The 89,819-nt window shown below is 65.4% G+C and carries 85 protein-coding genes and 1 tRNA gene (1 of these 86 running past the window's edge); 30 read left to right on the top strand and 56 right to left on the bottom strand.

All coding sequences use genetic code 11. From position 1 onward, the window contains the following. The 4 genes from NLR35_RS10770 to NLR35_RS10755 form a co-directional block, all read right to left on the bottom strand. The coding region (locus NLR35_RS10770; RefSeq protein ID WP_257166524.1) for a ParA family protein at positions 1 to 372 on the bottom strand (372 nt) is incomplete at its 3' end. A 2,649-nt stretch (positions 373 to 3,021) separates the two neighbouring features. Further along, a tRNA-His gene (locus NLR35_RS10765) sits at positions 3,022 to 3,098 on the bottom strand. 260 nt (positions 3,099 to 3,358) lie between these two features. Further along, positions 3,359 to 3,793, bottom strand: coding sequence for a phasin (locus NLR35_RS10760; RefSeq protein ID WP_257166523.1), 435 nt, complete (start codon positions 3,791 to 3,793; stop codon positions 3,359 to 3,361). 252 nt (positions 3,794 to 4,045) lie between these two features. Further along, entirely contained in the window at positions 4,046 to 4,426 is a 381-nt protein-coding gene (locus tag NLR35_RS10755) for a phasin (RefSeq protein WP_257166522.1), read from the bottom strand. Positions 4,427 to 4,751: 325 nt separating this feature from the next. On the opposite strand from NLR35_RS10755, the gene NLR35_RS10750 reads away from it, so the two are divergent. Continuing rightward, entirely contained in the window at positions 4,752 to 8,201 is a 3,450-nt protein-coding gene (locus NLR35_RS10750; RefSeq protein WP_257166521.1) for a PAS domain S-box protein, read from the top strand. Here the strand turns inward: NLR35_RS10750 and NLR35_RS10745 are convergent. Then, complete coding sequence (locus NLR35_RS10745; RefSeq protein ID WP_374940804.1) at positions 8,186 to 9,403, bottom strand: NnrS family protein; 1,218 nt, start codon at positions 9,401 to 9,403, stop codon at positions 8,186 to 8,188. The two genes, NLR35_RS10750 and NLR35_RS10745, sit on opposite strands and share 16 nt — an antisense overlap. A gap of 160 nt (positions 9,404 to 9,563) precedes the next feature. On the opposite strand from NLR35_RS10745, the gene NLR35_RS10740 reads away from it, so the two are divergent. Next, positions 9,564 to 10,280 carry a Crp/Fnr family transcriptional regulator gene (locus NLR35_RS10740; protein ID WP_257166519.1) on the top strand — a complete coding sequence of 239 codons (717 nt, stop codon included), beginning with the start codon at positions 9,564 to 9,566 and terminating at the stop codon, positions 10,278 to 10,280. Here the strand turns inward: NLR35_RS10740 and NLR35_RS10735 are convergent, their stop codons facing one another. Next, a complete protein-coding gene (locus NLR35_RS10735; protein ID WP_257166518.1) occupies positions 10,281 to 10,472 on the bottom strand; it encodes a DUF1858 domain-containing protein in 192 nt (63 codons plus the stop codon). It lies immediately after the preceding gene. 81 nt (positions 10,473 to 10,553) lie between these two features. Beyond that, entirely contained in the window at positions 10,554 to 11,906 is a 1,353-nt protein-coding gene (gene hemN / locus NLR35_RS10730; protein ID WP_257166517.1) for an oxygen-independent coproporphyrinogen III oxidase, read from the bottom strand. 198 nt (positions 11,907 to 12,104) lie between these two features. On the opposite strand from hemN, the gene NLR35_RS10725 reads away from it, so the two are divergent. The 4 genes from NLR35_RS10725 (at position 12,105) to NLR35_RS10710 (ending at position 16,646) form a co-directional block, all read left to right on the top strand. After that, positions 12,105 to 12,314 carry a hypothetical protein gene (locus tag NLR35_RS10725; protein WP_257166516.1) on the top strand — a complete coding sequence of 70 codons (210 nt, stop codon included), beginning with the start codon at positions 12,105 to 12,107 and terminating at the stop codon, positions 12,312 to 12,314. 393 nt (positions 12,315 to 12,707) lie between these two features. Beyond that, positions 12,708 to 13,802, top strand: a complete 1,095-nt coding sequence (nirK, locus tag NLR35_RS10720) for a copper-containing nitrite reductase (RefSeq protein ID WP_257166515.1) — start codon at positions 12,708 to 12,710, stop codon at positions 13,800 to 13,802. An 80-nt stretch (positions 13,803 to 13,882) separates the two neighbouring features. Further along, the gene (locus NLR35_RS10715; RefSeq protein WP_257166514.1) at positions 13,883 to 14,761 is read left to right on the top strand and encodes a formylglycine-generating enzyme family protein; all 879 of its coding nucleotides are present in this window, start codon (positions 13,883 to 13,885) and stop codon (positions 14,759 to 14,761) included. Positions 14,762 to 14,927: 166 nt separating this feature from the next. Continuing rightward, positions 14,928 to 16,646 (top strand): hypothetical protein, encoded by a 1,719-nt coding sequence (locus tag NLR35_RS10710; protein ID WP_257166513.1) that lies wholly within the window; start codon positions 14,928 to 14,930, stop codon positions 16,644 to 16,646. 6 nt (positions 16,647 to 16,652) lie between these two features. Here NLR35_RS10710 and NLR35_RS10705 read toward each other — a convergent pair whose 3' ends face one another. Next, positions 16,653 to 17,303, bottom strand: a complete 651-nt coding sequence (locus NLR35_RS10705; RefSeq protein WP_257166512.1) for a CoA transferase subunit B — start codon at positions 17,301 to 17,303, stop codon at positions 16,653 to 16,655. Beyond that, on the bottom strand, positions 17,303 to 18,031 hold the full coding sequence (locus NLR35_RS10700; protein WP_257166511.1) for a CoA transferase subunit A: 729 nt from the start codon (positions 18,029 to 18,031) through the stop codon (positions 17,303 to 17,305). Before NLR35_RS10700 ends, NLR35_RS10705 begins: the two co-directional genes overlap by 1 nt. Before the next feature lie 310 nt (positions 18,032 to 18,341). Here NLR35_RS10700 and NLR35_RS10695 point away from each other — a divergent pair, with 310 nt between their 5' ends. From NLR35_RS10695 to NLR35_RS10675, 5 genes are all read left to right on the top strand, one after another. After that, complete coding sequence (locus NLR35_RS10695) at positions 18,342 to 20,291, top strand: AsmA family protein (RefSeq protein ID WP_257166510.1); 1,950 nt, start codon at positions 18,342 to 18,344, stop codon at positions 20,289 to 20,291. Between the two features lie 142 nt (positions 20,292 to 20,433). Beyond that, positions 20,434 to 21,813, top strand: coding sequence for an ABC transporter substrate-binding protein (locus NLR35_RS10690; RefSeq protein WP_257166509.1), 1,380 nt, complete (start codon positions 20,434 to 20,436; stop codon positions 21,811 to 21,813). 107 nt (positions 21,814 to 21,920) lie between these two features. Further along, a complete protein-coding gene (locus NLR35_RS10685; protein ID WP_257166508.1) occupies positions 21,921 to 22,796 on the top strand; it encodes a carbohydrate ABC transporter permease in 876 nt (291 codons plus the stop codon). Further along, a complete protein-coding gene (locus NLR35_RS10680; RefSeq protein ID WP_257166507.1) occupies positions 22,793 to 23,644 on the top strand; it encodes a carbohydrate ABC transporter permease in 852 nt (283 codons plus the stop codon). The genes NLR35_RS10685 and NLR35_RS10680 overlap by 4 nt, the downstream gene beginning before the upstream one ends. A 7-nt stretch (positions 23,645 to 23,651) precedes the next feature. Further along, positions 23,652 to 24,638, top strand: coding sequence for an alpha/beta fold hydrolase (locus tag NLR35_RS10675; RefSeq protein ID WP_257166506.1), 987 nt, complete (start codon positions 23,652 to 23,654; stop codon positions 24,636 to 24,638). Positions 24,639 to 24,738: 100 nt separating this feature from the next. Here NLR35_RS10675 and NLR35_RS10670 read toward each other — a convergent pair whose 3' ends face one another. From NLR35_RS10670 to NLR35_RS10650, 5 genes are all read right to left on the bottom strand, one after another. Then, complete coding sequence (locus tag NLR35_RS10670) at positions 24,739 to 25,554, bottom strand: ABC transporter permease (protein ID WP_257166505.1); 816 nt, start codon at positions 25,552 to 25,554, stop codon at positions 24,739 to 24,741. Next, positions 25,554 to 26,468 carry an ABC transporter permease gene (locus tag NLR35_RS10665; protein WP_257166504.1) on the bottom strand — a complete coding sequence of 305 codons (915 nt, stop codon included), beginning with the start codon at positions 26,466 to 26,468 and terminating at the stop codon, positions 25,554 to 25,556. Before NLR35_RS10665 ends, NLR35_RS10670 begins: the two co-directional genes overlap by 1 nt. Beyond that, positions 26,465 to 27,637 carry an ABC transporter ATP-binding protein gene (locus tag NLR35_RS10660; RefSeq protein WP_257166503.1) on the bottom strand — a complete coding sequence of 391 codons (1,173 nt, stop codon included), beginning with the start codon at positions 27,635 to 27,637 and terminating at the stop codon, positions 26,465 to 26,467. The genes NLR35_RS10665 and NLR35_RS10660 overlap by 4 nt, the downstream gene beginning before the upstream one ends. 50 nt (positions 27,638 to 27,687) lie before the next feature. Beyond that, on the bottom strand, positions 27,688 to 29,235 hold the full coding sequence (locus tag NLR35_RS10655; RefSeq protein ID WP_257166502.1) for a glycerol-3-phosphate dehydrogenase: 1,548 nt from the start codon (positions 29,233 to 29,235) through the stop codon (positions 27,688 to 27,690). A gap of 144 nt (positions 29,236 to 29,379) precedes the next feature. Further along, positions 29,380 to 32,079 (bottom strand): EAL domain-containing protein, encoded by a 2,700-nt coding sequence (locus NLR35_RS10650; RefSeq protein WP_257166501.1) that lies wholly within the window; start codon positions 32,077 to 32,079, stop codon positions 29,380 to 29,382. A 212-nt stretch (positions 32,080 to 32,291) separates the two neighbouring features. Here NLR35_RS10650 and NLR35_RS10645 point away from each other — a divergent pair, with 212 nt between their 5' ends. After that, positions 32,292 to 33,395, top strand: a complete 1,104-nt coding sequence (locus NLR35_RS10645) for an NAD(P)/FAD-dependent oxidoreductase (protein WP_257166500.1) — start codon at positions 32,292 to 32,294, stop codon at positions 33,393 to 33,395. Positions 33,396 to 33,592: 197 nt separating this feature from the next. On the opposite strand, the gene NLR35_RS10640 is transcribed toward NLR35_RS10645, so the two are convergent. After that, positions 33,593 to 33,778, bottom strand: a complete 186-nt coding sequence (locus tag NLR35_RS10640) for a YdcH family protein (RefSeq protein WP_006612193.1) — start codon at positions 33,776 to 33,778, stop codon at positions 33,593 to 33,595. 291 nt (positions 33,779 to 34,069) lie between these two features. Between NLR35_RS10640 and NLR35_RS10635 the strand changes: the two genes are divergently transcribed. The 3 genes from NLR35_RS10635 to NLR35_RS10625 all read left to right on the top strand — a co-directional run bounded on the left by NLR35_RS10635 (position 34,070) and on the right by NLR35_RS10625 (position 34,956). Further along, positions 34,070 to 34,276, top strand: a complete 207-nt coding sequence (locus NLR35_RS10635) for a YdcH family protein (RefSeq protein WP_006612194.1) — start codon at positions 34,070 to 34,072, stop codon at positions 34,274 to 34,276. Between the two features lie 147 nt (positions 34,277 to 34,423). After that, the gene (locus NLR35_RS10630; RefSeq protein WP_257166499.1) at positions 34,424 to 34,636 is read left to right on the top strand and encodes a hypothetical protein; all 213 of its coding nucleotides are present in this window, start codon (positions 34,424 to 34,426) and stop codon (positions 34,634 to 34,636) included. A gap of 68 nt (positions 34,637 to 34,704) precedes the next feature. Beyond that, positions 34,705 to 34,956, top strand: a complete 252-nt coding sequence (locus NLR35_RS10625) for a hypothetical protein (protein WP_257166498.1) — start codon at positions 34,705 to 34,707, stop codon at positions 34,954 to 34,956. Here NLR35_RS10625 and NLR35_RS10620 read toward each other — a convergent pair. Then, positions 34,953 to 35,708, bottom strand: coding sequence for a GGDEF domain-containing protein (locus NLR35_RS10620; protein ID WP_257166497.1), 756 nt, complete (start codon positions 35,706 to 35,708; stop codon positions 34,953 to 34,955). The two genes, NLR35_RS10625 and NLR35_RS10620, sit on opposite strands and share 4 nt — an antisense overlap. Positions 35,709 to 35,795: 87 nt before the next feature. On the opposite strand from NLR35_RS10620, the gene purE reads away from it, so the two are divergent. The 3 genes from purE (at position 35,796) to rpsU (ending at position 37,859) form a co-directional block, all read left to right on the top strand. Next, positions 35,796 to 36,284, top strand: coding sequence for a 5-(carboxyamino)imidazole ribonucleotide mutase (gene purE, locus NLR35_RS10615; RefSeq protein WP_257166496.1), 489 nt, complete (start codon positions 35,796 to 35,798; stop codon positions 36,282 to 36,284). Further along, on the top strand, positions 36,281 to 37,390 hold the full coding sequence (locus NLR35_RS10610) for a 5-(carboxyamino)imidazole ribonucleotide synthase (RefSeq protein WP_257166495.1): 1,110 nt from the start codon (positions 36,281 to 36,283) through the stop codon (positions 37,388 to 37,390). Before purE ends, NLR35_RS10610 begins: the two co-directional genes overlap by 4 nt. A 166-nt stretch (positions 37,391 to 37,556) precedes the next feature. Next, a complete protein-coding gene (rpsU, locus tag NLR35_RS10605; RefSeq protein WP_009028248.1) occupies positions 37,557 to 37,859 on the top strand; it encodes a 30S ribosomal protein S21 in 303 nt (100 codons plus the stop codon). 207 nt (positions 37,860 to 38,066) lie between these two features. Here rpsU and NLR35_RS10600 read toward each other — a convergent pair whose 3' ends face one another. The 12 genes from NLR35_RS10600 to NLR35_RS10545 all read right to left on the bottom strand — a co-directional run bounded on the left by NLR35_RS10600 (position 38,067) and on the right by NLR35_RS10545 (position 48,975). Beyond that, entirely contained in the window at positions 38,067 to 38,981 is a 915-nt protein-coding gene (locus NLR35_RS10600; RefSeq protein WP_257166494.1) for a hypothetical protein, read from the bottom strand. Between the two features lie 238 nt (positions 38,982 to 39,219). After that, positions 39,220 to 39,504 carry a cupin domain-containing protein gene (locus NLR35_RS10595; protein ID WP_257166493.1) on the bottom strand — a complete coding sequence of 95 codons (285 nt, stop codon included), beginning with the start codon at positions 39,502 to 39,504 and terminating at the stop codon, positions 39,220 to 39,222. 16 nt (positions 39,505 to 39,520) lie between these two features. Further along, positions 39,521 to 40,618, bottom strand: a complete 1,098-nt coding sequence (locus NLR35_RS10590) for a calcium:proton antiporter (protein ID WP_257166492.1) — start codon at positions 40,616 to 40,618, stop codon at positions 39,521 to 39,523. A gap of 55 nt (positions 40,619 to 40,673) precedes the next feature. Further along, entirely contained in the window at positions 40,674 to 42,011 is a 1,338-nt protein-coding gene (locus NLR35_RS10585; protein WP_257166491.1) for a sodium:proton antiporter, read from the bottom strand. Positions 42,012 to 42,108: 97 nt separating this feature from the next. After that, on the bottom strand, positions 42,109 to 42,909 hold the full coding sequence (locus tag NLR35_RS10580) for an alpha/beta hydrolase (RefSeq protein WP_257166490.1): 801 nt from the start codon (positions 42,907 to 42,909) through the stop codon (positions 42,109 to 42,111). Between the two features lie 32 nt (positions 42,910 to 42,941). Further along, complete coding sequence (locus tag NLR35_RS10575) at positions 42,942 to 44,339, bottom strand: NAD(P)(+) transhydrogenase (Re/Si-specific) subunit beta (RefSeq protein WP_257166489.1); 1,398 nt, start codon at positions 44,337 to 44,339, stop codon at positions 42,942 to 42,944. A 58-nt stretch (positions 44,340 to 44,397) separates the two neighbouring features. Then, positions 44,398 to 44,715, bottom strand: coding sequence for a proton-translocating transhydrogenase family protein (locus NLR35_RS10570; protein WP_006612207.1), 318 nt, complete (start codon positions 44,713 to 44,715; stop codon positions 44,398 to 44,400). Between the two features lie 24 nt (positions 44,716 to 44,739). Further along, a complete protein-coding gene (locus NLR35_RS10565) occupies positions 44,740 to 45,867 on the bottom strand; it encodes a Re/Si-specific NAD(P)(+) transhydrogenase subunit alpha (protein ID WP_257166488.1) in 1,128 nt (375 codons plus the stop codon). 133 nt (positions 45,868 to 46,000) lie between these two features. Beyond that, entirely contained in the window at positions 46,001 to 46,153 is a 153-nt protein-coding gene (locus tag NLR35_RS10560) for an aa3-type cytochrome c oxidase subunit IV (protein WP_257166487.1), read from the bottom strand. A gap of 127 nt (positions 46,154 to 46,280) precedes the next feature. Then, on the bottom strand, positions 46,281 to 46,676 hold the full coding sequence (locus tag NLR35_RS10555; protein ID WP_257166486.1) for a type II toxin-antitoxin system death-on-curing family toxin: 396 nt from the start codon (positions 46,674 to 46,676) through the stop codon (positions 46,281 to 46,283). 13 nt (positions 46,677 to 46,689) lie between these two features. Next, a complete protein-coding gene (locus NLR35_RS10550) occupies positions 46,690 to 46,914 on the bottom strand; it encodes an AbrB family transcriptional regulator (protein ID WP_257166485.1) in 225 nt (74 codons plus the stop codon). Positions 46,915 to 46,992: 78 nt separating this feature from the next. Continuing rightward, positions 46,993 to 48,975 carry a M3 family oligoendopeptidase gene (locus NLR35_RS10545; RefSeq protein WP_257166484.1) on the bottom strand — a complete coding sequence of 661 codons (1,983 nt, stop codon included), beginning with the start codon at positions 48,973 to 48,975 and terminating at the stop codon, positions 46,993 to 46,995. A 120-nt stretch (positions 48,976 to 49,095) separates the two neighbouring features. Here NLR35_RS10545 and NLR35_RS10540 point away from each other — a divergent pair, with 120 nt between their 5' ends. The 3 genes from NLR35_RS10540 (at position 49,096) to NLR35_RS10530 (ending at position 54,951) form a co-directional block, all read left to right on the top strand. Further along, positions 49,096 to 50,592: a sigma-54 dependent transcriptional regulator gene (locus NLR35_RS10540; RefSeq protein WP_257166483.1), complete on the top strand. Its 1,497-nt coding sequence runs from the start codon at positions 49,096 to 49,098 to the stop codon at positions 50,590 to 50,592. A 367-nt stretch (positions 50,593 to 50,959) separates the two neighbouring features. After that, complete coding sequence (locus NLR35_RS10535; protein ID WP_257166545.1) at positions 50,960 to 53,038, top strand: murein L,D-transpeptidase; 2,079 nt, start codon at positions 50,960 to 50,962, stop codon at positions 53,036 to 53,038. A gap of 269 nt (positions 53,039 to 53,307) precedes the next feature. Beyond that, complete coding sequence (locus tag NLR35_RS10530; protein WP_306577341.1) at positions 53,308 to 54,951, top strand: DUF882 domain-containing protein; 1,644 nt, start codon at positions 53,308 to 53,310, stop codon at positions 54,949 to 54,951. A 118-nt stretch (positions 54,952 to 55,069) separates the two neighbouring features. Here NLR35_RS10530 and NLR35_RS10525 read toward each other — a convergent pair whose 3' ends face one another. Further along, positions 55,070 to 55,345, bottom strand: a complete 276-nt coding sequence (locus NLR35_RS10525) for a DUF2312 domain-containing protein (RefSeq protein ID WP_008961835.1) — start codon at positions 55,343 to 55,345, stop codon at positions 55,070 to 55,072. A 245-nt stretch (positions 55,346 to 55,590) separates the two neighbouring features. Beyond that, positions 55,591 to 55,893, bottom strand: a complete 303-nt coding sequence (locus tag NLR35_RS10520; RefSeq protein ID WP_257166482.1) for a DUF1244 domain-containing protein — start codon at positions 55,891 to 55,893, stop codon at positions 55,591 to 55,593. A 195-nt stretch (positions 55,894 to 56,088) separates the two neighbouring features. Here NLR35_RS10520 and NLR35_RS10515 point away from each other — a divergent pair, with 195 nt between their 5' ends. Together NLR35_RS10515 and pyk are read left to right on the top strand one after the other, a co-directional pair. Beyond that, positions 56,089 to 56,682 carry a DUF1036 domain-containing protein gene (locus NLR35_RS10515; RefSeq protein WP_257166481.1) on the top strand — a complete coding sequence of 198 codons (594 nt, stop codon included), beginning with the start codon at positions 56,089 to 56,091 and terminating at the stop codon, positions 56,680 to 56,682. Beyond that, positions 56,679 to 58,115, top strand: a complete 1,437-nt coding sequence (gene pyk / locus NLR35_RS10510) for a pyruvate kinase (protein WP_257166480.1) — start codon at positions 56,679 to 56,681, stop codon at positions 58,113 to 58,115. Before NLR35_RS10515 ends, pyk begins: the two co-directional genes overlap by 4 nt. Positions 58,116 to 58,120: 5 nt before the next feature. Here pyk and NLR35_RS10505 read toward each other — a convergent pair whose 3' ends face one another. From NLR35_RS10505 to NLR35_RS10495, 3 genes are all read right to left on the bottom strand, one after another. Further along, positions 58,121 to 59,731: a glycosyltransferase family 87 protein gene (locus NLR35_RS10505; protein ID WP_257166479.1), complete on the bottom strand. Its 1,611-nt coding sequence runs from the start codon at positions 59,729 to 59,731 to the stop codon at positions 58,121 to 58,123. 109 nt (positions 59,732 to 59,840) lie between these two features. Then, a complete protein-coding gene (locus tag NLR35_RS10500; RefSeq protein ID WP_257166478.1) occupies positions 59,841 to 60,515 on the bottom strand; it encodes a TetR/AcrR family transcriptional regulator in 675 nt (224 codons plus the stop codon). 155 nt (positions 60,516 to 60,670) lie between these two features. Continuing rightward, a complete protein-coding gene (locus tag NLR35_RS10495; protein ID WP_257166477.1) occupies positions 60,671 to 61,894 on the bottom strand; it encodes a glycosyltransferase family 87 protein in 1,224 nt (407 codons plus the stop codon). 178 nt (positions 61,895 to 62,072) lie between these two features. Between NLR35_RS10495 and NLR35_RS10490 the strand changes: the two genes are divergently transcribed. After that, the gene (locus tag NLR35_RS10490) at positions 62,073 to 63,278 is read left to right on the top strand and encodes an acetylxylan esterase (RefSeq protein ID WP_257166476.1); all 1,206 of its coding nucleotides are present in this window, start codon (positions 62,073 to 62,075) and stop codon (positions 63,276 to 63,278) included. A gap of 122 nt (positions 63,279 to 63,400) precedes the next feature. Here the strand turns inward: NLR35_RS10490 and ftsH are convergent, their stop codons facing one another. From ftsH to NLR35_RS10430, 12 genes are all read right to left on the bottom strand, one after another. Further along, positions 63,401 to 65,323: an ATP-dependent zinc metalloprotease FtsH gene (gene ftsH / locus NLR35_RS10485; protein ID WP_257166475.1), complete on the bottom strand. Its 1,923-nt coding sequence runs from the start codon at positions 65,321 to 65,323 to the stop codon at positions 63,401 to 63,403. Positions 65,324 to 65,557: 234 nt separating this feature from the next. Beyond that, positions 65,558 to 66,652, bottom strand: coding sequence for a tRNA lysidine(34) synthetase TilS (gene tilS / locus NLR35_RS10480; protein WP_257166474.1), 1,095 nt, complete (start codon positions 66,650 to 66,652; stop codon positions 65,558 to 65,560). A 117-nt stretch (positions 66,653 to 66,769) separates the two neighbouring features. Next, entirely contained in the window at positions 66,770 to 67,825 is a 1,056-nt protein-coding gene (ybgF, locus tag NLR35_RS10475; protein WP_257166473.1) for a tol-pal system protein YbgF, read from the bottom strand. 174 nt (positions 67,826 to 67,999) lie between these two features. Continuing rightward, complete coding sequence (gene pal / locus NLR35_RS10470; protein WP_006612227.1) at positions 68,000 to 68,494, bottom strand: peptidoglycan-associated lipoprotein Pal; 495 nt, start codon at positions 68,492 to 68,494, stop codon at positions 68,000 to 68,002. A 280-nt stretch (positions 68,495 to 68,774) separates the two neighbouring features. Further along, positions 68,775 to 69,497, bottom strand: coding sequence for a hypothetical protein (locus NLR35_RS10465; protein ID WP_257166472.1), 723 nt, complete (start codon positions 69,495 to 69,497; stop codon positions 68,775 to 68,777). A 287-nt stretch (positions 69,498 to 69,784) separates the two neighbouring features. Next, entirely contained in the window at positions 69,785 to 72,121 is a 2,337-nt protein-coding gene (locus NLR35_RS10460) for a bifunctional diguanylate cyclase/phosphodiesterase (protein WP_257166471.1), read from the bottom strand. Positions 72,122 to 72,369: 248 nt separating this feature from the next. Then, a complete protein-coding gene (tolB, locus tag NLR35_RS10455; protein ID WP_257166543.1) occupies positions 72,370 to 73,650 on the bottom strand; it encodes a Tol-Pal system beta propeller repeat protein TolB in 1,281 nt (426 codons plus the stop codon). Between the two features lie 68 nt (positions 73,651 to 73,718). Next, positions 73,719 to 74,756 (bottom strand): cell envelope integrity protein TolA, encoded by a 1,038-nt coding sequence (locus NLR35_RS10450; protein ID WP_257166470.1) that lies wholly within the window; start codon positions 74,754 to 74,756, stop codon positions 73,719 to 73,721. Next, positions 74,753 to 75,232: a biopolymer transporter ExbD gene (locus tag NLR35_RS10445; RefSeq protein WP_257166469.1), complete on the bottom strand. Its 480-nt coding sequence runs from the start codon at positions 75,230 to 75,232 to the stop codon at positions 74,753 to 74,755. The genes NLR35_RS10450 and NLR35_RS10445 overlap by 4 nt, the downstream gene beginning before the upstream one ends. Positions 75,233 to 75,271: 39 nt before the next feature. After that, positions 75,272 to 75,946: a protein TolQ gene (gene tolQ, locus NLR35_RS10440; protein WP_050886856.1), complete on the bottom strand. Its 675-nt coding sequence runs from the start codon at positions 75,944 to 75,946 to the stop codon at positions 75,272 to 75,274. A 474-nt stretch (positions 75,947 to 76,420) separates the two neighbouring features. Further along, complete coding sequence (locus NLR35_RS10435) at positions 76,421 to 76,909, bottom strand: DUF2852 domain-containing protein (RefSeq protein WP_257166468.1); 489 nt, start codon at positions 76,907 to 76,909, stop codon at positions 76,421 to 76,423. 129 nt (positions 76,910 to 77,038) lie between these two features. Next, positions 77,039 to 77,764, bottom strand: coding sequence for a TetR/AcrR family transcriptional regulator (locus NLR35_RS10430; protein WP_257166467.1), 726 nt, complete (start codon positions 77,762 to 77,764; stop codon positions 77,039 to 77,041). Positions 77,765 to 77,902: 138 nt separating this feature from the next. On the opposite strand from NLR35_RS10430, the gene NLR35_RS10425 reads away from it, so the two are divergent. Next, positions 77,903 to 78,355, top strand: coding sequence for a MarR family winged helix-turn-helix transcriptional regulator (locus NLR35_RS10425; protein WP_257166466.1), 453 nt, complete (start codon positions 77,903 to 77,905; stop codon positions 78,353 to 78,355). Between the two features lie 45 nt (positions 78,356 to 78,400). Beyond that, positions 78,401 to 78,802 carry a DUF1398 domain-containing protein gene (locus NLR35_RS10420; RefSeq protein ID WP_257166465.1) on the top strand — a complete coding sequence of 134 codons (402 nt, stop codon included), beginning with the start codon at positions 78,401 to 78,403 and terminating at the stop codon, positions 78,800 to 78,802. Between the two features lie 108 nt (positions 78,803 to 78,910). On the opposite strand, the gene NLR35_RS10415 is transcribed toward NLR35_RS10420, so the two are convergent. From NLR35_RS10415 to NLR35_RS10395, 5 genes are all read right to left on the bottom strand, one after another. Beyond that, positions 78,911 to 79,282, bottom strand: coding sequence for a hypothetical protein (locus NLR35_RS10415; RefSeq protein WP_257166464.1), 372 nt, complete (start codon positions 79,280 to 79,282; stop codon positions 78,911 to 78,913). Positions 79,283 to 79,312: 30 nt separating this feature from the next. Beyond that, positions 79,313 to 79,729: a YciI family protein gene (locus NLR35_RS10410; RefSeq protein ID WP_257166463.1), complete on the bottom strand. Its 417-nt coding sequence runs from the start codon at positions 79,727 to 79,729 to the stop codon at positions 79,313 to 79,315. 31 nt (positions 79,730 to 79,760) lie between these two features. Then, positions 79,761 to 80,174, bottom strand: a complete 414-nt coding sequence (locus NLR35_RS10405) for a YciI family protein (protein ID WP_257166462.1) — start codon at positions 80,172 to 80,174, stop codon at positions 79,761 to 79,763. Positions 80,175 to 80,285: 111 nt separating this feature from the next. Further along, positions 80,286 to 80,942 carry a glutathione S-transferase family protein gene (locus NLR35_RS10400; protein ID WP_257166461.1) on the bottom strand — a complete coding sequence of 219 codons (657 nt, stop codon included), beginning with the start codon at positions 80,940 to 80,942 and terminating at the stop codon, positions 80,286 to 80,288. Between the two features lie 316 nt (positions 80,943 to 81,258). Continuing rightward, positions 81,259 to 81,798 carry a dihydrofolate reductase family protein gene (locus NLR35_RS10395; protein WP_257166542.1) on the bottom strand — a complete coding sequence of 180 codons (540 nt, stop codon included), beginning with the start codon at positions 81,796 to 81,798 and terminating at the stop codon, positions 81,259 to 81,261. A 115-nt stretch (positions 81,799 to 81,913) separates the two neighbouring features. Here NLR35_RS10395 and NLR35_RS10390 point away from each other — a divergent pair, with 115 nt between their 5' ends. Next, the gene (locus NLR35_RS10390; protein ID WP_257166460.1) at positions 81,914 to 82,432 is read left to right on the top strand and encodes a helix-turn-helix domain-containing protein; all 519 of its coding nucleotides are present in this window, start codon (positions 81,914 to 81,916) and stop codon (positions 82,430 to 82,432) included. A 240-nt stretch (positions 82,433 to 82,672) separates the two neighbouring features. On the opposite strand, the gene NLR35_RS10385 is transcribed toward NLR35_RS10390, so the two are convergent. Continuing rightward, positions 82,673 to 84,043, bottom strand: coding sequence for a hypothetical protein (locus NLR35_RS10385; protein WP_257166459.1), 1,371 nt, complete (start codon positions 84,041 to 84,043; stop codon positions 82,673 to 82,675). Positions 84,044 to 84,994: 951 nt separating this feature from the next. Between NLR35_RS10385 and NLR35_RS10380 the strand changes: the two genes are divergently transcribed. After that, on the top strand, positions 84,995 to 85,798 hold the full coding sequence (locus NLR35_RS10380; RefSeq protein ID WP_257166458.1) for an SDR family oxidoreductase: 804 nt from the start codon (positions 84,995 to 84,997) through the stop codon (positions 85,796 to 85,798). Positions 85,799 to 85,806: 8 nt separating this feature from the next. Then, entirely contained in the window at positions 85,807 to 86,253 is a 447-nt protein-coding gene (locus tag NLR35_RS10375; protein WP_257166541.1) for a hypothetical protein, read from the top strand. A 5-nt stretch (positions 86,254 to 86,258) separates the two neighbouring features. On the opposite strand, the gene NLR35_RS10370 is transcribed toward NLR35_RS10375, so the two are convergent. The 5 genes from NLR35_RS10370 to NLR35_RS10350 form a co-directional block, all read right to left on the bottom strand. Further along, the gene (locus NLR35_RS10370; protein ID WP_257166457.1) at positions 86,259 to 86,678 is read right to left on the bottom strand and encodes a VOC family protein; all 420 of its coding nucleotides are present in this window, start codon (positions 86,676 to 86,678) and stop codon (positions 86,259 to 86,261) included. Between the two features lie 21 nt (positions 86,679 to 86,699). Further along, the gene (locus tag NLR35_RS10365) at positions 86,700 to 87,068 is read right to left on the bottom strand and encodes a DoxX family protein (RefSeq protein ID WP_257166540.1); all 369 of its coding nucleotides are present in this window, start codon (positions 87,066 to 87,068) and stop codon (positions 86,700 to 86,702) included. A 137-nt stretch (positions 87,069 to 87,205) separates the two neighbouring features. After that, a complete protein-coding gene (locus NLR35_RS10360) occupies positions 87,206 to 88,477 on the bottom strand; it encodes an RNA polymerase sigma factor (protein WP_257166456.1) in 1,272 nt (423 codons plus the stop codon). Further along, entirely contained in the window at positions 88,474 to 88,842 is a 369-nt protein-coding gene (locus NLR35_RS10355; protein WP_257166455.1) for a YciI family protein, read from the bottom strand. The genes NLR35_RS10360 and NLR35_RS10355 overlap by 4 nt, the downstream gene beginning before the upstream one ends. A gap of 99 nt (positions 88,843 to 88,941) precedes the next feature. Beyond that, a complete protein-coding gene (locus NLR35_RS10350; protein WP_257166454.1) occupies positions 88,942 to 89,295 on the bottom strand; it encodes a hypothetical protein in 354 nt (117 codons plus the stop codon). Positions 89,296 to 89,384: 89 nt separating this feature from the next. On the opposite strand from NLR35_RS10350, the gene NLR35_RS10345 reads away from it, so the two are divergent. Beyond that, on the top strand, positions 89,385 to 89,819 hold the 5' end (the start) of the coding sequence (locus tag NLR35_RS10345; protein WP_257166453.1) for a glyoxylate/hydroxypyruvate reductase A. 531 nt of this gene lie beyond the right edge of the window; 435 of the gene's 966 nt are visible here — the first part of the coding sequence; its start codon is at positions 89,385 to 89,387; the stop codon falls past the right edge of the window.

Raw genomic sequence — 89,819 nt, 5'->3', positions numbered from 1 at the left:
GGCGCGGCAGGTCTGGATCGTCTCCTGCACCGCGTTGACGTCGAACACGCCCGGACGCGCCGGGATGATGACCATGGTCGCGTTCTTGATCGCATCCTCGACCACGGCCGAGATGGTCGGCGGCGTATCGATCAGCACCCACTCGACGCCGTCGCGGCGGGCGGCGGAGACGATCGCGCTCACCGAGTTCACGGCCGTCTTGATCGGCGGCTCGTTGGTGCCGCGCAGCTTGTGCCAAAGCGTCAGCGACCCCTGGGGGTCGGCATCGATGAGCAGACAGGACTTGCTCGCCTTGATCTGCGCAGCGAGATGGGCGGCCAGGGTGCTCTTGCCTGAACCGCCCTTACGCGATGCGAAAACAATAACGTTCATCACTTGGCCTCCAGATTGACCCCGGCCGCGAAAATGAATCAGCGGACTGATTCGCGGAAGATAAATTTAGCGATTGCTAAGGCGTAACTCCTGATTGCTGAAACGCATTGGTTTTTGAGTCACACCATCGGCAGAAAAGCAGCACATCGGCTTCGCGTTCCCTCGACAACATCCGGTCATGCTCGCCGGCATTTGCATGCTGAAGCTGTAAGCGCGCCGCGCCGCTCCGAGCGCCGCCGGCGATGTCGTCGAACAGCTTGCCCGAGGATGGCGGCTTGAAACCCATCCGTTTAAATACGGTGGCGACGTCGCCATCGATCTTCGGCAGCGCCGTCGAGCGCGATCACGTCGCCGCATGATCGGTTCATCGCGGCCGCCGGGGCGCTGACGACCATTGCGCTCAGGACCGATAACCGCGCCACCTGCTCCGCTGTCGTCCCTGCGAACGCAGGAACCCATACCGCGGAATCCAAGTTTGACGCGCAACTGCCAGTCATCATCTCACCAGGGCCGATGGTTATGGGTCCCTGCCTTCGCAGGGACGACAGCGGTGTTGGTGAGGCGTCGGTGCCCTCCATAAGCGTTGCTCCATGACTGCAATGACGATCGGCACATGCGATGGCACGCCCCCGCAATCTCGCGGCGCCGGACGCCCGAGGTGTTCCGCCACTTGCCCTCGAAGCGCGAGGGCGCAGGGAATGCCGGGTGAAGGCCTCACCCATGGCCCGCCTGCAACAAGAAAAGCAGGCGGCAGTCACCACAGGTTCAGCCGAGCATCCGGCATTCCCTGCGCGATGGGCTTACGATTTATACGCGATCTCCCTGGGGATCGGCGTTCTTGCCCCCATCGCCCGCGCGTGCCCCTAGGCAACGCTGCCGGACTTGACCTCAGCGACGAGAGGCCAGGACCACACGACTTCATCGTCCGCGACGGATCAGTCGTCGCGCTAAAGCGCCTGATCCACCACGGCCACCGCATCCCCGCCCCACGTATCGTGACGACCGCGCGTACGCCCCTTCGCATCGGGACGGGATGCGCGGATAAGACCATTGATTTGGGGGGGGGCGTCAAGAATTTTTCTGGAAAACGGAAGAGAGTGCGGAGCCCGGCAGCCAAGACGCAGGAAGAGAGTTGATGGAGTTCGCCGCGGAGGTCGCCCCCGTCGGGGAACGAGCAACTCATTCTCGCCGCGCAACTCACAGCATGCGAATTTTACATACGGCTGGGTTACTTCGAGGAAGGAGCGGCGTTCGATGATGCGGGCATTCCACAGTGATGATGCGCAAGAAATTGCAGCTGTGAAGCTCCGCCGCTGTTTGGCTGCGGAATCAAAGACCGGGACAAGGCCGCTTGATCGCAAGAGCCGTTAGGAAGAAGGTATCGGTTTGTTGCCGCTCCAGCAGTTCGCTGGTTGGTCGAACCGATCAGCGCGTAGGGCGGATCAGCCAAGCGTGATTCGCCGTTTGATAGTCAAGGCCGTCGGACGAATGGGTCAGTAGCCGCTCAAGGCGCTCGCGAGGGACAATCGAATGTTCCTCGCTAATCTTGCTCGAAGAGGGCGGATTGCGCTGGCGCGAATCCGTCCTACGACTAACGAAATTTTGGCCTTCTTCCGGTAACGAACGGCAACTCATCTTGGAAGCGGTCGGGACAACGGCAGCCAATCGCTGTTGGATGGTCGAGCGTCCTGCCCAAAATACGCCACACCGAATATCAAAATGAGCGCGCCAATTGCCCACAGCGCAAGAATAAAAAACGTACGAAACGTATCACCGAAGCTCGTGGGCTCCCAATTCGATTGGGGACCATCCGGATATTGGTATGACGTATTGATAGATGGCGGCTGTCCCGGCGGAGCCGGAGGCGCGAGAGGGGCAAGAACAAAGCCCTCCCTCTCCTTTACCGCAACCGGCGGCTTCAACGGATAGCCCTGGTATTGTCGAGATCCGCTTGTCATTGTAGGCCCCTCCGGAGCTCACGTGACGCGTTTCAAGTGTGAATGCTTATAGGCGTTACTACAAGAGAGATCACTCCGCTATTCTCCTAATTTATCTCACGTGACAGTGTTTGACTGCATCAAATGCACCAAACGGTGCTCATCTCCACTGAGGCTCATCGCTCCTGAAAAATCACGAAGCCGAAAGTGCTTTCTGTATGTCCGCCAGATCCTCTATTGACTCGTTCGCCTTGCGGTCAGCTCGACTCATTACTTCGGTGCCTCATCGTGGTCCGATGCATGCATCACGTGATACATGACGCGGCACGCACCGCCTTACTCTTCGTAGATGGGCCACGCACGCGTATGCCTATAGTTGAATTCACACCTAAATCGGCTCGTGAAAAGCAAGGTCAGATCAAAGGATTCGATGCCCTACGTCAAAAACGTTGAAGGAATGGGTCAGCGCGTAGGGCGGATCAGCGCAGCGTGATCCGCCGTTTCATCGTTAAGGCCGTCGAACGAATTGGTCAGAGGCCGCTCAAAGGGCCCACAGGGACAATCGAATGTCCGGAATACTTGCTTCGGAGATGGCGGATTACGCTGGCGCTAATCCGCCCTACGACACCGCCGTCGGCCGGGACATGGATCCCCGCCGGACATGGCTAATACGTGCCGCGCCCCCGGCAAACGATCGAGATGTCATTGATTTTGGTACAGTTGGGTGGGCTCGAACCACCGACCTCCTGTTCCACAGACAGGCGCTCTAACCAACTGAGCTACAACTGCATCCGCAACGGGCAGAGCCCCGCGAGAGGGGGCGCCCGAACGGGCCGGAAACTAGGTGCAACGGGGAGATTTGGCAAGTCCGAGAACGGATAAAGTCTCCCGCCTCCCCGGCGTTTTTTGCCGCCTTTGTGAGCGCTTCCGCACGCCTGCCCACAATGCGGGCTCAAAATGGATCGAGCCCGGAGGCGGAAGCGCGCCGGGCTCGGGATTGTTGGCCGTTCATGCCGGCGCCCGCACCGCAGGCGCCGGGCGGGGCGATCTCAGGCCGCCGGCTTGAACAGCTTGGTGGCGCTTTCCTTGATCGGCTCGACCGTCTCGGTCGCGACCTTCTGGCCGAGCTCGCCGAGCTCCTTGGCCTGGGCGGTGAAGGCCTCGAACTGCTTGCGGGCGAAGCCGGCCCACAGCTCCATCGCCTCCGACGGCGACTTCACGCTGAACAGCTCCTGGGCGAAGTCGAGCGAGGCCGTCGTATTGGCCTTGCTGAACTCCATCACCTTGGACGAATAGGCGCCGGCGCCCTTGCTGGCGTTGGCGAAGAACGCCTCGATGGCCGAATTGTGCGTCTCGGCCGCGTCCTTGAACTTGGCGTAGTTCTCGCGAGCCTGGGACACGCCCTTCTCGGCGAGCGCACGCACCTGCTCGGGAACCTCGAACGGGATGATCGATGCAGAGAAAGGATCGGTGGCATTGGTCATGGCATGCATCCTTGGGAACATTTAAGGCTGAATCGTCCCGGCAACGAGACGTCACTTCGGATCACGCAGAGGAACCGCCCCTGGGAGGTAACAACCTCGCGTAGAGCTATATCGTGTCGAATTTGTGCAACGCAACGACTAATTCCGATATCTGGAACTCTTTGTCGCGGGCCACCGTCGAGCAGACCAACTGCTCAATCCGAGCGTGCCGAGAGAGGCTCAAGCGCTCTCGTCGCTCGCGCCTTCTTGGTCTCACGCCTTGGGCTTGGCGGCGTCGACCGCGGCCTTGCTGATCGCCTGGCCCATCTCGGTCGCCTGCTCGGCCAGCGATCGCATCTGCCCCTGGATGTAGTCTGTGTGCAGCCTGAGCACCTCGGGCAGATCCTTGGCGTGCACCAGCGACTGGGCGTAGTCGAGCGAGGATTGCACATTCTTCTCGGCATAGGACAGGACCTTGGCCCCGATGTCCTTGGCGCCCGCGCGCACCGTGGCGCCGCGCTCCTCGAGCGAGCCGGCGGTGGCTTCGGCGCCGGCCAGGAATTTCTCGAACGTCTGCCTGGCCTGGTCGAAGCCGGCCTCCGCCATGGCGCGCATGTCTTTCGGAATCTCGAATCGGCGACCGTCGTCCGTCATCTGTCCCTCTTCCTGTTGGCCGAAGCCTGTTGGCCGAAGCGGCCCCGAGACGCGTCCCCGTCAGGGGGCGCAGGTCGGCTTTACGGCCGGTCCGCGGTGCATCGTGACCGCCTGGGGCGCGTTTGCAATGCAAAAGGCCGGCGGCGGCCGGGTTCTGTGCGCCGAGGGCGGGCCGAGGAACACATTAAGGTTATCCAAGCTTTAGCACGACGTCGCGCCGGCCGGGCCGTGGACCTCTGCCCTCAAAACGCGCGATAGTAACGAATTCTTAACGCTGCCGGTTCCGGCCGCCGATGAAAGTCAGAAGAGCCCTTCGCCTTTGCCCATGACCCACGCCGATCTCGAATTGCAGGTCCTGAGCGATCCCCGGCTGGCGGTCCACGCCGCGGGCAGCCTGCCGGCCTGGCTGTGGTCGGCCGATGGCAGCCGCGTGCTCTGGTCGAATGCCATGGGGGCGCGGGTGTTCGGCGCGACCCATGCCACGGCGCTGAGCGCCAGGACGTTCGGCCCAGCCGATCAGCATCGCCGCCAGATCGCACAATTGGCGCGACGGTTGCCGGAGAGCGGTGCGCTCCGGCTCGAACGGCTGCGCGGTTTCGGCGCCCCCCTCGGCACGCTCGCGACCTGCGGCTGCGCGAGGCTCGATTTCCCGGACGGCACCCGCGCCGTGCTGATCACCAGCACCGACAGCACCGGGCGCGGCATTCCGCTGGCTGAGCGTCTCAGGCGACTTGTCGAGAGCAGCGAGCATCCTCTGATTGCGTTCACCCACGACGGCCTGTTCGCCGGCATCAGCACGTCAGGGCGACGCCTGTTCGGCATGCACGACTTGAGCGATCCAGCCTTTGCCGCAGCCCGACGCTCGGCGCTCGCCGATGGTCTTGCCGAGGTGACGCTCGGCACTGAGCGCGCCGTGCTGTGCCGTGTCGGCAGCGGCAACCAGACCGGACTGGTCGCGATGCCCGTGCCGGCCGGACCTGAAGAGATCGACGCGTCGAACCCGGCGCCCATATCCGATGCAGAGTCCGTTCCCGATGCCTCCCCGGCCCCGATCGACATCGCCGGCCCGGATGCGGCCGAGACTCCGCCTGCTCCTTCGATGGACGACATGACTGAACGCCACAGCGACTATGAAGCTCCCGCTTTGTCGAACGAAGCGCCGGCTGAATTCCTCCTGATCGACGACCCTGCCGAGGCCGAGCTGTTCGAGCCGCAGCCGCTGGTGTCGCAGACCACGGCCGACATGCATCCCTCCGCATTCGCGCCGCCACAGGCCGCAACCAGTGAGGACCGCGCGACAGAGCTTGCCGCGTCGCCGATGCGGCAGGCGGACGACGACTCCGCCATCGTTTCGGATGATGCGTCGACGCGCGCGCGCCGCCATCCGCTGCGCTTCTCCTGGGAGATGGATGCCGAAGGACGGTTCTCGGTCGGCTCCGAGGAGTTCGTCCGACTGATCGGTGCGCGGAGCGCCACGCAGCTCGGCCGGCTTTGGCACGACATCACGGACACGCTCGGCCTCGATCCGGATGGCCTCGTCAGCGCCGCCATCGAGTCGCGTCAGACCTGGAGCAACCTCGCCGTGATGTGGCCCACCGACGGCGGCGAGAGTCTCGCCGTCGAACTCTCTGGACTGCCGGTCCTCACCCGCGACCAGACCTATTCCGGCTATCGTGGCTTCGGCGTCTGTCGCGATCTCGATACTCTGAACCGGTTGGAGGCGCTGCGGCCGGGCACGGCCGAGGCGTCGCAGGGCGGCGGAACAGATCCTGCTCCCGCCGATGCCGCGCCGACGGAACGTGCTCAATCCGACCATGGGCCGGCCGCAGATGCGCCGCCGCGGCAGGACAACATCACGCTGTCTGCCCGGGATGCTTCCATCACGACGGACGCGTCCCACATTGATGGTGTCGGCTTGGAAGCGGCCGGAAACGTCGTGCCGTTCCGCGCCCCCGGTGAGAGCAAGCTTCCGGCGCTGACGCCGGTGGAGAACAATGCGTTTCATGAACTTGCGCGCCAGCTGTCAGCCCGGCTCGAAGGTGAAGTCCGCAGCACGTCCGCCGACCTTTCCGGCACGGCGTTTGAGCCGGCACCGCGCGTGAGTGATCCTCTTGGACCAGCTCCGCACGAGGAGATGCCGGCGAGGGCCGAGGCGACGAGCGAGCCTGGCGCCGGGCTGCAGACCGAATGGCTGACGCCCGAAGCGCCGCCGGCCCAGGGCGACAGCCAGCGCGACCGCATCCTGCTCGATCTCTTGCCGACGGGCATGCTGATCTACCGGCTCGACCGGCTGCTCTACGCCAATCCCGCGTTCTTCAAGCAGATGGGCTATGCCGACCTGCCGGCGCTCGAGCAGGCCGGTGGCCTCGATGCGCTCTATGTCGAGCCCGGCGGCTCGGGATCGTCAAACAAATCTGAAACCGGCACGCCGGTGACGATCTCGGCGGCAGACGGCTCCTCCAGCGAGGAGGTCAAGGCCGAGGCGCGCCTGTTCACGATCACCTGGGACGGCGACACCGCGCACGCCTTGATCTTCGCGCCGACGCACGGCCCCGCAGCTGCGCTGCCGCCCACCACGGACGCCGCGCCGGCGCCTCCGCCCGCAGCAGCACCGACCGCGCTCGTCGTGCCTCCGCCTGCTGCGGCCGGTCACGCGGAGGCCGAGGACCTCGCTGCCATCCTCGACGTCACCGCCGAGGGCATCCTGATGTTCGATGCCGGCGGCAACATTCACGCCTGCAATCGCAGCGCGGAGGCCTTGTTCGGCTATGACGGCGCCGAGCTCGTTCGTCGCAACCTCATCGAGCTGTTCGCCCCCGAGAGCGCGCGTCTGGTGCTGGACTATCTCGATTGCGTTCAAGAGGCCGGTGCGTCGGGCGTGCTGGATCAGGGCCACGAGGTGCTCGGCAAGATCGCCCAGGGCGGCACCATCCCGCTGTCGATGACGATCGGCCGCACCCGGCCGGAGGGTCCAAATTTCTTCGCGGTGTTCCGCGATCTGTCCCAGCTCCGCCGCGGCGAGAACGAATTGCTGCAGGCCCGGCGCGTCGCCGACCGCGCGGCCAATGCCAAGGCCGACATGCTGGCGCGGATCAGCCATGAGGTGCGCGCGCCGCTGAACGCGATCATCGGCTTTGCCGAGGTGATGATCGGCGAGCGCTTCGGCACGCTCGGCAACACGCGCTATGCCGAATACATGAAGGACATCCGCGCCTCCGGCGAGCGCGTGGTGTCGCTGATCGACGATCTGCTCGAACTGTCGCGCATCGAGACCGGCAAGCTCGAGCTCGCCTTCACCAGCCAGAACCTCAACGAGCTCGTCGAGAGCTGCGTCGCCGTGATGCAGCCGCAGGCGAACCGGGCGCGCATCATCATCCGCACCTCGCTGTCGCAGGCGCTGCCGCCCGTGATCGCCGATGCGAGGGCGCTGCGCCAGATCGCCACGAACCTGATCTCGGCCTCGATCTCGCTCGCCAATGCCGGCGGCCAGGTCATCGTCTCGACCGCGACATCGGATTTCGGCGAGGTGGTGCTGCGCGTGCGCGACACCGGTCATGGGCTGAACGATCAGGCCGTGGCCGCAGCGCTCGAGCCGTTCCGCGCGGCCGCGGGCGCCGAGCTGAGCTCCGAGGGCGCGGGTCTCAGCCTGTCGCTCACCAAGGCTCTGGTCGAGGCCAACCGCGCGCAATTCCACGTCAAGGCGGCGCCGAAATCCGGCACGCTGATGGAGGTGGTGTTCTCGCGCGCGGTGGCGCGCAATCAGAGCACGGGCTGAGCCGATCCCGCGGAACGGATCGCCAGCGCGCGCAGCTTGAGGCCGAGCAGCAGCGGACCGAACGCGAGCACGAAGCCCGAGAAGGCGATGATCCAGGCGAAGGCGGCCACGTGCAGCAGGACGTCCGCATGCGCCGGTGCCAGCACCGCGCAGACCCGCGTCAGCGCCGCAACGATGATCCCGAGATAGATCGCCTGCGTCGCGACCGAAGCCGTCAGCGCCTGTCCGGTGTGGCCGAGCGTGGCGCGCGTCATCACGGCGAGCGTCATGATCCCCGCAGCCCCGACCATCCAGGCATGCAGGCCGGCGCTCGGCAGAATCCATCCGAGGCTCGCCGCCGCGTTGAGCAGGAAGCCGAGCGGCACGAAGGCGTAGCCGACATGCAGGATCACCAGCAGCCGCTCGCGCAGCGTCCGGTCGCCGGCCCAGCGCGCCAGCCTCACCGCATGCAGCACGCCGGCGACGACGAGCGCAGCGCCAGTGATTGCGTTGTCCGGCGCCACGATCCAGCCGAGCAGGCTCAGTGCACTGAACACCACGATGACCATGTCGAAGCGGCCGAACGGCGCCGGCAGCCGGCCGGGATTGTGCTTCACCAGCCAGTTGCGCGTGAAGCTCGGCGTGATGCGGCCACCGATCAGGGCCAGCAGCAGCACGATCACGGCCACGCCGACGCGGATCGCATAGTCCGCCGCGCCGTGCAGATGCGCCTCGAGGTGGAAGGCGACGTTGCCGGCGAGCAGGATGCCGACCATGGCGACCACCGGCAGGTTCCGCCAATTGCGCCCGGCTGCAATCTCACGCGCGGCGGCGAGGACGACCAGCAGCAGGAAGCTGGCATCGATCAGCAGCGCAGCCCACCAGGGGCCGGCGGCGGAGAAGGTGACGGCGAGACGTCCGGCCAGCCAGACGATAACAAGCGTGAGCAGCGGCAGGCCACGGATCGGCAACCGTCCCGTCCAGTTCGGTATCGCCGTGAACAGGAAGCCGGTGACGATGGCCGGTAGATAGCCGTAGAGCATTTCATGGACGTGCCAGTCGCGCGGCGCGAACGCCGAGCCCAGCTTCAGCTCGCCATAATAGGCCGGCAGCCAGACCAGGATCGCGAGCGCGGCCTGGATCGCACCGAGCAGGAAGAACGGACGGAAGCCGTTGGCGAGAACGGTCCAGCCTTGATAGTTGCGCGGAATGGCCATTGGCATGCTCGCTCGAAGTCGACGGGAACCGCGCCGATCGTGGCGCCTCCCCCGATGTAGTTGCGCATGGCTCGCGGCGGATTGCGCCAGCACAAACTTCCGGCGGATCGCGAAATCGTGGTATTGAGCGCGCGCGAATTATGCCGTGCCCGGCCCGGAGAACATCATGGCTTCCATCGACCGCTCGCTGGTCGCGCATCTGCCGCTGTTTGCGGGGCTCTCCACCGACGACCTCACCGAGGTCTTGCGTGAAGCCCGCTCCATGCGTGTTCCGCGCAACGGCGCGGTGTTCGAGCAGGGCGCCGATGCGACCTCGTTCTTCCTGCTGCTGCACGGCCATGTCCGCGCCAGCAAGACGACGCCGACCGGCGACCAGATCGTGGTGCGCTACGTCGTGCCCGGTGACACGTTCGGCGTCGCGCCGGCGATCGGCCTGCAGCATTATCCGGCGACGGCCACCGCGGTCGACGACAGCATCGTGCTGGCCTGGCCCTCGGCCGCATGGCCGCGCCTCGTCGCAAAGTTCCCGTCACTCGCCGCGAATACGCTGCAGACGGTCGGCCAGCGGCTGCAGGAAACCCATGCCCGCGTCATCGAGATGTCGACGCAGCAGGTCGAGCAGCGCATCGCGCACGCGCTGCTGCGGCTCGCCAACCAGGCCGGCCGCAAGCTCGATCACGGCGTCCAGATCGACTTTCCGATCAGCCGGCAGGATATCGCGCAGATGACCGGCACGACGCTGCACACGGTGAGCCGGATCCTATCCGGCTGGGAGCAGCAGGGCCTCGTCGAAAGCGGCCGGCAGAAGATCGTGCTGCGGGAGCCGCACAAGATCGTGCTGCTGGCGGAACAGAGCTCCGACGCGTCGGCATCGCGCTCCTGATCAGGCGCCGGCGCACAGCGCCGTGAGAAACGCGTCGGGATCGACGCCGTGCTCGCGGCAGGCATCCGCGACATTGTGGAAACAGGCGATCGGGCAGCCGACACAGCGCATCTGGAACGCGAGAAAGACGCGGATCGTCTCCGGCTTGCGCCGCATGACGTCGTCGACCAGTTCATCAAAGGTGATAGGCATGCGCGCCTCCATTCGAACGTGAATGGTAACCGGCGCGGCCTGCCTCGTCTTTGTCGCGGCACAAGCAGTGCGGCAGGCTTGCTACACGGCGCGGCTGTGCAACTGCTTCGACGCATCGAGATGCGCATCGAAGGCCGCAGCCACGCTGCGCACCAGGAACCGGGAATGCTCGGTCACCGCCAGCGCGCTGCCGTTGAGCTCGACCACGCCGTCCGAGATCAGCGACTGCAGCCGCGGCGCCGATTGCAGCATCGCATCGGTTGCCGTGCCGTGCCGCGTGCAGATCACGTCGAGATCGACGCCATAGTCGCACATGATGCGCTCGATGATGTCGGCCCGCAGCCGATCATCATCGGTCAGGCCATAGCCCTTCACCGTGGCGAGGCTGCCGGAGGCGATCTTCTCCTCATAGGCGCGCACCTGCGGCGCGTTCTGGACATAGCCCTGCGGCAGCTGGCCGATGGCCGAGGCGCCGAAGCCGAGCAGCAGGTCGTTGGCGTCGGTGGTATAGCCCTGGAAATTCCGATGCAGCCGGCCTTCGCGGGAGGCGATCGTCATGGGATCGGTCGGCAAGGCGAAATGGTCGAGACCGATCTGGACGTAGCCGGCGTCCTTCAGCGTATCGCTGATCGCACACGCCTGATCGTAGCGCTCCAGACTGTCGGGCAGCGACGAATCCGGGATCTTGCGCTGATGCGTCTTGAACGACGGCACATGCGCATAGCCGAACACGGACAGCCGGTCCGGGCGCAGCTCGACGGCACGCTGCACCGTGTCCAGACAGGAGGCGACGGTCTGGTGCGGCAGCCCGTAGATCAGGTCGAAATTGACGCCGGCCACGCCGGCCCTGCGCAGCCCCGTGGTCGCCGCGGCGGTCTGCTCGAAGCTCTGCACCCGGTTGATCGCCTTCTGGACCACGGGATCGAAGCTCTGCACGCCGAGGCTTGCGCGGTTGACGCCGCTCGTCCCGAGCGCATCGATCATCGCCGGCGTCAGCGTGCGCGGATCGATCTCGATCGCGATCTCGGCCGTCGGCAGCACGAAGAAGGAATGACGCAGCGAGCCGACCAGATCGACGAAGGAGTCCGGCGTCATGATCGTGGGCGTGCCGCCGCCGAAATGAATGTGCCCGACCGGCAGCCGGCGGCCGATCTGGCGCGCCACCATGTCGATCTCGCAGCGCAGCGCGGACTCATAGACGGCGATCGGCTCGTCGCGCTTGGCGACCATGGTGTTGCAGCCGCAATACCAGCACATCGAGCGGCAGAACGGCACATGCAGGTACAGCGATGCCGTCGCGTTCGCGGGGATCGCGCGCAGCCACTCGGCGTAAGTGGAGGGGCCGACTGCGGTCGAGAAATGGGGCGCCGTCGGGTAGCTGGTGTAGCGCGGGAGGCGCTCCTGTCCGTAGCATGCGGCGAGATCTGGTCTCATGTCCTGTCCACCTGAGTTGAGGCGTGTTTGACACAAGGCAATGGAGCCGACCTTGAGCTTCCTCAAAGACGCAGCCAGCAGGTGCCCCGTCGGATTGCCAGTAAAATCCCGGCTTTCGCCATCGACATTGCGCTTCATCAAAGTCGCCGGCCGTTTTGGCGGGGATCATCGGCTTGCCCCCGATTCGAGGAAACCGCAATGGAAGCTCTGGACCTGCTCATTCGCTTGTTTGCTGTCCTCACCGATATCCGCGGCCATATTCCTCAATCAGACGGGTTCGAATCCTTTCGCGACGACTCGGTGCCGTCAGGCCTGCTCGGCAACCTCGCGATGTTCATGACGACGCTGTTCTGTGTCGCGGCCGCAGTGGCGTTCGTCGTCCTGCTGGCGGTGCGCTGGCTGAGCTGACGAACCGTCAGCCAGGCAAACGACCTGGAGCCAGGACGGCACCTTCGCGCCGTTCGCGCAGCTGAGTTGCCGTGTCGTCCTTTGTCTTCCTTGAGATGTCTTCCTTCCCATGCCGCTCGTGTCCGCGCTTCCGGGCGACGACTTAGCATTGATCTCAATGCGCGGGGCCTATCAGCACGCTGGCGTCTTCGTTCTCTGCACGTCGGAATCGAAAGAGAGCACCGCCGATGCAACTCATTGGCGGCTCGCCGCGCTTGTGCTGGCGCGACACGCGCGTGGGGCCACCGGCTGCCTTCGCAAACGCACGATTGATTGTTGCAGCACAAACAAGCCGGGTTCCAACAGGCGCATGCTGTTTGCGGCACACAACAGATCCAAACGAAGGAGCGATCCATGTTGACCCGCCGCACCGCCCTGCTCAGTGCAGCCATCGCCGCGATGATGCTTGCGGCTCCCGCTGTTGCCGAAGACCTCAAGCTGCCCCGCCAGAAGGTCGATCTGGTCGCCCCGCCGTTCGTGCATGCGCATGAGCAGGCGACCAAGCAGGGGCCGAAGATCATGGAGTTCAAGCTCGTGGTCCAGGAGAAGAAGATGGTGATCGACGAGAAGGGCACCACCTTCCAGGCCATGACGTTCAACGGCTCGATGCCGGGCCCGCTGATGGTCGTGCACGAGGGCGACTATGTCGAGGTGACGCTGGTCAACCCGGCCACCAACACCATGCCGCACAACATCGACTTCCATTCGGCGACCGGTGCGCTCGGTGGCGGCGCGCTGACGCTGATCAATCCGGGCGAGCAGGTGGTGCTACGCTGGAAGGCGACGCGAACCGGCGTGTTCGTCTATCACTGCGCCCCGGGCGGACCGATGATCCCCTGGCACGTCGTCTCCGGCATGAACGGCGCCGTGATGGTGCTGCCGCGCGATGGCCTCAACGATGGACGCGGCCATGCGCTGCGCTACGACCGCGTCTACTACATCGGCGAGCAGGACCTGTACGTCCCGCGCGACGAGAAGGGCAATTTCAAGTCCTACGACTCGCCCGGCGAAGCCTATAGCGACACCGAGGAGGTCATGCGCAGGCTGACGCCGACCCATGTCGTGTTCAACGGCAAGGCCGGCGCGCTCACCGGCAAGAATGCGCTGACCGCCAATGTCGGCGAGAACGTCCTGATCGTCCACTCGCAGGCCAATCGTGACAGCCGCCCGCATTTGATCGGCGGCCACGGCGACTACGTCTGGGAGACTGGAAAGTTCTCCAATGCGCCGGAGACGGGGCTTGAGACGTGGTTCATCCGCGGTGGCTCGGCCGGTGCCGCGCTCTACAAATTCCTGCAGCCCGGCATCTACGCCTATGTCACCCACAATCTGATCGAGGCGGCCAATCTCGGCGCCACCGCGCATTTCAAGGTCGAAGGCAAGTGGAACGACGACCTGATGACCCAGGTGAAAGCTCCGGCCGACATTCCGACCGGCTCGACCAACTGATGAGCGCTCATCACTCACGACCCTGAAATCAAGACACTGGGGGCCGGTGCACCGGCCCCCGCCATCTCCGATGTGCCGCCATGCTTGTCGCCTTCAAGATCAAACTCGCTCTCGCCTGCATCGTCGGCGTCGCCGGCCCGACCGCCCTCGCCCCGATCGTCGCAAGCCTCCAAACTCCCGCCAGCTTCGACGGCCCGGCGCTCACGGAGATCGCGCCCAGCACGCTCCGCTATCGCGACTCCGGCGATCATCTGCGCGACGGACGGCCCGCCGAAGCCCCCGTCACCGCGATCCGCTTTGATCGTCCGCTTGCGATCATGACCCACCAGGTCAGCGCAGCCGACTATCAGGCCTGCGTCGAAGCCCGTGCGTGCCGCGCGCTGGATCGCGACGTCGCCATCGCCATCGACCGGCCGGCTGTGCAGGTCAGCTGGCTCGATGCCCTCGCCTATGCCGAGTGGCTGTCCCTCAAGACCGGTCACACCTATCGCCTGCCGACCGACGCCGAATGGGCCCATGCGGCCGGCAGCCGCTTCAAGGACGATGGCGTCGCGGTCGATGATTCCGACCCCTCGCGGCGCTGGATCGTCCGCTACGAGCGGGAAGCGGCGCTGCCCGATGACCCGAAGCCGCGCAGCTTCGGCAGCTTCGGCCTCAACGAGCATGGCGTTGCCGATCTGGCCGGCAATGTCTGGGAATGGACCTCGACCTGCTTCACCCGCAAGCTGCAGGATCAAGCAGGGCACGTCATCAAGACGGTCAGCAATTGCGGCGTGCGGCTCGCCGAGGGCGCGCACCGGGCCTATGTGACCGATTTCATCCGCGACGCGCGCGCCGGCGGCTGCGCTTCGGGGACGCCGCCGGCCAACCTCGGCTTCCGCCTGGTCCGCGAGCAACCCGCGTGGAGCCAGCGCATGGCGCAGCGGCTCAGCCGCTTGATGCGAACCTTCCGCGCCTGACCCGATAGCTCCGGGATTCAATCCCCGTCGGGTCGGCGCACCGCCGCCGGTGTCCTGGCACTGGCACAAATGACAGTCACCCAAAATCAACTTTCGGTTGCGACAATCGAGCTACAAACGTTACAAAATTGCATGAAAGACGCGGTGAGCGGACCAGGAGGCGAGCGTGGTTTCTCGACATCCGCCGGTCTTCTTCACGTCCGACCTGCATGGGTACGGCATCGGCAATACCAGCTGGTTCGACGACAATTCGCCGCGCGCGCTGGCCGGGCGGTGCCTCGTCGATGCGCTCGAATATCTGCTGAAAACGCCGAAATTTCCCGCCAAGGATTGGCATGTGGTGAATGCCAATGCCGCGCGCATCGTCCATCAATGCCTGACCGATCCCGCATTGGCGCGCCGGGACATCCTCGATCGGGTCACGCGACACATCGAAGAGATCTGTGCGTGCATCGTCGCCAGCCGGCAATACCGCATTCCGTTCTACGGCGATGATTTCTGGGACTGGGCCAGCGTCGTCGACGCGTTCTGCGAACTGCAGAGCGTCTCGGCCACTGCGGCACAGGTCGCAAAGCGAGAGCTCGATCAGTTTCGCCGAACGGTCCACATCCGCATGCCGAGCGGGCTTGCGGTCGGCGATCCCGATCAGGAGTGGTTTGGTCCGGGGGTCGCGACGCGCGCCCATCATCTGCTGGATACGCGCGCGGCAGGCTTCGACCCGGATCTGCGCCACGAGCTGCAGGCCCAGGCCCTCGAGCGGATCGATCGCGGCCGGTATCGCGGACGGCAGGTGTCGCCGTGGCAGCTCAGCTGGCACTATGGCCAGGTCGTCGGCGAATTTCAGCGCGCCGCGAGCGAGCAGGCGGCGGAGCTGGCGGATTTCGCCTGGCTGGCCGTGCCGCTCGACACCGGCAAGCGCGCCCTCGTTCTCGCACGCATCCTGCAGGGCGCCGGCGCGATCAAGGACAGGCGAACCGTCCTCCAGACGCTGGAGGAGCTCCATCGCTGCGAGACGCCCGGCCGTCCGCTTGGCCAGGGCGTCATCGGCGCCAGCATCGAGGCCTCCCTCGACGTGCTCGAGGCGTTGTGGCAGCAGCTCGACGAGCGCGACAAGGCCAACATCAACGCGATGCTCGACGCGCTGCGCTTCCTTCACGCCAAGGCCAACACGATCGGCTTTGTCGTCAGCACACCTGATGACATCGAAGGCCTGATCCAGGCGATGGGACCGGGCACGCTGATCGAACAGCGCAACGCCGCACGCGCGATCATCCGTCACTCCTGCTTCCATGCGGTGATCTGCCTCGGGCGATCCATGACCGAGGTGGCCAGCGCGACGGCAGTCGCGATCGCGGAGCACGGCGCAAGATGGGTGATCATGCCGGGCCGCGCGCATGCGCTCGGCCCGGCGCTGGCGCAGGCAACCCAGGGCGCCCGCTTCGTCGGCGCCGGCCCGGGCGATCTGGTGATTGCGACGGCGGTCGCGCCGTTCCGGATCGAGATCCAGCTACGGGATGCGCTGAGCATTGCCGAGCCGCCATTTCCGAGCGAAGGCGGCCTGATCATCCCGGCCAACCCGGAGCTCTGCCGCCTTGCGCATGAGGCGGCGACGACCATGCTCGACGAGATCGGCGTGTTCTTCGAAGGGATGACGGTGACTCGCAACGGTGGCGGCACCGACGCCGATATTTCGGCGGCCGTCCCGGGTGCCCTCGCGACCGACGAGACGGCCTATGTGACCGGGCTGATCTGCCTCAGCCACGGCATCCCCTGCCTCGTACTTCAGAGCCTGGAGATGCCGTCCCAGGCTCATACGAGCCCGCGCCCCAGTGCGGCCTGCAGGCTCGCGGTCAAGGTCGCCGAGATGCTGTGCCGGCGCTGGTAGTCGCGCTCAGCTGTTCTTCAACGCGACGCGGAATTCGGCTTCGGTCTTGGCCTTCACTTCGTCGAGCGTCACGCCGTCGGCGAGCTCGATCAGCGCCATGCCGTCATTGCCGTGCTTGTCGATGGTGAACACGGCGAGATCCGTGACCACCATGTCGACGACGCGCTCGCCGGTCAGCGGCAGATTGCACTGCTTGAGCAGCTTCGGCCCGTCCTTGGCGCTGTGCTCCATGACGACGACCACGCGCTTGACGCCGGCGACGAGATCCATCGCGCCGCCCATGCCCTTGACCATCTTGCCGGGGATCATCCAGTTGGCGAGGTCGCCGTTCTGGGCGACCTGCATGGCGCCGAGGATGGAGAGGTCGATGTGGCCGCCGCGGACCATCGCGAAGGAATCGGCGGACGAGAAATAGCTGGTGATCGGCAGCTCGGTGACGGTCTGCTTGCCGGCATTGATGAGGTCGGGATCCTCCTCGCCCTCATAGGGGAACGGACCCATGCCGAGCATGCCGTTCTCGCTCTGCAACGCCACGTCGACGCCCGGCGGGATGTAGTTGGAGACCAGCGTCGGAATGCCGATGCCGAGATTGACGTAGTAGCCGTCCCGCAGCTCCTTGGCGGCACGCGCCGCCATCTGCTCTCGCGTCCAGGCCATCAGACTTCCTCCCCGGCTGCAGCGGCGGCTTCACGTTTGCGCACGGTGCGCTGCTCGATGCGCTTGAGCGCGGTTCCAACCTGGATGATGCGCTTCACGAAGATGCCCGGCGTATGGATATGATCGGGGTCGATCTGGCCGGCCGGCAGGAGATGCTCGACCTCAGCGACCGTCACCTTGGCCGCCGTGGCCATCATCGGATTGAAGTTGCGCGCGGTCTTCCGGTAGACGAGGTTGCCGGCGGTGTCGCCCTTCCAGGCGTGCACGATCGCGATGTCGGCAAACAGCCCGCGCTCCATCAGATATTTCTCGCCGTCGAATTCGCGCACTTCCTTGCCTTCGGCGACCAGCGTGCCGACGCCGGTCTTGGTGAAGAAGGCCGGGATGCCGGCACCGCCGGCGCGGATGCGCTCGGCCAGGGTGCCCTGCGGGCAGAATTCCAGCTCCAGTTCGCCGGCCAGATATTGCTGTGCGAACAGCTTATTCTCGCCGACATAGGACGAGATCATCTTCTTGATCTGCCGCGTCTCCAGCAGTCGGCTGAGGCCGATGCCATCCACGCCCGCATTGTTGGAGATGACGGTGAGGTTCTTCACCCCGGACTCACGGATGGCGTCAGACAGCGTTTCGGCGATGCCGCAAAGGCCAAACCCGCCGGACATGATGGTCATGCCGTCCTTGAGAAGGCCCGCAAGGGCGGATTTGGCGTCCGGATAGACCTTGTTCATACGGGAATGACCTGATGGAAAGCGACGACGGCGCGGATATCGACCGGATTATTAGGCGAAATCTTCGCAATGCGTCAATGATGCCTTCCCAACGGGCATGTCCTGCATTAGCAGTCGCACCGGCACGCGGCCCCGGAATGATCCGGGGGCTGCGATTCGGGGCCTCCGCCCTAATCCAGCCACACCCGCGGCGTGGCCTTGAAAGCGTCAAGAAAACGCATCAAGTTGTTGATGTTGGCAAGGGTTTTCGGCGCGCCCTGCCCATCCTCCTTCAACAGCGATCCGACGACCCCAGGACATGTCCGTGACCATGGCCCAAGGAATGAGGCGGCTCGGCACACCGATTGCGGTGCTGCTCGGCATCGCCTTCGTGGGCCTGCTTGCAAGCTCCTGGCTGGTCAATCGTGAGGCACTGCGGCACGCCGTCGAGACGCAGATCCGCGCCGTGACCGGGCTCGAGCTCGTCGTCAAAGGTCACATCGACGTCTCCTTGTTCCCGGGCAGCTACGTCTCGTTTCACGATGTCGGCCTCAAGGGCAGCGGCGCCGACGATCCGGCGCTGCGCGTCGACGTGCTGACCGCCAATCTGCAATTGCTGCCGCTGCTGTTGCAGCGCTTCGAGATCGCCGACGTCATGATGCTGCGGCCGCAGATCAACGTGACACGCGAGGCCGACGGCAACAGCAATTGGACGCCCTTCATCGAAACCATCGCGCGGACCATGCGGCCGGGTCCCGACAGCCAGATGTCGTTCTCGGAGATCCGCATCCAGGACGGCATCCTGGTCTACGAAGACGGCAGCCATCATGCCTCCGAGCGGCTCGACGACATCGACCTGTCGCTGGCCTGGCCCTCGATCTCGCGCTCGTTCGCTGCGACCGGGCAATTCGACTGGCGCGGCCAGCGCATCGAGGGCTCGATCAGCGTCAGCGATTTTCTGGCGGCGCTGTCGGGTGACCGCTCCGGCCTGAAGATGCGTCTGGCCAGCCCGCCGCTAAAAGTCGCGTTCGACGGGACGGTCGCCAACCGCACCAGTGCGCTGATGGAAGGCACGCTCACGGTCGACAGCCCGTCGCTGCGCGATGCGCTGCGCTGGACCGGGCAGACGCCGCTCGGCGGCGGCGGCTTCGGCCGCTTTGCGCTGCGCGCGCGCGCCAATGTCGTCGGCGCCTCGGTCGCGCTCACCAACGTCAATGTCGAGCTCGACGGCAATACGGCCGAGGGCGTGATGACCTACGCCAACAATGGCCGGCAGGCGCTGCAGGCCACGCTGGCCGCCGATGCGCTCGACTTCACGCCGTACATCTCGACCTTCCGGCTGCTCGCCAATGGCGCGCGCGATTGGAACCGGCAGCTGTTCGACCTCAAGGCGCTGTCGACCACCGACCTCGACATGCGGCTATCGGCCGCAAAGGTCACCGTGGGGTCCTCGAAACTCGGACGCACGGCGTTCGGCGCCAATCTGCGCAACGGCGTGCTCGCATTGTCGGTGGGCGAAGCGCAGATGTATGGCGGCATCGTGCGCGGCTCGTTCGGCATTGCGCGCGCCGATACGGTCGCCGACGTCAAGGCCGAGCTGCAATTCAACGATGTCGACCTGCAGGCCTGCGCCAACGAGATGTTCGGCATGTCCTCGCTGTCCGGTCGCGGCAATCTCAACGTCTCGCTGACGGCCTCGGGCTCGAGCCCGTTCGGGCTTGCGCAATCGCTCGACGGCAGCGCCACTCTGCAGGGCCGCGACGGCGCGATCTCGGGCTTCAACGTCGAGCAGCTGCTGAAGCGGCTGGAGCGCAGCCCGCTGTCGCGCGGCGGCAATTTCCGCACGGGATCGACGCCTTACGACTCGCTGACGGTCGCCGTGAAGTTCGCCGACGGAGTTGCCACCGCGGACGATATCCGCGTCGAGAGCCCGACCGCGCGGATCACCATGACCGGCACGGCATCGGTGCCGAGCCGCGAATACGACTTCAAGGGCGTGGCGAGCCTGCTGTCGGCAGGCAATGCCGGCAACGGCTTCGAGTTGCCGTTCGTCGTGCAGGGTCCGTGGGAAGATCCGCTGATCTTCCCCGATCCGGAAAGCCTGATCCGCCGTGCGCCGGCGGCGGCGCCGCTGCTCGACGCCGTGAAGGACCGCAAGACCCGGGACGCCGTGCGCTCGGTGCTGGAGCGCTTCACCGGCGGCGGGCTGCGTCCTGCTCAGCAGGACAATGCGCCGCAGGCCGATGCTCCCGCGAGCGAAAGTCCCACAAAACAGAACTGATCACCGCCCGCGTTAAGCGTGATCGCGCGACGGCCGTGGCCCCGACCTATGTCTGATATATTACTTCTGGATCGCATCTGGTCCCTGCGCTAGTGTCCGCCCACAACCGATCAAGCAAGATCGGCGGATCAGGGAGAGACACGTGAAATCCAGGGGAATGGGTGCGCTTTCAATCGCAGTAGCCGCCGGGCTTTTTTGCGCTGCAGCACCAGCCGTCGCTCAGGACACCATCACGATCTGGTGGAGCAAGGGCTTCTACAAGTCCGAGGACGATGCGCTGCTCAACGTCGTCAAGAAGTTCGAAGCCAAGACCGGCATCAAGGTCGAGCTGTCGCAATACGCGATCCAGGACATGATTCCGAAGACGGTCGCCGCGCTCGATTCCGGCACCGTGCCTGATGTCGCCTATGCCGACACCTATGACGTCCAGGCGCAGGGCAAGTGGGCTTACGAAGGCAAGCTCGAAGATCTCACCGACATCCTGGAGCCGATGAAGTCGGCGTTCGCCCCGAACACGATCGAGACCGCCTATCTCTTCAACAACGTCACCAAGAAGAAGGCCTATTACGGCTTCCCGCTGAAGCAGCAGAGCATGCACGTCCAGATCTGGGGCGACCTGCTGGAGAAGGCCGGCTTCAAGCAGGCCGACATCCCGACCAAGTGGGAAGATTACTGGACGTTCTGGTGCGACAAGGTGCAGCCAGGCATCCGCAAGGCGACCGGTCAGCGCCTGTACGGCGTCGGACAGCCGATGGGCGTGGAGTCGACCGACTCGTTCCAGTCGTTCTACACCTTCATGGACGCCTACAACGTCAAGCTGGTCGATGACGACGGCAAGCTCCTGGTCGACGATCCCAAGGTGCGCGAAGGCCTCATCAAGGCACTGAAGGACTATACCGACACCTACATCAAGGGCTGCACGCCGCCGTCCTCGACGACCTGGAAGGACCCGGACAACAACGTCGCCTTCCACAACAAGACCATCGTGATGACCCACAACTTCACGATCTCGATCGCGGCCAAGTGGTTCGAGGATTCGACCAACCCGGCGCTGACGCCCGAGCAGCGCGCCGCCGGCAAGAAGGCCTATGAGGAGGACATCATCACCGCGTCCTTCCCCAACAAGCCCGACGGCACGCCGATCAAGTATCGCTCCGACGTCAAGACCGGCCTCATCTTCGCCAATGCGCCGCACAAGGCTCAGGCCAAGGAGTTCATCAAGTTCCTGATGCAGGAAGAGAACCTCGGACCCTACGTCGAGGGCGCGCTCGGTCGCTGGTTCCCGGTGACGACCGCCGGCCAGAAGAGCCCGTTCTGGCAGGCCGACCGCCATCGCAAGGCCGTCTACACCCAGTTCACCGGCGGCACCACGCCGTTCGACTTCACCAAGAACTACAAGTTCACGATTCTCAACAACGAGAACGTCTGGGCGAAGGCGATGAACCGCGTGGTCAGCGAGAAGGTGCCGGTCGAGAAGGCGGTCGACGAACTGATTGCGCGCCTCAAGGAAGTCGCGGGCTAGTCTCTCGCATCGCGATGCACTAGCCTGACGTTCTGACAAAGACTGCCGGCCGCAGCCCATGCGGCCGGTTTGGTTATCGGCGGAAGAGACGACCGGAAGAGACAAACATGGCGATCACGCTCTCAGCTTCCGATTCTGCGCTTGCGGAGGCACCGCGACCGGCGCGGCTGACGCCGCCCCAGGTGTGGGGCATCGTCATGCTGGCGCCCTATATTCTGGTGTTCCTCGCCTTCGTCGTTTATCCCGTCGGTTACGGCCTGTGGCTGGCGCGCGATCCGGCGAGCTATGTCGCGCTGTACAACGATCCCATTTTTGCGCGCGCCGCCGTCAACACGCTGATCTTCCTGCTCGTCGGCATCAATCTGAAGATGCTGATCGCGCTGTTCCTGTCCGGCTTCTTCGTGCAGCAGCGCGGCTGGATCAAATGGCTCTCCGTCATCTTCATCCTGCCCTGGGCGGTGCCGTCGATTCCGACCATCCTGTCGGTGCGCTTCATGCTCAATCCCGAATGGGGCGTGGTGAACCAGCTGATCTTCAAGTTTACCGGCGAGGACGGCCCGAACTGGCTGAACGATCCGACAGTGGCGCTGGGCATGGCCATCGGCATGCACATCTGGAAGTCGCTGCCGTTCTGGACCCTGATCCTGATGACCGGGCGTCTGGCGATCTCGCAGGACCTGTTCGAAGCCGCCGAGGTCGATGGCGCGACCTGGATGCAGAAGTTCCGCTACATCACCTGGCCGTCGATGCAGACGCTCTACATCACCTGCACGCTGCTCTCGATGATCTGGACGCTCGGCGACTTCAACAGCGTCTATCTGCTGACCGGCGGCGGCCCGGCCGACCTCACGCATGTGCTGTCGACGCTCGGCATCCGCTATCTCCGGCTCGATCAGCTGAGCCTCGCGATGGCCTCGATCGTCTGCGCGATGCCGCTGGTGCTCCCCCTGGTCTATTTCATGATGAAGCGGTTGTCGCGATGAAGCTCCCTACCCTCCGCGAAGTCGGCACCGAGGCCCGGCTGCTGCTGATCGGCATTCCCGTCTTCATCTGGACGATGATCCCGATCTATCACATGTTCCTGTTCGCGATCTCGCCCAAGGAGGACGCGTTCTCCGGCAAGCTGTGGCCGGATCATCCGACGCTGCACAATTTCTCGATCGTGTTTCACCAGCAGCATTACTTCCTGCGCGACTTCTGGATCCAGTTCGGCAACTCCGTGATCATCGCGGTCGCCGTCGGTGCCCTGACGCTGATCATCGCGACCTGCGCGGCCTACGCGATCTCGCGGCTGCGCGTGCCGGGAAGCCGGATCGTGATGAACCTCGCGCTGTTCACCTACTTCATTCCGGCCGCCTTCCTCGCCGTGCCGATGTATCGCACCATGGGCAAATACGGCCTGCTCAACAATGACTGGTCGTTGATCCTGGCCATGGTGACGATCGCCTCGCCCTACGCGATCTGGGTCTTGAAGCAGGCCTCCGACAAGCTGCCGGTCGAGCTGGACGAGGCCGCCGTGATGGACGGCGCGAGCCCGTTGCAGATCTTCCGCCTCGTCTACGTGCCGCTGATGATGCCGTCGCTGGTCGCGATCGGCACCTACGCGGTGCTGCTGGCCTGGAACGAATATCTCTACGCGTTCCTGCTGCTGTCCAACGACAAGGCGATCACCCTTCCCGTGGCGCTCGGCAACTTCCTGGCCGCCGACGATTCGCCGTGGGAGCTCCTGATGACCACGGGCTTCATCTACGCGCTGCCGCCGGCCGCGGTGTACTACGCCTTCAAGCGCTACATGGTGGGCGGCCTGACGGCTGGTGCCGTGAAGTCGTGACAGGATAATGCGCGTCGGGTTTCGCCAGGGCCGCATCGCGGATGCGTCGCGGCCGAACTGGGATGGCGACGGGCCGCGCCCGATCGACTGGTTCGCGTGGTATCCGGCCGCGGAGGGGGCGACCGAAGCGTCGCTTCCGGTCACTCCCTGGCCGCAAGAATGGTTCAAGGCCGGACCTGTGGCGCTGGATGCACCGCTGGCCGCCAACGGTCTTTGTCCGCTCGTGGTCTACTCACACGGCACCGGCTGCAACGGCCTGCAGGTCGAATGGCTGGCGCGCGAGCTGGCGGCCCGCGGCTTCATCGTGGTGGGGATCAACCATCACGGCAACAACAATGCCGCGCCGTTCCGTGCCGAGGGCTTCCTGTGCTCGTGGGAGCGGCCGCGTGACGTGTCGATGCTGATCGACCACCTCCTCCCGCATCCCGCTTTCGCCGGCCGCATCGACGCCGACCGCATCTACGCCGTCGGCTATTCGCTCGGGGGCGTCACGGTCGCATTGCTGCTCGGCGCCATCATGATCCGCTCGCCCTTCGCGCCCGGCGCCAATCTCGGCCGCGGCCCGCGCGAGTTTCCAGATCTCGTCGATCACCTGCCGCGCCTGATGGAGACGAGCCAGGTCTTCCGTGACTCCTGGGCGCGGATGTCGGATTCGTATCACGACCCGCGCATCAAGGCGGCGCTGCTGCTGGCGCCGGGACGCTCGGTGCAGGGGTTTTCCGACGAGAGCGTCGCGGCGATCGATGTGCCGACACACATCATGGTTGGCGGCGCCGATGCGCTGCTGCCATCGGCGCGGTGGCTGCAGGAACGCCTGAAGCGCAGCGCGTTCGACATCGTCGCTGACGATGCCGGACATTACGTGTTCTTGCCGGAGAGCACCGAGCTCGGCCGCAACGCCGATCCTGCTAGCTGCGTCGATCCGGCGTCAGTCAATCGCGGGGCAGTCCATCGCACAGTGATCGAGGCCGCCTTGAAGCTGTTTATGGCTTGAAGACGCAGCCTCGACACTCTCCGTCATTGCGAGCGCAGCGAAGCAATCCAGAGTCCTTGCTCAGCCCTGGATTGCTTCGCCGCGCTCGCAATGACGGTTGCTACAGCGGCGCCGCGCTCTCGCCGCGGTCGCTCGACAGTTTTGACGCCAGCGATGCGATCACGATCACCACGGCGATCAGCCCGATCACCAGCGTGCAGATCGCGTTGATCTCCGGCTTCACCCCGAGCCGCACCTCCGAATAGATCCGGATCGGCAAGGTCGCCGACCCCGGGCCGGTGGTGAAGCTCGCGATCACGAGATCGTCGAGCGACAGCGTGAAGGCCAGCATCCAACCGGCGATCACCGCCGGGGCGATCAACGGCAGGGTCACCATCGCAAAGGCGCGGAAGGGATCGCAGCCAAGATCCATCGCCGCCTCCTCCAGGCTGCGGTCGAGCGAGACCAGGCGCGACTGCACGACGACGGCGACGAAGCACATCGTCAGCGTGGTGTGGGCGATCGTCACCGTCCAGAAGCCACGTTCCACTTCCAGCGCCACGAACAGCAGCAGCAGCGACAATCCGGTGATCACCTCGGGCATGACCAGCGGCGCATACAGCATCCCGGAGAACAGCAGACGGCCGCGAAAACCTTGTCCGCGCGACAGCGCCACGGCCGCGAGCGTGCCGAGCACCGTCGCCACCGTCGCCGACGTCGCACCGACGCGCAGGCTCATCCAGGCGGCATCGATCATCGCGCGGTCGTTGAAGAACTCGTGATACCAGCGCAGCGACCAGCCGCCCCACACCGTCACCAGCCGCGAGGCGTTGAACGAGTAGATCACCAGGATCAGGATCGGCAGGTACAGGAACGCCAACCCGAGCGTCAGCGAGGCGACGTTGAAGCGCGACAGGCGGGAGGCTCTCGCAGCCATCACCGGCTCTCCTCGAGCTGCCGGCGCTGCAGTCGGTCGTAGAGCAGCAGCGGCAGCAGCAGCACGGCGAGCAGCACCACAGCGATGCTGGAGGCCACCGGCCAGTCCTTGTTGGTGAAGAACTCCAGCCACAGCGTCTGGCCGATCATCAGCGACTTCGAGCCGGCGAGCAGATCGGGAATGACGAACTCGCCGACGATCGGGATGAAGCACAGCAGCGCGCCCGCCCCGACACCCGGCAGCGAAAGCGGAAACGTCACCAGCCAGAAGATCTCGCGCGGCGTCGCGCCAAGATCGGCGGCGGCCTCCTCCAGCGCCGGCTCCAGCTTCGTCAGCGTCGCGAACAGCGGCAGGATCATGAAGGGCAGATAGGAATAGACGATGCCGACATACATCGCGCTGTCGGTCGACAGCCACACCACGGGCTTGGACACCAGATGCAGCGCGAGTAGGATCTGGTTCAGGAGGCCGTCATGCTGGAGGATGTTGACCCAGGCATAGATGCGGATCAGGAACGAGGTCCAGAACGGCACGATCACCAGCATCATCGCGATGCCCTGCCAGCGCCTCGGCAGGCGCGCCATGCCATAGGCGATGGGATAGCCGATCAGCAGCAGGATGGCCGTCGACGTCAAGGCGACGACGACGCTGCGCAGATAGGACGCGAGATACAGATCGTCCGACAGCAGCAGGCGGAAATTGTCGAGCGACAGCGCCGCGAAGGCGTCTGATAGCGACGACCAGCCCTCCGCGAGCGAGAACAGCGGCGTGTAGGGCGGCTGCGCGATCGCAGTCTGCGACAGGCTGATCTTGAGGACGAAGGCGAACGGCACCAGGAAGAACAGCACCATCCAGACATAGGGCGCGATCGCGGCGAAGCGCGCCGGGCGCGAGAAGATGCGGCGCGCGCTCATCGTTCCAGCACCACGCAATCGTCGGGCGTGAACCAGGCGACGACGCGCTGGTTCAGCCCATAACCATCGGCATCGAGCCGCGCGGTGTTGGCCTGCGCCGCGTGAAGCACAGCGCCGCCATCGAGCTTGATCTTGTAGACCGTCTTGCCGCCGAGATAGCTGGCATCGCTGACGGCGCCCTCGACGCAATTGATCCCCGTGGCATCGCCTGCGGGTCGACGAAGCGCAAGCCGGATCTTCTCCGGGCGGATCGCCACGGACACCCTGGTCTCGGTGATCGGAACCACCGGCTGCGCCGCGACGAGCTCGCCCGCGGTCGACGTCGCAACCCGCAGCCGCAGCGGCTCCCGCGCGGTCACCTCGCCTTCGAACAGGTTGATGTCGCCGACGAACTCCGCAACCCAGCGCGAGGCCGGCTCCTCATAGAGCCGCCGCGGCGCCGCGACCTGCTCGAGCCTGCCGGCGTTCATCACCCCGATCCGGGTCGCCACCGTCATCGCCTCCTCCTGGTCGTGCGTGACGATGATGAAGGTCATGCCAAGCCTGCGCTGCAGCTCCATCAGTTCGAACTGCGTGCTCTCGCGCAGCTTCTTGTCGAGGGCTGCCATCGGCTCGTCGAGCAGCAGCACCTGCGGGCGCCGTGCCAGCGAGCGCGCCAGCGCCACACGCTGCCTCTGCCCGCCGGAGAGCTGATCGGGCTTGCGCTTCTCAAGGCCCTCGAGCCGGACCAGCGCCACCATCTCGGCCACGCGCGTGGCGATCTCGGCGCGCGGCATGCCGGCGCGCCGCAGCCCGAAGGCGATGTTGTCGCGCACGTTGAGATGCGGAAACAGCGCGTAGTTCTGGAACATCATGTTGACCGGCCGCTGATGCGGCAGCACGTCGCCGATGTCCTCGCCGGACAGCAGGATGCGGCCTTCATCCGGGCTTTCGAAGCCGGCCAGCATGCGCAGCAGCGTGGTCTTGCCGCAGCCGCTGGGGCCGAGCAGCGCGAAGAACTCGCCGGCGCGGATGTCGAGCGAGACGCCGTCGACGGCGCGGAAGCTGCCGAAGCTCTTCACGACATTTTCGATCCGCAGGATCGGCGGCTGAGGATCGGGACGCGGGTCCGGCGCAGGCGGTGGCGCCGCCTCGGCGGCAGGCTCTGAAGTCGCGATGTCGTCAGCCATGATCAGGTCTAGTCACCCTGCCGGCCCACAATGGCGCGGCGCAGCGCAAGCTAGCCGCCGATCGACTGCAGCTCAACCGCACGGGCCGGACTATCCCCGTCCCCGTCGGGCACACGCGGCGCGCTCCGCGCCCCTGCTGCCGCCATGAAGGCAGCCAGCGCATCCCGCTCCGTCGCGCCGAGGCTGAGCCCGAGCTTGCTCCGCCGCCACAGCACGTCGTCGGCGAACCGTGCCCATTCCCTGCTCATGAGATAACGGACCTCGGCCTCCGTCAGCTGTGCCCCGAACGCCTGGCCGAGATCGGCGCGGCTCCGGGCATCACCCAGGATCTCCGCAACCCGCGTGCCGTAGGCGCCGACCAGGCGGCGTGCCTCGGCTTCGCCAAGGAAGCGCCAGCGATCCCTGGCGTCGTCGACGAGGTCCTCGAAGCGCTCCCAGGCGAAGTCGCCGCCGGGCAGCGGCGCCGCCGCGGTCCAGCACGGCGACATCGGACAGACCCTCGCGAGCCGTGAGACGGCCTGCTCGGCGCGGCGCCGCGCCGTGGTGACGTCGCCGCCACACAGAGTGAGCAGCGGCGCCCTGCCGCGGGCGGTATCAAGGCTGACGACCGTTTCCATCTGCCGGCCGTCGTCGCCCTTCAGCAGCATCATGTTGGCGCCGGAGATCGTTCGAACCACATCAACCGGCTGGATATCGGAACGGAAATAGCGATTGGCGGCCTTGCAGAGATAGCTGACATCCGCCGCCGGCATCGCAACGACAGCCGGATCGCCGCTGAATGGATGAGCCACCGTTCCGATCAGCGTGAACTCACGCTCATAGGGCTGGGCGAAGATCAGCCGGCCGTCGGGATTCTGGAACACGTAGACGGCGTCGGTATCGAACAGCCTGGGCACGACGATCTGGCTGACCTGCCGGGCCGCCACGCGCGGCGGCGGTTGACGCAACACGGTCTCTGCGGTCGACACGCTCCACGCGCCCGTCGCATTGGCCAGCGCGTGCGAGGTGACGATGCGGCGGTGACCGCGGTCGATGATGGCGAGGCGCCAGATGCGGTCGCAGTCGGCCCGGATGCAGCGGGCACCGGTCCTGATGTCGGCGCCCCGCTCGGCGGCGTCGAGCGCCGTCAGCACCACCAGGCGGGAATCGTCGACGACGCAATCGGAGTATTCGAAGGCGGTGCCGAACGGACGCTTCAGCGCGTCGCCGATCGGATGATGCGTGACGTCGAGCGTTGCTGCGGTGGGAAGGCGGCTGCGCTTCGCAAGGTGATCGTAGAGCCAGAGCCCGGCGCGCAACTGCCACTGCGGACGCTCATTGGCATGGGCGGGAATCGCGAAGCGAACCGGGCGCACCAGATGCGGCGCTGTCGTAAGCCAGACGTCGCGCTCGGTCAGCGCCCTGCGCACGCGCAGCAGGCTGCGTCGCTCCAGCGCGGCGAGATCGCCATGCACCAGCCGTGAGGTCGCCGACGAGGCGGCGCCGCCGAGATCGCCCTGTTCGATCAGGATGACGCGCAAGCCGCGGCCAGCCGCGTCGCGCGCCAGGCTGACGCCGTTCAGACCGCCACCGATGATTGCGAGATCGTAGTCCGCCATCCGCCAAGTTCTTCGCGCGTGTGACGCACGATCGTAGACCTCGACCGATGATTCTCGTAGCGGCGGAGCTGACAGGTCAGCGGATAAATTCGCGCTGTTGCGCGGCGGCCTCTGACCGCAATCCTACGGTGAGACGTGTTGCGGTCAGCCGGTCTTGCGCACGGTCGCGACGTCCTCGTCATGCGCGCGACCCACGACGCCGTCATATTTGCCGATCGGCAAGGGCTTGCCGAGCAGATAGCCCTGAACGGAGTCGCAGCCCTGCTCGGCGAGGAAGCCGAGCTGCTCCGGCGTCTCGACGCCTTCGGCCACGATCGACATGTTCATGCCGTGGCCGAGACCGATCACCGCACGAATGATCGCGGCCGATTGCGGGTTGCGGCCGAGATTCATGACGAAGGCGCGGTCGATCTTGATCTTGTCGAACGGGAACGCCTGCAGATAGCTGAGCGACGAGTAGCCGCTGCCGAAATCGTCCATCGAGACGCGGACGCCGAGCGCCTTCAATCGCCGCAACAGCGAAACGCCGCGATCGAAATCCTCGATCAGCACGCCCTCGGTGATCTCGAGCTCGAGCCGTCCGGGAGAGAGTCCCGTCTCCAGCAGGATCGAATGCACCAGCGCGACCAGGTCGCCATGGACGAATTGCGCCGGCGACAGGTTGACCGCAACCTGCAGCGGCTTCGGCCACGACGCCGCCTCGCGGCAGGCTTCGCGCAGGATCCACTCGCCCATCTCGACGATGAGGCCGCTCTCCTCGGCGAGCGGAATGAAGTCGCTGGGGGGCACGAAGCCGCGGACCGGATGCTGCCAGCGCGCCAGCGCCTCGAAGCCGATGATCTCGCTGGCATCGACGGTGCGGCCCGAACTCGCCTGCGGCTGGAAGTACAGCGACAGCTCGCCATTCTTGATCGCGACCGAGAGCTCCTGGTGCAGAACGCGGCGATCGCGGATCTGCTGGTCCATCTCGGGCTCGTAGAAGGTAATGCTGCCGCGGGCCTTGGCCTTGGCGCGAAACAGCGCGGCGCCGGCATTGGCGAGCAGCGACGCCGGATCCGAGCCATTGTGCGGGAATACCGAGATGCCGGTGGTCAGCGCGGTGCGGATCGACTTGCCGTCGATCTGGAATTCGACGGCAATCGCCGCGGCCAGCTGTTCGGCGAGCGCCCTGCCCGCCTCCGGCTGCTTGCCGTCGATGATCAATCCGAACTCGTCGCCGGACAGGCGCGCGACGACGCCGCCGCGGGCGACGGCATGAACGCGCCGGGCGACCTCGATCAGGAGCTTGTCGCCGACGGCATGGCCGAACACGTCGTTGACGTCCTTCAGGGCCTTGAGGTCGACGTTCAGGACAGCGAATTCCTCGTCGGAGTCCCGGCACGCCTCGATCATCTGGCTCAGCGCCTGCAGGAAGGCGGCGCGGTTCGGCAGGTCGGTCAGGCCGTCATGATAGGCCATGTGCGCCATCCGCGATTCGGTCTGGCGCCGGTCGGTCACGTCCTCATAGGTCTTGATCAGATATTGCGGCTCGCCGCTATCGCCGAGCACCGTCACCCGCCGGGTCAGGAACAGGCGCAGGCCGTCCTTGGTCGAGATCGGATGCTCCTCGGTCATCAGGCTGCGCTTCTTGATCGCCGCCTCGTCGCGCGCGACGATCAGCCGGGCCTCGCGCGGATTGAAGATGTCCGCCGCAGTCAGGCCGGTCGCCTCCTCGCGCTTGCGGTTGAGGATGATCTCGGCGCTGCGGTTGGCGAGCAGATAGCGGCCGTCGTTGACGCTCTCGACGATCAGCGACACCGGGATGTTGTCGACGATGAGCTCCAGAAACTTCTTGGTGGTCTCCAGCTCGAGCCCCAGCGAGCGGCGCTTGGTGGCATCGTCGAACACCGAGATGAGGAATTGCGGCTTGCCGCTGTCGTTGCACACCACGACGCGGTTGGAATCCAGGATGAGCTGCTTGCGGCCGCGCTGGATGACCAGCTCGCTGCGATGAGACGTGCCGGGGGCGAGCGTCGCCGCACGGTCGGCCGCCTCGATGTTGGCAGCCGTCTCGGCGGAGAACAGATCGCGCGCGAGGTTGCCGACGATGCGCTCGCGCGGAATGCGTGAGAACTCCTCGAACGCGCGGTTGGCGAACACGTAGCGGCCGTCCTCGATGGTCTTGGCGGCGACGCAGACCGGAACATGGTTCAGCACCGATTCCAGGAACTGCTTGGTCGAGGCCAGCTCGTCCTCGAGCTTGCGCTGCACCGTGCAATCCTCATGGATGCCGATCGACCCGCCGTTCGGCAGGCGGAACATCTTGGCGCGCACCGCTCGCCCGCCGGGCAGCTCGGTCAGGCAGCCCTCGGGCTCGCGCGCCTGGCGCGCATAGTCTTCCACCGACATCGTGAGCAGGCCGCGCTGGCGCCGCAGTTCGAGCAGGTCGCGCCCCGTGCAGCCGGCGGGAATGTCGGCCCGGCTCATGCCGTAGATCTCGAGGAAGCGGTGATTGTAGAACACGACGCGGTTGGCGGCGTCGGTGAGCATCAGGCCCTGGCTGAGATTGTTGAGGGCGGAGCTGATGAAGGCGTTCCGGCGCAGCTGCGCGCGCTTGGCGCGCCGCAGGGCCTGATGGATCCAGATCACGACGGAGGCGAGAAACGCGCAAACGACGATGCCGCCGATCAGCACCTTCCAGAGCACGTCGGGGTCGACGCTGCCGAAATAGAAGGAGGGCGAAAAACCGGGCGAGGCAGCCCAGGCGCACGCCGGCGTCCCGGCCGTCATGGCGGCCACCGAGGCCGCAACGACACGCGCCGGAAACGCGTTTCGGTCGCTCGCCTGCCAAAACTTGCCAGCCATCAATCACCCGCGGTATCCGGATGGCATTCTCTGGCTCGACCGGTTGGGATCGGGTAAACGGTTTCCACAAACTTCGAAAAAGACGAAGCAAATTCGGGCGATGACCTTCTATGATGAATGGTTTGCTAAGCAGCGGCGTGCTTGGCATGAAGGCTCCGCCCACCGCCGATTGCAGAGAGCCGTGACCTCTCGGGATTGTTTCAGGAACAGGTATGGAAAAGGTTGATTGCGTCGTCGTCGGTGCGGGCGTGGTGGGACTTGCCATCGGCCGCCAGCTGGCCAAAGCGGGGCGCGAGGTCATCGTGCTGGAAGCGGCGGAGGACATCGGCACCGTCACCTCATCTCGCAACAGCGAAGTGATCCATGCCGGCATCTATTACAAAGCCGGCAGCCTGATGGCCCGCTTCTGCGTCAGCGGCAAGCGCATGCTGTACCGCTATTGCGACGAGCATGGTGTTCCCTATCGCAATTGCGGCAAGCTGATCGTGGCCACCAGCCCGGCCGAGACCGAGAAGCTGCAGGGCATCCGCGCTCATGCCGAGGCGAACGGCGTCGAGGGCATGCGGCTTCTGACAGGCTCCGAGGCGAAAGGCATGGAGCCGGCGCTGGCCTGCGAAGCCGCCCTGCTGTCGCCCTCGACCGGAATCCTGGACAGCCACGCTTTCATGCTGTCGCTGCGCGGCGAGATCGAGGATGCCGGCGGCGCCTTCGCCTTCCACACCCCGCTGCTGCGCGCCAAGGCGGTCAACGGCGCGATCGAGCTCGATGCCGGCGGCGAACAGCCGATGACGCTGTCCTGCCAGTTGCTCGTCAACGCAGCCGGCCTCAATGCGCCGGCGGTCGCCCGCCTGGTCGAGGGCATGCCGCCGGACTTGGTGCCGACAGCCTATCTGGCCAAGGGCAACTACTTCAGCTGCAGCGCCAAGGCACCGTTCAGCCGGCTGATCTATCCGGTCCCGGAGCCCGGCGGGCTCGGCGTCCACCTCACGCTCGACATGGCAGGCCAGGCCCGCTTCGGTCCCGATGTCGAGTGGATTGACAGGATCGACTACGCGGTCGACCCCGCTCGCGCCGACCGCTTTTATCCGGCGATCCGCAGATATTGGCCGACACTGCCCGATGGTGCGCTGATGCCGAGCTACTCCGGCATCCGGCCGAAGATCGTACCGCCCGCGGTGGCATCGCAGGACTTCGTCATCCAGGGACCGCGCGAGCACGGCGTGACTGGATTGATCAATCTGTTCGGAATTGAATCGCCTGGGCTAACGTCATCGCTGGCGATTGCCGCTGATGTCGGTGAACTCGCAGCGAGCTGACAAACCGCAACTTATCAGGATACGTGCGCTTCCAACAGAGATGGAGCGCGCTGGATGTCTCAGGCAGACCGGATTTGGAGGTATTCGCCGAGTCATCCGAATGTTGCGCCTGGGATGGCGTGATCACCATCCCAGTACGCACGGTCTTAGCATGCACGGGTCTTGCGATTGGAAGTCCCGTGGATCGTAGTCACAAGTCAGTGAAGCGTTTCGGTGGTCACCTGTCTCAAGCGCTCGATCTCATCCTTCACCATCAGTTTACGCCGCTTCAGTTCGGCAATGCGCAGATCGTCTGTTGACGGATGCACGAGAGCTTCATGCAATTCGTTTTCAAGAACTTTATGCTTACGCTCCAGTTCAACGAGATGCGCCTGAATGGCCATTCGAAACCTCCTTGGTAGGTGAACCTGAGATTCGACCAGGGCCTTGGAGTGTACACAAGTCGCTTGACCTGTCGATGGGGCCAAAAGACCGCACATGCAGATTTGAGCGCCGTGCGTAACGAAGCGTGAGCGGATGCGGACGATTCTTGAGGGCGCGCCAACCTGAAATTCACGGGACAGCTGCAGAGATCATCGGGCTCGCGGCTTGCTTATCAGCTTCGCAAGCGCAATATTCGCTCCCGCCTTTCGCAGGGCTTCCCACTTCCTTCCGCTTTTTTGCTATCATAGATCATGGCTGACCAAGACGAGCGCGAACTGCAGGCCGAACTCGCGCGCCTGCAGCAGGAGCACCGCGACCTCGACGCAGCGATCGATGCCTTGCATCTGTCGCCCGCGCCGGATTTGTTGCGGCTGCAACGGCTGAAGAAGCGGAAGCTCATGCTGCGCGACCGGATCGCCTTCATCGAAGACCAGATTACGCCTGACATCATCGCCTGACGCGAAGCGTCAGCGATCGTGTCCTATGTCGCCGACTGATTGGGGAAGCCTCCCAAAGTCGTCTTGACACAATCGAACAAAACAGGAACAATCCCGCCATCCTCGCTCCCCGACCGTACAGGTCCTGCCAGCCCCAAGGATGGTTCGATGCCCGCCTCGTTCTCTCCGCAAGACCGCCTCTACGAACAGGCCTGTGATCAGGCCATCGCGATGTGCGACGGCAATCTGCGCTCGACGATCAAGGCCCTGATCATGGCCAACGAATATCTCGAGCTGGAACTGCTGGAGCTGCGTGCGGCCATCGCCTGTGGCTGCATGCCGAACACGGCTTCTGATGAGGCACAGAGCAGCGCGGCCTGAGCCGCGCCGCAACGGAGATCGTTGCCGCATCTGCTTGGAGTTTCGAGGAGCACCAGGAGGATGATGCCATGCCTGACGTGACCTACTACGTCGCCATGCCGTTCAGGCGAGACGAACAGGGCGCCGTGATCGCGGGCAATGCGGAGGAGTGCCAGAGTTCGACGGCAGCCCTGCGCCGCGCCGAAGCGATGTCGCGCTTACCGGACAATATCGGCGCCATCGCCTTCAGTCGCAGCGGCGATCCATTGATGGGCGAGTTCAGCGATGCGCGGCTGCTGCACACATTCGGCGAGCTGCCCGACGACCTCGGCGAGCTCTAATCAAAACGCGAAATGCCGACGCTGGCCGGGATTTCGTGTCTTCGCTGCGCCTTGCGGATGTACATCGCGCGATCGGCTTCCTCGAGCGCACGCACCGGGTTGACGCGCTTGTCCAGCAGGGCGACGCCGGCGGAGGCCCCTGCCCGGACCGTCTGGCCGCCGAAGGTGAAACTCAGTCCGTCGATCGCTTCTTCCAGTGCGGCCGCCTTGGCGCGCGCGTCCGTCTCGCTGAGATGCCACAGCAACACGCCGAACTCGTCGCCGCCGAGCCGCCCGATCACGTCGGACGAGCGAACCTGTTCGCTCAAGACGCGCGCGACAGCCTTCAGAACCTCATCACCCGCGGCATGACCGAACGTGTCGTTGATCGGCTTGAGGCGATCGACATCCAGCACGACCAGGGCGCCGGTCGCATCGTAGCGCTTGATGAACGCGATCGAGCGATGCAGCTCCCGGGCGAAGCCGCGGCGGTTGAAGATGTCGAGCAGGAAGTCGCGCTCGGCGGTGGCCGTGAGTTCCTCGATGCGCGCCTCAGCCGCGGCCAACTCGGCCTTGAGGCGGCGGATGGTCTGGCGGGCGCCCGCCGGTGCGGCGGCGGTGCCTGGCGCGCGGGCGCGGGACGAAGCCTTGCGACGGTATCGAGGTCCGCGTTTCGCGACCGGTCCAACCTTCTTGATACGCTTCTTTTTCATCCTGGACCTGACTCGCCACGGTTTGGACTTGCCGGGTTTAACCAAGACAGGATAGTCCATTCGGACCTCCATGCCATGGCTTGCCGCTGTCGGGACCGATCCTATACTCCGGCCCATGCTGATGGATTCCCGAGAAGAATTGAGGTCATGACCGCCCCGATCGCCATCATCATGGGAAGCCAGTCGGACTGGGATACCATGCGCCATGCCGCCGAGACACTCGGCGCGCTCGGCGTGAGCTATGACGCCCGCATCGTCTCGGCGCACCGCACGCCCGACCGGCTGTACGCGTTTGCCAAGGGCGCCAAGGCCGCCGGCTTCAAGGTGGTGATCGCCGGCGCGGGCGGGGCTGCCCATTTGCCAGGAATGACCGCGTCGTTGACGGAGCTGCCCGTGTTCGGCGTTCCCGTTACGTCCAAGGCGTTGTCCGGGGTCGATTCGCTCTACTCGATCGTGCAGATGCCTGCCGGTATCCCGGTCGGCACGCTCGCGATCGGCAAAGCGGGCGCGATCAATGCCGCCCTGCTGGCGGCGAGCGTCCTGGCTTTGACGGATAGCGCTCTGGCCGACCGGCTGTCGGCCTGGCGTCAGGCCCAGACCAATGCGATCGCCGAACGTCCGGAGGGCGCGGCGTGACCGGCTCCAAGCAGGTGAAGCTGAAGCCCGGCGACACCATCGGCATTCTCGGCGGCGGCCAGCTCGGACGCATGTTGGCGCTGGCTGCGGCGCGGCTCGGCCTGCGCTGCCAGGTGTTCTCGCCGGACCCGGACTCGCCGGCCTTCGACGTGGTCCTGAACGCCACCTGCGCCGAATATGCCGACGTGGAGGCGCTGGAGCTGTTCGCCAACGACGTCGATGTCGTCACCTACGAGTTCGAGAATGTCCCGTCCGCGGCCGCCATGGTGCTCGCGGCGCGCCGCCCGGTGCTGCCGAGCCGCTCCGCGCTGGAGACGACCCAGGACCGGCTGATCGAGAAGGATTTCGTCACCTCGCTCGGCATCCGCACCGCGAACTATGCCGACGTCTCCTCGCTCGCGACGCTGCGCGAGGCGGCGTTCCGGCTGGGCCTGCCGGCCGTGCTGAAGACGCGGCGGTTCGGCTATGACGGCAAGGGCCAGGTCAAGATTCGCCAGGGCGACGACCTCGAGCGGATCTGGGCCGAGCTCGGCACCAAATCGGCGATTCTGGAAGCTTTCGTGCCGTTCGAGCGCGAGATCTCGGTCGTCGCAGCGCGCGCCGCCGATGGCCAGGTCGAGTGCTTCGACGTGACCGAGAACGAGCACCGCGACCACATCCTGAAGATTTCACGCGCCCCGGCCGGCATTCCCGATGCGCTCGCTGATGAAGCCCGCGACATCGCCAGCCGGATCGCCACGGCGCTGGATTATGTCGGCGTGCTCGCCGTCGAGATGTTCGTCGTCACCGGCGGCCCTAATCCGGGCGTGCTGGTCAACGAAATCGCGCCCCGGGTGCATAATTCCGGCCATTGGACGCTCGATGGCGCCTCCATCTCCCAGTTCGAGCAGCACATCCGGGCGATTGCCGGCTGGCCGCTGGGCAAGCCGCTGCGGCACGGTCACGTGACGATGACCAACCTGATCGGCGACGAGATCGACACCTATGAGCAATGGCTGACGGTTCCCGGCGCCACCGTCCACCTGTACGGCAAAGGGGCCGCCCGCCCCGGCCGCAAGATGGGGCACGTCACTCAGGTCTCCCCCCTTCCCCCTCGGCAGGGCTGAAATAAACCGCCTCCTGCGCGTTAAACTTGTCCTCATGAGCCCGCCAGCGGGTGGACAGCAGGGGACTCCTCTGATACATGGGCGCGCTCAAGGTTAAGGGCGCGGCCATTTGCCAGCCCTGGCTTCACCAGATTTCAAACCGATAGACTGAGAAAGAGGATGCCGCGTGCAGGTTCTCGTTCGCGATAACAATGTCGATCAAGCCCTCAAGGCGCTCAAGAAGAAGATGCAGCGCGAGGGCATTTTCCGCGAGATGAAGCTCCGCGGCCATTACGAGAAGCCCTCTGAGAAGAAAGCCCGCGAGAAGGCCGAAGCCGTGCGCCGCGCGCGCAAGCTGGCCCGCAAGAAGCTGCAGCGCGAAGGCCTGCTGCCGATGAAGCCGAAGCCGGTGTTCGGTGCCGGCGCTGGTGGCGACCGCGGCGCAGGCCGTGGTCCGGGTGCAGGCCCGCGCCCTGGCGCGCCGCGCTGATCCATCAAAATCATCTGCTGAATTGAAAGCGCGGGCCCTGGGCTCGCGCTTTTGTTTTTGGCCGCCTGCTGATCGGCGACACGGCCGACATGAGCCGTTCGGCAGGCGCTGTCGCGCCGGGCTCGATGCGGAGCTGCCGGCCAAAGAAAAGCGGCAGACCGGATGGTCTACCGCGTCGCGGATCAGTTCACGGCTGGATGTCGCCGATTACTTCGGCAGCACCGAATGGAACACCGACTTGGCCGCGGACATCATGTCCTGCGCCACGGTCGACATCTGGTCCTTGATCGACGGATCCTTCTCAACACGCAGATCGAGCGGACGCAACTGCTGCGCCGGAATCTCAGCAGGCGGCGTGGGCCGACCATCGGCCTGCACCGATCCCGTATAGGCCGGGTTCGGCGCCGACGGCATCACAAAGCCCTGCTCCGCCGGCGGGGCCGAGACCGTCACAGGCGGCGGCAGCGGGCGAACCGGCGACACCTGCGGTGCGGCGGTGACGACACGCGAGGTGTCACGGCCAGCATCGTTGGCGGGCTTCTCTGCAGCTGCCTTCTCAGTCGATCCCTTTCCAGCGCCCTCGCTCGCCCGCAGCCGCTCGATCGCAGCGCGCGCAAGATCAGCCGCATCCCGGCGCTCCTCCGGCTGAGCGGCCGGCGTCTCGGCGGGCGTGCCCCGCGCAATCAGCTTTTCGCGAGGCGACGTCGTATGGCGTGGCGCCGGCGTCTCGGTCGGGAGGCTCGCCGTCTCCGTCGGCTTCACCTCGACCGACTTCTCGGCGGCCTTGTCGGTCAGCGACTTCTCGGACACGCCCTTGGCCTTGATCCCAGGCACGGGAGCCGTGGACAGCGCGGCGGAGGTCTCGGCCGGCTTGGCATCGGGCTTTGCGCCATCAGCAGACTTGTCTGCGGACTTGTCAGCCGATTTGGGCACATCGCCCTTGTGCGCATCTGCCCTGGAGCCGGTCAGCTTGGCATAGGCAGCCGACGCCACGGAGGCCACGGTCGAAGGCGGCGCATCGGGCTTGGTATTGATGTAGTGGTTGACGATGTAAGCCCCGATGATGGTGGCGAGCACCGACGGGATGATCTCCAGAGCAAACTTCGTGAGATATTTCAGCATGCTGACCACTCCCGCGCGGTATTTGCGGGAACTTTGAGGCACAATTAAGGGACCATTCCCCACTCTCCGCAGCCCGTATCCACGCCAAGCGAGCACGGACGAACCGCGAAAAGTCGTTTTCCTGAAAGCCTTTGAGACCGGAGCCGAGCTGCAATCCGAGACCGTTCGGACGCGACCGCAGCTCTCCGGATCACCGGCTCAAGATACCACAATCAGCGGCATGCCGGTAAACAAATGGTTAGGGCTTGAGCTCAACCTCGAGGAAAACGATCTCGGAACCGGTCTCGTTCAGCACATCGTGTTCGACGCCGGCTTTGCGGAAATAAGATTTCCCGACCGCGAGCTGCGCTTTCGAGCGCTCCCCCGACGGCGCCACGATCGTCATCTCCCCCGCGGTGACGGGAACGATCACGTAATCCATCCCATGGACGTGGCGTCCCGTCGCGCTGCCCGGCGCCAGCCGCCATTCGGTGACGCGGACCTCGGGCGTATCGACCTGGACATCGGACTGGGCGGTGAGCATGGGATCTCTCTGACGATCAGGGCACGAAGAGCAGGAAGAGGAATATCGCGAACACGACCATGTGCACCAGCCCGAACAGAATGTTCGTCCTGCCGGTGCCGAAGGTCAGCATGCTCAGGACGAAGGTCAGGACCAGCAGCACCATGCCCTGGGCGTCCAGGCCGAGCACGAGCTGCTTGTCGAGCGCATAGGCGGCGACCGCCACGGCCGGGATGGTCAGGCCGATGGTGGCGAGGGAGGAGCCGAGCGCCAGGTTGATGCTCTTCTGCAGATCATTGGCGCGGGCGGCCGAGATGGCGGCGACGCTCTCCGGCAGCAGGATCAGCAGCGCCACGAGCACGCCGGCGACGGCGGGCGGCGAACCGGTGGCGGCAACGCCGGCATCGACCACCAGCGAGAACTTCTTGGCGAGCAGCACGACCGCGAGCAGCGCCAGCAGCAGCAGCCCGACGCTCAGCATGAGCTTGCTCCGTGGAAGCCGGCTGTCGTCATCGGTGAAGCCGGTCGAGCTGCCGACGAAATAATCCCGGTGGCGCGTGGTCTGCGTGTACAGAAACACCGCATAGAGCAGGATGGTCACGACGCTGACAAAGGCCAGCTGCGCCGCCGAATACACCGGGCCTGGCGCGGTGAGCGTATAGTTCGGCAGTACCAGCGTGATCGTCGCCATCGTGAACAGCACGCTGAGATACAGATTGGCGCCGGAGACGAGGACATCCTGCTCGCGATAGCGCAAGCCGCCGATGAAGACGCAGATGCCGACCAGCCCGTTGCAGACGATCATCACGACGGCAAAGACGGTGTCGCGCGCCAGCGCAGGCGCGGACTTGTCGCCGAGCATGATGGTGGCGATCAAGGCCACCTCGATGATCGTGACGGCCAATGTCAGGAGCAGCGTTCCGAACGGCTCGCCGATCTCATGGGCAATGACCTCGGCGTGATGCACGGCTGCGAACACCGTTCCGAACAGGATGATCAGAAGCACCGCGGCGAACACGAGGCCGGCTGCGGAGGGCGTGAAATCATAGTGTGTCAGCGTGACGGCCACGACCAGCGCCACCGCCAGTCCGGGAAAGATCACCGATGATGCCGGCGTCGCGCCCTGCACGCTCATGATTCGCGCTCCTCGATCCTGTCGCGGACTATGCGCGATGGCGCGCCGATGGTCATCAGTTCTGGCTGAGCAGCGGATGGATCGGCAGCACCGTCAGCAGCAGGAACAGCGGGATCAGGACGGCGGCGGCCCGCAGCATGTAACCGAAGAAGCTCGGCATCCGGATGCCGCGCTCGTTGGCGATCGCCGCCACCATGAAGTTCGGCGCATTGCCGATATAGGTCAACGCGCCCATGTAGACGGCGCCCATGGAGATCGCGGCCAGCGTTCCCGAGAGCTGGCTCATCAGCACCTTCGGGTCGCCGCCGGCGAGCTCGAAGAACAGCAGGTAAGTCGGCGCATTGTCGAGGAAGGCCGACATCAGCCCGGTGAACCAGAAATAGGCGACCTCGCGCGGCGCGCCGGACGGCGTCGTCACCGCATTCAGCAGCCAGCCGAACGAGCCCTCGTGGCCGGCGTTCAGCATGGCGATGACCGGGACGATCGCGGTGAAGATCGCCGCGAACAGCTTGGCGACCTCGCGGATCGGCTCCCAATTGAAGCCATTGGCCTCGCGGTGCTCGTCCGGCGTCAGCCACAGTGAAAGTCCGGCGATCACCAGGAGAACGCCATCACGAACCAGGTTCTGCAGCTCGACATGCGTGCCCACGACATCGAAGGAAATGCCCGGCTTCCAGTTTGCGGAAATCAGCGTGTTGGTGACGATCGCCGCGATCAGCACGACATTGATGAGGCCGCGAACGCGCACCGGCTCTGTCGTGCCGGACGCCTGCAGCGCCGACTTTTCCTGACGGAAGCGCCACCAGTCGATGGCAGCGAAGATCACGAGCAGCAATCCGGCGACGATCGCGGTCTGTAGCCAGATATTGCGCGTGGTCCAGAAGAAGTCGACGCCACGCAGGAATCCCACGAACAGCGGCGGATCGCCGAGCGGGCTCAGGGCCCCCCCGACATTGGCGGCGAGGATGATGAAGAACACCAGCACATGCACATTGTGCGGCCGGTCGAGATTGGCGCGGATCAGGGGCCGCACCAGGATCATCGCCGCGCCCGTGGTGCCGACGACGCTTGCGATGATCGTGCCGAGCGCCAGGATGGCCGTGTTGGTGGCGGGCGTCCCTCTGATCGTGCCTGTCACCAAAATGCCGCCGGCGACCGTGTAGAGCGCGAACAGCAGCACGATGAAGCTGAGATATTCGGCGAGCAGCGCGTGGACGAATGCGACCAGCGCGCTCCCCGGTCCGAACTGCCACGTCAGGGCTGCCAGCGTCACCAATGCCCAGGCCGCGGCGACTTTCCCGTAATGGTGATGCCAGAAGGCGGCAAACAGCAGCGGACCGAGCGCGATCGAGAGCAGCAGCCCGGCGAATGGCAGCGCGAAGGGCCAGGTCATCGCCGCGCCGTTCAGCTCCGCGGCGTGGGCTTGGATCGGCAGAGTTGTACAGAGCAGCATAGCGGCGAGCGGCGCAGGCCGGCTCACGCGGAGAAAGCTAGGGAGCGTCGATGAAGCCTTTTGCCGTCGCTGTCGCACCAAACAAATCCAGATCGTTATGACCGCCGTCGGGAAACCGTACGAAGCGCTTGGGGTCATGCGCAAGCGCGAACAATCGTTCCCCGAACTGGATCGAAATCGCCGGATCCTTTGCGCCATGCATAATCAGGAGCGGCACCTGAACCTTGGCGATGCGCCGATCGGAATGGAAACTGTCACGCATCAGCAGACTGACCGGAACCACCTTCAGCATCTCGGACGCGACATCGACCGTCGACGTATACGGCGCTTCCAGGATCAGCTTGGCGATCGGATGCTCCGCGGCGATCGCGGTGGCTACGCCGCTGCCGAGTGAAAAGCCCCACACCACGATACGCTCGGCATTGTAGCGCTCGCGGGTGAATGCGTAGGCGGCTGCGGCATCCTGAAGCAGGCCCTGCTCGCTGGGACTGCCGGTGGACCCCGCATAGCCGCGATAGGACAGCGCGACGAGGCCCGTGCCGTCGGCGGTGAGCGCCTTGAAGCGCGAGACGACGCCGGCAAGGAAGTCGCCATTCCCTGGAAAATACAGCACCACCTTGCGGCCGGGCTGCGCCGTCACGTGCCAGGCGATGACCTTTTCGCCGTCGGCTGACGTCAACACATGCTCTTCAGCCTGCGGAAAACCGGCGGCTGCCGGCGCGGTGCGGCCGACCGGCGGGATCGGAAACAGCATGGCGCGCTGCCGCACGAACAGCACAGCAAGACCGGCGGCATAGACGGCCGCCAGGACGATCAGGAGCCATTTAAGGATCGTCATACGCGATCTTCATGGCTCCTGATGATCTCAAGCTACATGCCCTTGACGATGTTCTCGGTCATCTTCTTGGCGTCGCCGAGCAGCATCATCGTGTTGTCGCGGTAGAACAGCGGATTGTCGATGCCGGCATAGCCCGACGCGAGCGAGCGCTTGATGAACATTACGGTGCCGGCCTTCCACACCTGCAGCACGGGCATGCCGTAGATCGGCGAGGTCTTGTCCTCTTCCGCCGCCGGGTTGGTGACGTCATTGGCGCCGATCACGAAGGCAACATCGGCTTGCGCGAATTCCGAGTTGATGTCCTCGAGTTCGAACACCTCGTCATACGGCACGTTCGCTTCGGCGAGCAGCACGTTCATATGGCCGGGCATGCGGCCTGCGACCGGGTGAATGGCGTACTTCACCTCGACGCCTTCCTTCTTCAAGGTGTCGGCCATCTCGCGCAGCGCGTGCTGGGCCTGCGCGACCGCCATGCCGTAGCCGGGCACGATGATGACCTTGGAGGCGTTCTTCATGATGAAGGCCGCATCATCGGCCGAGCCGAGCTTGGCGGGCTTCTGCTCACCGGTCGCGGCGCCGGCCGAGGCGGTCTCGCCGCCGAAGCCGCCGAGGATGACCGAGATGAAGGACCGGTTCATCGCGTGGCACATGATGTAGGACAGGATCGCGCCGGACGAGCCGACCAGCGCTCCGGTGATGATCAGCGCGGAGTTGCCGAGGGTGAAGCCGATGCCCGCCGCCGCCCAGCCCGAATACGAATTCAGCATCGAGATCACGACCGGCATGTCGGCGCCGCCGATCGGAATGATCATGAGCACGCCGAGCGCCAGCGCCAGGATCGTGACCATGAAGAAGTCGAAGCCGCCGCCGGTCATCACCAGCCGCACGACGAAGAACACCAGCGCCAGGGCCAGCGCGATGTTGATGATATGGCGCGCGGGCAGCATGATCGGCGCGCCGCTCATCCGTCCCGACAGCTTGAGGAAGGCGATGACGGAGCCGGTGAAGGTCAGCGCGCCGATGGCGACGCCGAGCGACATTTCGATCAGGCTCTGCGGATGGATGTTGCCGGGCGTGCCGATATCGAAGGCTTCGGGCGCGAAGAATGCGCCGGCGGCGACCAGCACCGCGGCCATGCCGACCAGCGAATGGAAGGCGGCGACGAGTTCGGGCATCGCCGTCATCGGCACCCGGCGGGCGATGACTGCGCCGATGCCGCCACCGATCGCGACGCCGAGGATCACCAGGATCCAGGCCACCGCATCCGCCGGCGGGTGGCTGGCGAGCGTGGTCAGGACCGCGATCCCCATGCCGATCATGCCGAACAGATTGCCCTGCCGGCTGGTGGCCGGGCTGGACAGCCCGCGCAGCGACAGGATGAACAGCACACCCGCCACGAGATAAAGGAGTGCCGACAGATTGGCGTTCATTGCAGATGCCCCGTTGTGCCTGTCATCCCGCGTCGCGCGGCGTTGTTATGCGGCGTTGTTACTTGGACTTCTTCTTGTACATCGCCAGCATGCGCTGGGTGACGAGGAAGCCTCCGAAGATGTTCACGCAGGCGAAGATCAGCGCGATGAAGCCGAAGGCCCGCGCCAGGCCACTGCCGCTCGACACCATCGACACGCCGACCGCGAGCAGCGCGCCGACCACGATCACCGAGGAGATCGCGTTGGTCACCGACATCAGCGGCGTGTGCAGCGCCGGGGTCACGGACCACACGACGAAGTAGCCGACGAAAACGGCGAGGACGAAGATCGACAGCCGGAAGACGAAGGGATCGACGGCTTGGACGACATGTTCCATGGCTTTGCTCCTGATGTCTTCCGACTATGCCTTCGGCTGAAAGTTCGGGTGAACGATGGCGCCGTCCTTTGTCAAAGCCGTGGCCTTGACCAGCTCATCGTCCCAGTTCACCGCCAGCGTCTTTTCCTTCTTGTCGATCATCGTCTCGATGAAGGAGAACAGGTTGCGGGCGTACAGTCCCGACGCCGAGGCGGCGACGCGGCCGGCGAGGTTGGGGAAGCCGATGATCTTGACGCCGTCGATCTCGACGGTCTCGCCCAGCTTGACGCCTTCGACGTTGCCGCCGCGCTCGACCGCGAGGTCGACCAGCACCGAGCCGGGACGCATCGACTTCACCATCTCCATGGTGACGAGGCGCGGCGCCGGACGGCCGGGGATCAGCGCCGTCGTGATGATGACGTCCTGCTTCTTGATGTGTTCCGCCGTCAGAGCGGCCTGCTTGGCCTGGTACTCCTTCGACATCTCCTTGGCGTAGCCGCCGGCGGTCTGGGCGTTCTTGAACTCCTCGTCCTCGACAGCGAGGAACTTGGCGCCGAGACTCTCGACCTGCTCCTTGGTCGCCGGGCGCACGTCGGTCGCCGAGACGATGGCGCCGAGACGGCGCGCGGTCGCGATCGCCTGCAGGCCGGCGACGCCGACGCCCATCACGAAGACCTTGGTCGCCGGCACGGTGCCGGCCGCGGTCATCATCATCGGGAAGGCGCGGCCGAACGCCTCGGCGCCCTCGATGACGGCGCGGTAGCCGGCGAGGTTGGCCTGGCTCGACAGCACGTCCATGACCTGGGCGCGCGTGATGCGCGGCATCAGCTCCATCGCGAAAGACGCGATGCCGGCATCGGCCATCGCCTTCAGCGCGGCGTCATTGCCATAGGGATCCATGATCGCGAACACCAAGGCGCCGCGCCGGTAGTTGGCGAGTTCGGAGGCTTCCGGCCGCTTCACCTTGATGATGATGTCGGCGTCCTTGAGCGCGTCGGCGCTGACGGTCGCGCCCGCCGCCGTGAACTCCGAATCCGGCAGGCCGGATTTGATGCCGGCACCGGGCTCGACAACGATCTCGGCACCCAGCGCCTTGAACTTCTTCACCGTGTCGGGAGAGGCGGCGACCCGCGGCTCCAACGGGTCGATTTCCTTGGCGACGGCAATCTTCATGAGGCCTCCGGCGCGGATGCGCGCGCGAGCTTAAAAGGGCGGGACGTCCATGGCTTCAGCGTGACGGCTGGTCAGATCGGCTCGGCCAGTCAGCTGAAGGCCCGCCGGGGATGCCGGCGGGCCCGGTGCGACATTAAACGAGGAAAATAGCCATCAAGATGACGATCAGCGCGACGCCGATCGAGCCGTACTTCACCAGCTTGATGAAGCCCTCATACGTGGCCTCATGCGCCACATAGTCATTGCCGTCAGCCGTCGAGTAGGCGATCTCGCCATGGTTTGCCATCGGGGTCCCCCAGAGAAAATTGCTTTGTTAAGGTCGCATACCCCAAAGCCAATGCAAGGGCAACGGCTGGCATGCAAGGCGGTTTTATCGGTTTTTCCGATTGGGCTAATCGGCTTTTCCAATCGGCCTATTGGCCCGGCCAATTGTCGCGGATCCAGCGCGTCAGGCCGGCCTCGCTGACCTCGCCGGCGGCGAGGGCGAGGATGATGGCCGTGGCTTGAGCTGGGTCCGGCGCGAACGCGATGTCGTTTCTGCGCAGAAACGTCATCATCGCCATGAAGGCGATGCGCTTGTTGCCATCGACAAAGGCATGGTTCTTGGCGAGCCCGAAAGCGTAGGCCGCCGCCAGCTCCGGCAGCGTCGCCTGCTCATAGCTCCATTTGTTGACGGGCCGCTCCAGCGCCGAGCGCAGCATGCCTTCGTCGCGAAGTCCCGGCGCGCCGCCGAAGCGGCGCAGCTGCCGCGCGTGGATCGCGACCTCCTGCTCGTAGGTGATCCAGAGCGGCTCCTGCAGTTGGCTCATTTGGCCAGCTCATTTACTTAGCGAGGGCAGCAAGGGTTTCGCGATACTCATCCATGAGCTCGTCGGCGATCTCCATCGTCCGCTCGAAATCCGGATCATAGGGCAGCGCCTGGAACCCACCGCCGGGCAATTCGACGATGTGCAATTGCTGGCCGCGCTTGAGATCGAGCCTCTGCATCAATTCACGCGGCAGCAGGAGGCCGTCGGAATTGCCGATCTTCTTGATCTCGATCTTCATGGTCGAACTCCACAAAAGCTCGCGTTATACATTTGTATAACGCGAGCTTTTGGGCCGTTCAACACATGTTTTACACCCCTATCCCATCGCCTCCAGCTCGTCGATCATGCCGGCGATGACGGAGAGGCCGCCGTCCCAGAACCTGGGGTCCTTGGCGTCCAGACCGAACGGCTTCAGCAGCTCGGAATAATGCTTGGTGCCGCCGGCGGAGAGCATCGCGAGATAACGGTCGGCGAATCCATCGGCCGCGTGCTCGTAGACCGCATAGAGCGAGTTCACCAAGCAGTCGCCGAACGCATAGGCGTAGACGTAGAACGGCGAATGGATGAAGTGCGGGATGTACATCCAGAAGTTCTCGTAGCCCGGCTTGATCTCGATCGCCTCGCCCAGGCTCTCGGTCTGCACCGACATCCAGATCTGGCCGAGACGCTCGGCGGTCAGCTCGCCGTTCTTGCGCTCGGTATGGACGGCGCGCTCGAAGGAATAGAACGCGATCTGCCGGACCACGGTGTTGATCATGTCCTCGACCTTGCCGGCAAGCAGCGCCTGGCGCTGTTTGCCGTCCTTGGTCTCCGACAAGAGCCGCTTGAAGGTCAGCATCTCGCCGAACACGCTTGCGGTCTCGGCGAGCGTCAGCGGTGTCGGCGCCATCAGCGCGCCGTTCTTGGCCGCGAGCACCTGGTGCACGCCATGACCGAGCTCATGCGCGAGCGTCATCACGTCGCGCGGCTTGCCCTGATAGTTCATCAGCACATAGGGATGCGCCGACGGCGTGGTCGGATGCGAGAACGCGCCCGGCGCCTTGCCCGGCCGCACCGGGGCATCGATCCAGCTGTCATCGAAGAAGCGCTGCGCGATGTCGGCCATCTCCGGCGAGAAGCCGCGATAGGCCGTCAGCACCATGCTCTTGGCCTCCGGCCAGGCGATCGTCGCATTGGCGGCGAACGGCAGCGGCGCATTGCGGTCCCAATGCGCGAGCTTCTTCTTTTTGAACCAGCGCGCCTTCAGCTGATAGTAGCGATGCGACAGCTTCGGATAGGCTGATCGCACCGAGGCCACCAGCGCATCAACCACCTCGCGCTCGACGCGGTTGTTGAGATGGCGCGAGTCTGCGACATCCTGGAAGCCGCGCCAGCGGTCGGAAATGTCCTTGTCCTTGGCGAGCGTATTGGTGATCAGCGCGAAGGTGCGCTCATTGGCCTTGAAGGTCTTGGCGAGCGCCTCGGCAGCCGCCTTGCGCTTGGCTCCGTCACGATCCTGCAGGAAATTCAGCGTCGGCTCGATCGCCAGCTCCTTGCCGCCGACCTGGAAGCGCAGGCCTGCGATGGTCTGGTCGAACAGCCGGTTCCACGCCGAATAGCCGGTCTGCGATTTCTCGTGGAACAGCTGCTCGACACGATCCTCGAGCTGGTACGGCTTGTCCTTGCGCAGATCCTCGATCCACGGCTGGTAATAGCCGAGCGCCGGAGTTTCCATGGCGCGCGCGATCACCGAATCGTCGATACGGTTGAGCTCGAGCGGAAAGAACAGGAGATGCGTCAACGCGGCCGTGAGCCGCTCGGAGATGTCGCCGTAGAATTTGGAGATTGCGGGATCGACGCTGTCGCCGGCATGGGCGAGTCCCGCGAACGAGCCGAGCCGGCCGGCGAGATCGTCGATCGCCTCGTAACGGCGCACGGCTTCCGCGAGCCATTCGCCGCCGTCTTCGCGCGCCACATGCTCGGCGAGCTTGCCCTTGTAGTCGGTCTCAAACGCGACGCATTCGGCATCCATCTTCGCGAGATCGTGAGCGATCTCCGGCGCGTCGATGCCCATATAGAGATCGCCGAGATTCCACTCGGGCAGCGCCCCGATTCCCGTCTTGGCCGCGACTGTCTGCTTCGCCGGCTTGGCAGACGATTTGGCCGTCGCGCCACGCGCGGACTTGGCGGCGGGCTTCGAGGTTTTGGCCGCGGCCTTCTTGGCCGGTTTGGCCTTGTTGGCCGGCTTGGCCTTGGCGGCTTTGGAGGGAGGAGAAGCTTTGGTCGGCTTGCGAAGGGCGGAAGAGGCGCGCGAGGTCATCGGATGGGTAACCTGTTGTTCGAACGTTTATCCCGATCAGCGAGGTTTAAGGTTGCGTTAATCGGCGTCGGCGAGAGTGCCCCGATTCGAGACAGATAGTCGTAGCGTGCAAGGAAAGCCATGGCTGCCAGCATTTTGATCGCCGATGATGATCCGGTCCAGCGCCGGCTGGTGGAGAACATGGTCCAGAAATGCGGCTACGAGGCGGTCGTCGTCGAGACCGGCGACGCCGTGATCGAAAAGCTGACCAATCCCGACGCCGGTCCCATCGACGCCATCGTGCTCGACCTCGTGATGCCCGGCCTCGACGGCATGGGCGTGCTGTCGAAAATGCGCGAGGCGGGGCTCTCGATTCCAGTCATCGTGCAGACCGCGCATGGCGGCATCGATAACGTCGTCTCGGCCATGCGCGCCGGCGCACAGGATTTCGTCGTCAAGCCTGTGGGTATCGAGCGGCTGCAGGTCTCGCTGCGCAATGCACTGAACACCTCGGCGCTGAAGGGCGAATTGCAGCGCATCCGGCACAGCCGTGAGGGACGGCTGACCTTCACCGACATCATCACCCGCGCCGAGGCGATGGCGCCGATCCTGCGCATCGCCGAGAAGGCTGCGGCCTCCTCCATTCCCGTCCTGATCGAGGGCGAATCGGGTGTCGGCAAGGAGCTGTTCGCGCGCGCCATCCATGGCACCAGCGAGCGCAAGACCAAGCCGTTCGTCGCGGTCAATTGCGGCGCAATCCCGGACAATCTCGTGGAGTCGATCCTGTTCGGCCACGAGAAGGGCGCATTCACCGGCGCAACCGAGCGTCACACAGGCAAGTTCGTCGAGGCCCATGGGGGCACGCTGTTCCTCGACGAGGTCTCGGAGCTGCCGCTCACCGCGCAGGTGAAGCTGTTGCGCGCTTTGCAGGAGGGCGCCGTCGAGGCGGTCGGTGGCCGCAAGCCGGTCAAGGTCGACGTCCGCATCATCTCGGCGACCAATCGTCGCCTGCTCGACCGGGTGAAGGAAGGTCACTTCCGCGAGGATCTGTTCTACCGCCTGCACGTGCTGCCGCTGACGATCCCTCCCTTGCGCGCGCGCCGCGAGGATATTCCGCATCTGCTGCGGCATTTTCTGGCGCGCTTCGCGGCCGAGGAGAATCGCCCGGTGTCGGGCATCAGCGGCGATGCGGTGGCCTATCTGACCAAGCTCGACTGGCCCGGCAACATCCGCCAGCTCGAAAACGCGGTCTATCGCGCAGTGGTCATGAGCGAGACCGACCAGCTCGGCGTCGGCGACTTTCCGCTGATCCCGACTCACGCACCGCCGATCGAGCCGGCGCCGGCGCTGATGGTGGAGCGCACTGCTCATGCCGCGCTGCCGGCCATGGTGCCGGGTAGTGAAGTACCCATCGCGCCCCTGCCCTCGCATGGCAGCCTCGCCATGCTGACGGCGGCCGGCGAGGTCCGCCCGCTGGAGGAGATGGAGCACGAAATCATCCGCTTCGCGATTGCCCATTACCGCGGCCAGATGTCCGAGGTCGCACGGCGTCTCAAAATCGGACGCTCGACGCTCTATCGCAAGCTGGACGAGGCCAATGGCGAAACACCGGCGACGGAGTCACCGCCGCTCGGATGATCCGCAGCCGTCCGAAAAACGCCGCAACCCTGCGCAACACTGGAACATCTGAACCGTTGCCTTGCGGTGACAGACAAAGGAAATAACGCGTGGCACAAACGCACGATCGGTTTGGCCGGGGTTTCCCAAGAGTCAGTTTGTCGTGAGTTGTCCCGTGTGGCGCTGGCCGCAGAAATGGGGCTTGGGTATCGTTTGGGCGTGAATCATTGCGACCAGGCGTGACCCATTCTCACGAGCGGTGCTCGACCCGGAACTGTTGGGCAGAGATCGACCTTGTTACCGACCCTGTTCCTGGCGGGACAGATCATCCGAGGGATTGACGATGCGAGATTGTGTGACCACCCGTGGCGGATATGACCGCGTGCTGATGGCTGTCGCGGCAACCTTCCTCGCGGTGTCCGCGACCTCGGCCCTCGCCCAGGGCGACACGCCTCGCAGCCCCGCCGAGCTGGCCATCGATGCCGCGGTCCCGCTCCCCGAGCCGGCCAACGTTCCGCCGCCGACCGCCAGTGATTTCAAGCCCGACACGACCGCGACAGTATCACCTCAATCCAAGGCGCAGGAGACGGCGACGAAGCCGGTTGATGCCGCCTCCGCGCCGGCAGCCGATCCCGCCAAGGCTGACCCTGCAAAGACCGTTGCCGCACCGCCGCCCGCCGCAGCCCCTGCCACCGCAACCGCGCCTGAACCGGTCAAGGCGGCCAGCACCGTTCCTGCTGCCGACCAGCCGGTGGCCGATCGGCTGCGCGACCTGATCGCGACCAAGGGCACGAAATATTTCGACCGCAAGGCCGAGCGCGCCGCCGTCGAGAAGTTCTATACCAGCCGCGACTACGCGCCGGTCTGGACCCAGAGCGGCAGCCTGACCGCCGCCGCCAAGGGCGTGATCGCGCGCCTGAAGGATGCGGCGTCCGACGGCCTCAACCCTGCCGATTATCCGGTGCCGGACTTTGCCGCCGCAGGCTCCGCACCGGACGCGCTGGCGGAAGCCGATCTCAAGCTCACCGAGAGCATGATGGACTATGCGCGGCAGGCGCAGAGCGGCCGCATGCACTGGTCGCAGGTCTCGGCTGACATCCAGTATCCCGAGCATCCGATCGATCCGAACGAGGTGCTGGCCAACGTCACCGGCGCGAAGGACGCCTCGGCGGCGCTGGAGAGCTACAACCCTCCGCACAAGCTGTTCAAGCTTCTGAAGGCCAAGCTTGCCGAGCTGCGCGGCGTGAGCGACGGCGCGCCTGTCATCATCGACGACGGCGAGCCGCTGAAATACACCCCGGCCAAGGGCAAGAACGCGCCGGAGGCCGAGGCCCAGATGTCCGACCCGCGCGTGCCGAAGCTGCGCGCCAAGCTCGGCCTGACCGAGAATGCCGACGACATCCGCTACGACGCGAAGGTCGCCGCCGCCGTGCGCAAATTCCAGGAGAGCGTCGATCTCAAGCCGACCGGCGTGCTCGACGACCGCACCGTCAAGGCGCTCAATACGCCGAAGCGCGACAAGCAGATCGATACGGTCCTCGTCAACATGGAGCGCTGGCGCTGGCTGCCGCGCGAGCTCGGCGCGCCCGCGATCGGCAATGCCTATGTCATCCTCAACATCCCCGACTACACGCTGAAGGTGATGCAGAACGGCGCCCAGGTGTGGACCACCCGCGTCGTGACCGGCAAGCCGGGCCAGCACGCCACGCCGCTGCTCAGCGAGACGATGAAGTTCATCACGGTCAATCCGACCTGGAACGTGCCGCCGTCGATCATCTACAACGAGTATCTGCCGGCGCTGCAGCAGGATCCGACGGTGCTCGACCGCATGGGCTTGAAGCTGGAACGCGCCCGCGACGGCTCGATCCACATCTCGCAGCCACCGGGCGAGGCCAACGCACTCGGCCGTATCCGCTTCAACTTCCCGAACAAGTTCCTGGTCTATCAGCACGACACGCCGGACAAGAACCTGTTCGCCCGTGACGAGCGCGCTTTCAGCCATGGCTGCATGCGCGTGCAGTTTCCGGATCAGTACGCCTCGGTGCTGCTCAACATCACCATGCCGAACGAGCGCTACACCCCCGAGCGCATCCGCAACATGTACGGCCGCAGCGAGATCGACCTGAAATTCCCGACGCCGATTCCGGTCAACATCACCTACCAGACCGCCTTCGTCGACGATGCCGGCAAGCTGCAATTCCGCAAGGACATCTATGGCCGCGACGCGGCGATGATCGCGATCCTCAAGAACAGCCGCGGCAAGGATCTCGAGAACGTCGTCGCCCATGCCCAGCCGAACTATTCGCGTCCGAAGGGCCCGCTCCCGAACGCCGTGAACGTCAGCGACAACAGCTTCTCGTCCGGCTCCTCCGGCCCGAACTTCTTCGAGCGCCTGTTTGGCGGCGGCGGACAGCCGACCCCGCCGGCCCCGGTCGGGCGTCCATCACGCCGGGTGTTCACGCGCTGATCGGCGCCGTCAGGCGAACCAATTTCCAATTTGCGATCAAAGGCCTCGCCGTTCGGCGGGGCCTTTGCTTTAGGTTAACCACAATGATCAACCACGATTCGATGGCTCTTTTTCGCCACACTCAAGAGTATATGTTAAGGGTAATTGGGGGGCGGGCCGGTGAGTATCCCTTAACCATCCCGCCTTAGGTAAGCGTTTCCTCTCTCTTCCGCCGGACGGGCCGCAAGAGGGTATTCGAGTAAACGCTCGTCGACGGGGTGGGCTGCATCTTGCTGTCTGTTTTCGCGCGCCAATCGCGTTCGCTGCCGAGAACGGCATGGAACGCCGTCTGCCGCACCGGCCTTGCGTCGCTGCTTCTCCTGGTGGGAGCGGGCACCATCCGTGACGCCGAGGCCCTCAACGACACCCGCACCCTCACCTTCCACCACACCCATTCCGGCGAAGACCTGACCGTCACCTTCAAGCGCGAAGGCCGCTACGACGAAGACGCGCTGAAGAAGCTCAACTATTTCCTGCGGGATTGGCGCACCCAGGACCAGACGGTCATGGACCGCCGCCTGTTCGACATCCTCTGGGAAGTCTACCGCGACGTCGACGGCAAGCAGCCGATCCAGATCATCTCGTCGTACCGCTCGCCTGCCACCAACTCGATGCTGCGCCGCCGCTCGGCGCATACCGGTGTGGCCCGCCACAGCCAGCACATGCTCGGCCATGCGATGGATTTCTACATCCCCGGCGTGCCGCTGGAGCAGATCCGCTACGCCGGCCTGCGCCTGCAGCGCGGTGGCGTCGGCTTCTATCCGACCTCCGGCTCGCCCTTCGTGCATCTCGACACCGGCAATATCCGCCACTGGCCGCGGATGACCGCCGACCAGCTCGCCCGCGTCTTCCCCGACGGCAAGACCGTTCACGTTCCGACCAATGGCGTGCCGCTGAAGGGCTATGAGCTGGCCAAGGCCGAGATCGAGAAGCGCGGCTCCGGCGACGACGCCTCGTCCGGCGGATCGAACCTGTTTGCACGCCTGTTCCGCGGACGTCCGAGCGAGGATGACGAAGAATCCGGCGAGAGCGACAGCAGGGCCGACGCCAAGCCGGTCCAGACCGCCTCGCTCTCCGCCAAAACGGCTGACAAGACGGCCGACAAGCCGTCGGAGAAGGACCGCTCCGCCGACACCAAGCCGGCGACGGCCCGCGGCAAGATCGCCAATGCGCTCCAGCTGGCCTCAGCCGATGCGCAGGCCGTGCAGCAGCCGCAGGCAAAGCCGGAGACCAGGGCCGAGACCACCAGTGCGATCAATGGCGGCGATCGGGACGGCGCGCCGAAGAGTGTCGCCGACATCATCAATGCCCGCGGGTTCTGGGGTGAGAACCCGAGCACGCCGAAGCAGGCGACGCCCGAGCAGGTTGCCGCGATCACCGCGCGCCGGGCGCTGTCGGCCATCGACCAGCCGCAGAATGCGAGCCTGATGCAGGCCATGGCCTTCGCTCCGCCGGCCCCGCCGGATCGCAGCAACGCCGCGACCACGCCGATCCCGGTGCGCAACTCCCGTCCGGCGACGTCCCGCTCAGCGGCACCTGCCGCAGAGGCCAGCACCAAGTCTGCTCAGACTGGTCAGGGCTCCGACGCCCTGATCACGATGGCCACGCGTGTGTCGGCCGCCAAGGGTCCCGATTCCACATGGATGCGGGCGATCATGCTGACGCCGAGCGCATCGTCATCGATGTCGGTCACGAAAATGGGCGACCCCGATCTGACGGTGATGCGCAGCTATTTCGTCAAGCCGCAGACGACGCTGGCGATGACCTTCGCCGCCGAGCCGATCCCGGGACTGAGCTATGACCAGTTCTCGGGGCCGGCGATCATCAAGCTCGAGACCAAATCCTTCACGATGCGCGCCGCAGCTTTGCGCTGACCGTCGATCAAGGCCCGCTCAGCATTTCCTCACGCTAAAATGCCCCGCGCCGACTGCATCGCGGGGCATTTCGATGGGCTCGTTCGACGGAACGACGATGTGAGCGCGCGGCGAGCGCTCAGATCATGCCGAGCGCCTGCATGTAGGTCTCGAGAATGCTCTCTTCTTCCTGGCGCTCGTTCGGATCCTGCTTGCGCAGCCGGATGATCGTGCGCAGTGCCTTGACGTCGAAGCCGTTGCCCTTGCTCTCGGCATAGACGTCCTTGATGTCCTCGGAGATCGCCTTCTTCTCCTCCTCCAGCCGCTCGATGCGCTCGATGATCGACTTGAGCTGATCTACGGCGAAGCGGGTCGCGGGCGAGTCGTCGTCCTTCGCGGCGGCGGAGGTGGCCATCTGTTACTCCTGAGTGGAACTCGTGTGTCCATTGAAGGCGCCGTCAGAGCGCCGCGTGTTCGCCGCGACCCTCAAATCTGGCGTGCCCTGCGTCAAGGCGACATCGCCCTCATCCACAGATGCGCCCACATCTTGTTGGGCCCGGCGGACCGCCGGGCAACAACATCGGCCATGCCGCTTGCGTTTTCCACGCCCTCCGGACAGCCATACGATTCGCGGATCGGGCGCGCCTGCGGCTGCCGGGTTCAATGGCCCGGATGCACCTTCTTCATCGTCTCGAGCTGCTCGGCGCTGGCCTCGCGCTGATACTTCACCTTCCACTCGTCATAGGGCATGCCGTAGACGGCCTCGCGGCTCTCGTCCTTGGTCATCGCTGCGCCCTTGGCGTCGGCGGCATCCTTGAGCCAGTTGGACAGGCAGTTGCGGCAGAACCCGGCCAGGTTCATCAGGTCGATGTTCTGAACGTCGGTTCGGTTTCGGAGATGCTCGATCAGCCTGCGGAAGGCGGCCGCTTCGAGTTCGGTCCGGGTGGTAGCGTCCATGGTCATCTCCTTCGTTCCGTGTTCCGCGCCGCGACGGAGATCTGCTATATCATGCGGCTTCGTCGCAGGTTTGGCCATATCGCAGCACCGTCAGGCGGCTTCAGAAGCTCGATCGGATCCGCCCTCGCCGCGGATCGCCTGCCGTTGACAGCCGCGGCCAAGTCACGCGACATCGTTCAACGTTTGATATAGCGTCGCGCAATGATCCCCAAAATATCCGCCATCGTGCATCGCATTCCCCGCCGCCCTGGTTTCGGACTGCTTTCGCTGCTCGGGCTGGCCGCGCTCTGTCTCTCGTCGAGCCCGGCGGCGGCCGATTTCCGGCTCTGCAACAACACGTCGAGCCGGGTCGGGATCGCCCTCGGCTACAAGGACGCGGAGGGCTGGACCACCGAAGGCTGGTGGAACGTCTCGTCTCGCAGCTGCGAAACCCTGCTCAAGGGCACGCTGGTGGCGCGCTATTACTACATCTATGCGCTGGACTATGATCGCGGCGGCGAATGGTCGGGACAGGCCTTCATGTGCTCGCGCGACAAGGAGTTCACGATCAAGGGCACCGACAACTGCCTGGCGCGCGGCTTCGATCGCACCGGCTTCTTCGAGGTCGACACCGGCGACCAGCGCGCCTGGACGGTGCAACTGACCGAAGCCAATGAGCAGCCGGCGCAGCAGCGCGTTCCGGGCATCCCGGGCACCCTGGGTCCGGGAGGCAATGTGCCGGGTCTGCCCAACGGCCCTCAGGCTGCGCCGCCTGCCGGGTCCGGCCTGCCCTCAGGGCAAGCGCCCAAGCCATGAGACGGCTACGTCGCATCAAGATCCTCGCCACGCTCGGTCCCGCCTCCTCGGACAGCGCGATGATTCGCAAGCTGTTCGAGGCCGGCGCCGACATCTTCCGGATCAACATGAGCCACACCCCGCATGACAAGCTGCGGGAGCTGGTGGCGACGATCCGCAGCGTCGAAGCGAGCTACGGCCGTCCGATCGGCATCCTGGTCGATCTGCAGGGTCCGAAGCTGCGGCTCGGCACCTTCGCCGACGGTCCGGTTCAGCTCAACAACGGTCAGAGCTTCGTGCTCGATTCGGACAAGACACCGGGGGATACGACCCGGGTGCATCTGCCGCATCCGGAGATCCTGGCCGCCCTGCAGCCCGGCCACGCCTTGCTGCTCGACGATGGCAAGGTGCGGCTGATCGCGGAGGAGACCTCCCCCACCCGCGCTGTCACCCGCGTCGTGATCGGCGGCAAGATGTCCGACCGCAAGGGCGTCAGTCTGCCTGATACCGATCTGCCGGTGTCGGCGATGACGCCGAAGGACCGCGCCGATCTCGAGGCGGCCTTGAACATCGGCATCGACTGGATCGCCTTGTCCTTCGTGCAGCGCGCCGACGACGTGCTGGAGGCCAAGAAGATCATCCGCGGCCGCGCCGCCGTGATGTCCAAGATCGAGAAGCCGCAGGCGATCGAGCGGCTGAACGACATCGTCGACGTGTCCGACGCGCTGATGGTGGCGCGCGGCGATCTCGGCGTCGAGCTGCCGCTGGAGCGCGTGCCCGGCCTGCAGAAGCAGATGACGCGGCTGGCGCGTCGCGCCGGCAAGCCGGTGGTGGTCGCGACGCAGATGCTGGAATCGATGATCCAGTCGCCGGTGCCGACCCGCGCCGAAGTCTCCGACGTCGCCACCGCAGTCTATGAGGGCGCCGATGCGATCATGCTGTCGGCCGAATCGGCTGCCGGCAAATTCCCGGTCGAGGCGGTGTCGACCATGAACCGCATCGGCGAGGAGGTCGAGCGCGACAGCGTCTATCGCTCGGTGATCGCGGCTCAGCGTCCCGAACCGGAATCGACCGCGGGTGACGCGATCGCGGAAGCCGCGCGGCGCATCGCTGAGAATCTCGATCTGCCCGCCATAATCTGCTGGACCTCGTCGGGCTCGACGGCGGTGCGCGTCGCTCGCGAGCGGGCCAAGCCGCCGGTGGTCGCAATCACGCCCAACCTCGCGACGGGCCGCCGCCTGTCGGTCGTGTGGGGCGTGCATTGCGTCGTCGCCGAGGACGCGCGCGACCAGGACGACATGGTCGAGCGCGCCGGCTCGATCGCCTTCCGCGACGGCTTCGTGCGGGCCGGCCAGCGCGTCATCGTCGTCGCCGGCGTGCCGCTCGGCACCCCCGGCACGACCAACATGGTCCGCATCGCCTATGTCGGCCCCTCGAACGAGGCGCATCTGTGAGCTGATCAGTCGGCGCGGCTGGCTGGCTTGAGGCCGGCCGTCGATGCAGCCGAGATCGCCCCGCGCACGACCGGACAGGCCATGACCTCGACGCTGTCAGGCGCCCACAGGTGCTCGCACGGCCGTGTCTCATCGATCCTCAGATCGTAGTCGGCAAGCAGTTCGAGGCGAGGTTGGTAGTCCGGCCGGCTGTTGGCAAAGTACAGCGCCCAGATCCCGCCGGGCGGCGGATCGGACAATCCGCTGCGGATGCGGCGATCCAACACGCCGCCGGGAACGATCGGAACGACGATCTCCGCCAGCTGATAGAATCGCGAGCCTTTTGGCAGCAGCGCAGCGAGATAGCCGAACGGCTTTTGCATCATCAGGAACGTCGCCGGCTGCTGCAACGCCTGCGCAAGCTGCGGCCGATAGGGATCGGACCACGGCCGTCGGCCCCAGTCGCTCGGCTGCGAGCCGAGCGCGACGGCGGCAGCGGCAATCAGCACGGCCGCCTGTACGCTCCGTGACGGCCTCTGCGGCGCAGCCTGCGTGCGCCAGGCATCGATCAGACGCATGAGCAGCAGCACGATCAGCGGTGCCGCGAGCAGTTCGAGCGGAATGAGATAGCGCTGGATCGAGAAGGCCAGCAGCCACAGGACATAGCTGCTCCAGAACAGGATGATGAGGCGCCGGTCGCGCAGCGCCAGCACCTCGCGTTTCTGCCAAATCGCAGTGACGATCAGCGCGATCAGCAGCACGATGATCGCCGCAAAGCGCGGATCGCGGAACGGCGATTCCGACGAGGGATGCACCCCGACCAGCCAGTAGAAGGGATAAGCGAGCGCGTCGAACAGGCCCTGCGGCAGGAAGCGCGTGTCGGCAATCGAGGCCAGCGGCGCCTCGGGCGAGCGGAAGATCGTGTTGTAGAATGGATAGAGCGGGCTGCCGAACTCGCGGGCCATTTTCAGCGCCCAGGGCCCTGCCGTCACGATGCCTGCCAGCGCGCCGCCGGCACCGAACGCCGTCATCGCAAGCAGCGGTCGCGCGACCAGCAGCAGCGAAACGCCGGCGCCGACCAGGAAAATGGCGTTGGTCAGCTTCAGTCCGGTGGCGGCTCCCATCAGCAGGCCAGCGATGAAAAAGCGCCGGCCGCCATCCTCATCATCGCGGAAGATCAGCGCGATCCCGATCAGGATCGGGATCGCGGTCAGGATGTCCGCGAAGCTGGTACCGACTTCCGACAGAGCCATGGGGCTGAGCGCTGCGATGATCACGGCCGCAGCAAGCGTGAAGACATCGGCCGCACGCCCGAGCAGCACCCGCGTGAGCCACCAGATCAGCGCAAGGTTGAGCCCGTGGAGCGCACCGAGTACCAGCCCCCACCAAGGCGCGGCCAGCCCATGACGGAGCGCGTAAGGGAGCAGGTAGATCAGCGGATTGAGGAAGGTCTGAAAGCCGCCGGGCGCGGCATCGACGTCGAAGCGGCCATGCATGAGCGCGAAGGCGCCATAGTCGTGATAGTTCTGCCAGTCCCAGTTGATGTCCTCGCCCGCGACATAGGCATAGAGCGCGCCGGCCATCGCCGATCCAGCGATCACGAACAACGTGGCCGGATGGTTGCGTGCGATGGACATCGGTTGAGGAAACGCCTGGACCTGCGAGCCGCGGCGGCCGTCCGGCGCCACACCCGACCATGGCGGCGAGGCATGAATCCTTGCTTAAGCGGATGCCCGCCGGCCCGGCTCAGGCGCCGACCAGGCTCTTCACCGGCAGCACCGCCTGCACCACCAGGCCGCGAGCGCGGGCGTCCATCACGCCGACGGCGCGCAGCGCCAGCAGGGTGACCGCCTGGACAGTGTCGCGCAGCTTGGCGGGATCATCGAGCGCGTCGGTCGCCAGCGGCCCGACCAGGGCCTCATGCAATGCGCCGAGCAGCGCGGTCGCCGCGAGCTGCGTGTCCTGCGCCGGCAGGTGGCCGGCGCGGACGGCGGCGTCGATGCGGGAGGCGATTTCGCCGACGATCTCGCGGCGGCTGGCGATGCGCGACGCCGTGACGTCGACATCGACGGGCTCGGCCAGGATGCCCCAGGCGAGCTTGCGCTGCGACAGGACATGGACGGCGACGGTGGATACGGCCGCGGCAAGCGCGGAGGACGGACCCGGCGCCGCATCGGCGGCGCGGCGCACGGCCGCCAGTTCGTCCCGCGACACCTCGGCGATCAGCTCGGAAATCAGATCCGCCTTGGATGGGAAATAGCGGTACACGGTTCCGGCCGCGACATTGGCCCGGACCGCGACGGGCGCGATTTGGACCGCCGACATGCCGCCTTCGGCAGCAGCTTCGCGTGCAGCGGTCAGAATCGCGCTGCGACGGGCCGCCAGCCGCTTCACGACTTGATGCGTTCGCCGATAGACCATGGCGCTTCTCGTCCCGGACGCGCCCGTCCAGGAAACGCCCGGCGAACGCTGGTTCAGTGTTTTTGGAGGATCACCCTCGCAAATCGCTGAAAGAACTGAACACCTGTTCAGGAAAGAAGACAAGCGGAATCATGGTCTGGCAGGCCTGAATGGCCTCAGGCCGCTGCGAGCGCCGTCTGCGAGCTCACCGGCTGCCGCCGCCACCACGACCCGGCGCGGGCCAGGACCAGGCCGCCGACCATGAGATTGGCCGCGAGACCGAGCGGGATGCCGGTCAGCATGAAGGCGATCTGAAGCGCCGCGATGCAGCCGAACGCCGGCAGCTCGTAGCGCCGGAAGCCGTCATGGAGGCCAAGCCGCACCAGCCAGGCCACGGCGATCGCCTGCACCATCATGTCGTACATGAACAGATACGGCGTGGTCAGCAGCAGCCCGATGGCGAGCGCCGCCGCCTTCAGCGAATAGCGCAGGCGGCTGCGCCACAGCGTCACCAGCACCACCGCGACCGCCGCGGTCAGCACCCATTGGAAGGTCCAGCCGAGCGCTTCCGAGCCGCCGAAATAGCGCACCAGCGAGAACAGGCTCTGCAGCTTCCACCAGGTCGCCTTGCCCTCGGTGAGGAACGCCTGCGAGAACATCGGCAGCCAATGAAAGAAGGCCTGCCAGCTGTCGAGACCGAAGGCCACAAGCGACGCCGCGGCCAGCACCAGCGCAGTGACGGTCGCGGAGACGACCGCCGTCCAGCGCTGGGTGGCGATCAGCACGATCGGGAAGAGCAGCCCGTATTGCGGCTTGTAGGTCAAAAGCCCCAGACAGATTCCCGCCAGCACCGGGCGCACCGGCAGCCAATAGAGCGTGCCGCCGACAAGGGCTGCCGTGAGGCATCCGTTCTGGCCAACCAGCGCATTCGAGAACAGCGCCGGAAAGCCGGCGGCGAGCAGCACGCCGAAGCCGCGGCCGACGATGGCGCGCATGGCGAGCGCGAAGGGAACGAAGCTCGCATAGACCCAGCCGGCGAAGCCCGTGATGTAGGGAAACTGCGCGAGGAACGCGGCGACGAACAGGAACGGCGGCGGATAGTGCCAGGCGAAATAGCCCGGGAAATCCTGCTTCAACAGATCGAGCTCGAGCTGGCGCTGCACGTCCCAGTCCCACGCCAGCGCCGGATGGCCTTGCAGGGCGAGCTTGCCCGCTGCCCAGACATTGACGAAGTCGGTTGGGATGCCCAAGCCGTCGGCGCCCCAGATCCAGATGCCGGACGACAGCCCTGCGGGAAAGAACGCGGCGTTGATGCAGGCGAGCGCGAAGCACACGACGAACAGGCTTCTTGGAACGCTGGGGCGCTGCGACGGGATCGCGGCAACAGACTTGTCGGCCATGAGAAACCTCGCCCGCGCCGGCACGGGGCGCACTCCTGAGCAAGGCATAAGCGGCGAGGCTTGAAGAAGGCTTAAGCGCGCCTGCGCCGGGCTTTCGGCGCCGGCCGTACTGATTGTTTACGCGCGCTCTGTAGCAAGGAACTCCGATGCAACTGGCAGGCGGCCCGCAGGAGTTCTCATGTCGATCATCCGAATCATCATTGCCCTCGCGCTCTGCGTGGTCTGGCCGGCGGCCAGCCGCGCCCAGGACAAGGGCACGGTGCGTGTGACCTCCGACGTCTCCTATGAATTCCTGGCGCGCTGGGACGTCGACCGGCTCAACAAGATCCTGACTGTCGACACGCCGAAATTCGCCGGCATCACGGTGAGCTACACGCCGGCCGTCAACGCCGTCCGGCTTTATCGCATCACCTACGCGTCCGTCGTCCCCGAGCGCGGCAACAAGCCGATCCGCGCTTCGGGCCTGCTGGCCGTGCCCGAGATCAGCGAGACCAGCCTGCCGCTGGTGTCCTATCAGCACGGCACCGTGTACGGAAAACAGGAGGTGCCGTCATTCCCGGAGCAGTCGCCCGAGACGCAGCTGATGATCGCGCAGTTCGCGGGCCAGGGACATCTGCTGATCGGGGCCGACTATTTCGGCATGGGCGTCTCGACCGAGCCGGAAGGCTACATGGTCAAGGCGAGCCACCAGCAGGCCACCTACGACATGCTGATCGCGAGCCGCGCCGTGCTCAACGACCTGCATCTGACCTCCACCCGGCTGTCGATCGCCGGCTGGTCGCAGGGCGGCTTCGTGACGATGGCATTCCTCGAGAAGCTCGAAAGCGCCGGCGTGCCGGTCGCGGCAGCCGCGACCGCGAGCGCGCCGGTCGACGTGTTCGTCGCGCTGAACGGCTTCCTGAGCTTCCCGCGCAAGAACGACGCCGCCTGGGTCAACTCGCTGTTCATCCTCTCGGCCTTCGCCTTCGAGAACTACTACGCGGTCCCCGGCCTGGCGCGCTCGGTGATCAGCGACAGCTCCTACGACGTCGCTCGCAAGGCCTATGAGCGCGAGCCCTTTGACGTCGCCGACGTTCCGACCGACCTGCACAAGCTGCTCAAGCCGGACTACTTCGATCCGCAATATTTCGCAGCCTCTGCCTATGGCAGGCTCGTCGCACAGACGCAGGCCTATCGCTGGATCATCAAGAGCCCGGTTCGCAACTACTATGGCGAGACCGACGAGGCGATCTCGACCGGGCTCGGCCGGCTGGCGATGACCTATCAGCAGGCGATCGGCGCCGGCAACGCCAAGGTCGAGGCGGTCTCGACCGGCCCGACCACGCATCGCGGCACGTTCGCCACGGCGGTCCCGCAATGGAAGGCCTGGTTCGACAAGCCTTGAGGTCATTGGCGATCCCGGCCCATCGACGGACGGCAACAGAGAACAAAAAGCCCGGCTTCGCAGCCGGGCTTTTCGTTTCGTTTTGCTGACTGTCCTACAGAGGATCTGCCCCCTGCTCCGTCTCACGCCTGGGGCTGCGGCTCCAGGCCGGGATCCGGATCGGGCCGCGGCCGCGGCTTGCCGGCCGGCGGCACGGCAGACGCGCGCGGCGTCGACGGCTCGATCGCCGACTCGCGGTTCGGCTTCTTGCCCTTGAGCAGGTCGAGGATCTCCTCGCCGGTCAGCGTCTCATATTCGAGCAGCGCCTGGGCGATCGTCTCCCAGTCCTCGCGCTTCTCGGTGATGATGCGGCGCGCCTCCTGCTCGCCGGCCTCGATCAGGCCGCGGATTTCCGAGTCGATCAGGCGGGCGGTGTCGTCCGAGATGTTGGTCGAGCGCGCCACCGAATGACCCAGGAACACCTCCTGCTCATTGCTCTGGTAGCGCACGCGGCCGAGCTTGTCGGACATGCCCCATTCCATCACCATCGCACGCGCGAGGTTGGTGGCCTGCTGGATGTCGCCGGTCGCGCCGTTGGTCACCTTCTCCGCGCCGAACTTCTGCACCTCGGCCTCGCGGCCGCCGAACATCATGGCGAGCTTCGACACGCACCACTCGCGGGTGTGCGAGTGACGGTCGGCCTCGGGCAGCGACTGCACCATGCCGAGCGCGCGGCCGCGCGGAATGATCGTCGCCTTGTGGATCGGGTCGTGGCTCGGGACGTTGAGGCCGACGATCGCGTGGCCCGCCTCGTGATAGGCGGTCAGCATCTTCTCTTCCTCGGTCATCACCATCGAGCGGCGCTCGGCGCCCATCAGCACCTTGTCCTTGGCCTCTTCGAACTCGGCCTGCGTCACCATCCGCTTGTTGCGGCGGGCGGCGGTCAGGGCGGCCTCGTTGACGAGGTTCATCAGGTCGGCGCCGGAGAAGCCGGGCGTGCCGCGCGCGATGGTCTTGAGGTTGACGTCCGGCGCCAGCGGCACCTTGCGGACGTGGACCTTGAGGATCTGCTCGCGGCCCATGATGTCCGGGTTGGACACGACGACCTGGCGGTCGAAGCGGCCGGGACGCATCAGCGCGGGATCGAGGACGTCGGGACGGTTGGTGGCGGCGATCAGGATCACGCCCTCATTGGCCTCGAAGCCGTCCATCTCGACCAGCAGCTGGTTGAGGGTCTGCTCGCGCTCGTCATTGCCGCCGCCGAGCCCCGCGCCGCGATGACGGCCGACGGCGTCGATTTCGTCGATGAAGATGATGCAGGGCGCGTTCTTCTTGGCCTGCTCGAACATGTCGCGGACGCGGCTCGCGCCGACGCCGACGAACATCTCGACGAAGTCAGAACCGGAGATGGTGAAGAACGGCACGTTGGCTTCGCCGGCCACCGCACGCGCGATCAGCGTCTTGCCGGTGCCGGGAGGGCCGACCAGCAGCACGCCGCGCGGAATGCGGCCGCCGAGGCGCTGGAATTTGCCGGGGTCGCGGAGGAATTCGACGATCTCCTGCAGGTCCTGCTTGGCCTCGTCGACGCCGGCGACGTCCTCGAAGGTGACGCGACCATGCGCTTCCGTCAGCATCTTCGCCCGCGACTTGCCGAAGCCCATCGCCTTGCCGGCGCCGCCCTGCATCTGCCGCGACAGGAAGATCCAGACGCCGATCAGCGCGATGAAGGGCAGCCAGGACACCAGCAGCGACACGAACCACGGCACGTTGTCACCCGGCGGCTTGGCCTGGATGTTGACCTTGGCGTCGTACAGCCGCTTCACGAGGTTCGGATCGCTGGGCGCGTAGGTCTGGAACGACGAACCGTTCTTGAAGGTGCCGTGAATCTCCGGCCCTTGGATCACGACGTCGCGCACATTGCCCTGATCGACTTCGCTCAGCAGCTGCGAGAAATTGATGTCTTGCGACGAGGCGCGTTGCCCAGGATTTTGGAAGAGCGTGAACAGCGCCAACAGCAATAGGACAATAATGACCCAAAGGGCGAAATTGCGCAGATTGGCGTTCATCGATTTTCCTTCGTGGTCGCGCGGATCGCGGCCGTTCTTCCTCGGACTCATCCCTGGGTAGCCACGAGGGAATCCCCCGGTCGACCGTTTCGTAATCTAGGTACCACTCGCACCAATGCCAAGGGAACCAGACAGGACTATTTAACGCATCCTAGCCCGATTCCCGCTCAAAAAATGGCGCGGGAAAGCGCCGCCGACGCAGGTGGTTAAGGGTCAGCGAAGGCTTCGTCCCCCTCACGTCCGACGCGATCGCCGAGGCGGCGCGGGCGTGATGCGGATGGCCTTGCTGGTCATGCTTACCAGCGCACCAGCCAGAGTTTGTTTTAGCCTGTCCGGCCCAGACCTACCACCATCTGCGATCCCCGCAAGAGTCCGGTCCAGACGATCGAGCAAGACCTCGGCCTTGCCGAGTTCCACCGGCCCTTCGGTTCCAATGCGGTTGATGGTGCGCATCAACAGCCTGAGCTTGATTTCCGCCGGGAGTGCGGCAAAGGCGCGCGGCTCGAAGGCCTGGCCGAGCACCGGCGCCGCCTCCGTGCCGCCTGCTGCGGCGTGCAACGCGAGATACTGTTCGGCGCCGTCGACCATCAGCTCAATGGCCGCATTGGCGCGTCCGAGCCGTGCCGCCAGTATCGCCAGCGTCCGCGCATCGCCGCCTTCGGCAGCCAGAGCCGGCATCAGCGCGCGCAGCCGCGGCCGCGTATAGGCCGGGTCGCGGTTGGTCGGATCGTCGGCAAAATCCAGTCCTTCGGATCGCAGCGTCGCGACGAGGCGCAGCTTGGGCACATCCAGCAGCGGCCGCGCCAGCAGCAGCCCCTCGCGCTCGCTGATCGCCGCCATGGCCGCGAGCCCAGCGAGGCCGCTGCCGCGCAACAGCCGCATCAGCACGGTCTCGGCCTGGTCGTCGCGAGTGTGGGCGGTGACGACATGGCTGGCGCCGGCCTGCCGCGCGGCGCGGGCGAGCAGACGATAGCGCGCCAGGCGCGCCGCCTCCGGAAGACCCGTCGCGGGCTTGTCGTCGGTCCAGCGCAACGTCCGGTGCGGCAGCCCGAGCTGGCGCGCGAGCGCCTTGACCATCCGCGCCTCGCGTCCGGCCTCGGGACGCAGACCGTGGTCGACGGTGACCGCAACGAGACGAGGCCCGTCTGCGAGCGCGGCGCGCCAGCGCGCCGCCAGCCACATCAACGCCAACGAATCCGGACCACCGGAGACGGCCAGCACCAGCGCAGGCGCAGCCGCAAGCGGCGCGAACAGGCGCTCGACCTCGATAGCGGAGATCGGATCACCCTGCTCTGGCGCGTCGTCCCGCATGGTCCTGTCGGCTGCCATGACGACGGACCTTACGCGGGAGACGGCGGAACAACAAACTCCGGCGTGACGGACGCCGGAGCCAGGATCGGTTCGGGTCGGTCATTCGGCTCGGCCAAGCCGAGCGCATGGCCGAGCTCAGCACTTCACCCGCTTCTGCTCGCGGTCCACTGTCGCCTTCACCCCGGCCGATGCCTTGGGATATTTGCGCGTGACCTCGCCGAAGGCGGCGCAGGCGGCCTCCTTCTCCTTCAGCGCCGCGAGCGACTGGCCGAGGCGCAGCAGCGCATCGGGAGCCTTCGACGATTTGGTGTATTTCGTCGTCACCGCGAGAAAGATCTCGGCGGCATCGCGATATTGCTGGCGCAGATACAGGCTCTCTCCCAGCCAGTATTGCGCATCGCCGACCATCGGATCGTTCGGATATTTCTGCGAGAAATTGCGCATCGTCTGCTCGGCGAGGGCGTAGTCGCGGCGCTGCATGTAGCCGATGCCGAGGTCATATTCGTCGCGCGGCGTCGGGGTCGGCGGCGCCGTCGTGAGCCCGCCCGCGCCGGGAGCAGCGGCGGGCGCACCTTGCGGATAGCGGCCACCGCCGGTGTTGGCGAGCGTCGCCGGATCAGCGGCGGGACGGGGGGGCTGGCCGCCCGGCTGCATCGGCAGCTGGCCGCCGCCCAGCGCCTGCGGGGCGCCCGGCGCAGTCGGGTTCTGGTTCGGGTCGAACGCATCCCCGCGTCGCTTTCCGCCCACGCCCGGCGCGGGCTGGTCCTGCGCGATCGGCGCCGGCGCGGCGACCGGCGGCTGCGCATAAGTCGGCTGCTGCGGCTGATAGGCGGGCTGCTGCTGCGGATAGGCCGGCTGCTGCGCGGGTTGCGGCTGACCATAGGCCGGCTGGGCCTGCTGCCCGTAACCGGGGGAGAGCTGCGTCGGGGGTGGGACTGCCGCGCTGGGCTGGGCCGCGGGAGCCGCCGGCTGCGCCCCGCTCTGCAACTGCCGCAGCCGCTCCTCGAGCTGGCGGTTGCGATATTGCAGCTCCTCGTTCTGGCCGGTGAGCTGGCGCAGCTGATTTTCCAGCCGCTGGATCCGGATCTCCGGATCGTCGTCGACCTGGGCGAACGCCCGCGGCGACAGCATCTGGCACGAGAAAACGATCAGCGCCGCGAGACCTGCGGCGGCGCTCCTGGATAGAAACATGAATGACATGCTGCCCTGACGACCGGATCGGCGAGAGGTTGGAAATAATAGCCCTGTGGGCGTGGCTCTACGTCAGAACCGCAATAGAGACAAATGACGTTCAAGCGAAGACAAAAACATGAAGCCGGCGTCGATGATCGACGCCGGCTTCATGAACGAGCTATTCGTTCAGCTTTATGAACTGGCGTTCAGCACAGTCACCGCGCGGCGGTTCTGCGACCAGCACGAGATGTCGTTACAGACCGCGACCGGGCGCTCCTTGCCGTAGGAGATCGTGCGCATGCGGCCCTGATCGATGCCGCGCGACACCAGGAAGTTACGCACCGATTGCGCACGGCGCGCGCCGAGGGCGATATTGTACTCGCGGGTGCCACGCTCGTCGGCATGGCCTTCGATCGTGAAGCTGTAGCGCGGATAGCTCTGCAGCCACTGCGCCTGCTTCTCGAGGGTCGCGATCGCCTGCGGGGTCAGATCGGTCTGGTCGCTCTCGAAGAACACGCGATCGCCGACGTTCACCACGAAGTCCTGCTGGCTGCCCGGAGTTGCAGCGCTGGCCATTGCCCCATCGGCGCCGGTGAGATTCTTGTTGGCGCAGGCGCCCATCGACAGCGCGACCGCGAACACGGCAGCCAACTTCAATCCCTGGAGGATACGCATCTGATATTTCATTCCGGGAGCCTCCACGCTCACGTTCTTAGACTGCCATCCGGTCTACAGGGCGATGGTTAAGCGAACGTTCCGTCAACCTTGATGCGGTCTTGCCGAACCCCGTCAAATGCTAACGAAACCCGAAAAAGCGACCGCGATGGTTAATGGGTTGTAAATGTGGCGCCAGGGTGAAGGCAAGCGGCCGACGGCCTGCAGCAGGGCGCTTTTTCGCTGATTTTTGCGGCAGCGCCACACCAAGCGCCGGCCAAACGGCCGGAGGCGCTTGAACGATGGCGGACGATCAGCCCGCTTTGGCGACCGCGGGAATGCTGAACGAATCAGTGAAGGCGTCGGGCGACGGCCGGACGAACAGCATGCGGCGCTCGAAGGCGCTGGATCGCATGAACGGAAAACGCTGGAACACGCGATCGCGGATCGACGGATAATGCGCGGCGACCAGGCCGACGGGCTTGGTCAGGCCGGAATAGAGCCGCGGCTCGCCCCAGGGTTCCTGCAGGAACACCTTCTTGTAGAACGCCCGATGCTCGGGCCGGACATTGGCAAGACCGATGTCGGCATTGAAATGGGCGCAAGCGACATAGCCGAGACGAACGGTCACATAGGGCAGCGCCGGAAACAGACGCGCCTTCTCGTGGTCGGCGACGAAGCGCGTGGGGTCGACGATGACCTTGCCCCGATCGAGCTCGGGATGCAGCAGGTCCGAGAACATGTCCGCCGACAACGACTTCCGCCACTGCGAATTCAGCACGCTGATGCGGATCGAGCTGTACAGCTCGCCGTTGACGTAGACGCCGAAGATGAAGCTGTTGGGCAGATCGTCATATTCATCGGTGACGCGTTCGCTGGCCGATGGGAGGATAGCCCCTTCGCGCAGATAGGCGCGATAGCGCAGGCGATAGATCTCATCCTTGTCTTCAGCGGTCAGTGCCAGCCGATAGTCCACGTTCTCCAGCGCATCCAACTTCTGTTCGGCAACGGCAGTCACTCTAGCCGCCGACTTCATTCGCAACCCCTTTTCACACAACCCTTACGAGCAGGATTGAGATTAACAGCGCGTTAATGGGGAAGCAAAGCTTTCGGCGGTACACAGTTAACGGCACGTAGAATCCCGGTGCCGCAACCGTGACTTACACAGGTAGTTGTCAGGCGGCGAAGGATCGCTTCGGATCAACTACGTACCAATTCGAAACGAAAGCGCGTGGTATACGCGCCTCCTGCTCGGTCCTGATACGACGTACGGTTGTACTGCATGGCTGTGAACCAAGCCATGCGAGCAGATCAGAGCACCGATCAGGCGATCGAGCGCGTGGCGACGATGGCCAACGGCTCCTCGGCCCCCCGGCGGCCATGCGAAGCATTGAGGAGCTGGCGGATGCGCACGGCCGGCACGGGCCGGCTGAACAGATAGCCCTGCGCCTCGGTCACGGTGCCGTCGACGCTGATCAACTCGAGCTGCTCGTTGGTCTCGATGCCCTCGACCACCACGGACATGCCGAGATCGGCCGACAGCCGGGCGACGCCGCGCAGCAGGGTCAGCGGCCGGTCGCTGTCGATGCCTTCCAGGAAAGAGCGGTCAATCTTGACCTTCTCCAGCGGGAAGTTGTGCAGGTAGCTGAGGCTGGAATAGCCGGTACCAAAATCGTCGAGCGAAATCCGCACGCCGAGCATGTGGAGCTGCGACAGCACGTCGTGGGTCAGCTGGGTGTTGCGCAACAGCGAGGATTCGGTGATCTCGATCTCCAGGCGGTGCGGCGGCAGGCCCGACACTTCCAGAGCGTAGCGAACCTCGCTCAGGACGTCGCGCTGATGAAACTGCTGCGGGGAGAAGTTGACCGCGACGCTCACCGCCTCCGGCCACTTCATGCATTCCAGGCAGGCCTTGCGCAGGATCCAGCGGCCGAGATCGACGATCAGGCCCATGTCCTCCGCAACCGGGATGATGTCGACCGGCGAGACCGTGCCGCGCACCGGATGATTCCAGCGCAAGAGCGCCTCGCAGGTCGAGATCTTGCCGGACTTCAGATTGACCAGCGGCTGGTAGAACAGCTCGAACTCCTCATTGGCCAGCGCCTTGCGCAAGTCGAGCTCGAGGATGCGGCGGGCCTCGACGGTCTGGGCGAGTTCGTCGCGGAAGAAGCAGAAGGTGCCCCTGCCCTCGGCCTTGGCGCGATACAGCGCCATGTCGGCGTTCTTGAGCAGCGTATCGGCGCTGATCCCCGGCGCGGTCATGGCGATGCCGACGCTGGCGCCGATCTCGACCAGATGATTGTCGATCTTGTAGCGCTCGCTGAGCTGATCGACGATGCGGCGCGCCAGCACGGCGGCGTCGTCATTGGAGCGGATGTTGCGCTGGTAAACGACGAATTCGTCGCCGCCGAAGCGGGCGACGAAATCCTCCGGGCGCAGCATGTCGCGCAGCCGCTCGGAGACCGCGCACAGCAGCTGGTCGCCGCAGGGGTGGCCCAGCGTGTCGTTGACCTGCTTGAAGCGGTCGAGGTCGACGAACAGCAGCGCCGACAACTCGCCATGGCGTTGCGGGATCTTGAGCAGGCGCTCGATCTCGTCGCGGAAGCTGACGCGGTTCGGCAAGGTCGTCAGTTCGTCATAGCGGGCGAGATGCGAGATCCTGGCCTCGGCATGCTGACGCTCGGTGATGTCCTCGAGCAGAACCACCGCGCCGCCATCGGCCATCGGCTGGAAGGTCCAGGACAGCGAACGGTCGCGCACGATGTCGGGATCGCTGGTGATGATGCTGTGTGTCTTGGTGTGCTCGATCTCGGACAGGATCATGCGGCCGCTGGAGGCCGAGATCGCGCCGGAGATGACGCAGGCATTGATGATGTCGGCGGCCTTGGCGCCGCGCTGCAGGATTTCTTCCGGGAGACCCATCATCTCGCCGAAGCGATGGTTCATCACGGCAAGCCGCCCGTCCGGGCGGAACATGCACAGGCCATGCGGCATGTTGTTGAGCGCGGTGTCGAACTGCTTGGCGAGCGCAGCCTCGCCCTCGCGCGCCACGAAGGCCTGGACGAAGATCCGCTGCAGGTTCGTCGAGATGTGCTTCAGCGACATGAAGAACAGCACGCAGAACGCCGCCATCCCCATGTAATAGGGGCTGCCGTGCAGCGCGAGCGCCAAGGCGAGCGGCCCGCAGGCGAGCAGGATCTGGACATGGAAGATCCACGGCCGGCCATAGGTCCGGCCCGCGCCCGCCGACATGTAGCAGAGCGTGACCGAGATCGCGATCAGGTGCACGACGGAATCATTGTTGCCGGCCACGGCGACGACGCACCAGATGCCGAGCACGAGCGCGTACAGCATCGCGCCGACCTGATAGCGGATCTCCCAGCGCGCGACCGCTTCGGTCGTCAGCCGACCGCTGTCGCAGAGGTGCCGATAGTAGCGCATGTCGAGCGAGCGGAGCCCGCCGGCAACGATCAGCATCACAGCGCACGGCCACAAATTGACATCGCCACTCTTGATGGCGGTCATGACGGCGGCGACGGCGGCGCACAGCGCGCCGGCGAACATCGGGCCGGGATCCTGGAAAAGAGAGTCGACGAGAGCCGCCTGAATGGCGGGCGACAATTTTCGATCGTCGTCTCGGTTCTGACTGGCAAGCTGCATTCGTGCGCACGCGTCCTATTCGGTGCGCAACATTACCGTTCGCAAGTGAAGTCTTTCTGAGCGAACATCGTTAGCGGAGCGTTGCCGCAGCGCAGGAATGCAGGAAAACCACCGCGAATTCAGCGAACTAGGCAAACACTACCGGGGTCCTGCAACGCGCGGTTCCAATTTTCCTGAAAACACGCATCGCGCGACTCGAAAAATGACGTCCACTCCGGCGTGAGCGAGCCTCGCCGAGGTCGCCGCCGTTACGACAATAACGGCGACCAGGCCGGATCCGAGGCGAATCCCGGCGTCGGGACCTTCTGCTCGAAGCGGCCGGAGACGTCGATCGAATACAGCGACGGACCGGCGGTGCCGCCGGGATCGCGGAAGAACATCAGCACACGGCCGTTCGGCGCAAACGTCGGGCCTTCATTGTGGAAGCCGGCGGTGAGAATGCGCTCGCCCGAGCCGTCGGTCTTCATGATGCCGATCGCGAACTGGCCGCCGCCCTGCTTGGTGAAGGCGATGTAGTCGCCGCGCGGCGACCATACCGGCGTCGAGTAGCTGCCTTCGCCGAACGAGATGCGCTGCGCGTTACCGCCGCTCGCCGACATCACGTAGATCTGCGGCTTGCCGCCGCGATCAGACTCGAAGCAGATCTGGCTGCCGTCCGGCGAGTAGCAGGGCGAGGTGTCGATCGCCGGCGTGTCGGTGAGCCTGGTCGTCGTGCGCGAGCGCAGATCCATTACGAACAGATTGGAGTTGCCGCCTTGCTGCAGGCTCAGGATGATGCGCTGGCCATCCGGCGAGAAGCGCGGCGAGAACGACATGCCCGGGAAGTTGCCGACGATCTCGCGCTGGCCGGTCTCGATGTTGAACAGATAGACCCTGGGGTCGCCCTGCCCGAACTCCATATAGGTGATTTCCTGGCTCGACGGCGAGAAGCGCGGCGTCAGCACGAGATCGGCGCCGCGGGTGAGATAGCGGACATTGGCGCCGTCCTGATCCATCAGCGCCAGCCGCTTGACTCGGCGCTCCGACGGCCCGCTCTCGTCGACGAACACGACGCGGCTGTCGAAATAGCCCTTCTCGCCGGTCATCTGCGTGTAGATCTGGTCGGAGATGATGTGCGCGATACGCCGCCAATATTCCGGCGCCGTGACATATTGCTGGCCGGTGAGCTGCTGGCCCGAATTCGGGTCCCACAGCCGGAATTCAGCCTTCAGGCGCCCGTCGGACTGACGCGTGGCGCGGCCAGTGACGATCCCGCGAAGATCGAGCGGCCGCCAGCTCGCGAATTGCGGCGGCGCCTCGAAATTGCTGATGCGCTCGGGAAACGCGGCCGGGTCGACCGGTGCGAACAAGCCACTGCGCTTGAAGTTGTTGGTGATCACCTGCGCGATGCCGTTGCCGACATCGGCATCGCCGGCGCCGCCGGGCACGAAGGGCGGAATCGCGATCGGGATCGGCTTGAACTCGCCGCTCGGGACGATCTGCAGGCGTCCCTGCTGAGCCAATGCGGGTCCCATCCCCAACGCAGCCATGGCGGTCCCGCCCGCCAGCAGGGCCTGGCGCCGCGTGATCAGTCCTGTCGTCCGCGTCAGAGGTGTCTTCAAGTTCGGCCTCGTATCGAATTCATCTGTTTCAGATTGAATGTCGTGGGAATGAGCTTCCACTCATTATACTTGTTCTTCGGCAGGAACGCGTAGGGCTGGCAGTTCTCGACCGCCCGCTTGGCATTTTCGGCCATCGCGAGACTCACCGTGCGGTTCGGGCCACGCGTGGCGACCGCCGTCGGCGTCGCGATCAAGCGTCCATCGGGGCTCAACTGAATGTCGATGTCGACCTCGATCTTGTCCTCGTCCACGCCGCTATAAGGCGGATTGAAGCATCGACTGACCGCTTCCACGAAGGCACCCTGCCAGCTTGCAACGTTGCTCTCCGCTGTTCCATGAACAGCGCCGAGCGCCGCATTCGCGTTCAGCTCCGATCCCGTCACGGCTTGGCGCGTCGGGTCCTTCTGATTGATCAGGCTCGCCATCCTCTCGGCGTCGAACTTGCGCTCGCTCTTGTGCTTGGGCGGCTCGGGCGTCGCGGCCGCGGTCTGCTGAGGCTTGGGCGGCTGCTTCGGCTTGTCCTTGTTGAGGACGCTCGCGATCTGGTCCGGGTTGAACGGATCGGGCTTCTTCTCTTCGGGCTTCGGCTTCTCGGCCGGCGCAGGCTTCGGCGGATCCGGCTTCTTCTCCGCAACCGGCTTCGGCGTATCCGGCTGCTTCTCGACCGGCTTCGGCGGATCGGGCTTCTTCTCGACCGGCTTTTCCGGCTTGGGCTTCGGCTCCGGCGCGGCGTCGGTTTCGGTGACCTGCTTGGTATCGACCTTGCCGACGATGTCCTCGGTCGGCTTCTTCTCGCCGATCTTGTCGGCGAGCAGCTTCTGCGCTTCCTTCTTGCCGGTGAGCGCGCCAGCCTTAGCTTTCGAAGTGTTGTCGTCGGAGATCACGTCGACCGGGACCAGGTCCTCCGGCGGCGCCACCATCGAGCGCGCGGAGAAGCTGAACAGACCCCAGCCCAGCACGAGCACGTGCAGAGCCACGGACAGCACCGTGCCTTTGCGCGTACGCACGAACTGGATGAGGTCCTTTGCCGTCATGAGCCCTGTTCCGGCAGCACGACGATGCTGGCGCGATAGCCGGCGTCGCGCGCCATGCCGAGCACCTTCATCATGTCGGAGTAGCAGGCGTCGCGGTCGCCGCGGATCTTGACGACGTTGTCGCCGCCGCCGGCCGCCGCCTCCTTCATCGCCTTGATCTTCGGCCCGAGCTCGCCGATCGCGATCGGGGAGTCACCGATGTAGACGTCGACCTTGGAGGCGCAGCCGCCTCCGGTCTTCTTCACGGTCACCTCGAGCGGCGGCTTGGCATCGGCGGTCGAGGCCGAGCCACCCTGCGCCTGCGGCAAATCGACCTGGATGTTCACGGTGAGCAAGGGCGCCGCGACCATGAAGATGATCAGCAGCACCAGCATGACGTCGACCATCGGCGTGACGTTGATCTCCGACATCACCGGTGCCTTGCGCCGACCGCGACGACCACCGCCGCCGGACGCGCTTCCCATGCTCATGCCCATGTTCTGGTGCTCACGATCACGACGCCATTATACCCGTCCTCATCCCCGCTCGTCGATCTGACGGGACAGGATGGCGGAAAATTCATCTGCGAAGCCCTCCAGGCGCTGGGCCTGCCGGTTCACCTCCGAGGAGAACTTGTTGTAGAAAATCGTCGCCGGAATGGCCGCGATCAGGCCGATGGCGGTCGCGAACAGCGCCTCCGCGATACCCGGCGCGACCACCGCCAGCGAGGTGTTCTTGGAGCCGGCGATCGCCTGGAAGCTCGTCATGATGCCCCAGACGGTGCCGAACAGGCCGACGAACGGACCGGCGGAACCGACGGTCGCGAGAACGAGGAGCCGGCGCTCCAGCCGCTCGACCTCGCGGGCGATCGACACGTTCATCACCTTCTCGATCCGCATCTGCAGGCCGGCAAAGGACCGCGCATGGCCTTCGAACGAGCGCTTCCACTCGCGCATCGCCGCGACGAAACACGCGGCCATCGACTGCGTCGGCTTGGCCGACAGCACCCGATACAGCTCCTCGATCGACTCGCCGGACCAGAACGCCTGCTCGAAGCGATCCATCGAACGGCGCGTCCGGGAATAGAGGAACAGCTTGTCGATCGCGATCGCCCACACCCAGACCGAGCAGGTGATGAGGCCGAGCATCACGCCCTTCACGACCCAATGCGCCTGCCAGAACAGCGCGATCAGGGAGAAGTCGCCTTCCATCCGCAGTATCCTCTCAACCAACCGCCCGGAACGCCCGGGACCATGCATCCGCCGTTCCACGCCGGACGCCGTCGCGGCGCAAAGCGCCTACGCAAGAAAGCCCTGAACTGATCGCTTTAAGAGGCCCGCCGAAGCCATATGCGGCCTGCTTCCTCTGCCAACGTGTCAAAACAAGGGCTCGGCGCCCGTAAGCGCCCCTTAACCAAACCCCCTCCGGGGTTAAGGCGGGGTTACCGCGGAGTTTTGCGGAGGTCAAAGGGCGAGCCAGGACAGCCGGATAGAGCCTTTGTGATCAGAGCCTTGCAGGTTCCGCGGGCGTTCGGTCGGGGAATGGCAGCGGCGAGCTGCCGCAGTTGGGCGGTATCCTGGAACGCAAGACGCCCGCCAGCGGGACCGCGGGCGGGCGTCTCGTGCCGTCAGGGCGGGGGCTGAAAGCCCTGCGGCGTCAGGATCGGACGATCAGCGCTTAAGTGATCAGCTCTGGGGCTGATCGTTCGGCGGCGTCGTCGGGCGCGGCTTGTGCTGCGCCATGAAGGCATCGAACTCTTCCTTGTCCTTGGCGTGACGCAGCCGGGTCAGGAAGTCGCGGAACTCCTGCTGCTCCTCTTCGAGCCGGCGCAGGGTCTCCATGCGGTATTCATCGAAGGCGCGATTGCCGCTCGTGGACGGCTGCGAGAAGCCGAAACCGAAGCCGCGGCGCTCCATCTTGTCGCGCATGCGGTCCATCTTCCACTGCATCCGCTCCATCTTGTTCGACCAGCGATCACCGCCGTTCCAGCACGCCATCTTTCTGCTCCCGAGTGTGAAAAAGAGAAGGGCAAGTCCGATCGGCCACCAGATGATGAAGCCGAGCACGGTCACCGCGATCCAGCCGGGATGCCAGGGCGACTCCATCATATGGGGCCGATACCTTTGCTCCTCCTCCGAACCGCGCCATCGATTGACATCTGCGGTGTAGGCCATCTCCCTCTCCATTCGCGGCGCCATGCCGTGTGAATGTAAATAACATTTACATAGCTAGCTCAGCCCGGGATTTTGTCAAGGCGGCCGCCTGACGCGCCGCCCGGAATATTTTCGCTTTCGCGTTGAACCTTATTTCGGCCGGCCCCACGGGCCCGCCGGCTTGTCGTCGTCCGGCAGCGGCGGCGGCTCGGCGGCGGGCTTGGCCGCAGCTTGACGGTCCGTGTTGAAGCCGAGTCCGCGCAGATAGATCAGCACCTCGGCTTCCAGCAGCTCCTCGGGCGACATCGGCAGCTTGCGCCGGGCGGCGTCACCGCGCGCGAACAGCGAGGCGATGCCATGCGCCATCGACCAGATGTGCAGCGCCATCATCATCGCCGGCGGCCGCGGCACGCCGGGCGGCGCCAGTGCGGCCAGCCGCTCGGCGGCGGCGCGGATCACGCCGAAAGCACGGTCGCCGGCCGCGAGCAGTCCCGGTGTCGAATCCGCCGGCACACCGGATTCGAACATCGCCGAGTAGAACGCGGGCTCCTCGCGGGCAAAGGCGAGATAGGCCTTGCCGACGCGCTCGAACGCCGAGACCGTCTCGGGACGGCCGTCGTCCCAGGCGGCCGAGAGCCGCTGTTCGAACTGCTCGAAGCCGCGCTGCGCGATGCTGGACAGCAGCTCGTCGCGATCACGGAAATGCCGGTACGGCGCGGCCGGACTGACGCCCGCCATCCGCGCGGCGTCGGCGAAGGTAAAGCCCGCAGCCCCCTTCTGCGCGATCAGGTCGAGCGCCGCCTGCAGCAGCGCCTCCTTGAGGTTGCCGTGATGATAGCCGCGCTCGGCGCGGCGCTGCTCCTTGCGCCAGCTCATGTGAAGGGCTTTTACATGCCACATGAAAAGACGCCAGCGCGACTTTTCGGACGTGCACCGGAATGCGCGCAGCCGTCCCAACTTAGTTGACTAGGAAACAGAAACCAGATAGTTTCCTAGTCAACCATAGGACATCGCATGCTTGCCGTCTCTCAGCTCACTGATCACACCGGGTTCTGGCTGCGGATGGTCTCCAATGCGGTGTCGCAGGAGTTCGCGCGGAAAGTGGCGGGACAGGGCGTGACGGTCGCGGAGTGGGCTTTCATGCGGACGCTGTTCCACCAGGATCCCATGTCCCCCTCGGCTCTCGCCAGCCTGATGGGAATGACCAAGGGCGCGATCAGCAAACTCGCCGACCGCCTGCTAGCCAAAGGCCTCATCATCAGGACCGAGACGCCGGAGGATCGGCGCGCTCACCGCCTGTCGCTGACGGCCGAGGGAAAAGCCAAGGTGCCGGTTCTGGCCGCGCTGGCCGACGACAACGACAACGCCTATTTCGGGACGCTGGCCAAGGAGGACCACGACATGCTCCGTCGCATCCTCAAGGCTCTCGCCGAAAACCGCGGCCTGAAGGTCATGCCGGTGGACTGAACATCACTCGCCCACCACTCGATCTCTCCGAAAAAGGATGTCGACATGGACGCGGACCAGATTGCCGTTGCCAAGACCTGTCTCGATGCCGCCCATGATGGAAGCCTCAGCTTTCCCGAGATCGTGGGCCGGCTGATCGCAGCCGGCTTCGAAAGCTACGCGGTCGATTATCGCTGCAACACCCAGACCTGGTATTTGCCTGGCGGCGATCATCTGACTCTCCCGATGCAACAGGCGGCCGCACGGGTCGGCTCCGCATTCGATGCCGTCATGATCGAGCACCTCGTCCGCTGGGCGCAGAGCAATTCCGCCGACTACAGCTACGCGGCTTTCTCCGAAAAGGCGAAAGCGGCCGGCTGCGCCGGTTACATCGTGTCGTTTCTCGGCCGCCGCGTGGTCTATTTCGGCCGCTCGGCCGAGACGCACGTCGAGCATTTTCCCGGCTGACGCGAATGCCCGTCGTGCGCGGATCGCTGGGCCAAACGCTCCCATCAACTCATCGCAACGGATGCGGCAGATCGCGCGGCCGCAGCTGCGCGATCCCCGCAAGTCAGGCTAGACACCACCCGGAATCGGCAGCACCGGCATGATCTCGACCCGCTCGCCCGGGAAGATCGCAAAATGCGGATGGTCCACGAACATCTTCGCCGCATCCTCATGCGAGGCTGCGCGGACCACGCTGAACGCGCCCATCTCGTTGGCGATGTCGTTGATGCCGCCCTTGTCGACCCGCTTGGTCTTGCCGAGCGGACCGCCCAACGCGACGATCGCGTCCTTGTGCTGTTCGACCCAGGCATGCCACGCCATCATGCCCTGCCGTCCCCGGGCGTTGCGCTCGGCCTCCGGCAGCGCCTCCCAGTCCTTCGCGGCCTGGCTCGTCTTGCTGCCGAGAAACACGGCCAAATAGGTGTTGCTGTTGTCGCTCATTGCACGTCCTCCCTGTTGAAAATGAACTGATCAGGCTCGCCCGGCATGCGGCAGCTCGGCAAAGCCGGCCAGCGCCTGCTGCACATCGTCGGAGAAGTCGGCCATCTCCTGCACCTGGCGAATTTCGATGATCTCGTTGTCGGACGCCGGGCATTGCCTGGCCCAGGCGATCGCCTCCTCGCGCGAGCCGACCTCGATCATCCAGAAGCCCCCGAGCACCTCCTTGGCCTCGGCGAACGGACCGTCGGTGACGACCGGCTTGCCGCCGGGGAACGACACCCGCGCGCCCATTGACGGCGGATGCAGCCCCTCCAGCGTGATCAGCACGCCAGCCTCCTTTAGCGTCTCGTTGTAGCGCATCATCGCCGCGGCTCGTTCGGGATCGAGCGGCACATCCGGCGGCGCGTTCTCGTAACCGAGCGGGATCATCAGCATCATGAATCGCATCACGTCTGCTCCTGGCCTGATTGCGTGACGGTCAGCCGTTCCCCGCCAGCGCGCGCAGCCGGTCCTCCTGCGCGCGCAATTCAGGCGTCAATGCCTCGCCGAAATCCTCCGCGGCGTAGATCCGGCGGATCTCCACCTGGCCGCTCGGGAACGGCGCACGCGTCATGGCGTCGATCACCTGATCGAGCGAAGCCGCCTTGATGATCCAGTAGCCTCCGACGAGATCGCCGGTGTCCTTGAACGGGCCGTGCGCCACGCGAGGCTCGCCGGCGGAGAAATCGATGCGCGCGCCCCTGGCGGTGGGATGCAGGCCCTCACCCGTCTCCATCATGCCGGCCTTGATCAGTCCCTCGTTGAACCGGCCCATCTCGGCGAATTCCTCTGATGTCGGCAGCACGCCCGCTTCCGAGTCCTGCGTCGCCTTCACGATCGCCATGAACCGCATGATCACTCTCTCCCTGCTGCCGCGGCAGGTCTCCCTGCTCTCCTCAGCAAGACGATCGGCAACCATGCCCGCCGACAGGGGCTGTGCAATTATTTTCGTCGAGAGGCACCCTCAGCCGGGCTCGCCGGGGAACATGTGGAAATAGGGCTCGGCCTCGGTGAGGACACGCGCGACGGAGGGGCGCGCCTTGAGGCGTTCGAGATAGGCCGGCACCCTCGCCAGCTCGCCACCGAACGGCTCCACCCTCTCAGCGTAGAACAATGCCGGCAGGGCCGCGCAATCGGCCAGCGTGAAGTGCTCGCCCATCGCCCAGCCGGCCGCCGGCAGCTCCGCCTCGAGCATCGCGTAGGACGTCCGCAGCCGCGTCCTCGCCTCGGCGACGCCGAACGGATCGCGCGCATCGCCCGGCCGCAACCGGTCGAACACGACAGTCTGCGTCGGCATGTGCAGATAGAGATCGAGAAAACGATCGCGCAACCGAGTCCGTAAGCCAAGATCCGGCTCGTCCGGAATGAAGCGCGTCGTCCCCACAAAATGCTGGTCGAGATATTCGATGATGATGCTCGATTCCGGAATCGTGCGCTGCCGCACCTCGTCGCGCAGCACCGGAAACTTTCCGACCGGCCAAAGCTTCAGAAACGCGGCGCGGTCGTTCGCATCGCCCAGATTGACCAGTTTCGGCGAGAACGGAACGTCGTTCTCATAGAGCGCGATCAGCACCTTCCAGCAGAACGAGGAGAGAGGGTGATAGTAGATGGTGAGGGACATGGTTGCTCCTGATGCGTGTCATGAGGCCTGCGCTATGAGGTAAATCTCGCCCGCCACCGGCGGTGCGCTCCCTCTCCCCGTTCTCCACGGGGGCGCGACGAGCTTCGCTCGCGCTGAGAGGGTTGGGGTGAGGGGCAGCCGCACGGGAAGTGTTTGTTGATGGACCTGTACCCCTCACCCGGATCGCATCTTGAGATGCGATCCGACCTCTCCCCGCAGGCGGGGCGAGGTACACCGCGGACGCGGCATCGGGGTCGCACCTCAATGACATTAGGTCCAGCACCCGTGACAGACGGCAAACCGCTAAAGGATGCTCTTACTTCTCCCGCGCCGGCACATAGCGCACGATCACCACACCGCTCGACAAGGCGCGGCTGTCGATCAACCGCAGCTTGATCGCCTGCCCCGGCTTGAACAGCGGCGCGCCGTGGCCGAGCACGCGCGGATTGATCGCGATCCGGTACTCGTCGATCAGATCATGCGCCATCAGCGTCGCGGCGAAATCCGCGCTGCCGAACAGGAACAGCTCCTTGGCGGTGTCCCTCTTGAGCCTGTCGATCTCCGCCGCAGGCTGCCGGCCCAGGAGGTGCGCATTCGACCATGCGAGATCGGACAGTTTGCGGGAGGCGACATATTTCGGGATCGCATTCATGAACTCGGCGATCACGCTCTGCTGCGTCGGCCAATAGCCCGCCATGAGATCATAGGTCACCCGGCCAAATACCAGGCCGCCCGCCTCCTGCAGCTGCGCCTCGGAGAACTGCTCCAGCTCGGGCCCCCAGACGTCCTCATGCCAGGAGATGTCGCCGCTCGCGCCCGCGACCATGCCGTCGAGCGTCATCATGTTCCACATCACCAGCCTCGCCACGGGCCACCTCCCAAACTGCTTTTATTTTGCAAGCAGTTGGAGGATGCCCAGACCGATGCGATATTGCAAGCAGTTTGTTTCCGACCGTTCCCACGAGATCTCGATGTCCGACCCTCAGCGCTCCGGCTGCCCGATCAACCTCACGCTCGAAGTGGTCGGCGACAAATGGAGTCTGCTGATCATCCGCGACATGATGTTCGGCAATCGCCGGCACTACCGCGAGCTGCTCGGCGGCTCCCAGGAAGGCATCTCCTCGAACATCCTCGCCGACCGGCTGAAGACGCTGCTCGCCGCGGGCATCATCAGCCGCCAGGACGATCCGAGCCACAAGCAGAAGGGCATCTATTCCCTGACCGAGCAGGGCATCGAGCTGCTGCCGATCCTCGCCCAGATGGCCGGATGGGGTTACAGATATCTTCCGGTATCAGAGGAGCTCGGCATCCGCGCCCGGCTGCTGATGGAGGGCGGACCGAAAATGTGGGCCGAGTTCATGGATGAGCTGCGCGAGATCCATCTCGGCGTGAAGATGCGCAAGAAAGCAGGACCCAGCGTCGGCGAGCGACTCCAGGCGGCGTATCAGAAGGTGGTCGCCGACAACAAGGCCGCGGCGGGCAAGGCTTGATCCGACGCGCGTTGCGGACTCGCGCCGGCCTGCCCCGTGATTCCGGGGCAAGGCCGCAGGCCTTGAACCCGGAATCTCGATCTGGTCTCGCGTTCGTTCTCAACAAACTCGAGATTCCGGGTTCAATCGTCAACACGCCAGCGTGTTGACGATTGCCCCGGAATGACGGTGACAACAACTGCTCAGCTCTCTGAGAGCAGTCAACCTTTGCCTTGATGGCAGGCACGCGCCGCTTGCGACTCAGAACGCCGTATTGTCCGCCCGATAGCGTGACGATTTGCGCGTCGGCCGTTCGGGCATTTGCTCGAGCTGCGCGATCGGGCGGCGATACGTCTCCGCGCGCCGCAGCCAGCCCGCTTCCCAGACGCGGTTGGACGGCAGATTGCGGACGCGCTGCTGCAGCACGACCTGCACCGCGTCGGAATATTCGGCGAGCACCACCTTCGGCTCCGTCGTCGTGCCGTTCATCTTGAGCAGCACCTGCTTCAGACCCCAGCCCTGGCGCTGCCCGGTCTCCTTGTCCACCGCCGTCTCGGAGGGGTTGGTGCCCTCGCCCTTGAAGTTGATGTAGTCGATCAGCGGATACAGATCCTCCGAGGCGCGGACGACGCGCGAATATTGCGCGACGATGTGCTCGCGCTCGGCCCCGTCGGGCGTGTTGGCGAGGATCTTGTCCATGGCGCCTTGCGCACGCGCCACCAGGAACTGGGTCTGCTCCGCCATCGTGTCGAGCAGGAACTGGCGCAGCTGCTTCATCTGCGGCGAATTGAAATTGCGCTTGAAGTCGGCCCGGCTGGTCCACGGACAGGCCGGGACCGGTGTCTTGTCCAGCCACGCCGGCAGCGGCGTCTTGCCCTTGCGCAGAAACGCGACCAGCCCGGGGAAGCCTTCTTCATAAGGCGGCTTCGCGGTGGCTGGGTACCAGATGAAGTGTCCGATCCCCAGCGAGGCGAATTCCTCGCCGGCATTCCAGGAGGTGATCGCGTCGCGCCGGCCGCCGGCTTCGTTGAGCCAGATCTTGCGCCCGATCATCTGCGCCACATCCGGCGGCAGCATCCGTTGCGGAACGGTGAGGTTCTTGCCGTCCTTGGTGTCGCGCGCCGCCGTCCTGGTGTCGGTCTTGTTCGTGTCGATCTTGTTCGTGTCGGTCTTTTTCGTGTCGGTCTTGCGCTCGGCCGTCACCGGCTTCGCGGGCTCGGTCGACGGAACGACGAGTTTGGGAGCGGGCGCCTGTGCCTCGGCCGGGCGTCCCACCGTCTCCGGTTCTGCCTTCTGGGACTCCGGCTTTTGCGACTCGGCCTTCTGCGGTTCAGCCTTTTGCGATTCGGCCTTTTGCGGTTCGGCCTTGGCGTCCGCCTTCTGCGGCTCGGGTTTCAACGGCTCTGTCTTCTGCGGCTGAGGCGCTTGCGCGGCCTGCTCCGTCGCAGCCGGTTTCACGGCAACCGGGCCGTCTGCCGCAAAGGCGGCGCCCTGCGCCGTCAGACCCACCATGACGACGCAGGACAGCAGCAACGCGCGCCGCGCGCGCAGCACGCCGGCAGGCCGACGCACCGGCTGCTCCGTGCTCCACGAGAGGGATGTGATTCGCTGGCTGATGACGTGACCGCGCATATCGATTCTACCGAGACTTTGACTTTACGCTACCAGCTCGGGGCTCGTCCAAGAGAGAACCCCGCGCACACGACCCGACGGGCAAATCAGCCGGGGAGATACGCTCGCCGCCGGCACGGACTGCCCCTTTGGAAGCCTTTGCGCCCCTTGGCGCGCCATCGATCCCGTTGCGCCAGGAAACTTGTTTCGTGAAGACTTTCAAGCCGATCACCCTTGTCCAGTCCTTCCCGTTAACAAATTCTTCTTTCTTTTTTTCAGAATTCATGCTCTCTTAGCCACGTCCTGTTCCCGATCGAGAGGGACGTTTCGCGGTCGTCACGAACGTGGGGAGCGGGATGCGGTGGACGCGTCGATGTTGCAGCGTGGAGCATGATTCGGAACCGGAGAGCGTTGACGCACATTGCGCCACAGCTTTCTGACGAGATCATGCTCAGAAGTAGACACGCAGACGAACAACGCGGCGCGTACGGCGAAATCGTGTGGTCCTGGCATCCCGAAGCTGATGCCGTGTCCGATGCGTGTGCGCATTGTGGCGGAAACGGGGGCAAGACAGCCGGTCCCCGGGGAGAGCACGTATAAGCCATCAGCCCATCGTGCAGGGAAGGCCGGGATGTCTCAGCCGAACCTGTGGTTCCTGCCCCGTGCATCTCTTCCGCACGGGGACCATGGGGGCGGCGAGCTCCCGGTCTTCCCTGCTCCCTCCGATCGCGAGGGACACAGATACCAGCAACACTCGAGCGCTCCCGCGCTGCGAGAACGCGAGCTGCTGCGGCAGTTACTACCCTTGGCTGTTTGACAACGCTCGCGAACTTCGCTGCGCTGTCGGCATTCCATAAGCTGGATTTAACGCACACTGAGGATTTGTGACGGCCTTCACAGCTGCTCCGCGCAGCGCGTGCTAGGAGCCACAACGAGCAAGAGCCGGGCCGCCGGCCGGAGGAGGCGATTGCCGTGACGGAATCACTGAGGACGACGCCGAGCGACAAGGTCGCCCTGATCACAGGGGCGGCGCGCGGCATCGGGCTTGCGACCGCCAAGCGATTCCTGCAGGAGGGCTGGCGCGTCGCGCTGCTCGACATCGAGACCAAGCTGCTCGACGAAGCCACTTTTGCGCTCAAATCTCCCGAGCGAACGCTGGCGTTGCACTGTGACGTTTCGGATGCAGCGACGGTCGCCGACGCGCTGGAGCGGATCGCCGGACGATTCGGCCGCCTCGATGCGCTGGTGAACAATGCCGGCGTCGCCCGCTTCGCGCCGATCATGGAGACCAGCGAGACCGACTGGCAGCGCATTCTCGACGTCAATCTGACCGGACCGTTCCTGTGCACGCGCGCGGCCGTGCCATTGATGCGCGAGCATGGCGGCGGCGCCATCGTCAACATCACCTCGATCTCGGCCGTGCGTGCCTCGACCTTGCGCTCAGCCTACGGCACCAGCAAGGCGGCTCTGGCGCATCTCACCAAACAGCTCGCGGTCGAGCTTGCCTCCGCCGGCATCCGCGTCAACGCCGTGGCGCCCGGCCCGGTCGAAACCGCGATGGCCAAGGCGGTGCATACGCCGGAGATTCGCGCGGACTATCACGACGCCATTCCGCTCAACCGGTACGGGCTTGAAGAGGAGCTGGCGGAAGCCATCTTCTTCCTGAGCTCGGAGCGGTCGAGCTACATCACGGGCCAGGTGCTCGCGGTGGACGGCGGTTTCGACGCGGCCGGAATTGGACTGCCGACCTTGCGAGGTCAACGCAGGAACGCATGAGGACGACGATGCCGAGCCGGCTGCGGATCATCCTGACCTTGCTGCTCGCGGCCGCGTTGTGGGTGATCGCAACCATGCTGGCGCGGGCGGATGTCCGCATCATCTCCTCGCCCGGCGGCGAGGTCGGATCGTTCCTCACATTGTTCGAGAAGGTGCGCGCCTCCGGCGAGCGCGTCGTGATCGACGGCCCTTGTTTGTCCGCCTGCACGCTGGTGCTGAGCGTCGTGCCCGAGGAGCGCATCTGCGTGACGCGGCGCGCCGCGCTCGGCTTTCACGCCGCGCGCTCGGTCGATCGCCGCGGCCGCATCTATGCAGAGCCCGAGGCCTCGAAGCTGGTGCTGCAGACCTATCCCGCGCCGGTGCGCAGCTGGATCGAGCGCCGCGGCGGACTGACGTCGCGGCTGCTGCTGCTGCGCGGGCGCGATCTGAAGGCGATGTACCCCTCGTGCCGCTAGCGGCGTCAGGCCTCGTAGCCGTCAGCCGGGGAATTGATCATCCAGGGGATGCCGAAGCGATCGACGCCCATGCCGAAGCCCTTCGACCAGAAGGTCTTGCCGAACGGCATGGTGATCGCACCGCCCTCGAGCAGCGCGTTGAACTTGCGTTCGGCCTCGGCCGGATCGGCGATCTGGAGCGAGACCGAGATGCCGTTCGGCTTGCCTTGATAATATTCGGGCGGCGAGTCCGAGGCCATCACGACATCGCCCGCGATCGAGAAGCGGACGTGCATGATCCGGTCCTTGTGCTCCGGCGCCGACGGCATTTCCGGCGGCGCTTCGCCATAGCGCATCATCATGTCGACCTTGGCGCCGAGCACCTCGCCATAGAGCTTGAGGGCCTGCTCGCAATCGCCATTGAACGTGAGATAGGGACAGATCATCGACATCCTCCTTGGTTGAAATCAACGCAGCGGCAGCAACGCGCGCAGCCGGCGGTCGCGCAGCCACAACCCGCCCCACACCATCAGTCCGAGATAGAGGCCGAACAGCACGTGGCTGAACAGCGGACTGCCGGTGCGGACATGCGAGGCGATGGCGCCGCCGAGATAGCCGGTGAGCAGGATCGCGCCGAGCAGCGAGGTCGCCGGCAGCGCATAGAGCACGGTGCAGAGCAGCGTAATCAGCCCGAGCGTGCGCGCGAGGCCGTCGCTGCCGCCATAGCCCATCTGATCCATCGTCTGGGTGACGACATCGAGCGGGATGAGCTTGATCGCGCCGTCGAACAGCAGGAACGCGATCACCAGCCCGCTCAGGATGCGGCCGCCCCACAATTCGGCGCGCGAGACCGGCTGGTCCAAGGTGATCGTCGACATTCCAAGCTCCTCCCATGATGCTGCTCCAAGGACGATGGAGGCCTCACTCCGCCGACACGAACGCAGACAATTTTCGCGCCGATCTCAGCCCGGCATCATTGTCCTGCCCGGGCCTGCGCAGTCGCGCCGTCGCGCATCAGCCGATCGAGCTGCATGCGGATATGGGCCGCCTCCGCCGAGCTGTGCGCCAGCGCGATGGCGCGGTCGAACGCCGTTCGCGCCTCGTCGTTGCGCCCGAGCTGCATCAACAACCCGCCGCGCACGCCGAAGAAGTAGAAATAGTTGGCAAGGCGTCCCTCCAGCGGCGCGATCAGGTCGAGCGCAGCCTGCGCGCCGCGCACCTTGGAGACAGCGACCGCACGATTGAGCGTCACGACCGGCGACGGCTGCACCACTTCGAGCGCGCCATACAGCAGGTCGATCTGGGTCCAGTCGGTGTCCTCAGGCCTCGCCGCGCGCGCATGCAGCGCCGCGATCGCCGCCTGGATCTGATAGGGACCGCTGCGCCGATGCCGCATCGCCTTGTCGATCAGCGCCAGGCCTTCGGCGATCAGCGGCTGATTCCACAGCGTGCGGTCCTGGTCGTCCAGCAGGATCGGCAAGCCCTCCGCATCGAAGCGCGCCGCGCTGCGGGCGTGCTGCAACAGCAGCAAGGCCGTCAGCCCCATGATCTCCGGCTCGCCCGGAAACAGCCGCAGCAGCAGCCGCGCCAGCCGGATCGCCTCCTCGGAGAGCGGCTGGCGCAACGCGGCCGTCTCGCCGCTTGCGGAATAGCCCTCGTTGAAGACGAGATAGATCATGGCGGCGACCGCCATCAACCGTTCGGACCGCTCCACCGCGCCCGGCGTCTCGAACGGCACGTCGGCCTGCGCGACGCGCGCCTTGGCGCGGGTGATGCGCTGCTCCATGGCGGCCTCGCTGACCAGGAAGGCGCGGGCGATCTGCTTGACCGTCAGGCCGGAGACGACGCGCAGCGCCAGCGCGATCTGCTGCGTCGCCGGCAGCTCCTTGTGGCAGCAGATGAACAGCAGGCGCAGGATGTCGTCGCGATAATGCGAGCCGTCGAGCCGGTCGGCGACCGCACTCTCGGCGTCGCCGAGATCGGAAATGGCCTCGTCCTCCGGCAACGGCTGCTCGCGGCGGGTGCGCCTGACATCGTCGATCGCAGCGTTGCGCCCGACCATGATCAGCCACGCCGCCGGATCGCGCGGCGGCCCGTTCTGCGGCCAGCTCTTCAGCGCGCGCAGGCAGGCGTTCTGAAACGCCTCCTCCGCGGTGTCGAGGTCACGAAAATAGCGCAGCAAGGCGCCGACGGCCTGGGGGCGAGCTGATGTCAGGGCTGCATCGATCCAGGCCGCGTCGCTCATGCCAGCGCCCCACCTGGCCGGAAGGTGCCGACGGGACGGATCTCGTAGGAGCCGCCGGGATTGGCCTCGCCGAGCTCGCGCGCGACGTCGAGCGCCTCGTCGAGATTGGCGCAATCGACGAGATAGAAGCCGAGCAGCTGCTCCTTGGTCTCGGCATAGGGACCATCGAGCACCAGCGGCGGATCCTCCTTGCGCAAGGTCGTTGCCGCCGTGGTCGGCAGCAGCCGCGCCACCGGCCCGAGCCGGCCCTGCTTGGCGAGCCGCTCCTGGATCACCGCGAGCTTGGCCATGACAGCTGCATCCTGGTCCTTGCTCCAGGCGCAAACGACATCCTCATCGTGATAGCAAAGCAGCGCATACAGCATCGGCAGGCCTCTCCCTTCGTCTCCAAGACGGCGGAGTATGCCTGGAGCCGACAGGCCCGCGAACAATTTTCGCGGGTTCCGCCGGCAGGAACGGCACACCTACCAGGAGATGCCGTACTTGGCCGCGATGTTGCGCGCACGCGTCTCCTGGGCGCTTTCGCGCGGCTGCTTGGCCCGGCCGGCCTGCCGCTGCGACTGGCCCTGCCCCTGCCCTTGCCCCTGCCCTTGGCCTTGTCCCTGTGCTTGGCCCTGTCCTTGACCGGCGGCGCTCTGGCCACCCTGCTGGCCGGCGCCCTGCGCCATGCCCGAGGCGCCACCACCCTGCTGACCGCCGCCCTTGCCGATGGAGATGCCGTTGGCCGACAGGATCGAGCCGACGTCGATGGTCTGGGCCTGGGCTTGGGCCGAGGCGGACGCGATGGCCAGAACGGCCGCGAGAAGCAATTTGCGCATGACGATGTCTCCGTGTTGATGACCGGAGATTGGCCTGTCCGCGCGATCTGGTATGTGGAGCAGATCACGCAAGCTCAGAGGACCCTGCAATGACCAAAGGCGCGCTGGCGCTCCTGATCCATGGCGGCACCGACAATTGGTCGCCGCAGCGCTGGAAGGCGCGTTTCGACGACGTCTGCGGCGACCGGCCCGTGGTGCTGCTGCCGGATGCGAGCCTCGATCCGGCCGACGTGCACTACGCCGCGGTGTGGAAGCCGGTGCCCGGCGAGCTCGCCGGCTTTCCGAACCTGCGCGTCATCTTCAACCTCGGCGCCGGCGTCGACGCGCTGATGGCCGACAAGTCCCTGCCGAGCGTACCGCTGGTGCGCGTGGCCGTCGACGATCTCACGCAGCGGATGACCGAATGGGTCGTGCTCCACGTGCTGATGCATCATCGCCAGGAGCTGTATCTGCGGGAGTCGCAGCGGGTGAAGCGCTGGGCGCCGAAATATCAGTGGCCGGCAGCTGCCATCAATGTCGGCGTT

It is taken from the genome of Bradyrhizobium sp. SRS-191, from assembly GCF_024586915.1.
Classification (GTDB): domain Bacteria; phylum Pseudomonadota; class Alphaproteobacteria; order Rhizobiales; family Xanthobacteraceae; genus Bradyrhizobium.
The sequence above is the reverse complement of the archived record's forward strand: the minus strand, read 5'-3'. Positions and strand labels throughout refer to the sequence as shown.

Coding starts and splice junctions, on each gene's coding strand:
- NLR35_RS10760 (WP_257166523.1), bottom strand. CDS start 3,793: ATGACCAATGCCACCGATCCTTTCTCTGCATCGATCATCCCGTTCGAG.
- NLR35_RS10755 (WP_257166522.1), bottom strand. CDS start 4,426: ATGACGGACGACGGTCGCCGATTCGAGATTCCGAAAGACATGCGCGCC.
- NLR35_RS10750 (WP_257166521.1), top strand. CDS start 4,752: ATGACCCACGCCGATCTCGAATTGCAGGTCCTGAGCGATCCCCGGCTG.
- NLR35_RS10745 (WP_374940804.1), bottom strand. CDS start 9,403: ATGCCAATGGCCATTCCGCGCAACTATCAAGGCTGGACCGTTCTCGCC.
- NLR35_RS10740 (WP_257166519.1), top strand. CDS start 9,564: ATGGCTTCCATCGACCGCTCGCTGGTCGCGCATCTGCCGCTGTTTGCG.
- NLR35_RS10735 (WP_257166518.1), bottom strand. CDS start 10,472: ATGCCTATCACCTTTGATGAACTGGTCGACGACGTCATGCGGCGCAAG.
- hemN (WP_257166517.1), bottom strand. CDS start 11,906: ATGAGACCAGATCTCGCCGCATGCTACGGACAGGAGCGCCTCCCGCGC.
- NLR35_RS10725 (WP_257166516.1), top strand. CDS start 12,105: ATGGAAGCTCTGGACCTGCTCATTCGCTTGTTTGCTGTCCTCACCGAT.
- nirK (WP_257166515.1), top strand. CDS start 12,708: ATGTTGACCCGCCGCACCGCCCTGCTCAGTGCAGCCATCGCCGCGATG.
- NLR35_RS10715 (WP_257166514.1), top strand. CDS start 13,883: ATGCTTGTCGCCTTCAAGATCAAACTCGCTCTCGCCTGCATCGTCGGC.
- NLR35_RS10705 (WP_257166512.1), bottom strand. CDS start 17,303: ATGGCCTGGACGCGAGAGCAGATGGCGGCGCGTGCCGCCAAGGAGCTG.
- NLR35_RS10700 (WP_257166511.1), bottom strand. CDS start 18,031: ATGAACAAGGTCTATCCGGACGCCAAATCCGCCCTTGCGGGCCTTCTC.
- NLR35_RS10695 (WP_257166510.1), top strand. CDS start 18,342: ATGGCCCAAGGAATGAGGCGGCTCGGCACACCGATTGCGGTGCTGCTC.
- NLR35_RS10685 (WP_257166508.1), top strand. CDS start 21,921: ATGGCGATCACGCTCTCAGCTTCCGATTCTGCGCTTGCGGAGGCACCG.
- NLR35_RS10680 (WP_257166507.1), top strand. CDS start 22,793: ATGAAGCTCCCTACCCTCCGCGAAGTCGGCACCGAGGCCCGGCTGCTG.
- NLR35_RS10675 (WP_257166506.1), top strand. CDS start 23,652: ATGCGCGTCGGGTTTCGCCAGGGCCGCATCGCGGATGCGTCGCGGCCG.
- NLR35_RS10670 (WP_257166505.1), bottom strand. CDS start 25,554: ATGGCTGCGAGAGCCTCCCGCCTGTCGCGCTTCAACGTCGCCTCGCTG.
- NLR35_RS10665 (WP_257166504.1), bottom strand. CDS start 26,468: ATGAGCGCGCGCCGCATCTTCTCGCGCCCGGCGCGCTTCGCCGCGATC.
- NLR35_RS10660 (WP_257166503.1), bottom strand. CDS start 27,637: ATGGCTGACGACATCGCGACTTCAGAGCCTGCCGCCGAGGCGGCGCCA.
- NLR35_RS10655 (WP_257166502.1), bottom strand. CDS start 29,235: ATGGCGGACTACGATCTCGCAATCATCGGTGGCGGTCTGAACGGCGTC.
- NLR35_RS10650 (WP_257166501.1), bottom strand. CDS start 32,079: ATGGCTGGCAAGTTTTGGCAGGCGAGCGACCGAAACGCGTTTCCGGCG.
- NLR35_RS10645 (WP_257166500.1), top strand. CDS start 32,292: ATGGAAAAGGTTGATTGCGTCGTCGTCGGTGCGGGCGTGGTGGGACTT.
- NLR35_RS10640 (WP_006612193.1), bottom strand. CDS start 33,778: ATGGCCATTCAGGCGCATCTCGTTGAACTGGAGCGTAAGCATAAAGTT.
- NLR35_RS10635 (WP_006612194.1), top strand. CDS start 34,070: ATGGCTGACCAAGACGAGCGCGAACTGCAGGCCGAACTCGCGCGCCTG.
- NLR35_RS10630 (WP_257166499.1), top strand. CDS start 34,424: ATGCCCGCCTCGTTCTCTCCGCAAGACCGCCTCTACGAACAGGCCTGT.
- NLR35_RS10625 (WP_257166498.1), top strand. CDS start 34,705: ATGCCTGACGTGACCTACTACGTCGCCATGCCGTTCAGGCGAGACGAA.
- NLR35_RS10620 (WP_257166497.1), bottom strand. CDS start 35,708: ATGGACTATCCTGTCTTGGTTAAACCCGGCAAGTCCAAACCGTGGCGA.
- purE (WP_257166496.1), top strand. CDS start 35,796: ATGACCGCCCCGATCGCCATCATCATGGGAAGCCAGTCGGACTGGGAT.
- NLR35_RS10600 (WP_257166494.1), bottom strand. CDS start 38,981: ATGCTGAAATATCTCACGAAGTTTGCTCTGGAGATCATCCCGTCGGTG.
- NLR35_RS10595 (WP_257166493.1), bottom strand. CDS start 39,504: ATGCTCACCGCCCAGTCCGATGTCCAGGTCGATACGCCCGAGGTCCGC.
- NLR35_RS10590 (WP_257166492.1), bottom strand. CDS start 40,618: ATGAGCGTGCAGGGCGCGACGCCGGCATCATCGGTGATCTTTCCCGGA.
- NLR35_RS10585 (WP_257166491.1), bottom strand. CDS start 42,011: ATGACCTGGCCCTTCGCGCTGCCATTCGCCGGGCTGCTGCTCTCGATC.
- NLR35_RS10580 (WP_257166490.1), bottom strand. CDS start 42,909: ATGACGATCCTTAAATGGCTCCTGATCGTCCTGGCGGCCGTCTATGCC.
- NLR35_RS10575 (WP_257166489.1), bottom strand. CDS start 44,339: ATGAACGCCAATCTGTCGGCACTCCTTTATCTCGTGGCGGGTGTGCTG.
- NLR35_RS10570 (WP_006612207.1), bottom strand. CDS start 44,715: ATGGAACATGTCGTCCAAGCCGTCGATCCCTTCGTCTTCCGGCTGTCG.
- NLR35_RS10565 (WP_257166488.1), bottom strand. CDS start 45,867: ATGAAGATTGCCGTCGCCAAGGAAATCGACCCGTTGGAGCCGCGGGTC.
- NLR35_RS10560 (WP_257166487.1), bottom strand. CDS start 46,153: ATGGCAAACCATGGCGAGATCGCCTACTCGACGGCTGACGGCAATGAC.
- NLR35_RS10555 (WP_257166486.1), bottom strand. CDS start 46,676: ATGAGCCAACTGCAGGAGCCGCTCTGGATCACCTACGAGCAGGAGGTC.
- NLR35_RS10550 (WP_257166485.1), bottom strand. CDS start 46,914: ATGAAGATCGAGATCAAGAAGATCGGCAATTCCGACGGCCTCCTGCTG.
- NLR35_RS10545 (WP_257166484.1), bottom strand. CDS start 48,975: ATGACCTCGCGCGCCTCTTCCGCCCTTCGCAAGCCGACCAAAGCTTCT.
- NLR35_RS10540 (WP_257166483.1), top strand. CDS start 49,096: ATGGCTGCCAGCATTTTGATCGCCGATGATGATCCGGTCCAGCGCCGG.
- NLR35_RS10535 (WP_257166545.1), top strand. CDS start 50,960: ATGGCTGTCGCGGCAACCTTCCTCGCGGTGTCCGCGACCTCGGCCCTC.
- NLR35_RS10525 (WP_008961835.1), bottom strand. CDS start 55,345: ATGGCCACCTCCGCCGCCGCGAAGGACGACGACTCGCCCGCGACCCGC.
- NLR35_RS10520 (WP_257166482.1), bottom strand. CDS start 55,893: ATGACCATGGACGCTACCACCCGGACCGAACTCGAAGCGGCCGCCTTC.
- NLR35_RS10515 (WP_257166481.1), top strand. CDS start 56,089: ATGATCCCCAAAATATCCGCCATCGTGCATCGCATTCCCCGCCGCCCT.
- pyk (WP_257166480.1), top strand. CDS start 56,679: ATGAGACGGCTACGTCGCATCAAGATCCTCGCCACGCTCGGTCCCGCC.
- NLR35_RS10505 (WP_257166479.1), bottom strand. CDS start 59,731: ATGTCCATCGCACGCAACCATCCGGCCACGTTGTTCGTGATCGCTGGA.
- NLR35_RS10500 (WP_257166478.1), bottom strand. CDS start 60,515: ATGGTCTATCGGCGAACGCATCAAGTCGTGAAGCGGCTGGCGGCCCGT.
- NLR35_RS10495 (WP_257166477.1), bottom strand. CDS start 61,894: ATGGCCGACAAGTCTGTTGCCGCGATCCCGTCGCAGCGCCCCAGCGTT.
- NLR35_RS10490 (WP_257166476.1), top strand. CDS start 62,073: ATGTCGATCATCCGAATCATCATTGCCCTCGCGCTCTGCGTGGTCTGG.
- ftsH (WP_257166475.1), bottom strand. CDS start 65,323: ATGAACGCCAATCTGCGCAATTTCGCCCTTTGGGTCATTATTGTCCTA.
- tilS (WP_257166474.1), bottom strand. CDS start 66,652: ATGGCAGCCGACAGGACCATGCGGGACGACGCGCCAGAGCAGGGTGAT.
- ybgF (WP_257166473.1), bottom strand. CDS start 67,825: ATGTTTCTATCCAGGAGCGCCGCCGCAGGTCTCGCGGCGCTGATCGTT.
- pal (WP_006612227.1), bottom strand. CDS start 68,494: ATGAAATATCAGATGCGTATCCTCCAGGGATTGAAGTTGGCTGCCGTG.
- NLR35_RS10465 (WP_257166472.1), bottom strand. CDS start 69,497: ATGAAGTCGGCGGCTAGAGTGACTGCCGTTGCCGAACAGAAGTTGGAT.
- NLR35_RS10460 (WP_257166471.1), bottom strand. CDS start 72,121: ATGCAGCTTGCCAGTCAGAACCGAGACGACGATCGAAAATTGTCGCCC.
- tolB (WP_257166543.1), bottom strand. CDS start 73,650: ATGGCTGCGTTGGGGATGGGACCCGCATTGGCTCAGCAGGGACGCCTG.
- NLR35_RS10450 (WP_257166470.1), bottom strand. CDS start 74,756: ATGACGGCAAAGGACCTCATCCAGTTCGTGCGTACGCGCAAAGGCACG.
- NLR35_RS10445 (WP_257166469.1), bottom strand. CDS start 75,232: ATGGGCATGAGCATGGGAAGCGCGTCCGGCGGCGGTGGTCGTCGCGGT.
- tolQ (WP_050886856.1), bottom strand. CDS start 75,946: ATGGAAGGCGACTTCTCCCTGATCGCGCTGTTCTGGCAGGCGCATTGG.
- NLR35_RS10435 (WP_257166468.1), bottom strand. CDS start 76,909: ATGGCCTACACCGCAGATGTCAATCGATGGCGCGGTTCGGAGGAGGAG.
- NLR35_RS10430 (WP_257166467.1), bottom strand. CDS start 77,764: ATGAGCTGGCGCAAGGAGCAGCGCCGCGCCGAGCGCGGCTATCATCAC.
- NLR35_RS10425 (WP_257166466.1), top strand. CDS start 77,903: ATGCTTGCCGTCTCTCAGCTCACTGATCACACCGGGTTCTGGCTGCGG.
- NLR35_RS10420 (WP_257166465.1), top strand. CDS start 78,401: ATGGACGCGGACCAGATTGCCGTTGCCAAGACCTGTCTCGATGCCGCC.
- NLR35_RS10415 (WP_257166464.1), bottom strand. CDS start 79,282: ATGAGCGACAACAGCAACACCTATTTGGCCGTGTTTCTCGGCAGCAAG.
- NLR35_RS10410 (WP_257166463.1), bottom strand. CDS start 79,729: ATGCGATTCATGATGCTGATGATCCCGCTCGGTTACGAGAACGCGCCG.
- NLR35_RS10405 (WP_257166462.1), bottom strand. CDS start 80,174: ATGCGGTTCATGGCGATCGTGAAGGCGACGCAGGACTCGGAAGCGGGC.
- NLR35_RS10400 (WP_257166461.1), bottom strand. CDS start 80,942: ATGTCCCTCACCATCTACTATCACCCTCTCTCCTCGTTCTGCTGGAAG.
- NLR35_RS10390 (WP_257166460.1), top strand. CDS start 81,914: ATGTCCGACCCTCAGCGCTCCGGCTGCCCGATCAACCTCACGCTCGAA.
- NLR35_RS10385 (WP_257166459.1), bottom strand. CDS start 84,043: ATGCGCGGTCACGTCATCAGCCAGCGAATCACATCCCTCTCGTGGAGC.
- NLR35_RS10375 (WP_257166541.1), top strand. CDS start 85,807: ATGCCGAGCCGGCTGCGGATCATCCTGACCTTGCTGCTCGCGGCCGCG.
- NLR35_RS10370 (WP_257166457.1), bottom strand. CDS start 86,678: ATGATCTGTCCCTATCTCACGTTCAATGGCGATTGCGAGCAGGCCCTC.
- NLR35_RS10360 (WP_257166456.1), bottom strand. CDS start 88,477: ATGAGCGACGCGGCCTGGATCGATGCAGCCCTGACATCAGCTCGCCCC.
- NLR35_RS10355 (WP_257166455.1), bottom strand. CDS start 88,842: ATGCTGTATGCGCTGCTTTGCTATCACGATGAGGATGTCGTTTGCGCC.
- NLR35_RS10350 (WP_257166454.1), bottom strand. CDS start 89,295: ATGCGCAAATTGCTTCTCGCGGCCGTTCTGGCCATCGCGTCCGCCTCG.